This is a genomic window from Hymenobacter guriensis (genome assembly GCF_015773195.1).
GTDB lineage: Bacteria > Bacteroidota > Bacteroidia > Cytophagales > Hymenobacteraceae > Hymenobacter > Hymenobacter guriensis.
This window is the reverse complement of record NZ_JADWYK010000009.1, coordinates 1-114425: the sequence shown is the minus strand read 5'-3', so window position 1 is coordinate 114425 and position 114425 is coordinate 1. Positions and strand designations below refer to the sequence as shown.

General features: G+C 60.0%; 98 protein-coding genes, 1 other RNA gene and 2 riboswitches (1 of these 101 running past the window's edge). Of the genes, 50 read left to right on the top strand and 49 right to left on the bottom strand.

The window, feature by feature from the left end:
• From trpB to I5L79_RS15160, 4 genes are all read left to right on the top strand, one after another.
• Window positions 1-162, top strand: partial view of a tryptophan synthase subunit beta gene (trpB, locus tag I5L79_RS15175; RefSeq protein WP_196955912.1) — the end only. It extends 1035 nt beyond the left edge of the window; the window shows 162 of its 1197 coding nt (coding positions 1036-1197); its start codon lies off the left edge, out of view; the stop codon is at window positions 160-162.
• Window positions 163-243: 81 nt separating this feature from the next.
• A complete protein-coding gene (trpA, locus tag I5L79_RS15170) occupies window positions 244-1023 on the top strand; it encodes a tryptophan synthase subunit alpha (protein ID WP_196955911.1) in 780 nt (259 codons plus the stop codon).
• A 105-nt stretch (window positions 1024-1128) separates the two neighbouring features.
• Entirely contained in the window at window positions 1129-2142 is a 1014-nt protein-coding gene (gene aroF, locus I5L79_RS15165) for a 3-deoxy-7-phosphoheptulonate synthase (protein WP_196955910.1), read from the top strand.
• Between the two features lie 379 nt (window positions 2143-2521).
• Entirely contained in the window at window positions 2522-3253 is a 732-nt protein-coding gene (locus I5L79_RS15160) for a phenylalanine 4-monooxygenase (RefSeq protein ID WP_196955909.1), read from the top strand.
• 68 nt (window positions 3254-3321) lie between these two features.
• On the opposite strand, the gene I5L79_RS15155 is transcribed toward I5L79_RS15160, so the two are convergent.
• The 5 genes from I5L79_RS15155 to I5L79_RS15135 form a co-directional block, all read right to left on the bottom strand.
• Window positions 3322-3798, bottom strand: a complete 477-nt coding sequence (locus I5L79_RS15155; RefSeq protein WP_196955908.1) for an Mpo1 family 2-hydroxy fatty acid dioxygenase — start codon at window positions 3796-3798, stop codon at window positions 3322-3324.
• Between the two features lie 128 nt (window positions 3799-3926).
• Window positions 3927-4784, bottom strand: coding sequence for a dienelactone hydrolase family protein (locus tag I5L79_RS15150; protein WP_231403127.1), 858 nt, complete (start codon window positions 4782-4784; stop codon window positions 3927-3929).
• A 151-nt stretch (window positions 4785-4935) separates the two neighbouring features.
• Window positions 4936-6249, bottom strand: a complete 1314-nt coding sequence (locus I5L79_RS15145; protein ID WP_196955907.1) for an ABC1 kinase family protein — start codon at window positions 6247-6249, stop codon at window positions 4936-4938.
• Between the two features lie 71 nt (window positions 6250-6320).
• Window positions 6321-6995 carry a TetR family transcriptional regulator C-terminal domain-containing protein gene (locus tag I5L79_RS15140; protein WP_196955906.1) on the bottom strand — a complete coding sequence of 225 codons (675 nt, stop codon included), beginning with the start codon at window positions 6993-6995 and terminating at the stop codon, window positions 6321-6323.
• A gap of 63 nt (window positions 6996-7058) precedes the next feature.
• Window positions 7059-7772, bottom strand: coding sequence for an SDR family NAD(P)-dependent oxidoreductase (locus tag I5L79_RS15135; protein ID WP_196955905.1), 714 nt, complete (start codon window positions 7770-7772; stop codon window positions 7059-7061).
• Between the two features lie 202 nt (window positions 7773-7974).
• On the opposite strand from I5L79_RS15135, the gene I5L79_RS15130 reads away from it, so the two are divergent.
• The 4 genes from I5L79_RS15130 (at window position 7975) to I5L79_RS15115 (ending at window position 13283) form a co-directional block, all read left to right on the top strand.
• Complete coding sequence (locus I5L79_RS15130) at window positions 7975-11424, top strand: pyruvate carboxylase (protein ID WP_196955904.1); 3450 nt, start codon at window positions 7975-7977, stop codon at window positions 11422-11424.
• Between the two features lie 42 nt (window positions 11425-11466).
• The gene (locus I5L79_RS15125) at window positions 11467-11652 is read left to right on the top strand and encodes a hypothetical protein (protein WP_196955903.1); all 186 of its coding nucleotides are present in this window, start codon (window positions 11467-11469) and stop codon (window positions 11650-11652) included.
• A gap of 158 nt (window positions 11653-11810) precedes the next feature.
• Window positions 11811-12245, top strand: a complete 435-nt coding sequence (locus I5L79_RS15120) for a hypothetical protein (RefSeq protein WP_196955902.1) — start codon at window positions 11811-11813, stop codon at window positions 12243-12245.
• 255 nt (window positions 12246-12500) lie between these two features.
• Entirely contained in the window at window positions 12501-13283 is a 783-nt protein-coding gene (locus I5L79_RS15115) for a hypothetical protein (protein ID WP_196955901.1), read from the top strand.
• Window positions 13284-13964: 681 nt separating this feature from the next.
• On the opposite strand, the gene I5L79_RS15110 is transcribed toward I5L79_RS15115, so the two are convergent.
• Window positions 13965-14696: a LytR/AlgR family response regulator transcription factor gene (locus tag I5L79_RS15110; RefSeq protein ID WP_196955900.1), complete on the bottom strand. Its 732-nt coding sequence runs from the start codon at window positions 14694-14696 to the stop codon at window positions 13965-13967.
• 51 nt (window positions 14697-14747) lie between these two features.
• Window positions 14748-15761, bottom strand: a complete 1014-nt coding sequence (locus I5L79_RS15105) for a sensor histidine kinase (protein ID WP_196955899.1) — start codon at window positions 15759-15761, stop codon at window positions 14748-14750.
• 249 nt (window positions 15762-16010) lie between these two features.
• On the opposite strand from I5L79_RS15105, the gene I5L79_RS15100 reads away from it, so the two are divergent.
• Window positions 16011-18464 carry a TonB-dependent receptor gene (locus I5L79_RS15100; RefSeq protein WP_196955898.1) on the top strand — a complete coding sequence of 818 codons (2454 nt, stop codon included), beginning with the start codon at window positions 16011-16013 and terminating at the stop codon, window positions 18462-18464.
• Between the two features lie 357 nt (window positions 18465-18821).
• Here I5L79_RS15100 and I5L79_RS15095 read toward each other — a convergent pair whose 3' ends face one another.
• Together I5L79_RS15095 and I5L79_RS15090 are read right to left on the bottom strand one after the other, a co-directional pair.
• On the bottom strand, window positions 18822-20099 hold the full coding sequence (locus I5L79_RS15095; protein WP_196955897.1) for a dihydroorotase: 1278 nt from the start codon (window positions 20097-20099) through the stop codon (window positions 18822-18824).
• 96 nt (window positions 20100-20195) lie between these two features.
• Window positions 20196-21176, bottom strand: a complete 981-nt coding sequence (locus I5L79_RS15090) for an aspartate carbamoyltransferase catalytic subunit (protein WP_196955896.1) — start codon at window positions 21174-21176, stop codon at window positions 20196-20198.
• A 1828-nt stretch (window positions 21177-23004) separates the two neighbouring features.
• Here I5L79_RS15090 and I5L79_RS15085 point away from each other — a divergent pair.
• The 4 genes from I5L79_RS15085 (at window position 23005) to I5L79_RS15070 (ending at window position 26675) form a co-directional block, all read left to right on the top strand.
• Window positions 23005-23271 (top strand): DDE-type integrase/transposase/recombinase, encoded by a 267-nt coding sequence (locus I5L79_RS15085; RefSeq protein WP_196955895.1) that lies wholly within the window; start codon window positions 23005-23007, stop codon window positions 23269-23271.
• A gap of 237 nt (window positions 23272-23508) precedes the next feature.
• Window positions 23509-24381 (top strand): hypothetical protein, encoded by an 873-nt coding sequence (locus I5L79_RS15080; protein WP_196955894.1) that lies wholly within the window; start codon window positions 23509-23511, stop codon window positions 24379-24381.
• Window positions 24360-24908, top strand: a complete 549-nt coding sequence (locus tag I5L79_RS15075) for a hypothetical protein (RefSeq protein ID WP_196955893.1) — start codon at window positions 24360-24362, stop codon at window positions 24906-24908. The genes I5L79_RS15080 and I5L79_RS15075 overlap by 22 nt, the downstream gene beginning before the upstream one ends.
• Before the next feature lie 435 nt (window positions 24909-25343).
• Window positions 25344-26675 (top strand): M20/M25/M40 family metallo-hydrolase, encoded by a 1332-nt coding sequence (locus I5L79_RS15070; RefSeq protein WP_196955892.1) that lies wholly within the window; start codon window positions 25344-25346, stop codon window positions 26673-26675.
• A gap of 75 nt (window positions 26676-26750) precedes the next feature.
• On the opposite strand, the gene I5L79_RS15065 is transcribed toward I5L79_RS15070, so the two are convergent.
• The 3 genes from I5L79_RS15065 to I5L79_RS15055 all read right to left on the bottom strand — a co-directional run bounded on the left by I5L79_RS15065 (window position 26751) and on the right by I5L79_RS15055 (window position 28577).
• Window positions 26751-27005: a hypothetical protein gene (locus I5L79_RS15065; protein ID WP_196955891.1), complete on the bottom strand. Its 255-nt coding sequence runs from the start codon at window positions 27003-27005 to the stop codon at window positions 26751-26753.
• A 170-nt stretch (window positions 27006-27175) separates the two neighbouring features.
• Window positions 27176-27991 (bottom strand): transporter, encoded by an 816-nt coding sequence (locus tag I5L79_RS15060; RefSeq protein ID WP_196955890.1) that lies wholly within the window; start codon window positions 27989-27991, stop codon window positions 27176-27178.
• A 247-nt stretch (window positions 27992-28238) separates the two neighbouring features.
• Window positions 28239-28577: a tetratricopeptide repeat protein gene (locus I5L79_RS15055; RefSeq protein ID WP_196955889.1), complete on the bottom strand. Its 339-nt coding sequence runs from the start codon at window positions 28575-28577 to the stop codon at window positions 28239-28241.
• Between the two features lie 76 nt (window positions 28578-28653).
• Here I5L79_RS15055 and I5L79_RS15050 point away from each other — a divergent pair, with 76 nt between their 5' ends.
• The 4 genes from I5L79_RS15050 to I5L79_RS15035 all read left to right on the top strand — a co-directional run bounded on the left by I5L79_RS15050 (window position 28654) and on the right by I5L79_RS15035 (window position 31903).
• A complete protein-coding gene (locus tag I5L79_RS15050; RefSeq protein ID WP_196955888.1) occupies window positions 28654-29394 on the top strand; it encodes an electron transfer flavoprotein subunit beta/FixA family protein in 741 nt (246 codons plus the stop codon).
• 109 nt (window positions 29395-29503) lie between these two features.
• Window positions 29504-30481, top strand: a complete 978-nt coding sequence (locus I5L79_RS15045; protein ID WP_196955887.1) for an electron transfer flavoprotein subunit alpha/FixB family protein — start codon at window positions 29504-29506, stop codon at window positions 30479-30481.
• A 164-nt stretch (window positions 30482-30645) separates the two neighbouring features.
• Window positions 30646-31272 carry a bifunctional nuclease family protein gene (locus tag I5L79_RS15040; RefSeq protein ID WP_196955886.1) on the top strand — a complete coding sequence of 209 codons (627 nt, stop codon included), beginning with the start codon at window positions 30646-30648 and terminating at the stop codon, window positions 31270-31272.
• An 85-nt stretch (window positions 31273-31357) separates the two neighbouring features.
• Window positions 31358-31903 carry a YfiT family bacillithiol transferase gene (locus I5L79_RS15035; RefSeq protein ID WP_196955885.1) on the top strand — a complete coding sequence of 182 codons (546 nt, stop codon included), beginning with the start codon at window positions 31358-31360 and terminating at the stop codon, window positions 31901-31903.
• 261 nt (window positions 31904-32164) lie between these two features.
• Here I5L79_RS15035 and I5L79_RS15030 read toward each other — a convergent pair whose 3' ends face one another.
• Together I5L79_RS15030 and I5L79_RS15025 are read right to left on the bottom strand one after the other, a co-directional pair.
• Window positions 32165-32974 (bottom strand): ABC transporter ATP-binding protein, encoded by an 810-nt coding sequence (locus I5L79_RS15030; protein WP_196955884.1) that lies wholly within the window; start codon window positions 32972-32974, stop codon window positions 32165-32167.
• Window positions 32975-33067: 93 nt separating this feature from the next.
• Window positions 33068-33799 carry an MlaE family ABC transporter permease gene (locus I5L79_RS15025; protein WP_196955883.1) on the bottom strand — a complete coding sequence of 244 codons (732 nt, stop codon included), beginning with the start codon at window positions 33797-33799 and terminating at the stop codon, window positions 33068-33070.
• 117 nt (window positions 33800-33916) lie between these two features.
• Between I5L79_RS15025 and I5L79_RS15020 the strand changes: the two genes are divergently transcribed.
• Window positions 33917-34630 (top strand): SDR family oxidoreductase, encoded by a 714-nt coding sequence (locus I5L79_RS15020; protein ID WP_196955882.1) that lies wholly within the window; start codon window positions 33917-33919, stop codon window positions 34628-34630.
• 46 nt (window positions 34631-34676) lie between these two features.
• Here the strand turns inward: I5L79_RS15020 and I5L79_RS15015 are convergent, their stop codons facing one another.
• Entirely contained in the window at window positions 34677-35459 is a 783-nt protein-coding gene (locus I5L79_RS15015) for a head GIN domain-containing protein (protein WP_196955881.1), read from the bottom strand.
• A 17-nt stretch (window positions 35460-35476) separates the two neighbouring features.
• Between I5L79_RS15015 and I5L79_RS15010 the strand changes: the two genes are divergently transcribed.
• The 7 genes from I5L79_RS15010 to gldC all read left to right on the top strand — a co-directional run bounded on the left by I5L79_RS15010 (window position 35477) and on the right by gldC (window position 42743).
• The gene (locus tag I5L79_RS15010; protein ID WP_196955880.1) at window positions 35477-36169 is read left to right on the top strand and encodes an SDR family oxidoreductase; all 693 of its coding nucleotides are present in this window, start codon (window positions 35477-35479) and stop codon (window positions 36167-36169) included.
• Between the two features lie 165 nt (window positions 36170-36334).
• Window positions 36335-37243, top strand: a complete 909-nt coding sequence (gene gldA / locus I5L79_RS15005) for a gliding motility-associated ABC transporter ATP-binding subunit GldA (RefSeq protein ID WP_196955977.1) — start codon at window positions 36335-36337, stop codon at window positions 37241-37243.
• A 156-nt stretch (window positions 37244-37399) separates the two neighbouring features.
• The gene (gene gldF, locus I5L79_RS15000) at window positions 37400-38125 is read left to right on the top strand and encodes a gliding motility-associated ABC transporter permease subunit GldF (protein ID WP_196955879.1); all 726 of its coding nucleotides are present in this window, start codon (window positions 37400-37402) and stop codon (window positions 38123-38125) included.
• 44 nt (window positions 38126-38169) lie between these two features.
• Window positions 38170-39873, top strand: coding sequence for a gliding motility-associated ABC transporter substrate-binding protein GldG (gene gldG, locus I5L79_RS14995; RefSeq protein ID WP_196955878.1), 1704 nt, complete (start codon window positions 38170-38172; stop codon window positions 39871-39873).
• Window positions 39874-39895: 22 nt separating this feature from the next.
• Window positions 39896-41101, top strand: a complete 1206-nt coding sequence (locus I5L79_RS14990) for a hypothetical protein (protein ID WP_196955877.1) — start codon at window positions 39896-39898, stop codon at window positions 41099-41101.
• An 80-nt stretch (window positions 41102-41181) separates the two neighbouring features.
• Window positions 41182-42306: a DNA polymerase III subunit beta gene (dnaN, locus tag I5L79_RS14985; RefSeq protein ID WP_196955876.1), complete on the top strand. Its 1125-nt coding sequence runs from the start codon at window positions 41182-41184 to the stop codon at window positions 42304-42306.
• Between the two features lie 98 nt (window positions 42307-42404).
• Window positions 42405-42743: a gliding motility protein GldC gene (gene gldC / locus I5L79_RS14980; RefSeq protein WP_196955875.1), complete on the top strand. Its 339-nt coding sequence runs from the start codon at window positions 42405-42407 to the stop codon at window positions 42741-42743.
• Window positions 42744-42839: 96 nt separating this feature from the next.
• Here gldC and I5L79_RS14975 read toward each other — a convergent pair whose 3' ends face one another.
• On the bottom strand, window positions 42840-43382 hold the full coding sequence (locus I5L79_RS14975) for a hypothetical protein (protein ID WP_196955874.1): 543 nt from the start codon (window positions 43380-43382) through the stop codon (window positions 42840-42842).
• 204 nt (window positions 43383-43586) lie between these two features.
• Between I5L79_RS14975 and I5L79_RS14970 the strand changes: the two genes are divergently transcribed.
• On the top strand, window positions 43587-44411 hold the full coding sequence (locus tag I5L79_RS14970) for a hypothetical protein (RefSeq protein ID WP_196955873.1): 825 nt from the start codon (window positions 43587-43589) through the stop codon (window positions 44409-44411).
• Window positions 44412-44433: 22 nt separating this feature from the next.
• Here the strand turns inward: I5L79_RS14970 and dcd are convergent, their stop codons facing one another.
• The 4 genes from dcd to I5L79_RS14950 all read right to left on the bottom strand — a co-directional run bounded on the left by dcd (window position 44434) and on the right by I5L79_RS14950 (window position 49574).
• The gene (gene dcd / locus I5L79_RS14965; protein ID WP_196955872.1) at window positions 44434-44970 is read right to left on the bottom strand and encodes a dCTP deaminase; all 537 of its coding nucleotides are present in this window, start codon (window positions 44968-44970) and stop codon (window positions 44434-44436) included.
• A 105-nt stretch (window positions 44971-45075) separates the two neighbouring features.
• Window positions 45076-45963: a hypothetical protein gene (locus tag I5L79_RS14960; protein ID WP_196955871.1), complete on the bottom strand. Its 888-nt coding sequence runs from the start codon at window positions 45961-45963 to the stop codon at window positions 45076-45078.
• A gap of 313 nt (window positions 45964-46276) precedes the next feature.
• A complete protein-coding gene (gene hemL / locus I5L79_RS14955) occupies window positions 46277-47581 on the bottom strand; it encodes a glutamate-1-semialdehyde 2,1-aminomutase (protein ID WP_196955870.1) in 1305 nt (434 codons plus the stop codon).
• Window positions 47582-47657: 76 nt separating this feature from the next.
• Complete coding sequence (locus I5L79_RS14950; RefSeq protein WP_196955869.1) at window positions 47658-49574, bottom strand: ABC transporter substrate-binding protein; 1917 nt, start codon at window positions 49572-49574, stop codon at window positions 47658-47660.
• Window positions 49575-49912: 338 nt separating this feature from the next.
• On the opposite strand from I5L79_RS14950, the gene I5L79_RS14945 reads away from it, so the two are divergent.
• Genes I5L79_RS14945 through dgt form a run of 3 tightly spaced genes read left to right on the top strand, consistent with a single transcriptional unit; the run spans window position 49913 to window position 52887 of the window.
• Window positions 49913-50614, top strand: coding sequence for a DUF1361 domain-containing protein (locus I5L79_RS14945; RefSeq protein ID WP_196955868.1), 702 nt, complete (start codon window positions 49913-49915; stop codon window positions 50612-50614).
• A 44-nt stretch (window positions 50615-50658) separates the two neighbouring features.
• Window positions 50659-51423, top strand: a complete 765-nt coding sequence (locus tag I5L79_RS14940; protein ID WP_196955867.1) for a fatty acid desaturase — start codon at window positions 50659-50661, stop codon at window positions 51421-51423.
• Window positions 51424-51462: 39 nt separating this feature from the next.
• Window positions 51463-52887: a dGTP triphosphohydrolase gene (dgt, locus tag I5L79_RS14935; protein WP_196955866.1), complete on the top strand. Its 1425-nt coding sequence runs from the start codon at window positions 51463-51465 to the stop codon at window positions 52885-52887.
• A gap of 75 nt (window positions 52888-52962) precedes the next feature.
• Here the strand turns inward: dgt and I5L79_RS14930 are convergent, their stop codons facing one another.
• Window positions 52963-56193 (bottom strand): AsmA-like C-terminal region-containing protein, encoded by a 3231-nt coding sequence (locus tag I5L79_RS14930; RefSeq protein WP_196955865.1) that lies wholly within the window; start codon window positions 56191-56193, stop codon window positions 52963-52965.
• 244 nt (window positions 56194-56437) lie between these two features.
• Between I5L79_RS14930 and I5L79_RS14925 the strand changes: the two genes are divergently transcribed.
• The gene (locus tag I5L79_RS14925) at window positions 56438-56749 is read left to right on the top strand and encodes a DUF6686 family protein (RefSeq protein WP_196955864.1); all 312 of its coding nucleotides are present in this window, start codon (window positions 56438-56440) and stop codon (window positions 56747-56749) included.
• A 74-nt stretch (window positions 56750-56823) separates the two neighbouring features.
• Window positions 56824-58707, top strand: coding sequence for a DUF4153 domain-containing protein (locus tag I5L79_RS14920; RefSeq protein ID WP_196955863.1), 1884 nt, complete (start codon window positions 56824-56826; stop codon window positions 58705-58707).
• A gap of 202 nt (window positions 58708-58909) precedes the next feature.
• Here the strand turns inward: I5L79_RS14920 and guaA are convergent, their stop codons facing one another.
• A complete protein-coding gene (gene guaA / locus I5L79_RS14915) occupies window positions 58910-60442 on the bottom strand; it encodes a glutamine-hydrolyzing GMP synthase (protein ID WP_196955862.1) in 1533 nt (510 codons plus the stop codon).
• 300 nt (window positions 60443-60742) lie between these two features.
• Between guaA and I5L79_RS14910 the strand changes: the two genes are divergently transcribed.
• The 6 genes from I5L79_RS14910 to I5L79_RS14885 all read left to right on the top strand — a co-directional run bounded on the left by I5L79_RS14910 (window position 60743) and on the right by I5L79_RS14885 (window position 64476).
• Window positions 60743-61207 carry a carboxypeptidase-like regulatory domain-containing protein gene (locus I5L79_RS14910; RefSeq protein WP_196955861.1) on the top strand — a complete coding sequence of 155 codons (465 nt, stop codon included), beginning with the start codon at window positions 60743-60745 and terminating at the stop codon, window positions 61205-61207.
• Window positions 61208-61379: 172 nt separating this feature from the next.
• An RNA gene (gene ffs / locus I5L79_RS14905) (signal recognition particle sRNA small type) lies at window positions 61380-61476 on the top strand.
• Between the two features lie 275 nt (window positions 61477-61751).
• Window positions 61752-62408 (top strand): fructose-6-phosphate aldolase, encoded by a 657-nt coding sequence (gene fsa, locus I5L79_RS14900; protein WP_196955860.1) that lies wholly within the window; start codon window positions 61752-61754, stop codon window positions 62406-62408.
• 96 nt (window positions 62409-62504) lie between these two features.
• A complete protein-coding gene (locus I5L79_RS14895) occupies window positions 62505-62708 on the top strand; it encodes a fructose-6-phosphate aldolase (RefSeq protein WP_196955859.1) in 204 nt (67 codons plus the stop codon).
• An 88-nt stretch (window positions 62709-62796) separates the two neighbouring features.
• Window positions 62797-63489 carry a cell division ATP-binding protein FtsE gene (locus I5L79_RS14890; protein ID WP_196955858.1) on the top strand — a complete coding sequence of 231 codons (693 nt, stop codon included), beginning with the start codon at window positions 62797-62799 and terminating at the stop codon, window positions 63487-63489.
• Window positions 63490-63525: 36 nt separating this feature from the next.
• The gene (locus I5L79_RS14885; RefSeq protein ID WP_196955857.1) at window positions 63526-64476 is read left to right on the top strand and encodes a glycosyltransferase family 2 protein; all 951 of its coding nucleotides are present in this window, start codon (window positions 63526-63528) and stop codon (window positions 64474-64476) included.
• 79 nt (window positions 64477-64555) lie between these two features.
• On the opposite strand, the gene I5L79_RS14880 is transcribed toward I5L79_RS14885, so the two are convergent.
• On the bottom strand, window positions 64556-65452 hold the full coding sequence (locus I5L79_RS14880; protein WP_196955856.1) for a hypothetical protein: 897 nt from the start codon (window positions 65450-65452) through the stop codon (window positions 64556-64558).
• A 152-nt stretch (window positions 65453-65604) separates the two neighbouring features.
• Here I5L79_RS14880 and I5L79_RS14875 point away from each other — a divergent pair, with 152 nt between their 5' ends.
• Window positions 65605-66753, top strand: coding sequence for a DegT/DnrJ/EryC1/StrS family aminotransferase (locus I5L79_RS14875; protein ID WP_231403126.1), 1149 nt, complete (start codon window positions 65605-65607; stop codon window positions 66751-66753).
• Window positions 66754-67304: 551 nt separating this feature from the next.
• Here I5L79_RS14875 and I5L79_RS14870 read toward each other — a convergent pair.
• Entirely contained in the window at window positions 67305-68024 is a 720-nt protein-coding gene (locus tag I5L79_RS14870) for a M48 family metallopeptidase (protein ID WP_196955855.1), read from the bottom strand.
• A 236-nt stretch (window positions 68025-68260) separates the two neighbouring features.
• On the opposite strand from I5L79_RS14870, the gene I5L79_RS23675 reads away from it, so the two are divergent.
• From I5L79_RS23675 to I5L79_RS14855, 3 genes are read left to right on the top strand one after another with little or no spacing between them, the layout of a single operon-like run.
• On the top strand, window positions 68261-69286 hold the full coding sequence (locus I5L79_RS23675) for a Gfo/Idh/MocA family protein (RefSeq protein ID WP_317191387.1): 1026 nt from the start codon (window positions 68261-68263) through the stop codon (window positions 69284-69286).
• Between the two features lie 24 nt (window positions 69287-69310).
• Window positions 69311-69994: a hypothetical protein gene (locus tag I5L79_RS14860; RefSeq protein WP_196955854.1), complete on the top strand. Its 684-nt coding sequence runs from the start codon at window positions 69311-69313 to the stop codon at window positions 69992-69994.
• Window position 69995: 1 nt separating this feature from the next.
• Window positions 69996-70751, top strand: coding sequence for an EcsC family protein (locus tag I5L79_RS14855; protein WP_196955853.1), 756 nt, complete (start codon window positions 69996-69998; stop codon window positions 70749-70751).
• 149 nt (window positions 70752-70900) lie between these two features.
• Here I5L79_RS14855 and I5L79_RS14850 read toward each other — a convergent pair whose 3' ends face one another.
• A complete protein-coding gene (locus I5L79_RS14850; RefSeq protein ID WP_231403125.1) occupies window positions 70901-71362 on the bottom strand; it encodes a DUF4890 domain-containing protein in 462 nt (153 codons plus the stop codon).
• A 314-nt stretch (window positions 71363-71676) separates the two neighbouring features.
• Window positions 71677-71769: riboswitch (SAM riboswitch) on the top strand.
• Window positions 71770-72058: 289 nt separating this feature from the next.
• Between I5L79_RS14850 and I5L79_RS14845 the strand changes: the two genes are divergently transcribed.
• Both I5L79_RS14845 and I5L79_RS14840 read left to right on the top strand, forming a co-directional pair.
• Window positions 72059-73534 (top strand): amino acid permease, encoded by a 1476-nt coding sequence (locus I5L79_RS14845; RefSeq protein WP_196955852.1) that lies wholly within the window; start codon window positions 72059-72061, stop codon window positions 73532-73534.
• Window positions 73535-73641: 107 nt separating this feature from the next.
• Window positions 73642-74517, top strand: coding sequence for a CPBP family intramembrane glutamic endopeptidase (locus I5L79_RS14840; RefSeq protein WP_196955851.1), 876 nt, complete (start codon window positions 73642-73644; stop codon window positions 74515-74517).
• Between the two features lie 94 nt (window positions 74518-74611).
• Here I5L79_RS14840 and I5L79_RS23670 read toward each other — a convergent pair whose 3' ends face one another.
• The 20 genes from I5L79_RS23670 to pseB all read right to left on the bottom strand — a co-directional run bounded on the left by I5L79_RS23670 (window position 74612) and on the right by pseB (window position 100837).
• The gene (locus tag I5L79_RS23670) at window positions 74612-76123 is read right to left on the bottom strand and encodes a TSUP family transporter (RefSeq protein ID WP_196955850.1); all 1512 of its coding nucleotides are present in this window, start codon (window positions 76121-76123) and stop codon (window positions 74612-74614) included.
• A gap of 107 nt (window positions 76124-76230) precedes the next feature.
• Window positions 76231-77946 carry an assimilatory sulfite reductase (NADPH) hemoprotein subunit gene (gene cysI, locus I5L79_RS14830; RefSeq protein ID WP_196955849.1) on the bottom strand — a complete coding sequence of 572 codons (1716 nt, stop codon included), beginning with the start codon at window positions 77944-77946 and terminating at the stop codon, window positions 76231-76233.
• A complete protein-coding gene (locus I5L79_RS14825) occupies window positions 77946-78719 on the bottom strand; it encodes a DUF2490 domain-containing protein (protein ID WP_196955848.1) in 774 nt (257 codons plus the stop codon). Before I5L79_RS14825 ends, cysI begins: the two co-directional genes overlap by 1 nt.
• An 11-nt stretch (window positions 78720-78730) precedes the next feature.
• The gene (locus I5L79_RS14820) at window positions 78731-81619 is read right to left on the bottom strand and encodes a TonB-dependent receptor (protein ID WP_196955847.1); all 2889 of its coding nucleotides are present in this window, start codon (window positions 81617-81619) and stop codon (window positions 78731-78733) included.
• A 228-nt stretch (window positions 81620-81847) separates the two neighbouring features.
• Complete coding sequence (locus I5L79_RS14815; protein ID WP_196955846.1) at window positions 81848-83689, bottom strand: assimilatory sulfite reductase (NADPH) flavoprotein subunit; 1842 nt, start codon at window positions 83687-83689, stop codon at window positions 81848-81850.
• Between the two features lie 70 nt (window positions 83690-83759).
• Window positions 83760-84542 (bottom strand): uroporphyrinogen-III C-methyltransferase, encoded by a 783-nt coding sequence (gene cobA, locus I5L79_RS14810; protein ID WP_196955845.1) that lies wholly within the window; start codon window positions 84540-84542, stop codon window positions 83760-83762.
• A gap of 54 nt (window positions 84543-84596) precedes the next feature.
• Complete coding sequence (locus I5L79_RS14805) at window positions 84597-85883, bottom strand: sulfate adenylyltransferase subunit 1 (RefSeq protein WP_196955844.1); 1287 nt, start codon at window positions 85881-85883, stop codon at window positions 84597-84599.
• Window positions 85884-86015: 132 nt separating this feature from the next.
• Window positions 86016-86927 (bottom strand): sulfate adenylyltransferase subunit CysD, encoded by a 912-nt coding sequence (gene cysD / locus I5L79_RS14800; protein ID WP_196955843.1) that lies wholly within the window; start codon window positions 86925-86927, stop codon window positions 86016-86018.
• 23 nt (window positions 86928-86950) lie between these two features.
• Complete coding sequence (locus tag I5L79_RS14795; RefSeq protein ID WP_196955842.1) at window positions 86951-87724, bottom strand: phosphoadenylyl-sulfate reductase; 774 nt, start codon at window positions 87722-87724, stop codon at window positions 86951-86953.
• Window positions 87725-88036: 312 nt separating this feature from the next.
• Window positions 88037-88128, bottom strand: a riboswitch (SAM riboswitch).
• 403 nt (window positions 88129-88531) lie between these two features.
• Entirely contained in the window at window positions 88532-90022 is a 1491-nt protein-coding gene (locus tag I5L79_RS14790; RefSeq protein WP_196955841.1) for an oligosaccharide flippase family protein, read from the bottom strand.
• A 54-nt stretch (window positions 90023-90076) separates the two neighbouring features.
• A complete protein-coding gene (locus tag I5L79_RS14785) occupies window positions 90077-91426 on the bottom strand; it encodes a DUF7033 domain-containing protein (RefSeq protein ID WP_196955840.1) in 1350 nt (449 codons plus the stop codon).
• Window positions 91427-91528: 102 nt separating this feature from the next.
• A complete protein-coding gene (locus I5L79_RS14780) occupies window positions 91529-92827 on the bottom strand; it encodes a glycosyltransferase family protein (RefSeq protein WP_196955839.1) in 1299 nt (432 codons plus the stop codon).
• Window positions 92828-93868: a pseudaminic acid synthase gene (gene pseI / locus I5L79_RS14775; protein WP_196955838.1), complete on the bottom strand. Its 1041-nt coding sequence runs from the start codon at window positions 93866-93868 to the stop codon at window positions 92828-92830.
• 27 nt (window positions 93869-93895) lie between these two features.
• Window positions 93896-94543: a DUF4328 domain-containing protein gene (locus tag I5L79_RS14770; RefSeq protein WP_317191386.1), complete on the bottom strand. Its 648-nt coding sequence runs from the start codon at window positions 94541-94543 to the stop codon at window positions 93896-93898.
• Between the two features lie 97 nt (window positions 94544-94640).
• Window positions 94641-96146 (bottom strand): UDP-2,4-diacetamido-2,4,6-trideoxy-beta-L-altropyranose hydrolase, encoded by a 1506-nt coding sequence (gene pseG, locus I5L79_RS14765; protein WP_196955836.1) that lies wholly within the window; start codon window positions 96144-96146, stop codon window positions 94641-94643.
• Window positions 96143-96898 (bottom strand): cytidylyltransferase domain-containing protein, encoded by a 756-nt coding sequence (locus I5L79_RS14760; protein ID WP_196955835.1) that lies wholly within the window; start codon window positions 96896-96898, stop codon window positions 96143-96145. The genes pseG and I5L79_RS14760 overlap by 4 nt, the downstream gene beginning before the upstream one ends.
• Entirely contained in the window at window positions 96883-97677 is a 795-nt protein-coding gene (locus I5L79_RS14755; protein WP_196955834.1) for an SDR family oxidoreductase, read from the bottom strand. The genes I5L79_RS14760 and I5L79_RS14755 overlap by 16 nt, the downstream gene beginning before the upstream one ends.
• Window positions 97665-98543: an aldo/keto reductase gene (locus I5L79_RS14750; RefSeq protein WP_196955833.1), complete on the bottom strand. Its 879-nt coding sequence runs from the start codon at window positions 98541-98543 to the stop codon at window positions 97665-97667. The genes I5L79_RS14755 and I5L79_RS14750 overlap by 13 nt, the downstream gene beginning before the upstream one ends.
• Entirely contained in the window at window positions 98543-99718 is a 1176-nt protein-coding gene (pseC, locus tag I5L79_RS14745) for a UDP-4-amino-4,6-dideoxy-N-acetyl-beta-L-altrosamine transaminase (protein WP_196955832.1), read from the bottom strand. The genes I5L79_RS14750 and pseC overlap by 1 nt, the downstream gene beginning before the upstream one ends.
• A gap of 93 nt (window positions 99719-99811) precedes the next feature.
• Complete coding sequence (gene pseB / locus I5L79_RS14740; RefSeq protein WP_196955831.1) at window positions 99812-100837, bottom strand: UDP-N-acetylglucosamine 4,6-dehydratase (inverting); 1026 nt, start codon at window positions 100835-100837, stop codon at window positions 99812-99814.
• 193 nt (window positions 100838-101030) lie between these two features.
• Between pseB and I5L79_RS14735 the strand changes: the two genes are divergently transcribed.
• A complete protein-coding gene (locus I5L79_RS14735) occupies window positions 101031-102884 on the top strand; it encodes a hypothetical protein (protein WP_196955830.1) in 1854 nt (617 codons plus the stop codon).
• Here I5L79_RS14735 and I5L79_RS14730 read toward each other — a convergent pair.
• Entirely contained in the window at window positions 102881-104200 is a 1320-nt protein-coding gene (locus I5L79_RS14730; protein WP_317191385.1) for a glycosyltransferase family 4 protein, read from the bottom strand. The two genes, I5L79_RS14735 and I5L79_RS14730, sit on opposite strands and share 4 nt — an antisense overlap.
• Window positions 104201-104311: 111 nt before the next feature.
• On the opposite strand from I5L79_RS14730, the gene I5L79_RS14725 reads away from it, so the two are divergent.
• The gene (locus tag I5L79_RS14725) at window positions 104312-104674 is read left to right on the top strand and encodes a hypothetical protein (protein ID WP_196955829.1); all 363 of its coding nucleotides are present in this window, start codon (window positions 104312-104314) and stop codon (window positions 104672-104674) included.
• Between the two features lie 46 nt (window positions 104675-104720).
• A complete protein-coding gene (ffh, locus tag I5L79_RS14720) occupies window positions 104721-106070 on the top strand; it encodes a signal recognition particle protein (RefSeq protein ID WP_196955828.1) in 1350 nt (449 codons plus the stop codon).
• A gap of 67 nt (window positions 106071-106137) precedes the next feature.
• Here ffh and I5L79_RS14715 read toward each other — a convergent pair whose 3' ends face one another.
• From I5L79_RS14715 to I5L79_RS14705, 3 genes are all read right to left on the bottom strand, one after another.
• A complete protein-coding gene (locus I5L79_RS14715; RefSeq protein ID WP_196955827.1) occupies window positions 106138-106611 on the bottom strand; it encodes a hypothetical protein in 474 nt (157 codons plus the stop codon).
• Between the two features lie 4 nt (window positions 106612-106615).
• Window positions 106616-107092: a nucleoside deaminase gene (locus tag I5L79_RS14710; protein ID WP_196955826.1), complete on the bottom strand. Its 477-nt coding sequence runs from the start codon at window positions 107090-107092 to the stop codon at window positions 106616-106618.
• Window positions 107093-107329: 237 nt separating this feature from the next.
• A complete protein-coding gene (locus I5L79_RS14705; RefSeq protein ID WP_196955825.1) occupies window positions 107330-107713 on the bottom strand; it encodes a hypothetical protein in 384 nt (127 codons plus the stop codon).
• Between the two features lie 105 nt (window positions 107714-107818).
• On the opposite strand from I5L79_RS14705, the gene I5L79_RS14700 reads away from it, so the two are divergent.
• From I5L79_RS14700 to I5L79_RS14685, 4 genes are all read left to right on the top strand, one after another.
• On the top strand, window positions 107819-108553 hold the full coding sequence (locus I5L79_RS14700; RefSeq protein WP_196955824.1) for a class I SAM-dependent methyltransferase: 735 nt from the start codon (window positions 107819-107821) through the stop codon (window positions 108551-108553).
• A gap of 59 nt (window positions 108554-108612) precedes the next feature.
• The gene (locus I5L79_RS14695) at window positions 108613-109065 is read left to right on the top strand and encodes an acyl-CoA thioesterase (protein WP_196955823.1); all 453 of its coding nucleotides are present in this window, start codon (window positions 108613-108615) and stop codon (window positions 109063-109065) included.
• Window positions 109066-109494: 429 nt separating this feature from the next.
• Window positions 109495-111804: a tail fiber domain-containing protein gene (locus tag I5L79_RS14690; protein ID WP_196955822.1), complete on the top strand. Its 2310-nt coding sequence runs from the start codon at window positions 109495-109497 to the stop codon at window positions 111802-111804.
• Window positions 111805-112491: 687 nt separating this feature from the next.
• Window positions 112492-114354: a 7TM diverse intracellular signaling domain-containing protein gene (locus I5L79_RS14685; protein WP_196955821.1), complete on the top strand. Its 1863-nt coding sequence runs from the start codon at window positions 112492-112494 to the stop codon at window positions 114352-114354.
• Window positions 114355-114425 lie beyond the last annotated feature (71 nt).

Genomic DNA, 114425 nt, shown 5'->3' with positions numbered 1-114425 from the left:
AGCCGGCTGGAAGGCATCATCCCAGCCCTCGAAACGGCCCATGCCCTGGCCGCACTAGGCCAGCTGGGCGCCGGCCCCGACGATGTGGTAGTGGTGAATCTGTCGGGCCGGGGAGATAAGGACCTGGAAACCTACATCAAGTACGCCGACTCCATTATGTAGTGATTCGCGCAGAGTTCCGTGGTGGTTAGTCACTGTGAAACTCTGCGGTTTTTACTGCGAAACCCTGCGCGAAATCAACGCATGAACCGAATCAAAGACGCCTTCGACAAAAAGCAGAAAAACCTGCTCAACGTATACTTCACGGCCGGATACCCGAGCCTGCACGACACCGTCCCCATTCTCCAAGCTCTCAGCGCGGCCGGCGCCGACCTTATCGAAATCGGGATGCCGTTTTCGGATCCGCTGGCCGACGGCCCCGTGATTCAGCAAAGCAGCACCGTGGCCCTGCAGAACGGTATGAACCTGCGCGTGCTGTTCGGGCAACTGGCCGGCATCCGGGAGCAGGTGCCCGATACGCCCATTCTGCTGATGGGTTACCTGAATCCGGTGCTGCAGTTTGGGGTGGAAAACTTCTGCCGCGAAGCCGCCGCCGTGGGTGCCGACGGGGTCATTCTGCCCGACTTGCCGCTGGATGATTACGTGGCCGAGTACCAGCCCGTTTTTCAGCAGTACAACCTGCGGCCGGTTTTTCTCATCACCCCGCAAACTGCCCCGGCCCGCATCCGTCGCATCGACGAGCTGACGGACTCGTTTCTCTACCTCGTGTCGGGCCCCGGCACTACGGGCGGCGCCAGTACACAGGCTGAGGGCGTGCAGGAAGCCTATTTTCAGCGCATCGAGGCCATGCAACTGCGCAACCCGCGCCTCATCGGTTTCGGTATCGGGGATAAAGCCTCATTCCAGAAGGCTTGTCAGTACGCCGAGGGCGCCATCATCGGCTCGGCCTTTATCCGGGCCCTCGAAGGCGTAGACGATGCCCCGGCGGCGGCTTCCCGGTTTGTGGCTTCCATCCTCAGTTAAAGATTTCCCGCCGAGGGCGCAGAGGTTTCCGCAGAGGACGCGGAGGCCGTTCTTCTGCGCCTTCCGCGAAAACCTCCGCGTCCTCTGCGGGAACCCCGAAAAACCATGATCATTCAGCTTGAACCCACTATAAACGCCAGCGCTCAGGCCGATATCGAAGCGCACCTCACCGCTCACAAGTACAAAGTCACTAATGTAAAAACCCAGCGGGCGCACTACCTCGTGGCCATCGGCAAGGCCGATATTGACCTGCGCGCTATCGGTCAGCTGCCGGGCATTCTGGACATTCACCGCGTCTCGGATGAATATAAGCTGGTGAGCCGCAAGTGGCGCGTGCGCCCCACCGTGCTCGACCTCGGCGACGGGGTGCGAATTGGGGAGGGCAGCCTCACGCTGGCGGCTGGGCCATGCAGCATTGAGAGCGAAGCGCAGATGGAGCGCATCATGCAGCACTTGGTGGACAACGATGTGCGCATCATGCGGGGCGGCGTGTTCAAGCCCCGGTCTTCGCCGTACTCGTTTCGGGGGCTGGGCATGGAAGGCCTCAAGCTGTTTCACCAGATGGCCCGGCAGCGCGGCATCAAAATCGTGACGGAGGTGATGCAGGTGTCGCAGGTAGAGGAAATGCACGATTACGTGGACGTGTTCCAGGTGGGCGCCCGCAACACCCAGAACTTCAACCTGCTCGACGCACTGGGCAGCGTGGACAAGCCCGTGCTCATCAAGCGCGGCATTTCGGGCACGCTGGAGGAGTTGCTGTCGTCGGCGGAATACGTGTTTTCGGGCGGCAATGAAAAGCTGATTCTCTGCGAGCGGGGAATCCGCACCTTTGAAACGGCCTCGCGCAATACTCTAGACCTGAACGCGGTGCCCATTCTGAAGGAGAAAACCCACCTGCCCGTCATCGTCGACCCCTCACATGGCATCGGCATCCGCGACTATGTGCCTACTATGGCTCTGGCCGGCGTCATGGCCGGCGCCGATGGCATCATCTACGAAGCCCACGAAAAGCCCGAGGAAGCTGCTTCTGATGGAGCCCAGACCTTGAACTTTACCGAGTCGGAACGGCTGATCCGCAACCTGCGCCGGGTGTACGCCTTACGGGAAGAATTGGAATAGAAAACGAATTGCTTGACAAATTATATTTGAAAACAGGGGGCAGAATTAAGGGCAAAAATCTTTAATATTCTACTTTTTACTCTGATGCCCTATGCGATATGGTGGGGTAGTTATTAAAAACAATGATAATTAGGGGGGGAGCCCTGTGAAAAAATAAGTGCCATGCTTTTTGCAATCTGTTTCTGAAATTTTCTATATTTGGCTCATCATGTTGAAACACCCTGTGCAATGCGTCGCCCTAATTAATCGTCCCGCGGGAAGCGGGGTCGGGCTGCCTTGCCGGTACGTTAGCGAATAGCACAACATGCTTCTTACACGCTGAAAACCTCGAAAGCCCGACCCTTACCCAGGATGTCGGGCTTTTTTTATTTCTCCTTTTATGTTTGAGCAGCGCTACAACCAGTACACCACCCAGGACCAGTTGGTGTGGAAAGTCTTGTTTGACCGCCAGACGGCCTTACTCCACAAGCGGGCCTGCGCCGCGTTTGGGCAGGGGCTGGAAGCCTCGGGCCTGCACCGCCACGCCATTCCCGACTTTGATGACGTAAACCGGCGGCTACGGGCAGCCACAGGTTGGGAATTAGCGCCGGTGCAGGGGATGCTCAATGATGCTGATTTTTTTGGGCTCCTGGCTCAGCGCAAGTTTCCTGGCACTATCTGGATACGGTCCATGCAGCAGTTCGACTTCACGCAGGAGCCTGACCTGTTCCACGGAGTCTTTGGCCATGTGCCGCTGCTGATGGATGCCGCCTTTGCCGACTTCCTGCATTTTCTGGGACACGTAGCTGCGCAGCATCTGCACGATGCACCGGCTCTGGCACGCCTGGAGCGGCTGTATGGCTTCACGGTACAGTTTGGCTTGGTGCAGGAGCGGGGAGAAACCCGGATGTATGGGGCGGGGTTGCTTTCTTCCTCGGGGGAAATTCACCATTGCCTCAGCAATGCCAACCACCAGCGCCCATTCGACCTGGCCAGCGCCCTGCAAACGCCCTACAGCGAAGCACACCTGCAGGATCAGTATTTCGTGCTTAATAATTGGGAGCAGCTCACGGAAAGCGTAGCGGAGCTGGCGGCCTTGCTGTCGAGCAACTGGCAGCTGAACGCGGTGTAGTTATCAGTTGATAGTTGTCCGTTGCCCGTAGCGAGTTTACGAAAAACAAACAACTGACAGCGGGCAACTCAGTACTGCCAACCCAGGCGCCGGTACACGAAGTGCAGCAGCCACAGCGGCCCAATCAGCAGAAACTGCAGGTCCTTCAGGAAGCTGGGCTTCTTGCCTTCCACCTTATGCCCCCAGAACTGGCCCACCCAGGCCAGCACAAAAATAATCAGGCACAGGGCCCAAAAGGGTAAGGGTGCATAGCTACCAACGAAGCTGAGGGCTGCCGCCATAACGACCCATACCAGCAACATCCCCACGGCCAGTGGCACCGAAAGACGAATGTAGTATGCCAGTGCCAACACCATTACCAGGCTACCCCAGTTCAGCCAGGGGCTGATACCCCGCACCGGTAGCGGTACCGGAATGGACCACAGAAGGCCCAGGATGGAGAACATAATCAGTGGGACGCACACCCAGTGCACCAGCTTGTTGGTAGGGTTCTGGTGACTTTCGCCGTATTCGTTGAGCAGGGAAGTTAGAGCAGGAGCAGACATAAGCAGGAAGCAGAGTGGGAGAGAAGAAAGCTACGCGGTTTACTGGCTGCATCCAAATGAAGAGGCTTAAGAAAAAGCCCTTCCCCGGGCGGGAAGGGCTTTTTCTTAGGTACAGAGAGAAGGGTGTTCTAGCCTTTCAGCTTTAAGGCCTTGCGCAGGTAGGCCAGAGAAAGCGCGTGGGCATCCTCCGCGAACTGCCGGTTGTACTTGGGGTTGGAGGGGTTGGCAAACGCGTGGTCAGCGTCGTAGAACTTCACCGTGAGCTTCTTTTTGGCAGCAGCCATATCCTTGGTGAACTGCGCTACCACGGCCGGCGTGATGGACTTATCCTGCTGCGCAAAAATTCCTAACACATCAGTATTCAGGGTTTTCAGGCGCGCCGGGTCTTTCTCAGGCATACCGTAGTACATAATGCAGCCCACTGCTTTGGGGCCGGCCAGCAAAGCCGTCTGCAGGCTCCAACTGCCCCCGAAGCACCAGCCCAGGGTGGCAATCTGGGCGTTGTTGCCTACGTGCAGTAAGGCTCCTTTGATGATGGCCTCCGCGCGTTCCGTTGTCACGCCCTGCATCAGCCGAGCGGCTTCCTCGGCGGTAGTGGCTACCTGCCCGTCGTACAAATCCAGCGCAATGACGTTGACGCCCTTTAGCTCGTTGGCGTACCGGAACGACTCTTTCTTGATGTAGTCGTTCAGGCCCCACCACTCATGTAACACGAAGACATACTTGTCGGAGCGTACGTTACTTTTGATTTCGAACCCCCGGGCCGGCTTGCCATCGGCCGTGCTGAACTCAATCATTTCGCCGGGGCCCTCATATTGATAAGGCATCGGGTCTTCGTGGCCGCGCACAAACTCCTCGTTGGCGCCCAGCATGGCAAATATCTCGGTGGCTTTTTCGGGCTTGGCACAGCAGCTGGCCGGACTCTGGGCCGTAGCCAGGGAAAGAGTGGCCAGTAGCGCCGCGCAGAGGGTAAAGAGTTTTTTCATGTCGGTGGGAGAAAAGTGCGTGAGGTAGTCGTTTGAGGAGGAAGTGCTGATTGCTAGTGGTCAGTCAGTTTACTTCTGAAAGGACGCGCAACCGCAGCAAACAAACGAAAAAGCCGCGAATGAACCTCCTATAGTCAGCTGCTTTCCGTGTTTATCGGAGCCCGGTTTGGATGTGGGCGCGCAGCTCCGTCAGCAGGGCGTACAGGCCTACATAAGTGCGGTTGAGGTAGATAAAGTGCTCGGAGCCGCGCGGTTCCCGCTGCTGGCGCAGCTCGGGCTGCTGCAGCAGGTCGTCGCCGAGGGCATAAAGGGCCTGCATATATGCCGGGTCGCCAAAGTCGAACATAGCCTGGCGGAAGGGGCGGCCCACCAGCTCCAGAGATGTGTGCATGGTGCTCACATAGAAAACGCGCTGGGCCGGGTCGGTTTCGGGGCGTACCACGCCGGCTTCTTCCAGCAGCGCCGCTAGGCGCACTGGGTCGGCCAGGGTTTCAGGAGCCAGCAAGGCCGTGAAAAGGCGGTGTACGTCGGCCGGAATTTCCTTTACACAGCCAAAATCCAGTACGGCTACGGTGCCGCCGTAGTCGGTGCGCAGCAGGAAGTTGCCGGGGTGCGGGTCGGCGTGTACCCGGCGCAGGGTGTTCAGCTGGTGCATGTAGAAGTCCCACAGTGCCTGGCCCAACTGGTTGCGCACGGCGGACGAGGGTTCCGTGGCCAAAAACTCCCGCAGGTGCTGGCCCGGCAGCCAGTCCATCGTCAGGATGCGGGCCGAGGACAGGGCGGGGTAGTAGCGCGGAAACTCCAGGTGTGGCAGCGTGGCACACTGGGCGGCTATTTCCTGTCCGCGCTGCAACTCCAGGGCGTAGTCGGTTTCTTCCAGCAGGCGGGTTTCCACTTCCAGCAGGTAAGGCCGCACGGTGTCTTCGCTTAGGCCCAGCACACGTAAGGCAATGGGCTTCACCAACCGGATATCGGAGCGGATGCTATCGGCTACGCCGGGGTACTGCACTTTCACCGCATACGTGAGCCCACCGCCGCGGGCCCAGTGTACCTGCCCAATGCTGGCCGCCTGCCGGGCGTTGATGTCAAACTCCTCAAACACCTCAAACGGCGAGCGGCCAAACGCGTCCCGGAAAGCTTTGACCACCAACGGCCCCGACAGCGGCGGCGTCTGATACTGGGCTTGGGCAAACTGGTCGGCATAGGCCGCGGGCAGCAGTTTTTTCTCCATAGCCAGCATCTGGGCCACCTTCAACACCGAGCCTTTCATTTCGCTGAGCGTGCCGTACAGCTCGGCGGCGTTGGCCGCGTGCAGGGCATCGGTTGGGGCCTCGGCGCCTACGGCCCGGCGGGCGTAGTGCTTCACGTAATTGGCGCCCACATTGAGGCCCGTTTTAGCAAAGCGTGCCGCCCGCGCCACTTTCGAGGTGGGCAGGGAACTGAGCGGCTTGGGAGATTCTTCCATACCTCAATCAAAAAAATGAGGAGTAAGGCACTGCTCCATCTGACCAGTGCCTTACTCCTCATAGAATTGCTTTATTTCCGCACCAGAAACCGCACCAAGTCCAGGGCCGAGTCGAACGTATTGCGGCCCACGAGGTCGAAGCTGAGCGTTACGGCTTTTTCGATGGCCGCGTCGGTGCGCTCGAAGTTTACGGTATCGTCTTTGGCGAAGAAGCCCAGCACGAAGAGCATCTGCTGCCAGAAGGCGCGCGGATACTGCTCCTGCACCAGCGGGCGGCTGGCCACTTCTTCGGTGCGGCGCCCTTCGCGCAGGATTTCGCCCACGAATACCTCAAACTCCTGCCGGAAGTCGTCGAGCACCCGGGGCGTGAGGCCGGGCATTCCGCGCAGGGAGCGGTGCAGGCTTTGCAGGGCGTAGCTGCGGTTGCGCTTCAGGATTTCGAGCAGAGTATAATAAAAGCCCAGCAGCTTTTCGCGGCTGCCGTACTGCTCCCACACCGGCTCACGGGCGGCGGCCGTGCGGGCTTCGCGCCCAAAATCAGCCCACAGCTCCCGGTCGATGGCCGCGAAGGTGGCATAGAAGCGGTAGAACTCCTGCTCGGGCAGGTTCAGCTTCTGCGTCAGGCGGTAGACCGATGGCGGAGGCGTGCCCTTACGCAGCACATAGTCCAGATACGCCTGCTTGATGCGGGCTTTGGGCGAAGCGGCCGGCTCGGCTGTAGCCAGGGAAGGGAGTTGCTGTTCCATACTTAGGTAACCGCCGGATGCCGCGTAAAGTTGTCGGTTCTCAGCTGATACAACTTCGCTGGCTTACTTTAGCCTACCCAGGCCGCCGTCCACCGGCAGCACCTGGCCTGTTATAAAGGAGCTGTGGTCGGAAAGCAGAAAAGATGCGGTATAGGCCATATCCTCGGGCTGACCGATGCGCTGCAGCGGATGTCGCTTGGCGCCAGCTTCCTGCTTCTCCGGGGAGCTGAGCAGTGCGGCAGCCAGGGGCGTGTTGGTGAGTGAGGGGGCCACGGCATTCACCCGGATGTTGCTGGCAGCATACTCGGCGGCCAGAGCGCGGGTGAGGCCCTCCACGGCGGCTTTGGCGGTGGCAATGCTGGTATGGAAAGCCATGCCCGTCTCGGCCGCCACCGTGCTGAACAGCACGACGGACGCGCCCTCTGCCTTTTTCAGCTTCTTCACGGTGACTTGCAGCACCTGCACGGCGCCTACTACGTTCAGCTCAAAGTCGGCCCGGAAATCTTCCGCACTAATTCGCTCAAAGGGCCGCAGCCGGATACTGCCGGGGCAGTACACCACGCCGTGCAGCACGGCAGGCAGCGCGTCCAGGGCACCGTTGAGGGGCTGCGTGGCGTCCAGCGCTACAAACGTAGTACCCAACTCGGCCAGCTCCGGCGACAAGTGACGGGCCGCCGTGTAAACCGTGGCGTTCAGCTGTCGGAGTAGGCGCGTAATGGCCAGCCCAATGCCGGAGGAGGCTCCCACAACGAGGATATGCTTGTCGGCGAATTCCATGATAGAAATTGTAAGAAGAGAGGATGCGTGTTTGGCTAACCTGCGCGGGTGGCTTTGGTTTCGGATATTTTGCTTATTCAAGATTGAACAGGAAGGTTCGAATTGCGAAATATTGTTTTCTAGCAAAAATTCGCTGGAGCTTCCCTGCTCATTCTGTAGCTTGCAGCCTGCTTTCACCTTACCTCAAACACCGCTTTTCTCGATGAATATCCGCAAACTGCTGGTCGCCAACCGTGGCGAAATTGCCATTCGCGTGCTGCGCGCGGCCACGGAGCTGGGCATCCCTACGGTAGCCATCTACACCTACGAAGACCGGTATTCTCTGCACCGCTACAAGGCCGATGAAGCCTACCAGGTGGGCCGCGACGACGAGCCGTTGAAGCCCTACCTTGACATTGAAGGCCTGATCCGGACGGCCAAGGAAAACGGAGTCAATGCCATTCACCCGGGCTACGGTTTCCTGAGCGAAAACGCCACGCTGGCCCGCCGCTGCCGCGAGGAGGACATCATCTTCATCGGACCCCGCCCCGAGGTAATGGAAGCCCTCGGCGACAAAGTAGCCGCCAAGCGCGTGGCCGTGGAGTGCCAGGTGCCCATCATCGAAAGCAGCCGGCAGGACCTCAACAGCTTTGAAATTGCCCTTGAGGAAGCGCACCGCATCGGCTACCCCGTGATGCTGAAAGCCGCCAGCGGCGGCGGCGGCCGGGGCATGCGCGTCATCCGCGACGACGACCAGCTGGAGAAAGGCTTTTTCGAGGCCCGGAACGAAGCTCTTAAAGCCTTCGGCGACGATACGGTATTCCTCGAAAAGTTTGTGGAGCAGCCCAAGCACATTGAGGTGCAACTGGTGGCCGACAATCACGGTGGGCTGATGCACCTCTACGAGCGGGACTGCTCGGTGCAGCGGCGCTACCAGAAAGTGGTGGAAGTGGCGCCCTCCCTGAACCTGCCCGACCACATGCGCCACCTGCTCTACGAGTATGCGCTGCGCCTGGGCCGGGCCGTGAACTACAACAACGTGGGAACCGTGGAATTCCTGGTGAACCCGGAGCACGACCGGATTTACTTTATTGAGGTAAACCCGCGCATCCAGGTCGAGCACACGGTTACGGAAATGATTACCGGCGTCGACCTGATCAAAACCCAGCTCTACATTGCGGCTGGCTACCGCCTCACCGACCCAGAAATCGGGTTGGGGCCGGATGTGAAGCCCCTCAAAACGGGCTACGCTATTCAGTGCCGCATCACCACCGAAGACCCCGAGCAGGATTTCAAGCCCGACTACGGCACCATCACGGCCTACCGCTCGGCCGGCGGCTTCGGCATCCGCCTCGACCAGGGCTCGGTGTACACCGGCGTGAAGGTGTCGCCGTTCTTTGACTCCCTGCTGGTGAAGGTGTCAGCGCACGCGCCCACCCTGGCCAGCGCTGCCCAGAAAATGGCCCGCACGCTGGACGAGTTCCGGGTGCGCGGGGTGAATACCAACATTCAGTTTTTGCAGAACATCATTGCCCACCCGGTGTTCATGGCCGGCGAGGCCAACGTGGATTTCATCAAGGACCACGCGGAGCTGTTCCGGTTCAAAGCCCGCCAGGACCGTGCCACCAAGGTGCTCAACTTCCTTGGCGACGTGGTAGTGAACGGCAACCCCGACGTGAAAGGCCACATCGACCCCAAGCGGGAGCTGCGCAAGCCGCGCCTGCCCGAGTACAACCGCGACGCGCCCATCACGCCCGGCACCAAGGACAAGCTCACCGAACTCGGCCCCGAAAAATTTGCCCAGTGGCTGCGCCAGGACAAGCAGATTCACTACACCGACACCACCCTGCGCGACGCCCACCAGAGCCTGCTGGCCACGCGCATGCGCACCTACGATATGCTGAAGGTGGCCGAGCGCTACGCCCGCCAGCACCCACAGATCTTTTCGCTCGAATGCTGGGGCGGCGCCACCTTCGACGTGGCCCTGCGCTTTCTGCACGAAGACCCCTGGGAGCGGCTGGCTAAGCTGCGCAAGGCCGTGCCCAATATCCTGCTTCAGATGCTCATCCGTGGGGCCAACGGCGTGGGCTACAAGGCGTACCCCGATAACCTCACGGAGCGCTTCGTGCAGCAGGCCGCCGAAACCGGCATCGACGTGTTCCGCATCTTCGACTCGCTGAACTGGATGCCGGGTATGGAGTCCTGCATCAACTTCGTGCGCAATAAGACCGATCGGCTGGCGGAAGCTAGTATCTGCTACACCGGCGACATCCTCGACCCTCGGCGCAACCAGAAGTACAACCTGGACTACTACCTGCGCCTGGCCCGGCAGATTGAGGAAGCCGGCGCGCATATCCTATGCATTAAGGATATGGCCGGGCTGCTGAAGCCTTACGCCGCCACCGAGCTGATTACCGCTTTGCGCGACACCGTCCAGATGCCCATTCACCTGCACACCCACGATACCTCGTCCCTGCAGCCGGCCACGTACCTGAAAGCGGTGGAAGCGGGCGTCGACGTGATTGATGTAGCGCTGGGCAGCCTTTCGGGTCTCACCTCCCAGCCCAACTTCAACTCCGTGGTGGAAATGCTGCGCGGGCAGGAGCGCCACCGCGAGTTTGATCAACAGTCGCTCAACGAATTCTCCAATTACTGGGAAACCGTGCGCGAATATTACTACCCGTTTGAGTCGGGGCTGAAGGCGGGCACTTCGGAAGTATTTCAGCACGAAATTCCGGGCGGACAGTACTCCAACCTGCGGCCCCAGGCGGCGGCGCTGGGCTTGCTGGACAAGTTTGAAACCGTGAAAACGACTTTCGCCGACGTAAACCAGCTATTTGGTGACATTGTGAAGGTGACGCCTTCCTCGAAGGTAGTGGGGGATATGGCCCTGTTTCTGGTGTCCAACAACCTTACCACCCAAGATGTGCTGGAGAAAGGCGCCACGCTCAACTTCCCTGAATCGGTGCGGGAACTGTTCCGGGGCGACATCGGGCAGCCTGAGGGTGGCTGGCCCCGTGATGTGCAGCAGGTGATTCTAAAAGACGAGCAGCCCTTCACTGACCGGCCCAACGAGCACCTCGCGCCCATCGACTTCGACCAGGAGTGGCAGCGGTTTGAAAAGAAGTTCGGGCAGCGCGGCAAGTTTACCGATGTGCTGTCGTGGCTGCTCTACCCCAAGGTATTCGAGCAGTACTGGGCGCACCTGCAGCAGTACGGGGAGGTTTCGGTGGTACCTACACCGGTATTCTATTACGGCCTGCAGCCCGGCGAAGAAACCATCATCGATATTGCCCGCGGTAAGAGCATTATTGTGGGCTTGCAGAGCATCGGGCCAGTAAATGAGGACGGCTGCCGCACCATGTTCTTCACCCTCAACGGCCAGCAGCGCAACCTCGAAATCCGCGACACGAGCGTGGAAGTGAAGCGCATCCAGAACCCCAAAGCCGACAAAGCCAACGTCAAGCAGGTGGGCGCCCCGCTGCAGGGGCTGCTTTCCCGGGTGCTGGTGGAAAATGGCCAGGAAGTGCGCAAGAACGCACCCCTGTTCATCATCGAAGCCATGAAGATGGAAACCACTATCACGGCCCCGCAGGATACCAAGGTGCAAACCATTAATCTAACCGAAGGCACCCTGGTTAATGCCGACGACCTCGTGCTGACGCTTGGGTAAAGTAGGTTTGCGTAAATTGAGCGGTACATTTAAGATTTACGCATGAAAAATTCTGCTTCCATGCTGTCGAATTGGGCAGGTGCTCTGCTGCTAGGAGTGACAAGCCTGGCTACAGCGCCTGCCCACGCGCAACAAGCCACCGGTAGCTCCCTGGGCGACCAGGAGAATCTGCGGTTGCTATCCGGCGGTAACGCCAGCACCGCTATTGTGACGGTGGATAAGCGCTAGGCCGGAGTGCGGGGTACGCCTTTTTTGCTGCCCATGTGGGCTGTCGGCGACATTCTACTTACCTCGAACAAGCGCGTGACGGCAGTGCCATTGAAATTCGATGTATAAATCAGCAGTTGATGGCGCGGCGCCCACAGGGTGATTCTATCTGGATTGATTTGCGTAACATCCAGGAGTTCACGCTCACTGATCCGCGTGCCGTACCCGGCCAGGCTGGTCTACACCGGTTTGCACGCTTCAGGAATCTGCCGGATCAAGCCGGGCGTGTCGATTTTCTGGAGGTGCTCCACGATGCTGGTCCGTATGCATTGCTGAAGCGCTCCGGTAAATCGTTGTTGAAAGCCAGCTACCAGCAGGCGTATAGTGCCGACCGGCCCTACGATGAGTTGGTAGACGCCACTGACTATTACCTGCGAAGTCCTGACGGGACATTCACGGCGGTGAAGCCGACAACCAAGTCGTTGGTGGCTGCTATACCGCCTGTTTTGCAGGAGTCCTTACGCGCTGAATTGAAAAAGACACCCGTCCGCACCGAAACGGATTTAGTTAATGCTGTTTCGCAGCTAAACAAGCTGGCAGCTGTCAGCAAGTAGACAGTAGAATATTCTAATCTCTCATTCAAGGACTGGTGGCTAGAGAAGCGTCTCTTGCTAACAGCAAGGTAACAAAGGCAAGGAAGCGAAACTGCTGCTGGTTAAGGCCAAGTGACGGAAACGGGCGGCCCAACCGAAACCTTGCTCCACCACCTAGCAGTGCGGCCACAAAGTCCGGGCTTATGTCTCGGTACTGACGCTTGGATAAATCTAATTTTGCGTAAATTGGAAAACACACTCTATTCCAATTTACGCATGAAAAATTCCGCCTATTTTCTATCCACTTGGTTGGGCATAGTCCTACTGTTCGTCGTCTTCGGCGCGGCAATACCGACTTATGCCCAGCAGGCTGCTGGCAGCTCCCTGGTCGACTTGCAAAATCTGCGGCTCGTATCGGACAGCAAAGTGGCCACAACTTACCTGAAGGTGGATAAACGCTACGAGGGCATACGGGGTACACCCTTTCTGCTGCGCGGCTGGTCTACCGGCGACATTCTGCTGACGACTAATCAGCGTGTGAAAGCAGTGCCGTTGAAGTTTGACCTTTACAACCAGCAGCTAATGGTGCGGCGCCCGCAGGGCGATTCTATCTTGCTTGACCTGCGCAATATCCAGGAGTTCACCCTCACCGACATCCGCACCTTATCCGGGCAGGCTAGCCTACACCGGTTTGCACGTTTTACAGATATACCAGGTCACTCAGGCCGAACGGAGTTCCTGGAATTGCTGCATGCTACCGGTCCATATACGCTTTTGAAGCGCTCCGGTAAATCGATGGTGAAAGCCGACTACCAGCAAGCCTACAGTTCCTACCGGCCTTACGATGAGTTGGTGGACGTTATTCAGTATTATCTGCTAAGTCCGCAGGGTACGCTTACCGTCATAAAGCCAGCCGTTAAGTCCTTGGTAGCAGCGGTGCCTGCTACTGTGCAGGAACCGCTCCTGGCTGAGCTGAAAAAGGCAACGTTACGCACCGAAACAGACCTGCTGAATGCCGTTTCGCAACTGAACCTGCTGGCAGCAACCGTCAGCAAGTAAACAGCGGGACCTTCCAAGCGCTCCGCCCAGCTATATGCTGCTGGGCGGAGCGCCCCCCTGGACCAAGGGCCAAGTCGATTGCCTCACCGCACGCTCAAAAAAAGCTACCGTGCAGCGCTACCACTACCAGACCACGGCCTAGCTCAACGAGCACTTACAAGTTTTTTGCTGGCCTACAACCACACCAAACGCCTCAGGCGCCTGCGTAGCCTAGCATCACACGAAGTTGTCTGCGCCCAGGGGCAAAAGAATCGGACTATTTTTACGCGTGTCCCGGCCGAGCTCACCCTGGGGCTATCCAACTGGTTCGTTGTGGAGCATTCAGCATTTTCCAGAGCATTTGCTGTTGCGCTTCATCCAACAAGCCTGCTTCACAACGAGCAAGTGTCAGGAGCGTCGGCTCGAAGAGTAGTGCCTCCTACACTTGCGCACTGAAGGCTTAGTCATGCCGCTCCGGGAATGAAATTGACTGGCTTAGTAGATTCAGCATGGTCTGCAGTGTATCGAAATTGAATGCTAAATAACGTGGTGGAGTATTCTGCTCTTATGCTTTTGGGTAGCTTGCTGAACGCCAGTGCTGACTTGTTGCTTTTTGAGTTTTACAGCTCACAGGTAGAGTGTTGGCGTGCTGCCACTACCCGCCATACTCAACATCGAGGGTATGCCCTTGCCGAGATAATATTAGACTTCACGAATCAGCCGGTATAGTTGCTCGTGGTACGTGTCGCTTACCGGAATTTCTTTGTCCAAGATGTAAATCGTGTTGCCATCGACCATGCGAATCTTATCCAGCGACACGATGAAGGACTTGTGCACCCGCAGAAATGGCGGCTGCGGCAACGTTTCAGTTAGCTCCTTCAGGGTTTGGTAGGTGACGATGCGCTGCGTGGGCAGGTGGATGGACACGTAGTTACTCAGGCCCTCGATGTAGAGAATATCGGCGTAGTTGACGCGCAGAAACTTGTTTTTGCTCTCGCCCTTCACAAACATGTGGCCGGCGGCGGGAGGCCCTGCTACGGAAACGGGCGCAGCCAGCGGAGCCGGAGAAGCAGCCGGTCCCGGCAACAGTGCCAGCGCTTTTTGGGCCGCTTTAAAAAACCGCTCAAAGGAAATGGGCTTGAGCAGGTAGTCGACCACATCGTTTTCGTAGCCGTCGAGGGCGAATTCGGGGTAGGCGGTAGTCAGAACGACTTTGCAGCGGGTGCCGGCCAGCTTAAGGAATTGCAGGCCGGTGAGCTTGGGCATCTGAATGTCGAGAAACACCAGATCCACCTGGCCCTGCTGCACCAACGTCAGCGCCTCAATGGGGTTGGTGGTAGTGCCCACCAGCGTGAGAAAGGGCAACTGGCCGATGTAATCGGCCAGAATGGCCAGGGCCGGGGCTTCGTCATCGACAGCAAGGCAGCGGATCATGAGCGGGGCATAGGTAGAGGTAAATGAACGGCGGGCCGCTCTGCGGCACGCCTACCACACGAGCTGTAGAGCAGTACGAAACCGTCCATCGGCCGCTCCCACATGCAAGGCGTGCCGCTCCGGGTAGAGCAGCTTCAGCCGCCGGCGCAGGTTGGGCAGGCCGATGCCCGTGGAAACATCTTTATGATCAGTGCTGCGCTGGTTCTCGACTTCGAACAGCAGTTGCTTACCCGAAACGTCCAGCCAAATGTGCACAGGATTTTCGGGGTCGTCGAGCACCCCGTGCTTGAGGGCGTTTTCCACGAACGGAATCAGTACCAGCGGGGCCACGCGGCGGCCGGCGGGGTTGCCGGTTACGGTGAAATTGACGTGGAAGCTGCCGGGGAAACGGAGGCGGTAGAGGTCGAGGTAGTTGCTCAGGTAGTCAATTTCCTGGTCCAGGCCCACCTGCTCGCCGGGCGTGTCGTGCAGCATGTAGCGCATCAGCTCCGAGAGTTTCAGGATGGCGTTGGCTACCGGCTTGGCCGCGGGATAAGCCATGCTGTAGAGCATGTTGAGCGTGTTGTAGAGGAAGTGCGGGTTGATCTGGGTTTTGAGGAAGGCCACTTCGGCGATGCGCTTTTCGGCGCGCAGCAACTGGTTTTCACGCTCGTGGCGCAGGGCGGTACGGCCGGCCCATAGCGCGGCACTTAGCACTATCATGGGGCTGGCGAAATAGGCGTTATCGAACAGGTAATAGCCGATGGTGGTCTCGCCCCCGTAGTTGTGAAAGCCCAGCACGGCGGGGAACAGCACCTCTTCCACGCCGTAGCGCATGCCGATAAATAGGGCCACCACGCCCGCCAGAGCCGTGGCTAGGAGCCCGGTGCGGCCTGGGCGCAGAAGGCGCGGATATACCACCAGGTAGCAGAGGTAGAACTCAATCAGCCGGAATAACAGGAACGAGAGCATGAGTATCAGGCTGATGTGGGACCAACTCTTCTGTTGCACGAAAACGCCCAGCAATTCGTAGCCGGCGTAAGCCAGCCAGCCCAGTATGTGCCAGTAGATAAACTTGTCTTTCATGAGAAGGGAGGCAAATGGTGGGAAAGGCCCGTAGCAAATAGCATCAGCTTTGCCCCGACCGCCTCAAAACTACCGTGCTCCGGAAGCTCCCGCACTTTTTTTATGCGAAAGGCCAGTTTTGGGATGCGAAACCGAAAAACCGCTAAAACGCCCGATGACAGCCGGTTTCGGGGCATTGGAATAATGTTTTTTACCCCGGAAATGGGCTGGTTGACCTTTGGCTCGTCATTGAGCTAACCGTTTTTCGCCATGTCCATTTTCCTCTGCTGTCGCCGCTTTCCTCTACTCGTATTGGTTGGCCACCTCTGCTTTTACCTGCTGCTGGGCCTGCTACCGCCGGCCATAGCCCAGCCGGCCGCGCCCGCCGCCCAGGTCAGCGGCACCCTGCTCGATACGGCCGGCCAGCCGCTGGCTTTTGCCACCGCTGTGCTGGTGCAGCTGCCCGATTCGGCCATTGCCAGCTCCCAGACTGCTACCGAGCTGGGCGGCTACTCGTTCAGCCGCATCAAGCCCGGCCGCTACTGCGTGAAAGCCCTGCTGATGAGCTATGCCAGTGCCCGCAGCGCCGCCTTCGTAGTGGGTCAGGAAGCCGTAATGGTGCCGGCCCTGCGCTTGGTTCCTGTCGCCACGGCCCTGCAGGAAGTGACGGTAACCGGCTCCATACCCCTGCTGGAGCAGCACGCCGACCGTACCGTGGTGAACGTGGAGCGCCTGAACACGGCCGGCGAAACGGCCCTCGAAATCCTGAAAAAAGCCCCCGGCGTAACGCTCGACAAAGACGACAACATCGTGTATCGGGGCAGCACGGGCGTGAACGTACTGATTGACGGCAAACTCACCTACATGAGCGGCGCGGCGTTGAGTAGTTACCTGAAGTCGCTGCCCGCCTCGGCCATCAGTCAGATTGAGCTGATGCCGAACGCACCCGCCTCAATGGACGCCGCCGGCACAGCCGGAGTGCTCAACATCAAGTTGCGCCGCATCCAGCTTCAGGGTCTGAGCGGTACCTACACGCTGGGCGTCGGCTATGGCCGCTTCGAGAAAAACTGGGCCGGTACCAGCCTGAGCTACAACGTAGGGAAAGCGCGCCTCTTCGCCCGCCTCGACGGCGGCCGCTATAACTCCTTCAACCAGCTCACTATGATTCGCACCATCCGCGACAGCCTCTTCAGCCAGCAAAACTACTGGCGCCCCCTAACCTACAGCGGCACCTATGCCACGGGAGTGGACCTGACCCTGACTGCCCGGCAGAGCATCGGCCTGCAGCTGCGCGGCGGTGCCGACCAGACCACCGCCCTGAGCACCAGCAGTTCGGTGGCCACCGATGCGGCCGGCCACCCCGGCGGCCGCCGCGAGCTGAGCAACCCCAAGAACAGCTCCGCCACCAACCGGGCGCTGAACCTGCACTACCGCTTCGCCCTCGATAGCACCGGCCGCGAGCTAAGCGCCGACGTGGATTACGTGCGCTACGCCAGCGCCACGGACCAGCGCTTCGACAACCGGGTGTTTGCCGCAGGCAGCGAGCAGGGCCGGCCGGCCGAGCAGCTGCGCAGCGCTACGTCGTCGGAAACCACTATTCGGGCCGCCAAAATCGACTACGTGCATCCCTTCGCCGGCACCAAATGGCGGGCCGAAACCGGCACGAAAACCAGCTGGGTTACTTCGCACAGTACCCTTCGGTTCGATAAGCTGCTGACCAACGGCTGGCAGCCGGATGCCCTGCGCACCAACCAGTTTCAGTACGACGAGTATATCAGCGCTGGCTACATCAGCGTGAATACCAGCTACGGTGCCCTGGAGCTGAAAGCCGGCCTGCGCGGCGAGCTAACCCAGACCGGCGGCCGCTCGGCTACCACCGGCCAGCAGGTCGACCGCCGCTACTTCCAGTTGTTTCCCAGCGCTTTCGCCAGCTACAAAATCATGGAGCACGACCAGGTAAGTGCCTCCGTGAGCCGCCGTATCACCCGCCCCAACTACCAGAACCTGAACCCCTTCCTCAACTATACCGACTTCTACACAGCCCAGCAAGGCAACCCGTTTCTGCGGCCTTCACTCTCGCAGTCATTGGTGCTGAACTACCTGCACAAGGATTTTCAAGTCTTTAGCCTGAGCTACCTGCGCGAAACCAACTCGGTGAACAGCGTGGTAACCCAGAACGACGACACCAACGTATCGACCAGCACCCCGCAGAACCTGGCCCAGACCAATACCCTTACCCTGAGTTCGGGCGGCCACACCGACATCGCCAGGTGGTGGGGCATGGATAACCAGCTCAGCGGCAGCTACACGCAGGTCGAAGCTCAGGTGGAAGGTCAGCCCGTTCGCCTGGCCAGCTACAGCTGGGAGGTCAGTTCGGACCATACCTTCATGCTGCCCCGCAGCTACAAACTGCTGGTGGGAGGCAGCTACTACTCGCCGGCCCTCATGGGGCTGTTTCACACCAAAGCCAGCGGCCAGCTAAACCTGGGGCTGAAAAAGCAAATCCGGGCCGAGCGTGCCAGCCTCAGCCTGCGCGTGAGCGACGTGTTCAACACCAGCCGCTTCCGCAGCACCCTGCGCTACAACAACGTGAACCAGACCTGGAACAACCAGTGGGAAAGCCGCCGTGTGACGCTGGCTTTCACCTGCAAAATCGGCAGCGGCAAAACCCAGGCCCGCCACAACGTCGGCAGTGCCGACGAGGAAGGCCGGGTGGGTAAGTAAGGAACCAGTTGTGGGCAGCTACAACCCCAGGTGTATAGCCCACGGCAGTCATGTTTCTGCATAACGAGCAAGCTGCCCGCTACGGAAGCTACTACGCCGACATCAGGCCTAAGCAGGCAGACTTATTTTTCTGCCTAAGAACCCGGGGCATCTGCTACCTGGCCGATTTCCGCCGCCCCTATACTTGATTTGGTTCGGCTATGCCATCAATACCGTTGCGTTTTTAGGGATGTTTCGGCCCGTTTCCGCCTACGTGTCGACCGTCAATGCACTTACCTAGCAGTTAACTATACAAGCTAAATGCTCCTGAAATCTAGGGCTAATCCTACACAATACCGGTCCCAGCGCAACAAACTATCAGCGCTCCAGCAGGATTTCCGTGCCTAAAATCACCAGATCTACCCGGCCTTTCAACGTCTGGTTGATGAAGGGCGTGTTCTGGGATTTGGATTTCATGAATTCCTTCGTGAAGGTTGTTTCCGCTTCGGTATCGAACAAGACGCACTCGGCTTGCTGGCCAACTTCGATGGTGGGTACCGGCAGGCCCATCAGGCGGCGGGGCTCGGCCGAATAGCGCTTCACCACCAGGTCCCACCCGAATTTCCCGGGCTCGACGAAGAAGTGATGGAGCGACACCAGGGCCGTATCCAGGCCGGTGATGCCATTGGGGGCACTAATGAAATCCTGGGCTTTCTCGAACGGCGTGTGCGGCGCATGGTCCGTGGCAATAAGGTCGAATACGCCCTCTTTGAGCCCTTCGAGCAGCGCATCACAATCGGCCTGCGTCCGCAGCGGCGGGTTCATTTTATAGTTCGTGTCGTAGTCGCCGATATGCTCGTCGGTGAACATCAGGTGGTGCGGGGCCACTTCGGCCGTCACCTTTACGTCGCCGCGGGATTTCCACCAGCGGATGGTTTCCATGCCGAGCTTGCTGGACACGTGCTGGATGTGCACGTGCGCGCCCGCCGCCCGGGCCAGGCGGATGTCGCGGTCGATGATGATTTCCTCCGCGCACGCCGGCGAACCTTTGATGCCGAGCCGGTAGCTCATCACCCCTTCGTTCAGGGCACGCGGACCGGCCAGCTCCGGCACCTCGCAGTGGCTGGCGAAAAACATCCCGAACTCAGTGGCGTACTGCATTGCCCGCAGCAGCACGGCCGGGTCGGCGGTGGTGTCGCCGTCGTCGGTGAGCATGATTACGCCGAGCCGGTGCATGCCCTCAATTTCGGCCAGTTCCTTGCCTTCGCGGTTTTTGGTGACGCAGCCGGAGGTGTACACCGGAATGCGGGCCCGGTGCCTGGCATTGTCCAGCACGGTGGCAATAGCCGTTGCCGAGTCGAGAGCCGGGCGGGTATTGGGCATCATGACCACGCCGGTAATGCCGCCGTTGATGGCCGCTTCGCTTCCCGTGGTGATGGTTTCCTTGTTCTCAAACCCCGGTGCGCGGAAATGGACGTGGGCATCAAACATGCCCGGCATCAGTACCCGGCCCCGCGCGTCGATGACCCGGGCGCCCTCGGGAATGGCCAGGCTAGTGCCGATTTGCTGAATGATTCCTTCGACAATCAGCACGTCACTTTCGACAAGCTCAGGTGAATTTTCGGCGGCGATGCGGGCGTTTTGAAGGAGGAGCATGGAGGGGGGAGTGCGGTAAGCCGGCAAGGGGTGTGGGGATATTCTGGCTGTTGGAGATGAAAATACACGGGCGGAACCAGCCGCCACGTTCGGCGTTTAGGGCATAATTACCGTTGAACTGGCTCGCTGCGGTGCGGCGTACGATTCCTGCCGTGGGAATTCCCCGCCCGGCGTGAGCCAGTCGAGCACAGCCATGCGGATGGAGATGCCGTTTTCGACTTGGTTGGTGATCAGGCTGCGCTCATAGTCCATGACGGCATCGCACAGCTCGACCCCCCGGTTTACGGGGCCGGGGTGCATGATGTAGAGGCCCCGGTCGCGGATTTCTGCCAGCCGGGCAGTGGTGATGCCGTAGACCCGGTGGTATTCGCGGACGTTGGGGAAAAACTGCACGTCCTGGCGCTCCAGCTGCACGCGAAGCAGGTACACCACATCGGGCGCCCAGGCCATGGCCGCCTCATAGTTGGTGAAGCGGGGGATGGTTGCCGGAACATACTTGGGCACCAGGGAGCCCGGCCCGAGGTAAGCGACTTCAACGCCCAGCTTTTGCAGCAGGGTGCTGGTGGAGCGCGCCACGCGGGAGTGGAGAATATCCCCGATGATGAGGACTTTCTTGCCCCGGGGGTCGGGAAATTTTTCCTTGATGGTGAAGGCGTCCAGCAGGGCCTGGGTGGGGTGCTCATGTGCCCCGTCGCCGGCATTGATGACCGACGCCGTGGTTTGGCGGGCTATCATGCCGGGCAGGCCGGAGTGGCTGTGGCGCACCACGATGTAGTCGGTGCGCATGGCCTGGAGCGTCTCGATGGTCTCGCGCACGGACTCGCCCTTGGTGATGGAGGAGTGGGCGACGTCGAAGTTCGTTACCTCCGCCGAAAGGCGCTTGGCCGCGACTTCGAAGGAGGAGTGCGTGCGGGTGCTGGCCTCATAGAACAGCATGAGCACGGACTTGCCCTCGAGGGCGGGAATTTTCTTCACCGAGTGGGTGAAGAGTTTTTTAAAGGACGTGGATTGGTCGAGCAGGAACTCGATTTCCTCGCGGTGAAGGGATGCAATGTCGAGCAGGTCTTTACGTGCCATACCGGAGTTGAGGAAAAGTGAGGTCTTCTAGCTAAAACGCAACGTGTGAAGGCTGAGCTTCCGCTACCCATGGCGGAGCAACCGGATGGTGGCGCGGGCCGAGGCAATAGTGGCCGCAGTCACGGTGGGAGGCGAGGGAATTGGCATCCATGGGTGGTATGGGGTGGGGTTTAGCGGTGGAGTTATGCAATATAAATTGGCTGAGGGGCGGCAGCTGACGAACTCAAGGGCCATAAAAAAACCGTTTCGGAATCCGAAACGGTGGCGGGGCAACACCCAGAATAAATAACGGAAATACCAGCGGCAAAATCGGGAAAACTGATGATTGCGAAGACCTTCCGGTCCGCTCGCGGTTCCCCGCCGAGCAGGTTCCCACGCTTCATCAACAAGTTTTTTGGTTGAAGCATGCTGCAAAACTACGGCATTGTTGCGCCCGATAATACATCGGCGTTGGTAATTTTTTTCGTACTGCTTTTCTCCCATTTCATTTCAGAACCAACGGGCTAAATGGCGCAGATTCTGTCAGCTTTCTGCCATCAAAAAAATCATGGCTTGCATAACCATTTGCTTTGCCAGCACATGCCAGCCTGACTTTCGTTTTTTACTCCGTCCGCCTCAGCCGGCGGGCTGCCATTCTCCGGCGGCAAGCAGCTCGGTAACTACCCGGTAGGGTTGGGGCTGCTTTATTTTCGGCCGGCACAAGTGCTATTGCGGTGGTCTGGCTAAGCTGAGCAGGCAAGGGAGGGGACTTTCCTTGTCACCATCAACCAGTGCTTTCTGGCTTTTTGCAACTTGCTGAGCTGCTTGCCACTAACCTTAGAAGCACCTGCCGCCCAGGTTGGCGACACATGCTTTTTATCTCCGCGGCTATGAGTTGGCCTATTTATTTCACTGTATAGTCCCTGGCCGTGCTGTGCGACCAGCCCCCTGCGCCGGGTCAGGAACTGGCTGGCATAGGATTACACCGGCCGCCACTGGCTGGGGTAGGGGAGGGCAAAGGTATTGACTTTGAGCAGCACCGCCCCCGGCCGGGCACGGTTTGGCAGGGTCGCGGCGCAGCAGTTCGTGGAAATGTCGGGACAGGTGCTGAGCCGGTAGGGACAGGGGGGCCAAAGTGCTAGGTATAATAGTCCCAGCGTGGGGTGGGTCGGGTCCCGGGTAAAGATAGTCGGGTTCTTTTGCCACTGGGCGCAAGCAAATTCGTGTGGGGTTAGCCCGCGCAAGGTCTTCAAATGCTTGGCGTGATTGTAAACCAGCAAAAAGGCTTGCCGGCGCTCGTTTAACTTGGCTGTGGTCTGGTAGTAAAAGCGCTACACGCTGGCTTCTTTAATGGTGCGGTTCAGGCGCTCGACCTGACCATTGGTCCAAGGGATGGGCTGGCTTGGAGAGACGGTGCTCCACGCCATATTCGCGGCACATGCGGGCAAAGCGGTGCCCGCCCGGCAGGAATGGATGCGGCTGGGGGGACTGGACGCGTTGTCGGCCAGCCCCGTATGCACCCGGTAGGGCGGTTTGTCGAGCACGCGCCGCAGAAATTCGGCCGCCCCCATGCGCGTGGCCAGGCTTTGTAGGCTTTGATGGCTGTGTTGGCTAGCGCGCCGTACTGCCACCGATCAAGCAGGCACTGCCGTGGAGTACTTGTCCCATAACATCGTGCGAAATTCCAGCCCGGAAAATACACTATCATGCCCTGGGACTATACACATAACTAAGTTTGGGTGGGCGATATCACGTATCTGCCTCGGCCGGGCAGCGGGTGGTACTACCTGGCCTTGTGGCTGAACCCGCTGCTCGCGCAAAATCGTGGGCTGGCACGTGCGCTCTCGCGATGCCCGAGGACCTGGTCAGTGAGGCCTTGCGCCGGGCCCTTGTGGTGCGCCGCCCACCCGCTGGGCTCATCGGGCACTCGGGCCCAGGTAGCCAGTACACGGCCACCCGCTTCAAGGGGCTACTGGCGCGTCACGGCGCTCACCAGAGTATGAGCCGGTGCGGCAACTGCTACGACAGCGCCCACGCCGAACCGTTTTGGAGCCGCTTCAAGGCTGAACTACTCGATGGTGGAAGCTTTCCAGGGCTAGCCAAAGTCCCAACTTAAAATCAGCCACCAAATCGCCTATCACAATGCCGAACGGCGTCATTCTGCTCTCGGCTACCGCTCGCCCAATCACTTCGAAACCCAGCTCCATACAACGTCCGAATTGTGTCCGGCTTAGCTAGGCCACCTCAAAATACCGTAGCGCCCCGATTTAACTACGAGCTAGTACGGATGGTACTGCGCCCTGCGAGTAGCCACCTTTGTTTCCGGTTTACCCCTTGCTGGCAATCCGGAAACATGATGCGCAAAACGGTACTAGTATTGCTTCTCCTGCTGGCCGCCCCGACCTTACTGTGGGCGCAGGACAGTGAGGAATTCGGCTTCGGCTTCTACGTGCAGGGCGGCACGAACTACACACCCGGCTTCCGGCTGGACTCTTACGACCGGTTCCGGGCCAGCTTCAATCAGGCCGCCCGCTCGCGACTGCAAACTGAGCTGGGCGCCTGGCAGCCGCAGCGCTTCCAGAACTTTGGGGGCGGGCTATATTTCGGGCCGCTTCACTTGAGCTTCAACAAGCAATTTAGCAGTGCCACGGCCGTGGCCAAGTTCAAGAACGGCGACCAGCGGGAGATGACGCTGGATTACAACCCGCTGGACATGCACTTCGAACTGCTGTTCGGCAAACGGCTGCAGGTGGGCGCGGGCTGTGGGCTGCGGGTCGAAAATGCTACCGTGCGCAGCGGCCTGCGCTACGCGGGCGGCCCGCTCAGCTACGGCGAGGATCAGGCGCTCAACGGGATTTTCCGCTCGATCAGCGGCGGAGCTATGACCGGCAGTGCCCGCGTCGACTTCCAGCTCGTGCGGGTGAAAAAACGGCCCTTGCTGACGCTGTCCATGCGCGGCACGTACGCGGGCGTGACGCGCAAATTCCTGGAGGGCAACGCCTACCTGCTGCCGTATTCAGACCAGATGATGAAAAAGATGAGGGGCGGCAGCGGGCACGCCGACGGCACCCTGCGCTTCTACCTGCCCGAAGACGTAAGCCAGCGCAACAACGTGTACACCACGATGGTGGGCGGTGGAGAGGCATTTTCGGGCACGGTACACGGCTGGGCCTTTTCCGCTAACCTCCTATTCACGCCCTTCGAATGGTACGCCGACGCCAACTAACCGCCCGCCTGCGCTACACGGCAGCCCTATGCCTGCTGGGGCTGGCTACTGCCTGCGAAAAGCCCGAAATCCGCGACATTGAGCGGGAAGAAACCCGTTGGGAAGGCACCTGGCAGGTGCCCGAAATTCGCCTGGTGGTGACGGATACGCTGGGTAACATACGCTCCGAAACCGTGCAGACGGACCAGGGCACGGCCACGTTCCGCATTGCCTCCCAGGAAGGCAGCGACGTGTTCAACGACGTGGCGTTCGAAGGCGAGGTGGCTAATTCGCAGTTGGTGAGCTACTTTCGGGGCGTAGCGGCGGGAAACCGGATGCCCGGTGGCTGGTCGCTGTACTGGGATGCCGACCCGGAAGCGCGGCGGCTGATGATCTGGGGCATCGCGCCGAGCGTCAGCTACCACCGCACCGTGAATGTGGACGTGGTGAGCAAGCAGGAGCGGAAGCTGTTTTACATCTTCCCGGCAGGTGCCACCGGCACCGCCCGCAATGAGCGGCTGTTTTACACGCTCACGCTGCGCAAGTAAGGTGCCGGCGCTAGGGCTCAGCCAGGGAAGTTAAGTGACGCGGCGTGAGGCCTTTGCGCTTCACCCCGTTTTCTTCTCTCCGAAAAGGAGAGGAGGAAGCATAACAGTTATCAGGGCAGATAATTCCCCTGACTGGGCGCTAGGATACAGGGTGACGTATTTGGATCAAGTTCCGTAGGTGAAGAGGCACCGTTTTGATCACCATCGTCTGACGGGCGTAGTTGCGGCATAAAGCCCGGGTAATTTGTGAAAGTGGCTATATTGCTGAGTAAGAGGGGTAACTTCGGGTGGAGGAAGCCTGCGGGCAACGCACCCGGCCAAAAAGGCGTCCATAGCTTACACTAGCAGCCCACTGCAGTAGCTATGCGGCACTGTTGTTGCACGGCTGCCGCTGCTTTACTTTCCCCGCACTTGCGCAAAATCCCACCTGTTGCCATGAAATTGGTTTTTCTCATCGTCTTGTTTGTGCACACGGCCTTGCTGGGGCTGGGGCAGAAAAAGACGCCTGCTCTAGCCGAAGGTGTTGCGCCCTCAACTGTGGAACGCGTGGAGCGGGCTTTGGCTTCCGATGCCATGTTGGGGCGCGGGGTGCCGGCCGGAGCAGCCAAAGCAGCCCAGTTTCTGGTAGCCGAGTTTGAGCGAATCGGGCTGCAGCCACTCCCCGGCCTCTCATCATTCGAGCAGAAGTTTACGGTATTCGAAACTCGCACTACGGCGTTGTTCGTGCAGTTGAACAACACCACCGTACCCAAAGACAAGACCCTCCTGATTTCGGGGGAGCCTCACCTGAACTGGGCCGACGACGACCAGAGTGCCCGCGTGATGGTTATTGGCGCGGAAGCAAACCTGATGAAAGTGTTGCGGCCCCTGCTACAGCCCACCGAGAACGTCGTCGTGTTTATTGACCCTGCTCATGCCGCCGCGTTCAAACAGGTGGCTGATTACGTGAAGCACAGCAACCTGCGCGCCGAAAAGCCGGGGCCCTACTCAGTGGTAATGGCCCTGGCAGCGGTGGGCAATGGTGCCGTTAAGTACCGGGTTGCGGCTAACACTGCCGTTCGGCCGGTGGAACTGCGCAACGTAGTGGGCGTACTGCCTGGCCACGAGCCCGACCGAGAGGCCGAGCAGGTAATATTTTCCGCGCACTACGACCACCTTGGACTGATAGCCAAAGTAGCCGGCGACTCTATTGCCAACGGTGCCGACGACGATGCCAGCGGTACCACGGCCGTGGTGGCCCTGGCGGAACACTTCAAGAAACGTGATGACAACGCCCGTCCGCTCATTTTTGTGGCTTTCACGGCCGAAGAAATAGGCGGGCTGGGCTCACGCTACTTTGCCAGCCAGCTCAATCCTCAGCAGGTAGTAGCCATGTTCAACATCGAGATGATTGGCAAGCTGGCCAAGTTCGGCCCCAATACCGCGTTTATCACGGGGTTCGATAAGTCAGACTTAGGGACCATTCTGCAGCGCAATCTGCAGGGCTCCGGCTTCCGGTTCGAGCCCGACCCGTACCCCGAGCAGAACCTGTTTTACCGCTCCGATAACGCCACCCTGGCCCGCCTGGGCGTACCGGCCCACAGCATCAGCACCGACCAGATTCCGACGGACAAGCTCTATCATAGCGTTGACGATGAAGTGGAAACGCTGAACCTCGTCAATATGACCGGGGTTATCAGCGCCATAGCGCGGAGCGCTAAAAGCATCGTCAGCGGCCAGGATACGCCTACGCGCCTCGTTGTAGAACCAGGGCAGGCGGCCCGCTGATTTGCTTGTAGGCCCCATAAAGCAGCAAGCCCCCGGCACTACTACCGGGGGCTTGCTGCTTTAGTATCTGTTGCTCTATTGCTTTTTCTGTTCTGGCTTCACCGGCAACATCACTGTGTCGGGCGTTGCCGGAGGGGAGGCCGGTTCAGCAGGGGGCGAGGAGCTTTCGTGGAGCTTGGCCAGCGCCCAGGCCGGAGGCGAAGCGGGCTCAGGGTCCCCAAAACCAGTGATGGTAACTTTGGATGCTGGCGCTAAGCCCTGCGCCCGGGAAGAGAAGTGGCTGATGAGCAACAGCGCCAGCAGCAGTAAAAAGCGGTAGAGTGTATGCATAGGGGGTTGATGTAAGGGGAGAATGCAACAAAATTACAAAATATCTATACAGTGTTCAATCACACAATGATGTGAGAAACTGATACGACGCAAAACAGCCGCTTTTGCCGGGCTACTCCCTGTACGGAAATGCCCCGGCAAAAGCGGCCGCTGATAGTTATTTGTCATCCTTATTTAGGCAGGCGCAAGCTCAGGCCAGTGCCCAGTAGCAGGCCATGGTTGTTGAGCTGATGGCCAGCGGTTACATCTACGCGGAAACCGGGTACGGGGCGCCAGGATACGCCAGTGTTTATGCCCTTTTGCCAGGAAAACCGGCCGATGGCGTACGCTTCGGTGAAGAAGCCGAAGTTGCCGCCAAGGGGGCCATTCAAGGCCAAAGACGCCGTGTACTGCCCAACCTTGGTATCGGCCGCCCGGAAACCGCGTTGCCGAAAGCCAAAGTTGCCTTCCAGCCCGTAGCGCTGCCCCAGTAGCTGCGACACCAGCAGGCGCGCACTGGGCTCATAAGCTTTGTTAAGGAAGGAGGCATCCCCGTTTGGCAGCGTCAGTTCCGTCAGGACTACTACCTGGGAACGAGCATTCTGCACCGTAGAGGTCAGAAACTTGGCGCCTACCGTGAGGGGGGCCAGGCCAGCCGGCGAAGTTGGGCGGCCACTGGCCTCGCCCGTAGTCAGGCGGGCCAGTGGGTGCAGGTAACCCTGGGTAGCACGCAACTCGATGTGGTTGAAAAAGCCAACGCGCAAGGTAGCAGTCGACATAGCCCGGTGGCGGCCAAATGCTTCCGAAGCGGGAAGCTGCTGAATACCGGCATCTACCTGTACCTGACCGGGGTACAGCATGTTAGTGGTGATGGTCACCCCGGGCCGGTCGGGGCGGATATTCCGTACAAATGGGGAGTCGGTCAGCTCGTTGCCCGATGTTTGGGCCAAGGAGTGGGTGGCGGCGCCTAACAGCGCGGCTGCACCCAGCAGAATGGTCTTACGCATGCAGACCGGACAGCCCACGCTACGTGAAAGTTCAGAAAGAGGTTGCGCAAACTTGCTGGATACGGCATTTTGTTTAAATAGTTACACAGATAGGTTATATGTTTATATACATTCAGCTATCTGTATTCAATGTTCTGACTTAATCCGGGGCAAGCATGCCAGGCACAAGGAAAGCCGTACACCGCGCTGACTGTTGCTTTACAATCAGTGGCGGTGTGCTCAGGGCTGACGAAGCACCGGCGGATGGTTAGTCGTCCTCGTAGTCAAGGCCCAGCAGGCTGTTTAGCACGCCCTGAATTTCGCTGGCGGCGTGCAGCTGGCCGGCCTTGCGCGCTACACTAAGGCCGGTGCGGTACACTTTCTCCGCCTCATCGGGCTGCTCCAGCTGTTCCAGAAGCTTGCCGGCATGATAGTAAGTGCCTACGTAATCAGGGTGTTCCGTGAGGAGCTTATGGTAAAATCCCCAGGCTTTCTGCGGATCAGTAGAGCGGTATTCGGTGGCTAAAGCGTAAATCGTAAACGGGTCGTTCGGGTCGTCCTGGTAAAAGGCCAGAAGTTGCTGCAGGCGGCTGGGAGGAGTTTCCATAGGGGAGGAGTTTTCAGTATCTTTGCCCCAAATTTGGGGCTTTCCCGTAGTATATCGTTCACTCAAGTCGTCATAGATGAAGTTTCTCGTTTGCATCAGCAACGTGCCTGACACGACCACCAAGATTACCTTCACGCCCGATAACAAGGAATTCAACAAGGCGGGGGTGCAATTCGTTATCAACCCCTGGGATGAGTACGCCCTCACCCGCGCCATTGAGCTAAAGGAAGCACAGGGTAGTGGCACGGTGACGGTACTGAACGTAGGGGAAGCCGATACCGAACCAAATATTCGTAAAGCCCTGGCCATTGGCGCCGACGATGCCATCCGGGTAAATGCGTATCCCAAGGACGCCTTCTTTGTGGCGCAGCAGATTGCCAGCATTGCCAAAGACGGCGGCTACGACGTGATTCTGATGGGCAAGGAAAGCATTGACTACAACGGCTTCCAGGTACATGGCATGGTAGGTGAGCTGCTCGGTATCCCCACCGTAGCCCCGGCTATGAAGCTGGATATGAGCGGCAACACGGCCACGCTGGAGCGCGAAATCGAAGGCGGCAAGGAAATCGTGGAGGTAAATACGCCTTTTGTGGCCAGCTGCCAGCAGCCCATGTGCGAGCCCCGCATCCCGAATATGCGCGGCATCATGACGGCCCGTACTAAGCCGCTGAAAGTAGTAGAGCCTACCGGCGACGCTTCCCGCACCCAGGTAACGGAATACCAGCTGCCGCCCAAAAAGCAGGGCGTGAAGCTCATTCCCGCCGAAAGCGCCGGCGACCTGATCAAGCTGCTCCGTAACGAAGCCAAAGTCATCTAAAAACTAATTAAGAATTGATAATTAAGAATTAATAATTGCTTCAATGGCCGCAACAGCCGCAAAGCATCAAGTCTTAATTACTAATTCTTAATTACTAATTGAAAAACGTATGTCTGTTCTAGTAGTAGTAGAGTGTGATAAGGGCGAAGTGAAAAAGTCTTCGCTGGAAGTGGCTTCGTACGGCAGCCAGGTGGCCCAGCTGCTGGGTACCACCGCTACGGCCGTGGCCGTGGGGGAGGCCTCGGAGGCCAGCCTGGCCCAGTTGGGTGAGCAGGGCATCAGCAAAGTCCTGTACGACGCCGAGCCCCGCCTGAAAGACTTCGTAAACGGTGCCTACACCAAGCTCATTGCTGCTGCCGCGCAGCAGGAAGATGCCAAGGTGCTGGTGCTGGCCAACTCCAACATTGGCGCCTCCGTAGGCTCCCGCCTGGCGGTGCGCCTGCAGGCCTCGCTGGCTACCAACGTGGTAGAGCTGCCCAAAAACGACGGTGGCCAGTTTACGGTAAAGCGCGGAGCCTTCTCGGGCAAAGCCTTTGCCGAAGTGGTACTCACCGGCGACCGGAAAATCATTGCCGTCAAGAAAAACTCCATTGAGGCCCAGCACGAAGCCGGTAAAACCGCTACGGTGGAAAGCTTCTCGGCCCAGCTCTCGGATGCTGACTTTGCCGATGCGCCCAAGCAGGTAGTGCTGCAGGATCAGGCCGGGGGCATTCTGCTGCCCGAAGCCGACAAGGTAGTATCGGGTGGCCGTGGCATGAAAGGTCCCGAAAACTGGCATCTCATCGAAGACCTGGCCAAGGCCCTGGGCGCGGCTACGGCCTGCTCCAAGCCGGTGTCCGACGTGGACTGGCGCCCTCACCACGAGCATGTGGGTCAGACGGGCATTACCGTGTCGCCGAACCTGTACATTGCCTGCGGTATTTCGGGAGCTATCCAGCACCTAGCCGGCGTCAACTCCAGCAAGGTGATTGTGGTTATCAACAAGGACCCCGAGGCGCCATTCTTTAAAGCCGCCGACTACGGCATCGTGGGTGACGTGTTCGACGTGCTGCCGAAGCTCACGCAGGCGGTGAAAGAACTGAACTAAGCGGAAAGAATAGCGTAGGGTCTTGGAGACGGGGTTTGCTGCAAACCGTGTTTCCGGGGCCCTACGCTATTCTTTTCGCGCCAGCTCCGGTGTGCAAAGTCTTTGTTTCTTTGCGGCGGCAAGTTTTTCATCCCTAAGCCTTCAGACTCCAAGTTCCTATTCCCTTGAAAAAAATCCAGCTTGAAATCCTGGGCCTTTCTTCCAGCCAGTCTCAATCTGGCTCGTTTGCCCTGATTCTGGGGGAGAAAACCGGCAACCGGCGCCTGCCCATCATCATTGGCATGTTTGAGGCCCAGAGCATTGCCATCCAGATCGAGAAAATCAGCCCCAACCGCCCGCTCACCCACGACTTGTTCAAGTCGTTTGCCGAGCAGGTGCACGTGGCCATTCTGGAGGTCATGATTTCGGACCTGAAGGAGGGTGTGTTCTACTCGAAAATCGTGTGCTCCGACGGAGCCACGACCTTTGAACTGGATGCCCGGCCCTCCGATGCCATTGCCATTGGTCTGCGCTTCGGCGTGCCGATATACACTGTGGAAAGCGTGCTGAGCGAAGCCGGCATCATTCTTTCGGACCTCGACGAAAACACGGAGGACACCGATGATGAAGATGATGATGAGGACGATGACGACACCGGTACGGCCGACCGGCCGGCCCCTACCACGCCGAAAGAGCCCAGTGGGCAGGTTTCGCTGGACGAACTGACGAAGATGCTGGCCCAGGCTCTGGAACGTGAGGACTATGAGAAGGCCGCCAAAATCCGCGACGAGCTCAACAAGCGCAACCCATAAGCACCATCGGAAACGGCTTTTCTACTTCTGGAGAAGCCGTTTTTTATTTCCTCTGACTGTTTCACACAATTCTCTTTTCTACGCTATGCTCACTATTCCCGAAGCCGATCTGCGCTACCCCATCGGGCAAGCCGAAGTCCCACAGGAACCCCTGACGGATGGGCGCCGCCTAGCGCTGCTGGCCCAGCTGGCCGTGCTGCCAGACCAGGTGCGCGTGGCCGTAGCTGGTTTGCACCCCGAGCAGCTTGATACGCCTTACCGGCCCGGCGGCTGGTCGGTACGCCAGGTGCTCCACCATTTGCCCGACTCGCACATGAATGCCTATGTGCGGATGCGCCTGGCTCTGACGGAGGAGCTACCCACGATTAAGCCCTACGAAGAAGCCGCCTGGGCCGAGCTGCCCGATGTGGCCGCCACGCCGGTAGCCGTGTCCCTGGCCTTGCTGGAGGCGCTGCACATTCGGTGGGTGACGCTCATGCGCCAGCTGACAGAGCAGCAGTGGGGGCGGCGCTTCTACCACCCCGGCTCCCAGAAGGAGTTTTCGCTGGACCAGGCCCTGGCGCTATATGCCTGGCACGGGCGTCATCATCTGGCCCACATTACCAGCCTGCGCCAGCGCGAAAACTGGTAGGTTGTTTAATGTGCTAATGTGGTTGAATGTGGGAAATGTGCTGATGAGGGAAAACGTGTCATGGTGAGCGGCGCGAAGCCATCTGTCCTGAGCAAGGTACACGGCCCTGAAAGGTGAAAAGCCCCTGGCGTATGCATACGTCAGGGGCTTTCTGGTAAAAGAACGGGAAGCACGTTTCAGAGGACGGATTCCTTCGCTACGCTCGCAATGACAGCCAAATCATTAGCACATCAGCACCTTCAAAAATTAGCATATTAACCGCTAAACTTCCGAGAGTGGCTCACTAGCCAGGGCTTCGAGGCCGCCTTCCGTGGCGTCGTCAACTTTTTTGGCGGCTCGCACGAGGCTGCTGCTGAAGATAAACTCGCGCAGCTCGGGCACCTTGGCGCCCAGAATTTCATCCTTCGTCCCGTCCCAGAGCTTCAGGCCCTTGTGCATGAAGATGATATGGTCGCCGATTTCGACTACCGAGTTCATGTCGTGCGTGATGACGACAGTGGTGATGTTGTACTCGTGGGTGATTTCGTAAATCAGCTCGTCGATTTTGATGCTGGTGGCGGGGTCGAGGCCGGAGTTGGGCTCGTCGCAGAACAGGTACGTACAGTTGGGCGCAATAGCCCGCGCAATGCCTACCCGCTTTTTCATGCCGCCCGAAATTTCGGAAGGCATCTTGTTGCCCGCGTTTTCGAGGCCCACGCGCTTCAGGCAGAACTCCACCCGGTCGCGACGCTCTTCCCGGCTCATGTCGGGCGTGAGCATCTTCAGCGGAAACTCCGTGTTTTCAAACACCGTCATGGAGTCGAACAGAGCCGAGCCTTGAAACAGCATCCCGATCTTGCGGCGGATTTCCTGCCGGATCTGCACCTTATTGTTCGTGAAGGTGGTGCCATCGAAGGTGATACTGCCGATGTCGGGCTTCATCAACCCTACAATGCACTGTAGCAGTACGCTTTTGCCCGTGCCCGAGCCGCCCAGCACCAGGTTACACTGTCCGCTCGCAAACGTGCAGGTAATGCCCTTCAGCACCTGATTGCCATCAAAGGCCTTCTGAATGTTATGGACTTCAATCATTTTAAGTTGCTAGTTTCTAGTTGCTGGTTTCTAGTTGCGGTTGATGAATGCCGTTGAAAAACAACTATAAACCAGCAACCAGAAACCAGAAACTCACAGAAGTACTGCCGCCAGCACGTAATCGGCCAGCAGAATGGCAATGATGGAGTTAGTAACGGCCCCCGTGCTGGCTGCTCCAACTTCCAAAGCGCCGCCTTTGGTGAAATAACCCTTATAGGCTGAAATAGCCGATACCAGAAAGGCGAATATCACCGATTTGATGAGGGCGAAGGCAATGTTATAAGGAATAAAATCGGTGCGGATGCCCTCCACGTACTCCGAGGCCGACATGGCGCCCGAGAGTGTGCCGGCCAGGTAGCCGCCCAGAATAGACAGGCCCATAGCCAGAATCACCAGCAAAGGAAACATAAGCAATGCCGCCAGAATTTTGGGCAGCACCAGATAAGAGGCTGAGTTGATGCCCATTACTTCCAGCGCGTCTACCTGCTCGGTGATACGCATGGTACCCAGGCCGCCCGCAATGCTGGAGCCTACTTTACCCGCCAGCACAATGCTGGTGATGGTAGGTGCCAGCTCCAGAATCGTCATTTCGCGCACCATATACCCGATGGTGCTTTTAGGAATGAGAGGATTGGTGAGGTTATAGGCAATCTGCACGCAGGTAACGGCCCCAATAAAGGCCGACACAATCATGACGATAAAGATGGAGTCGATGCCGATGAGAATGGCTTCATCGAGGGTCCGTTGCCAAAGAATTTTAACCCGCTCAGTGCGCGTGAGCATGCTTTGCAGGAAGAGAATGAATTCGCCAAAGGTTTTGACCATACAAAGCGCGAAGTGTAGCAGAAATACGAAAACTTGCGAACCCGCCCAAGCTCAACCAAAACGGTGGCGCGGCGGTTTGGGCAGGCATACGTAAAACCAGGTTCAACAAGCAAAGGAATGCAAAAATTAATCGTAGTAACGGGCGGCACCAAAGGAATAGGGCGCGCCGTAGTAGAGCGTTTTCTGGCCGCTGGGCTGCCCGTCGTTACCTGCGCCCGCTCCGCTGCCGACCTGCTGGTGCTGAGCAGTGAGCTGGCCCAACAGTACCCCGACACGCCCGTGTATACCCTCGCCGCCGACCTCAGCCAGCCCGAGGACACGCAGCGTTTCGTGACGTTTGTGCGGGAGCTTGAAGGCAGGGTGGAGGTACTGGTAAACAATACCGGCGGCTTCGAGCCCGGCCGCCTGCAGGACGAGCCCGCCGACGGCTCCCAGCTCCGCCGCATGATTGACGTGAACCTGTACAGCGCCTACGACTTGACCCAGGGCCTGCTGCCCGACATGATTGCGCGGCGCCACGGCCATATATTCATGCTATGCTCCACGGCCAGCATCACGGCTTATACCAATGGTGGCTCCTACTGCATCGCCAAGTTTGCCCTCTATGGCATGACGAAAGTGCTGCGCGCTGAGCTGCAGGAACATGATATCCGCGTGACGGCCATTTTGCCGGGTGCTACGCTCACCAACAGCTGGGCCGGCGCCGACTTGCCCACCGAGCGGTTTATGCGCCCTCAGGACGTAGCTGAGTCCATTTTTGCGGCCTACTCGCTCTCGCCCCAGGCCGTAGTGGAAGAGCTGCTCATGCGCCCGCAACTGGGGGATATTTAGTTATAAATCAAAGAGAAAGATTAGGCAAAGACGGCGCCTTTATCGCTCAGTCTTCTTTAATGATCTGGCCTTCCGCGGTGCTAGTTATGTCAATGGCGGTGGGGGAGCCGGTGTAGTGTACCGTGCCTTTACCGGCGTGGGCGCCGCCCAGCTTGCCGGTAGCCCACACGTAGGCGTCGCCGGCGCTGTCGTAATTAGTTAGCACGTAGCAATTGTTGGTTTGCAGGTTTTGCCCGTAAAAAGTACCCAGGCCGCCTACCGTGAGATGGAGAGCATCTGCTGTGCCCTGCACGCGCACATCACCTAGCTGGTAGAGGTCCACCCACAGGTAGCGGCAACTTACATCCAGGTCAAAATCTCCGGCACCTACGAGGTGAAAGAATAATCTGTTTCCTCGAAAGTTTCCTTCGGTGCGCACTATGTTCTCACCCCGCTGAAAAACATTTACAATGGAAGGCAGGTGTACGGTTACTTCGCGGGGAACATCGTAGCGGCGCACCCAGTTGCAGCGGCTGGTATTGCGAATGACGAGGGCGCTGTCCTGCACGGTCAGTTCCAGGTCCTGCTGCAGGTTGCGGCCGGTGCGCACTTCCGCAAAAAAGGCGGTATCCTGCACTAGTGTCACATCCACGTTGTCGTACACGGTGAGGGTATGGAAGGCGGGCAGTTCGCGGTGCGTGGTGCGGATGGGCCCGGTGCTTTTGAGGCAGTCCAGCTCGTGGTCGGCGCGGCAGGTGGTGAGTAGCCCCGCCAGGACCAGCAACCCGGACCACCGCCAAAGCGGGCGTAAGCGGTTATCTTGCGCCTGAAATCGTAGGCCAAACGTCATTCCAACCAGGTTTTCTTATGGAGCTAAGCGGCAAGGTAGCCATTATCACAGGCGTCAGCAAAGGCATTGGCCGGGCCACGGCGGAACTGTTGTTGGCCAAAGGTATGCACGTAGCTGGCTGGGGCCGCACTGCTCCCGCCGACTTCAAACACCCGCGCTTTCACTTCGTGAAATGCGACATTCGGAAGGAAGCGGAGGTGCAGAAGGCCTACGAGGCTACCGTTAAGGCCGCGGGCGCAGAAGTACACGTGCTGGTGAACAACGCTGGGCTGGGAAATTTTGGGCCGGTGGATGGGTTTTCGTCGGAGCAATGGCACCAGATGTTCGATACCAACGTGCATGGGCTGTTCTACTGCACCCGCGCCGTGCTGCCGCAGATGAAAAAGCAGCAGTTGGGCCATATTATCAACGTGGCCTCTCTGGCCGGTACGGCGGGCACGGCCAACCTGGCCGGCTACTGCGCCACCAAGTATGCCGTGCGCGGCTTCTCCGATGCCCTGTTCAAGGAAGTGCGGCCCCAGGGCGTCCGCGTGACCTGCGTGATGCCTGGCTCGGTGGAAACCAACTTCAACGGCAACGAGCCCGGCCAGGAGCCCGACCCGCGCAAAATGCAGCCCGAAGACATTGCTGCCGCCATTGTGCACGCGCTGGAAGCCCCGCAAACCGTTATGCTCTCCGAAATCCAGATGCGGCCCACGCAAGTGAAATAACCTTTTCGTGATTGTGAGGCGTGAGCCGAAGCAATCCATCCTGTTGAACACCAGAAACAGCTTTCTGCCACACGGCTCCCGACTGCGGCAAAGGCCTTGTGGATTAAACGGAAGCTGGCACCTTGCTCAGGACAGATTGCTTTGCTTGCAATGACACGTTTTTCTATGGTTGAAATAACAAACCTAACCAAGCTTTTTGGCTCTCAAGCCGCTGTCAACGACATCAGCTTTGCGGCGGGGAAAGGCGAAATCCTGGGCTTTCTGGGGCCGAACGGCGCGGGTAAGTCCACCACTATGAAAATAGCTACCGGCTACCTGCCGCCTAGCGCCGGCTCGGTGCGCGTGGCCGGGTTCGATGTGGTAGAAAGTCCGCTGGAAGTGCGTCGCCGGGTGGGCTACCTGCCCGAGCACAACCCGCTCTACCTGGATATGTACGTGCATGAGTACCTCGAATTTATTGGGCGGGTGCACAACCTGTCGGGCAGCGGGCTGCGCCAGCGGGTGAAAGAGCTTGTGGGCCGGGTGGGCCTCACCCGCGAGCAGAACAAACAGATTGGCGCCTTATCGAAGGGCTACCGCCAGCGCGTGGGCCTAGCGCAGGCCTTGGTGCACGACCCGCCCGTACTCATCCTCGACGAGCCCACCACCGGCCTTGACCCCAACCAGATCGGCGAAATCCGCCAGCTTATCCGCGAACTGGGCCAGGATAAAACCGTCATCTTCAGCACCCACATTCTGCCGGAGGTGCAGGCCCTCTGCGACCGGGTGGTTATTATCAGCCGCGGCCAGCTGGTAGCCGACTCGCCGGTGCGGGAGCTGGGCGTGCTGGCTCAGGGCGAAACCATCATCCGCGCCGAGTTTGAAGGCACCATTGACCCCGCCCCACTACGGCAGCTGCCGGGCGTGAAGCTGGTAGAGCCGGGACCGGGCAACACCTGGCGCATCCGCGTGGCTGGCACTGCCGACCAGCGCGGGGCCATTTCCCGCCTGGCTGCTGAGCAAGGCTGGGTTTTGCTGGGTTTGCGACAGGAAGAGCAGTCGTTGGAGCAGGTGTTCGGTGAGCTTACAAAATGAAAAATGAGACTGTCATTCCGAGCGCAGCCGAGGAATCTCGCGTGCTGATGTTGGAGTGGTAATTACTACTACACTAGCAAGATTCCTCGGCTGCGCTCGGAATGACAGTTGGTTTTTAGCAGAATTTTCCATTTCCCCACCAGTACATCAGTCTAGATGTTCGCCATCCTTCGCAAAGAATTCAACGCTTTCCTTAACTCCCCGGTGGCCTACGTGGTCATTGGGGTGTTTCTGGTGGCTACCGGTCTGTTCGTGTGGGTGTTTCCCGACAGCAGCGTGCTGGACTACGGCTTTGCCGACCTGCAGACGCTGTTCAACCTGGCGCCCTGGATTTTTCTGTTCCTGATTCCAGCCATCAGCATGCGCACCTTCGCCGAGGAAAAGAAAGCCGGCACCATTGAGCTGCTGCTCACGCGCCCCCTCACCGATGGGCAGCTGGTAGGAGGGAAGTATCTGGCCTGCCTGCTGCTGGCGTTGCTGGCGCTGGTACCCACGCTGCTTTACTACTACTCGGTGTATCAGCTCGGCAACCCCGTAGGCAATATCGATTCGGCCGCGTTTGCGGGCTCCCTGCTGGGGCTGGCTTTGCTGGCGGCCGTGTTTTCAGCCATTGGCGTGCTGGCCTCGGCCCTCACCCGCGACCAGATCATTGCCTTTCTGCTGGCCGTGGTGGGGTGCTTTCTGGTGTACTCCGGCTTCGATTCGGTGGCTTCGCTGTTTGAGGGCGCGCCGGCCTACTACATCGGGCAGTTTGGCATTGCCGCCCATTACCGAGACATGAGCAAGGGCCTCGTTGATTCCCGTGACCTGGTGTACTTCCTCAGCACGGTAGCCCTTATGCTGGGCGCCACCCGCCTGGCCCTGCGCAGCCGCAACTGGTAACCTTACTCTTCTGTCAACTGACCATCGTCAACTGACAACCCTACATGGAACAACCCGCTCCGTCTTCTACCTCTTCCCGCAAACAGCGCGACCTGCTGCGGTTTGGCTTGTTTGCGCTGGGGCTGCTGGTCCTCAACTTTCTGGCCCAGCAGTTCTTTTTCCGCCTCGACCTCACGGCCGATAAGCGCTACAGCATGTCGGCGGCCACCAAACAGCTACTCAGCCAGATGCCCGAGCCGGTAACGGTGACGGTGTACCTGGCCGGCGACTTTCCGCCCGCTTTCCGCCGCCTCTCCCAATCAACCCGCGAAACCTTGGACGAAATGCAGCTGCAGGCTGGCTCCCGGCTGCGCTATGTGTTCGTCGATCCGTCGGCGGCTTCGTCGGAGGAGGCGCGCAACAAGGAGTACCAGCGGCTTATGCAGAAGGGCCTGGCGCCTACCAACCTCGGGGCTAACGAGAACGGAAAGCGGGTAGAGAAAATCATCTTCCCCTGGGCTACCATCACCGTGGGCAACCGCGAGCAGAACGTGCTGCTGCTGCGCGGCAACCAGGCTGCCGCGCCCGACGTGCGCCTCAACCAGAGCATCGAAGGACTGGAATACGAGCTGGCCAGTGCCATCCGCCGCCTGCAGCCGGGCCAGCGCCGCGTGATTGGCATTGTGGAAGGCCACGGCGAGCTGGACAACCTGCAGATGGCCGACATGATCAGCACCCTGCAGCGCGACTACAACGTGTACCGCGTGGATCTGAGCAAGGTGCCCAGCCTCAAGCCGCTGGCGGCTGTCATCGTGGCCAAGCCCCAGCGGCCCTACACCGAGGAAGAGAAGTTCAAGCTTGATGAGTACATCACCCAGGGCGGCCGGGCCATGTTTTTCGTGGATCAGATGCGCGTGAACCTGGACAGCGCCAACCGCGGCGGCATGCTGTCCTTCCCGCAGGAGCTGAATCTGACGGACCTGCTCTTCCGGTATGGCGTACGCCTCAACGGCGACCTGCTGCTGGACCTCAACTCGGGCCTGATTCCGCTGGTGACGGGCATGACGGGCAACAAGCCGCAGGTGGAGCCCATGCCCTGGCAGTTTTACCCCATCGTCAACGCGTTCAGCCCGCACCCTATCACCCGCAACCTCGACGCGGTGTACCTCAAGTTTGCGGGCACCATTGATACGGTGAAGGCTCAGGGCATCCGCAAAACCCCGCTGCTCTTTACTTCCCGCTACACCCGCGTGCTGCCCGCGCCGGTGCCCGTCAACCTCAACGACGCCCGCCTGCCGCCCGACCCCAAGCTGTACACGGCCGGGCCCAAGCCCGTGGGCTACCTGCTCGAAGGCCAGTTCCGGTCCCTGTATGCCAACCGCGCCCGGCCCGGCACCACCCAGTTTCAGCCCGCGCAAAGCTCGCAGGCTCGCCCCGGCAAGGTGCTGGTGATGTCAGATGGGGACTTTGTGCGCAACGACGTGGATACCAAAACCAACCGCCCCCTGCGCCTGGGCTACGACCGGCTGGCTTCCACCGAGTTTGCCAACCGCGAACTGGTGCAGAACGCGGCCGATTTTCTACTGGATGAGTCCGGCCTCATTGCCGTGCGTAGCAAGGAAATCACCCTCCGCCCGCTCGATAAGGTGAAGGTAAACGAGCAGCGCCGGGTCTGGCAACTCCTGAACCTGGGGGCACCGCTGGTGCTGCTGGCAGTATTCGGGCTAGTACGGGCTTGGCTCAGGAAGCGCCGGTATGCGTCGTTTTAATTCGCTTTAATTAGAAATAAATATGTCTGAAATTCTACGAACAGCCGAAAGTAATGGAAGTGTTTATCCAAGAGCATTTAGTGTGCTAAGTAATTTGCCTGTAGAGTCATTGCTTCATAAAGAATATGATTTAAGGCATCCTTTAAGTATTTATGCTAGATCTATAGCTAATATTTTTAAATATATGAATAAAGTTTTGACTTTGTTGAAACCTATCTATTATGGTAATGGTGAAGGGGAGATATTAGAAATTGAAAATAAGTATAAAGATTTATTGTTTTCATTGATGTCGCATATCGATGATTGTTTTTTGATTTTAAAGGCTTTGCATCCAAGTTATAATGAGAAAAAATATACATTCGCTCATACATGGTTAGAAAAAAATAATCATCCTACCTATGATGATTTCTATAAAGGCATTCAAAAATATAGAAATGAAATTTCCTATTTTGTGAATAAGATAAAGCATAATAATGAAAGATTAAAAGTTGTAGTCGCTAAGAATGATGATATAACCGTTGTTGGATATACTTTTTTTGAATTGCATTATAATGAAAGGGCAACTGTTGATAAGCTTAATATAAATAAAGTAAAATCAATCAATAACGATTTAAAATATAATCTATATAATGTGTATTTAATTAGTGAGCTACTTTCGACTGCAATTATTGATGCAATAAAAATTACGCTTAACCAGACTGTAGAAGAAGTAAAGCATAGTGTGAATGATGATTTTATAAAAAGTATTGTACATGAAATAAAAAATCTTGATTATAATGTATTTAATAATTATGAGTTTTTCAGCCCTAAAACCTTAATTGATATAGATGGGTTCGGTGTGAAATTGGTGTCCAATATAGGTGGATTTACTATGGATGGTGTATCAGTAAATGATAAAATGAAATTAATTGCTACAAATAATGATCATCAAATATTTATATCAGTCGAGGAGTCGGATTTGCCAAGTCATATGTATGATATTGGTTCAAAACTTATCTATACAAGGATGGGGCTCGAATATTGTATTTCTATTTCCTATAAAATAGGCATTTTGATAAAATGTTACAGTGAAATGACCGTTAGTTCTGTTATTGAATATGGTGATGTTAGTGAATCGTTTGATACTGAATGGGGTATGCCACATAATTCATGGCTTTCATCAGTTATGTATGATATTTTAAAACAATTATTGGAAGATGATAGCCTTCCATTATTTAGAAAAGCATAAGCTATGCGTTGCCGCTAGAAAACCCCGCCGCCGTTGCCTATCTTTGTCCTCTTCCAAAAAACGCCGAAACCGCCCGCCATATGAAGTTCATCGTCTCGTCTTCCGCCTTGCTCAAGCAGCTGCAGAGCATCAATGGCGTGGTCACGAACAACCCCGTAGTGCCCATTCTGGAGAACTTCCTCTTTGAAATCGAGGACGGCCGGCTGACGATTACGGCCTCCGACCTGGAGACCAGCATGATAACCGAGCTGCCCGTGGAAGCCCGCGAAAGTGGCCGCATTGCCGCCCCCGCCCGCATACTGCTCGACACGCTCAAGAACCTGCCCGACCAGCCCGTAACCTTCACCCTGGACGAGGAAACCTACACCATTGAAATTGCCTCGGCTAACGGGCGCTACAAACTGGCCGGCGAAAACGCCACCGACTTTCCCCGCGTGCCCGTCGTGAAGGGTTCGGCCCCGATTGAAATGCCCTCGTCGTCCCTGGCCCGGGCCATCAACAAAACCATCTTCGCGGTGAGCACCGACGAGCTGCGCCCCGCCATGACGGGCGTGCTCATTCAGCTGGCCGACGCGCAGGTAACTTTCGTGGCCACCGATGGGCACCGCCTGCTGCGCTACCGCCGTCAGGATGTGGGTGCCGGCCAAACGGCCAACCTCATTGTGCCGCGCAAAGCCTTCAACCTGCTCAAAAACGCCTTGCCCTCCGAGGCTACCACGGTGCGCGTGGAGTTCAACCACTCCAATGCCTTCTTCTCCTTCAACCAAATGCGCCTGGTGTGCCGCCTGATTGACGAGCGGTACCCCGACTACGAAAACGTCATTCCGGTGAGCAACCCCAACAAGCTCATCATCGACCGGGCCGCGCTTCTGAACTCGGTGAAGCGCATTGCCATCTACTCCAACAAAACCACCCACCAGGTGCGCTTCCGCTTGGCTGGCTCTGAGCTGACGGTTTCGGCCGAAGACCTGGATTTCTCCAACGAAGCCAACGAAAAGCTGGCCTGCCAGTACGACGGCGAGGACATGGAAATCGGCTTCAACGCCAAGTTCCTCATCGAAATGCTGTCCAACATCGACTCCGAGGAAATAACCCTGGAGCTAAGCACACCCAACCGCGCCGGCCTGCTCATGCCCACCATTGCCGACGACAATGAAAGCATCCTGATGCTGGTAATGCCGGTGATGCTGAACAACTACGTTTAAACCTGAATGGGGCAAGTGTGAAAAATGTGCTGAATGTGGTTCAAAGCCATGTTTAGCACATTTTTCACATTTGCCACATTCCTCACATTTGCCACCTTATGAAAAAGTCTGAAATCCGCTTCAGCATAGCTCTTGACGACCAGAAAGTGCCCGAGGCCATCAGCTGGCAGGCCACCGACGCGGGCCCCGATATTCACTTTGCCAAGGCCATCAACATCAGCCTCTGGGACCGGGACGAGCGGGGTACGATGAAAATCGACCTCTGGACCAAGGAAATGCCCGTGGATGAAATGAAGCATTTCTACGTGGACACCATTGGAGCCATGGCCGAAAGCATCATCACCGCCACCAACGACTCCGTAATGGCCACCAAGATGCGCACCCTCTGCCGCGAGCTGATGGCTCACCTCGAAGAGGAACAGAAGAAACAGAAGTAAGTGCTACGATACGCACGTAAAAAGCCCCACCTGATACGTCAGGTGGGGCTTTTTCTATGAATGCAGTTGTCGGCTAGGCAGCGCGGAACAGGAAGTCTAGCGGCCGCGGGCCCGGGTGCTGGCGGGCGTAGTGCGGGGCGTTTCGGCGGAAGGAGCCAGTACGGCGCCTTTGCTGCTGGCAGGAGCAGGGCTCTGCACCGAGTTCACGAAGCGGGCATTAGTAGCCGTGGCGGCGTAGTCCCGGTCGTACTTGTAGAACGAGGCGCGAGAGCCATAGTAATTGCTGTACTGGTCGGTGCTGAGTACGGCCTGCAGTTCCCGGTCACGCTCCTTGCATACACCCTGGCACTGCTCATCAATGAGCTTGCTGTTGCCGGCGTGCTTTTGCTCAATGGCGGCCATCTTGGCTACCTTGTCTTCGTTGATGGACCGCAGGCGGCTGGCCTGGTAGCCATTGAGGCGCAGCTGGCGCACCATCTGGTCGGAAAGGCGGTCGGCGCGCTCGGCTACTACGGGGTTAAGCCGCGGCGTAGCCTGGGTTTTATCCTGGCGGGTGGCGAGTTGGTTGTTCTGTTGAGCCTGCGCTCCGGTAGCCACCGAAGCCAGCAACAGGGCCGTAAAAGCAAGGGTATGTCGCATGGTTTGGTTCGTTATCGGGGTAAGAGAACAGCGCTTGCGAGCTTGACGAAACAAGTTTTGCCCCCGCGCCTCTACCTGACTAACGAAAAACTGTGCCAAGGAGTTTAGTGGGAACGGAAGAGTACTACTGGAGAGATATTAAAGTAACCATGGCGGGGCAGCCTGGATTGTTGTCAGAGCGGCTTCCTTTGCTATATTCAAGATATGTTCATTCGCTTGTCTTTATGTGCCGGCTATTATTTGCCAGCTAGTCTGCTGAGTTGGAAAGCCTATCAGCACCAATTGACACTGGTGCTTTGCACAATAGGCTGTCTGCTAACCAACCCGGCTAAGGGCCAGATGCGCGCCTACGTACGGACAGCCCCCGATACGGTTCTGATTCGGCAGGCTTTGGAGCTCTGTCAAGATTTCAACGAACCTGCCTGGGAAACTTTGGCGGCGGCTCTTCGCACTAAGCCTGGGCCGGTATCCTCTTACCTAAACATGCGAGCCGTTTACAACAAGCTGTATGGCGGCTATAGCGTACCTATACCCGTGACGCGCGGTGGTGGATATACACGTCCCCGGCGCCGTCATGTACGGCAACTCACTCGGCATCTTAATGAGCTAAACCTAGAGCGCCGTCAAGGCGATTATGCTCGTCTTAGCAATATCTTACTTGAGAAGGCTTCCAAAGTACGACAGATACGTAAAGCTATACCAGTATTAGAGTTTGAAGTGGACGGTGATGGCCGCGTACAGGACGTATGGGTAGATGAGCAGCAAAGTAAAATGGGACTGACAAAGCGAAGCCGTAAAATCATCTTAAATGCGCTACACGACGAGGATTTTCAGGTTAGAGAGAGCCATAGCCGCTTCAGTAAGCCACGGCCATTTAGGGAGTGGCGCCAGCGTACCGGTAGACATGCAGGCCACACCATCTACAAGCTTTTTGGGTGGATAGCTTATAAAAAAGTAAAACGCCGGGGTCGTTGTGGTGAAATATTTTACACTGAAGAGCCCCGCATCCGAGTCAGAAGCCACCACTAGCCCTGCCCCCCCTTCCAAGCATCTAAAACTGATTTTTCCACATCATCGATTCCACGGGCTTCACCGTTCGCTCGTTGTATTTGGCGTTGGGCTTGCGGTTGTAGAAATTCTCCACGCTGCCCTGCACAGTGAAGTAAATGAGCTGCCCTACGGGCATGAGGTGGTACACCCGCACGGGCATCGACACGCTGATTTCCAGCGTCCAGGTGTTGCAGAAGCCAATGTCGCCCTTGCCGGCGGTGGCGTGGATGTCGATACCCAGGCGGCCTACGCTGCTTTTGCCTTCGAGAAAGGGTACGTGCGCGTGGCTTTCGGTGTACTCTTCCGTCACGCCCAGGTAGAGCATGCCGGGCTGCAGTACAAAGCCTTCCTCGGGTATTTCAAACACGTCGATTTCGTTGTGCTTGCGCGCGTCCAGCACCGCGTCGCGGTACGTAGCCAGGTAGCGTCCCAGGTGCACGTCGTAGGAGTTGGTGCCCAGGCAGCTCCGGTCGTAGGGCTCAATGACGATGTTGCCTTGCTCAATTTCAGCTAGAATCTGCTGGTCGGTCAGGATCATGGTTAGGGGAATTATGAATTATGAATGCTGAATTATGAATTGGTAGCTTCAATGGGAGCTACCGATGCTGCCGCCAATTCAGCATTCATAATCTAGAATTCAGAATTATTCGCCGTCTTCGTAACGGTCTTCGGGAAGCTCGCGGCGGCGCTTGGGAGCGGCGTAAGCAGGTTCGGTTTCTTCGTCTTCCGGCTCTTCGTCCGTGGGCAGGTCGTAGGCACCATCGAGGCGGCGGCGCAGCTCGGGCACCGTCACGAGGGTGAGGCGCAGGGTGAGGCCGAGCGAGGCAAGGGCCATCAGAAACGTGATATAATCCAGCAGGCCATAGCGTGAGGGCGGCGTGTCGGAAGGGCCAGTGCTGGTGAGGGCGCCGGTTTTGCGGGCCGACTGCGCTACTGTTTCGCCGTCGGGCTCGGGGGTGGGGTCTTCTATGGGAGAGGCCAGCGGGGCTTCAGCGTCTACATCAGCCGGGGGCACGGCGGCACCATCAGCGGCCAGCGTGGTTGGCTCCGGGTCTTCGGAGGCGTTGAACTGGGCCGTGCCCTGTTTGATGACGCGTTGCAAAGCCCGGATCAGCATCACCCGCTCGTCGCGCGGCAGCACCCGGATAAAGAACTCGAAGTTGCGGTCAATCAGGATGGAATTGAGCTGCTTCTCGAACTCCACCAAATCGGTGCGGCCCTGGCCAAAGCGGTTCTTGAACCGCTCCGATACGCCGTTGTAGTTCTGAAACAGCGTTTTCAGGTCGTCGCGGCCCATAAAGTCGTCGAACTCGCGGCGGGCTTTAGCCGTGCGTAGCGTGATGGGAAACTTACGCCGCGTGAACGACTTGTCGTACACGGTTTCCATGGTGCGGAAGTTCAGCTCGTCCACGGTGCGGTCGAACAGGCGCTTGTTGGCAGCGGCCGGGGCTTCCGTCTGGGCCAGCAACGTGGCCGGCCCGACAAGCCACAGCAGCAGAACAAGCGGGAGCAGCTGGCGAAATCGGAGCATAGCGGGCAAAGGAGGTTTGCCGCAAAGGTCGTTTATAATGTGCTAATGATAATGTGCTGATGTGGTAGAATGTGAGTAATGTGCTAATGAAGCGTGTCATTGCGAGCAGCGCGAAGCAATCCGTCTTGAGCAGCATACCTGACACTCTTCTACCAGAAAGCCCCTGACGTATGCATACGTCAGGGGCTTTTCTCATTTCAGAGCTTAGTACGTTGTCCGGGACGGATTGCTTTGGACACTGGCTTGATGCGCCACATGCCTCGCAATGACACGCTTCATTAGCACATTACACACATTCTACCACATCAGCACATTAAAGCCCGTGGGCTTCGCGCATGGATTCGCGGCAGGCGGTGAGGTAGAGGTCCACGTGCTCGTCGGTAATGGCGGTGCTTACGAACAGGGCTTCGTACTGGGCCGGGGCGAGGTAGATGCCCCGGTGCAGCATGGCGCGGAAGTAGCGCCCGAATGCTTCGGTATCGGAAGTTTTCGCCGATTCCAGGTCCGTAACGGGCTGCGCGGTGAAGAACACGCTGAACATGGAGCCTACCTGGTTTACGGTGTAATTCAAACCCAGTTCGGCACAGATCTGGCGGGTGCCGTCGGCAATGCGCGTGGTGATGCGGTTGAGCTCGGCGTACAGCTCGGGGTGTTCGTTGAGGTAAGTGAGCTGGGCAATGCCGGCCGCCGTGGCAATGGGGTTGCCGGAGAGCGTGCCCGCCTGATACACCTTACCGGCCGGCGCCACGTTGTCCATAATCTCCCGGCGGCCGCCGTAGGCACCGACCGGCATCCCGCCCCCGATGATTTTGCCCAGCGTGGTCATGTCCGGGGTGATGCTGTAGAGCTCTTGGGCCCCGCCCCGGGCCAGCCGGAAGCCGGTCATTACCTCATCAAAAATGAGTACGATGCCGTGCCGGGTGCACAGCTCGCGCAGGGTTTGCAGGTAGCCTTCCTGCGGCGCCACCAGGCCCATATTGCCCACCACCGGCTCCAGAATAAGCGCCGCCACCTGGCCTTCGTTGGCCTCGATGATCTGCGTTAGGGCGGCCACATCGTTGAAGGGCACGGTGAGCGTATCCTGGGCCACGCCCTGCGTGACGCCGGGGGAGTCGGGGGCGCCGAGGGTGAGGGCGCCGGAGCCGGCCGCAATCAGGAACGAGTCGCCGTGGCCGTGGTAGCAGCCTTCAAACTTGATAATCTTGTCGCGCCCGGTGTAGCCCCGCGCCACCCGGATGGCTGACATCGTGGCCTCGGTGCCGGAGTTTACCAGCCGCACCTTCTCGATGCTGGGTACCATCTGCTTGATAAGCTCAGCCATTTCGACCTCGCGGCGCGTGGGGGCTCCAAACGACAGGGAGTTCTGAATGGCGCCCTGCACCGCCTCCAGCACTAACGCGGGCGCGTGGCCCAGTATCATCGGCCCCCAGGAATTGATGAAGTCGAGGTACTTGTTGCCATCTACGTCCGTCAGCCAGGCACCCTGAGCCGACTGCATAAACACCGGGTGCCCGCCCACGGCCCGAAACGCCCGCACCGGCGAGTTCACGCCCCCCGGAATGTGGTCTTTGGCGCGGGTAAAAAGAGCATCAGAAGTAGAAAGGTTGAGCGTAGGCATAAGGGGAGTGGTTTTCTGGTTGGGCTAGACGAATTGCAATGGTTAAGTAGTCTCCTAGCCGTGGACGGAGCAATTTCTAGCGTGTTCCTACGGGGTTCAGGACTTCGGTTTCCAGCCGTTCGAGCTTGGTGAGGGGCACGTACTGGTTGTCGTGGGCGCCACCGGGGTAGCCGATGCCTTGGAACACAGCTCCCGATACCGGGCCGCCATTAGCCAGCGGCTGCTGAAAGGCCGGGCCATGCTGGTGCAGCTGGGAGCCAAAGTAGTATAGCAGTTCGAAGCCCGAAAAGGCAAACACGGAAGGGGGCAGGTTCTGGCGCTGGGTGTAGAGCTGGCGGAAGCGCCGCACGCCGGGGTTGGTTTTGTCGAGGTACTTGGGCTGGATGAAGTACACGTCGCGGGCATCGAGCTGGCTGAGGGCCACGCGGTTGTTTTCTATCCAGGAGGCGTAGGTGATGAGCGGGATGCGGGCGTCCTGGGCCTTGAGGGCGTTGAAGGTAGCCGGGCCGGCCTGCTTACCATCGGAGGCCACTACCAGGTGCCCCAGCGTCTTCAGATCAACCCCCGCAAACCCTGCCGTCACCGATTCCTCCACGTCGGAGTTGAGGCGGCGCAGCTGGAGCACTTTGCCACCCAGCGCCTCGTAAGCCTGCTTGTAGGCCAAACCGAAGGCGGTTTCGTCCTTGGTATCCTCGTAGAGCACCACGGCCGTGCGGGGGCCTCCGAGGCGGTTGTAGGCAAACTCGGCGGCCTGCCGGGCCTGAGTGGCCGTGCTGGGCTCGAAGAGGTAATGCCAGGCGTTGTCAAGCACCAACTCTCCGTCCTGCGACAGGGGGTTTACTACCACAATCTGCTTTTGCTGGGCGTAGCGGGCCAGAATCTTGCTGCCCGACTTATATACGGGCCCGATAATCATATCCATGCCGGCCAGCTCGGGCAAAGCCAGCACCTGTTTGAGCTGCAGGGTGTCGGCGCCGGTATCGTAGGCAAAGAGCTGCACCGGGCGGCCTTCGCGCTGCAAAGAATCCTGGGCCAGGCGCAGGCCCGCGTATAAGTCCGTCACGAACTGGTTGCGGCGGCGCGTTTCCCAGCTGGTGTCGTTGAACTCGAAGGGCAGCAGCACGCCAATATTATAGGAACTCTTCTTGGCCGGGCGGCGGGGTGTGTAGCGGGTGCGGTCCAGCTGAAACTGCGTGATGAGCTGGTCGAGCTGCGGTCGGTCGGCGTCGGTGTACCAGCCCCCGTTGGCCAGCTTATCGGCGTAGGCGCGGGCCAGGGCCGCTTCCTGCGGAAACGCCTGCAACAGCTGCTGGAAGGTAGCTTTGTCTTTGATGCGCGGCAGGTACTGGGCCTTCATGTTTTCGCGCTCAGTAGCCAGGCGTTCGGCCGGCACCTGGGCCAGCACGCGCAGCGCATTGTCGAAATCACCCTGCTCAAAGGAAAGCTGCCCCTGCAGAAACAGGGCTTCGGCCAGGGCGGGCCACTGCGGAAACCGGCTGCGCAGCAGGTTCAGCATCTGCTCAGCCTCGGCCCACTTTTTGGCGCGGCTGGCGGCCACGGCGTAGAGGTAGGCCGCTTCGGGCGCGCGCTCAAATTGCGTGGTAGGCGCCGTGAGCGGCTGCAGCTCCTGCATGGCCAGCTCATAGCGCGTCTGGTCGATGAGCGTCTTGCCGTTGCGGTAGCGGGTGTTGAAATCCACGGAGCCCATGTTGGCCGGCAGGGGCGGACCCGTAGGCTTAGGAGGTGCTGAAGACGCCGGCTTGGGCGCTGCTGTTGCGGCTGGCTTGGCGACTGGAGTGGCCGCTGGTTTAGGGGCTGGTTTGGCTGCCCCGGCCGGCGTAGCCGCCGGTTTTTGGGGCGTAGTAGCTGGCCGCGCCGGCGTGGCAGCAGGCGTAATAGGCTTTTTGACGGGTGTTTGCTGGGCCAGGGCAGGGGCTACCACATAGCAGGTAGCAAACAGCATGGCCGTAACCAAAGAAGAGAAAGACCTCATAAACCGAGGAGCCGGGGAATAGGCAGCAGGAACCACGGCGCCGCAACCAACGCGGTGCCCGGGGCAAAGGTACGTAGTTGCGGCGGGCAAGGGTTATACTACGCTGAAGCGGGCTGTCCAGTAGTACTTTTTCGGGAGGCACCCCGGAGGTGGGTAGGCAGTGCCTTCGCTGTGCCTTCTCGGAAAGTGTACGCTGCCTTCAAGCTGACTTTTGTATTTAAGCAGGAAGATGCCAGGGGTAGCGGGGCTGCTTAGAAAGGCAGCAGCCCACAGGCAACGCGCCGCAAAGCCCGACGACGGCTATAGCATTCACCCCGAAGATTTCCGACCTTGGCCGCATGTCGATGTCCGTTGCTGCTTTTTCGGCGCCCCAGCTGCGCCAACGCCTGAACCTGGTGCTGGTGCTGGGCGCTTCCCTGGCTCTAAGCGTGGTGCTGATTGCCTTCCGAGTGTTTCTTACCCATAAGATTACCCTCGTTTTTCTGCTCTGGAACCTGTTTCTGGCCCTCATACCGTTTGGGCTGAGCACGCTGCTGGGGCTGGCGCACGGCCGGCTGAAGGCGCGGGTGCTGCTGCCGGTGGGGGCGGTATGGCTGCTGTTCTTTCCCAATGCTCCCTATATCCTTACCGACCTTTTTCACCTGGAGCCCCGCGCCGGCGTGCCCTTCTGGTACGACCTGGCTCTGATTCTGAGCTGCGCCTGGAACGGGCTGATGCTGGCCTACGCTTCTCTCACCGATATGCAGACGCTGGTAATGCGCCGGCTGGGCTGGTGGGCCGGGTGGGGGTTTGCGGCGGTGGCGCTGCTGCTCAACTCCTTTGGTACCTACCTGGGCCGCTACCTGCGCTTCAATAGCTGGGACATTGTTACCAACCCGCTCACGCTGTTCTACGATATTCTCAACCGGCTCGTCCATCCAACTGCCCACCTCAGTACCTGGGGCGTCACGCTGCTATTCGGGGCATTTCTGCTGCTGGGCTATGCTACCGTGCGCCTGATGGGCCGCGTAGGGGAGGCAGAGCCTGCGCCGGTCGGTTGAAGACCAGCCTGGAATTGCGCGAATAACTTCTCTGCTACTATTTTATGCTCCGTCCGAATGCCGCCGCAGCGCACCTGCGCCTTTCACCTACCCAGCAGTGGCTGGAACTGATGCGCCCCTGGGTGTTGCTGGCGGGCTACGTTACTACGGCCAGCCTGGGCTGGTGGTGGGTGGCTGTCCCCCTGGCGGTAGCTGTGTGCCTGTCGGGTTTTGTGCAGACGCACGATGCCATGCACCAGGCGCTGGGGCTGTCCAAGCAGCAAAACGACCGGTTGCTCACGCTCAGCGGACTGCTGCTTTTGAAGAGCGGCCACGGCCTGCAAGTGACGCACCTGCGCCACCACGCGCACTGCCTGCGCGCCGATGACCCGGAGGGTGCCCCCGCCACCTGGGCATTCTGGCGGGTGGTGTGGCAGGGGCCCTACCATATTTTGATGCTGCGCCGCGAATCCTTGCGCATGGCTCCGCACACGCGCTCCATTCAGCTCGTTGAAACCGCGCTGACGCTGCTGCTGCTGGGGGTGTTCGTGGGGCTGTATTACTGGTGGGGAAGCCCGGTGGGGCTGGTGTATTGGGGCGTAGCCTTTGTAATGAGTGCTACGCTTCCCATTTGGGCGGCCTACCTGCCGCACCAACTGGCCGAGCGCAACCCGGCCGTGCGGGCCGCCGCCGCCACGGCGCTTTTCTGGACGCCGGTGCTATCGTCCTTTGCCTTCCATCACCTGCATCACCACTACCCCCGGGTGCCCACGGCCCTGCTGCCCCGGGCGGCGGCCGAGTTGCCCCCACCCCCGTCGCATCACCACTAGCGGCCCGGAAAGCCCTGTATCTACTACCTTGCCTTTCCGATGATGCACCTCCAGCCCGATTCCGCCGCCGCGCCCGCCATGACGTGGGGGCAACTCCTGAGCCGCCGCCGCTACCCCGAGCAGCCCCAGCTGCACGTTGTTACGGATGCGCCGCCCGTGCGTGGGGCCTTCGTGCAGGACTACGACCGGGTGGTGTTCAGCTCGGCTTTCCGGCGCCTGCAGCGCAGAACCCAGGTGATGCCTTTGCCCGAAACCGACTTCGTGCACACCCGCCTCACGCACTCCCTCGAAACGGCCTGCGTGGGCCGCTCCCTCGGCCGCCTCGGGGGCCGGCTGCTGCTCGAAGAAACCGAAGGGCTGGCCCAGACGCTGCCTTACCTCGACAGTGACTTCGGCGACATAGTAGCTGCTGCCTGCCTGGCCCACGACATCGGCAACCCGCCCTTTGGGCACAGTGGCGAAGACGCTATTTCGGCTTACTTCCGGAGTGCTGCCGCCGAGCCTTTCGTGCGCGTGCTCAACCCCGCCCAACGCGCCGATTTGCAACAGTTTGAAGGCAACGCCGCTGGGTTCCGGGTGCTCACGCATACCTATGCCGCCCACAGCAGCGGCACAGCGGGTCTGGGGCTCACCTATGCCACGCTTGGTGCTTTCAGCAAGTATCCGCGACCGGCGCTGGTTCCAAACACTCGCCTGACGCAGGGCACCAGCGAAAAGCGCTACGGATACTTTCAGACCGAAGCAGCCCGCTTTCAGGAAGTGGCGCGAGAGTTGGGTTTGCGACCGAAGTCGGTAGAGGAAGGCGCGGCCGATGGCTGCTTTTACCGGCACCCGCTGGCGTTTCTGGTAGAAGCGGCCGACGACCTGTGCTACCGTATTATTGACTTTGAGGATGGCCTGAAGTTGGGCCTGATTCCCCGGAAAGCCGGCCTGAAGCTGCTGCGCGAGATGCTGGGAGACGCCCCGGACCGGCGTGGCTCCGTGGAGTGGCGCGACTGGCGCGAGGAGCTGGGCTATCTGCGTGCCCGCCTTATCAATCATTTGGTGCTGCAAACGGCCCGTTTGTTTGCCACCCGCGCCCCCGCGCTGCTGCTCGGCCGCGCCGATGAGCCCCTCGTCTGCCAGCTCGACTGCTGGGAGCAGCTCCAGCACATGCACGAGCTTACCGTGGAGCACCTCTACCGCAGCCGCCCGGTGCTGGAAATCGAGGCTGCCGGCTTCGAGGTGCTGGCCGGCCTGCTCGACGTGTTTCTCGCTGCCACCTTCGACCCGCAGGGCAGTGCCCGTTCCCGCAAGCTCCTGCAACTGCTGCCCGAGCAGTTCCGGGCCGTCGGGCAGCAGCAGCACGCCACCGCCTACGAGCAGATCATCCTGCTCACCGACTACATTGGCGGCCTCACCGATCAGAATGCGCTCAGCCTGTTCCGGACCATTCGCGGCATCGACCTGCCCAAGGTATTCTGAGTTGCTGGTTGTCCGTTGTCAGTAAAAGGAGTTTATCTGGAGGCTGACAACGGGCAACTATCAACTGACAACAGGCTACTCGAAGGTTTGCAGCATCTGCAGGGTCGTGTCCAGGGCCTGGCTTCGCAGCAGGTCCTGGTATTGCTGGAGTATATCGGTCTGGTAGCGGCGCTGGGCTAGTTTCTGGAAAGGCTTTACCTGGTAGCGGCTGCCGGGCGTGCGGCTCAGGTTCAGGTAAATGAGGCCCCGGCTGCGGCGCTGGGCTGCTTCACCGGTCTGCACGCGGCTCACGCGCTGGCGGTTGTCGCCGAGCAGGGTTTGCAGCGGGCTGAGGCCTACGTACAGATTGGCGCGCCCGTCGAGGTAGTATTCGCCAGTAACGGCCATATCGGTGAGGTTGCTGCTCAGGCTCAGGCCGGGAATGAGCAGTCGGTTGCCGTCGAGGATAAACCGGGACCGGACCGGCTCGAAGTACACGTGACTGGTGCGGCGCTTGCGCAGCATTTTCAGCGTCTGCATCACGGCTTCCACTTCCAGCAGCTCCAGATTGCGCAGGTCGGTACGCAGGAAGGCCTTCGTCTGAGCCAACCGGGGAAGAAAGGTGGCATCCAGCATGGTACGCACATCGGCTTCGGTATTCATCGTGCCCCGGATGTTGTCGGGCCTCAGTACATCCAGCCCCAGCACCGACGCCAGCCCAAACAGTTCAGACAGCTGAATATCTTCCAGCCGCACCTGCGTGTGCAGCGGATGCTGTCCGGCTTCGCTCTCCGTTTGGAACTGCCCGCGCAGGTGAATACTGCCTCCCAGCGCCTGCAACGAGCACTCTTCGAGCAGCACCTGGCCGGTTTCGAGGCTGCTGCGCGCCCGGAACTGCCGGCCCCGCAGCACCCCATACTGAATGGACTCGGCCTGCACGCGCACCCGGCCCGTGATGGTACCATCCAGCAGGGGCGAATGCCGGTTCGCCTGACGAGCGGCCCGGCGGCGGGGCGTGTCGGGCGGTTCGGGCAGGGAGCTGAGGGCCGCCATCAGCTGCAGGAGGTGTTGCACATCGAGGGTAGCGTAGCGCAAATCCAGCTCGGTATGGGCCCGCAGCAGGTGGTGGCCCCGCAGGCTGGCCGCCGCCGAAAGCTCGCCCGTACCACCCGTGCTCGTGCGGAACGTGAGGCTAGGTACCCGAAAGTCGGGCCCGTTTTTCTCCATGCGCAGCCGGAGCGCCGACAGCTGGTCGCCACCCGGCAGCAGCAGCTGGTCGATGTCGGCCGTCACCTGCCCGTTAGCTGCCAGCAGCAGTTCCCGCAGCGAGGGGTCGGTGGGGGCTTTGGCGGCGCGGCGCGGGGCCTGCGTGGCGCGGTTGAGCAGGCGCTGGTAGTTGAGCTGGTTGAAGTGCACCGCCAGCCGCGCCGCTACGGGCTGCTCCCGGGTTGTATCCGTCAGCCAGCTCACGGCTCCGCGTACGTCGCCGCCCCAGGCCTGGCCGCGCAAATCGGAAATCTGCACCCGCTGCCCGTTGTGCCGCACGGTAGCGGCCAGCTGCAGCAGTGTGTCGGTAGCCAGCACCAGGCGCCCGCACGTGAGGCGGATATTGAGCTGCAAACCAGCGGGCAGAAGGTTCAGGGCCCGATACGCCACATCCTGAGGGCGGCCGGGGCGTGCCTGCCTTCGGGGCGGGCGGCGCACCGGTGGGGCCAGCAGGCGGCGCAGCTCGGTTAGCCGGAGTTCATCCACCGCAAAGGTGCCGGTGATGGTAGTGGTGCGGTGCTGCCCGCTGAAGTATGCCAGCAGGTAGGTAGTGGTAGCGTTGGCCTGCACCTGCATCCCGTTCAACTCGCCCTTCAGGTTTTCCAGCGTCCACAGACTGTCGCGCAGGCGTACGCGCACATTGAGGTGGCTAAAATCGGCTCGGCGCCCCGGAACCAGAAAGAAGGCGTTTTCCAGCTGAACCGTACCGCGCACCGCAATGGGTGGGCGTTGAGAAGTCGGGCGCCGCGGGCGCAGGCCCCGCCTTCGCGGAATAACTGGCAGGGTGCCGTTCAGGTGAATATCCAGGGCAACCTGTCCCTGGCGGGCGCGCCAGAGCCGCGGTACCAGCACGGTGGCCAGGGTCTGGAGCTCGGTGCGGCCCCGAATGCGCCCGTAGAGGTGGGGGCGGGTGAAGTCGGTTACTTTCAGCTGGGCATCCAGCTCCCCGGCCCGGGAGTAGAGCCGGCATTGTTCAAAGGTGAGGGAAGTGGTGCGGGCTGAGTGGCTGGGGCCGTTGTCGAACACGCCCCGGGCATCCCAGCGCCGGATGCGCCGTGCCGAGTCGGACCACTGCACCTGCGCATTCTGGAGGGCAAACCGCAGGATGGTGCGCGGCCGGGTAGTGGGGCCACTCACCCCTTGAATGGAATACCAGATCTGGGCGTGACTGGCACTGCGGGCTCCGGTCAGAAACCGGTCGAGGCCCGGCGGGAAAGCCACCCGCAGCACCTCCAGCAGCGGCTGCCGGCCCGCAAAGCGCAAATTGAGGTGGGTGCCCCGGGGCTGACCGGGCGCCGCGCCCTGATGCGTGCCGCTCAGCAGCACTGTGTCGCCGTTGAGGGTGGAACTGGTGCGCAGAAACGTGCCCTGGCGCCGGCGGAAGTTGTACTGATAATGTACCTGCGCCACCATCGGCTCCAGCTCAAACAGCGTACCGCGGCCGCTACGCAAATACTCCAGCTGCCCCTGTAGCTGCCCCTGCACGTGCGCTATGCCCTTGCGCACGTGGGCCCGCAGACTGCCGCGCTGCACGTTGGCCGCAAAGCTGCTTCGGTGCAGCTCGTTCCGCTCCGATACCCGGAAGTTGACCAAGATCAGGGAATCCAGCTCGAAGGGGGGCGGGGCCGAGGGCGTCGTCTTGTGGGGGCCTTTGCCACGCAGACCCCAGTCGTGGCCCAGGGAATCGGTGTACTGCCGGAACTCGGCATCGCGCACCGTCAGGCGGCTTACCCGGAACTCGCCCCGCCAGATCTTGCTGACTTCCAGGCGGGCATCGGCGCGGGGCACGCGCAGCACGGTTACGCTCTGGCCGTAGGACGTATCCGTCAGACTCAGGTGGTGCAGGGAGGCGGTAAGGTGGGGAAAGTCGCGCAGCAGGGAAAAACGCACCTCAAACGGCGCCAGCACCAGCGCCGACTGCCTTGCTACCCGCTCGCGCACCAGGGTTTCTACCCGCCGCTGTCCCCAGCGTGTGCCCAGCAGCCAAGCCGCGCCCACTACCACCAACAGCACCAACAGCACAAGCAAAGCCAGCAGCCGTGGAATGGTAGAGCGTTTCATGCAAACAGGAAGAGAAGGGCAGCAACAGGTTGGAACAGTCTTACGCAGGGGAGCCTCCGCACGGCTAGTGCAAGGCAGCCCGCAGTTTAATAACTTTCAAGCTGCCAGTCGGCGCAGTGGGCAAGCAAGGTCAGTCCGAAGCCTTATATCAGCCAGCAAAACTTCGTCAAATAAACGAAATTAATATTTAGACAAATTCTAAATAGTTATACTTGCCGTCTCATCACCTCAACCGAAGTGGCATATGGCGCAGTTCTTTCATCACAATGAGTATGGCTACTGCGCGCGCTGCCCGCATACGCGCCACTTGCACGTGTGCTTTGGAAATGTGGCTCTAGCCACTACTACTGTGGAGTTTGCCGAGTTTCGGAGCTACGTGGCGCGTACTTGGCAGCATTACTGCCTGCACTCCCACGACCCTGAAGCCCGCTGCATTGCTCTGCGGACGCCGGTTTGCCGGCTGGCTTTGGTGTTTTCGCTGGTTGAACTCACGCAACTCCGGGAAATTCTCGAAAATACGGCTTTGCTGCTGGAAGTAGAGGAGTTGCTGCAGTAGCGCGAAGGCGGCATCGGCTTGACCGGAAACTCCGCAAAAGCACCGTTCTTGTCGGGCCTATCTACCGGCTGGCTATGGAATTACCTTCTCTGCAACGCCTCACCTCCGAAGCAGCCCGCGTGGTGCAGCGGTTTCCGCTAACTCTCTTGTGCGCCTTTGCGCTGTGCACAACGGGCCTATACATAGTCCAGCTAGATACCCCGGTAGAGGAGGTACAATGGATTTTCCCGGCACTTTCGGCCGCCGGACTGGGCCTCTCGCTCACGCTGGCCCTGGCCCTCACCGCCGAGCGGCATCAGTGGCGGCCGTGGGTGCGCCGGGGCACTATGGCCGGGGCGCTGGCTTTGCTGGGCGTGTGGTATGTCCTGGTGCCGGCCCAGCCGGACTTTATCTGGGTAATGCGGCTGGCGCTGCTGCTGCTGGGGTTGCACCTGTTGGTAGCGGCGGGGCCTTACCTTTCGGAGCTACGCGGACCGGCCGATACTCCCGGCTTCTGGCGCTACAACGAAACCCTGTTTTTGCGCATTCTCACGGCCGGCTTGTACTCCGGAGTGCTGTTTGCGGGGTGCGCCCTGGCGCTGGTAGCCGTTGATAATCTGTTTGATGTGAAGGTGAATACGCACCTCTACGGCTACCTGTTCGTGCTGCTGGCCACGGTATTCAACACGTGGTTTTTCCTGGCCGGCGTGCCCCGGGATTTTGCGGCGCTGGAACAGGAAACGGCTTATCCTAAAGGACTGAAGCTGTTCACGCAGTTTGTGCTGCTGCCGTTGGTGGTGCTGTATCTGGTGATTTTGTACGCCTATATGGCCCGCATCCTGGTGCTCTGGACGCTGCCCAAAGGCTGGGTTTCTACGCTGGTACTAGCGCTGGCCGTGGCGGGTATTTTCGCGCTGCTGCTTATTCATCCCATCCGGCAAGCCGCCGAAAACACCTGGATTCGCACATTTGTTCGCTGGTTTTACCTGGCGCTTTTCCCGTTGCTGGGGCTGCTGGCGGTGGCCATTGGCACCCGCGTCCTGGCCTACGGCATCACCGAGGAGCGGTACTTCGTGCTGATATTGGCCGCGTGGTTGTTCTGCATGGCCGTGTATTTTCTGGTGCGGCGCAGCCAAGGCATCATCTGGATTCCGGCCTCCCTGGCGCTGGTAGCCTTTCTAGCCGCTGTAGGCCCTTTGAGTGCATTTGCCGTGGCCCGGCGCAGCCAGCTCGGGCAGCTGCAGGAAATTAGTGCTCGATACAAGCTTTTACAAAATGGCAAGCTGGACGGGGCCGGGGAGCGGGTGCCCTATCTACCTTTCACGGTGCGGCAGCGCCTTTCTTCCCTATTTGAGTTCTTTGCTCAGCGCAATGCCACTGCGCACTTACAGCCTCTGTTTGCCGCTTCGCTGCAACTGCCCGATTCCTTGCTGGCAAGCACGATGTGGGAGCGGAAGCAGTGGCAATCCAACAGGTTGTTTGCCGTGAGCCTAATGAACCGGGTAGGCCCATATGCCACTGACCATGCCCAGGAGCTTTCAGTCACTTTTGAAGCAGCCCAAGTGGAATTTCAGAACCTCGGAAACGGCCGCTATTGGTGGAACAGCGTGAATCTGATGCACTATGTAGACGATTCGACCAGCAAGGTAGTAGCCACGGCCGCCGTGCGGGAAGGAACGTTCCGGCTACGCGCCGAGAAGCGCGGCCGTACACTGCTACTGGAGCAGCTGCGGGCCGACCAACGCTGGCAGACCTGCCTTTCCGTGTTTCCCGGCCGCGCAGCTGACTCACTGGCCCTCAAGCACGGCCGCAACCAGCGCGCAAACGTGCAGTTGCCGGCCACTGGCCTCACGCTGCGGGCCACGGCCGGCAACATTAGCCTCCAGCTGTTTTTACGGGAGCTAACCCGCCGTCAACAACAAGATACTGTTCGGTATAATCTTGACGCCCAAGCATTACTGGAAATAACCCAGCCCTAAACCATCAACCGCCCGACCAATAGCCGGGCGGTTGGGAGTGTAGTGTCAACTTCGCTTCAGATTTGCCTTTGCTGTAACGCAAACTGCGCAACACATGCCAGCCAAACGGCGCGGGGGCGTGAACTACAAAGTTGGCGCTACGGCCCGGCGAATCATCCACGAAATCAGTGGAATCCGAAAAATCCGTGCGAATCCGTGGTTCCTACTCCCACTCAATCGTAGCCGGGGGCTTGGAGCTGATGTCGTACACCACGCGGTTGATGCCGCGCACCTGGTTGATGATTTTGTTGCTGACCTCGGCCAGGAACTCGTAGGGGAGGTGGGCCCAGTCGGCCGTCATGCCGTCTATGCTCGTCACGGCGCGCAGGGCTACTACCCGCTCGTAAGTTCGCTCGTCGCCCATCACGCCCACGCTTTGCACTGGCAGCAGCATCACGCCGGCCTGCCACACTTTCTCGTAGAGGCCGTGCTCTTTTAGGCCGTTGATGAAAATGGCGTCGGCGCGCTGCAGTAAGTCCACTTTCTCGGGCGTGATGTCGCCCAGGATGCGGATGCCCAGGCCGGGACCGGGGAAGGGGTGGCGGTGCAGAATGTTCACTGGCAGCTCCAGGGTGTGGCCCACTTCGCGCACTTCGTCCTTAAACAAGGCCCGCAGCGGCTCCACAATGCGCAGGTTCATCTTCTCAGGCAGGCCGCCCACGTTGTGGTGGCTCTTGATGGTCACGGCCGGGCCTTTCACCGATACCGACTCAATTACGTCGGGGTAAATGGTGCCCTGGGCCAGCCAGCGGGCGCCGTCTACTTTCTGGGCTTCGCGGTCGAATACCTCAATAAAGGTGCGGCCAATGGCTTTGCGCTTCAGTTCGGGGTCGGTGAGGCCGGTGAGGGCCGCGTAAAACTCCTGGGAGGCATCCACGCCGCGCACGTTCAGGCCGAGGTCTTTGTAGGAGTGCAGCACATCTTCGTACTCGTCCTTGCGCAGCAGGCCATTGTTTACGAAAATGCCATGCAGGCGCTTGCCAATGGCCTTGTGCAGCAGCAGCGCGGCCACGCTGGAATCCACGCCGCCGGAAAGGCCCAGAATCACCTGGTCTTCCTCCCCGATGGTGCGCTGCAGGGTAGCTACCATCGAGTCCACGAAATGCTCCGGGGTCCAGCTCTGGTCCAGCCCACAGATGTTCACCACGAAGTTCTGGAGCAGGGTTTTGCCGTCGGTGGAGTGCGTTACCTCGGGGTGAAACTGGATGCCGTAGGTTTCCTGCCCCTCGATTTTAAAGGCTGCCACGGCCACTTCCGGGGTGCTGGCAATGCTGTCGAACCCGGCGGGCAGGCTTTTAATCGTGTCGCCGTGCGACATCCATACCTGCGACTCGGTAGGCACGCCGTGCAGCAGCGGCGACTCGTGGTTCACGCGGGCCAGGCGGGCCCGGCCATACTCGCGAATGGTAGCCGGCAGCACTTCGCCGCCCTGCTGGTGGGCCAGCAGCTGGGCCCCGTAGCACACGCCCAGCACGGGCACCTGGCCCAGGTAGCGGCTCAGGTTGGGGTTGGGCGAGTCGGCGTCGCGCACGGAACAGGGGGAGCCCGAAAGCACCACGCCCCGAATATCCTCAGTGAGGTTCGGGGCGTGATTATACGGATGGATTTCGCAGTAAACATTCAGCTCCCGGATGCGTCGGGCAATGAGCTGGGTGTACTGCGACCCAAAATCGAGAATGAGAATCTGTTGAGGCATGGGCAAAGGTAAAGCGCAGATTTCAGACCGGCCGCAGGTTTTCGAGGTGCCAGCGGAAGAATTCTTGCGGGCGGCTACCAGCAGGTTTCAGGCGTGGCGCTGTCACAACTACTCGCCCATTACCCGAAAACTGCAGTGAAGCTGCCGCGCTTGCTCTTATGCAGGAATATTGTCATTAGAATTATGCAAGTATTTGTGCGGACGGTTCACGTCACGTCCACGTCACAATCTACCTTGAAACCAGCCGGGGATACCGCCACCTTTGAACTGCTCCCTGTTCACTCTTACTCCCTTGTCCGCATGCGTTACGCTACTCTCGTTTTCGGTTTACTTGGGTTTGCGCTGCCAATCGGGGCCGCCCAGGCACAATCAGCTCCCGCGCCCGCCCCGCCCACCACGTTGGATATGGCTGCGCTGCTCAAGCCCACTACGCCGCCCGATGAAATCCGGGACCCGGTACTCAGCAGTGAGGAAGAACTAACGGCCGACTCGATTCTGTCCGCCGCGCCCCTGGCCGAGAAGGTGACGCTGAAGGGCCGCGTGATGAACGAAGAAAACGAGCCGCTGATTGGGGCTACCGTGTACGTGCGGGGCGCCGGGGTGGCCGCCAGCACCGATGCCAAGGGCTTTTACTCTCTGCAGGTGCCAGCCGGCGTCAATAAGCTGCTCTTCAGCTATGGGGGCTACGCCGACAAGGAAATTGACGCCAGCAACTACCTGCCCGTCAACGTAAGCCTTGCTCCGCAAACCACCAGAAAGAAATAACGCCGGCTCACTTGAGGAACGCTGGCTGAACCTGATTCGATGCTATGAAAACAGTCCGGAAGGAGCACCGAGGTGCTCCTTTTTGGGCTTCTGATTCAGATAGATGGCGCCTTTCAACGGGTGAAGGGGCAGGAAACCTTGCATCGGGCAGAAAAACCTGCGTATATTTGCAGTGGCGAATCAGTACGACCAGCTCCTGCTGAACTCCCCCAGGACCGGAAGGTAGCAAGGGTAGGTGGTTGAGCGGTGCGATATTGGTTCGCTTTTTTTTGTCCGTGAATGAGCTCGGATTGCGGCTGGTGCTGCGGATTTTTGTAGCTGGACTATGCGTAAGAAAGCGGCCCAAGCGGGCCGCTTTCTTGCTTTTCAGGCCTGTTCAAATACTGATTTATGCTGGATGTAGTCATAAAATACCCGCAATCGGCTACCACAGGAGTTAATCCGTGAGTAGCTTTGGGGTACCGTCTTTTGCGGCACCACACGCTACCATTTGCTGGCGTAAGGTGCCGCTGCTTCTCTTATCGTCCTAACCCACCTGTTGCGTATGAAATTCTTCGTTGATACCGCCAACCTGCGCGAAATCCAGGAAGCCGTAGAGTTGGGCGTCCTCGATGGCGTCACTACCAATCCTTCCCTGATGGCCAAGGAAGGCATCAAGGGCACCGACGCGGTGATGCGCCACTACCGGCAAATCTGCGAGATGGTGGAAGGCGACGTATCGGCCGAGGTTATTGCTACCGATTTCGACGGTATCATCCGGGAAGGCGAGGCCCTGGCCGAGCTGCACCCCAACATTGTAGTGAAGGTACCCATGATCCGGGACGGCGTGAAAGCCATCCGCTACTTCGCCGACAAAGGCATTAAAACCAACTGTACCCTGATTTTCACGGCCGGGCAGGCCCTGCTGGCGGCCAAGGCCGGGGCTACCTACGTGTCGCCTTTCGTGGGCCGACTCGACGATATCGGGCACGACGGCCTGCAGCTGGTGCAGCAGATTGTCGATATTTTCAGCAACTACGGCTACCCCACGCAGGTGCTGGCGGCCTCAGTGCGCCACGTGCCCCACCTGATCCAGTGCGCCGAGCTGGGCGCCGACGTAGTTACCTGCCCGTTGAGCGTCATCACCGGCCTGCTCCACCACCCGCTCACCGATAAAGGACTCGCCACCTTTCTGGCCGACCACAAGCGCGTTAACGCATAATTGATAATGTGTGAAATGTGAAAAATGTGTTGAATGTGAGTCATACTGCTTCATTTTCACATTTTTCACACGTTCACGTTTCCCACATTAGCCGCCATGTACATCATCAAGGTAAAAGGCAAGGCCAAGATTCCGGATTATATTCAGCTGCGCGACGAAAACTTCGTGCTCATTGCCTATTTCCGCGCCGACCGCCCGTTGAAGGACCTGCACCGCTACGGCCTGGAAGGCAAGGAAACTCCGCTGGCCGCCGTCATCGAGCAGCTGGCGTTTGGCAAACTGCAAAAGCTCGAAGTCTAACTGTAACCTTTGCTATTGGTGCAGACCATCGGTTCACAAGTGAACCTGAGCCCCCGGCACTAAGCACTAAGCACTAAGCACTACACGCATGTCCGTAATTGAGCTGCACGACGCGTACATTATGCAGGAGGTGAATACCGTGCTGCAAAAGGTGTCGTTTCGGCTGGAAAAAGGCGAATTCGCCTACCTCGTGGGCCGGACGGGCTCGGGCAAAAGCTCCCTGCTCAAAACCCTCTATGCCGATTTGCCCCTGGGCGGCGGCACTGCCACGGTAGCCGGGGTGCCGCTGCAGCGCCTCAGCCGCGGGCAGGTGCCGCAGCTGCGCCGTAAGCTGGGCATCATCTTCCAGGATTTTCAACTGCTCTTCGACCGCTGCGTGGCCGATAACCTGCTGTTTGTGCTGAATGCCACCGGCTGGACGGGCAAGGCCCGCAAAAAACAGCGCATTTCGGAAGTATTGATGCGAGTAGGGCTGGCCAACGTGGCTGGCAAAATGCCTCACCAGCTTTCCGGTGGCGAGCAGCAGCGCGTGGTTATTGCCCGTGCCCTGCTCAACGAGCCCCTGCTGCTGCTGGCCGACGAACCCACGGGCAACCTCGACCCCGACGTGGCCGATAGTATTATGCGGCTGTTTGTGGAAATCAACCACGCGGGTACGGCCGTGCTCATGGCTACCCACAACTACCAGCTGCTGCGCCAGTACCCCCAGCGGGTGCTGCAGTGCAAGGACGGCCACTTGCTCGACTCGGCCAAGGTACCGCTGGAGCTGAGCGGCAGCTAACGGCTGTACTTTCTTTATTCCCTACGCTTTTTGCCTATGCCCGGCCTGTCGGTTTTGCTGCCTATCTATAACCGGGACGTAACCCGGCTGGTGGCCGCGCTTGTCCGGCAGGCACCCGACTGGCCCGGCCCGGTCGAAATTCTGTGCTACGATGATGGCTCTGGGGAAGCTACGCGCCAGACAAACCGCGTGGTGCAGACGTGGCCCGGAGTGTTGTACCACGAACTGCCCCATAACGTTGGGCGCTCAGCCATTCGAAACCGGTTAGCGGCTGCTGCCCGCCACGCCTGGCTGCTGCTGCTCGACAATGATAGTCTGCTGCCCGACGCGCAATTTCTGGCTCGCTACGTGGCTGCGCGTGCCACCGCGCCCGTGCTGGTGGGCGGCACTACCTACGAGCCGGCAGAGCCATCCGACCCGGCACTGCGCCTGCGCTGGCTGTATGGCCTCCAGCGCGAGGCGCGTTCGGCATCCGTGCGCCAGCGCAACGCCTACAGTCAGCTAACCATCAATAATATATTGATACGCGCTGACCTGTTTCGCAGCATCGGGCTCGATGAACACCTGACGCGCTACGGGCACGAGGATACCAAGCTGGGCTGGGCCCTGCGTGCCCGGCAGGTGCCGGTGCTTCACCTCAACAACCCGGTGCTGCACGATGGGCTGGAGCCGGCCCCGGAGTTTCTGCGCAAGTCGCGGCAGGCGGTGCTCAACCTCGCGCAGCTGTTCCGATCCGAAGGGCTGGGCACCGATACCAAACTCCTGCGCTCGGCCTTGCGCCTGCGCCGCCTGGGGCTGGACCAGGCCTACTGCCAGGGCTTCGCGCTGGTGCAGCGTCGGGTGCGGCGGCAGGTGCTCCTGGCGCGGCCCGGCAGTTTACGCCAATTTGATGCGCTCAAGCTGTACTGGCTGCTGCTGGCGCTGGGCCGCCCCGAAACTCACCGGCCCCAAACAAAAACCGCCAACCCGGTGGAGGCTGGCGGCTGAGGTAGCGTTGGGCTATTCCTTGTCTATTGGTTGATTCTGGTCGTTTGTTCTCGAATGACCAGAATCAACCAACAAGTTCTTAGTCGTTATCGGTGTTTTTAACTTCCGACTTTACTTCCTTGTAGCCTTCCTTGGTTTTCTCGCCCACTTTTTTGGCGGCGTTACCAATCTTCTGGCCCACGGTTTTGCCGGCATCCTTCACATCAGAAGCCGTGTTGCTGGCGGCCTGGCCTACTTTGCTGCGCTCATCGGCCGTTTCGGCGCTAAGCTCCTTGGCTTCGCCGCTTACAGCGTCGGCGCCCTGGGCCGTGCGGGCTTCGGCTTTGTCGTATGACTTAAAGGCGGCGTACTTCAACTTTTCCTTCTGGATTTCGGCCAGATCTTTGGCCGGGATGTCGCCTTTTACTTTGTCGTAGGCCTCATCCAGGGCGCGCCACTCGGCGTTGATGTTGCGCCAGTCGTCGATGTCGTACTGGTTTTCGTTGGCCTTGATGTTGTTCACGAAGGCCTCGTAGGTAGCACGGGCATTGGCGGCCGTAATCTGCGCGGCGGGGGAGGAGGGCTTATAGTATTTGCCCAGCTTGGTGGGCGTGCCGGAAGTAGCCGTAGCCCCGGCACGGCTGCTCCAGGCGGCAGCGCGCTTGTCGTAGGCCGTGGTGTAGCGGGTTTTCAGCTGGTCGTATTCGGTGCGGCGCGCTTCATCCCAGCCCGACATGCCGGCTTCGGCGGCGGCCACGCGGGCATCGTAATCGGTTTTCAGCTGGGCGGTTTCCTGGTTCCACTGCTCTTCGGTTTTGTCGCCCACCATTTCGGCGTTGGTTTCGGCGTTGGTCACGAAGGTGCGGAAATCAGAGTAGGCTTGCTCACTGTCCTGGGCTACCTCGGCGTTTTCGGTGCGCGAGCAGCTGGATTGGGTAGCAGCGCCGGCCAGCAACAAAGCGGCCAGGGCGGGCAGGGTGATGAATTTTTTGAACATGGCAGAAGGGAGGAGAAAGGTAAACGGGAAACAGCCAGCTCATTCAGGAGCTGGACTGCTGCCATAACGACGCTGTGCCGCCCGGGGTTGCGGTGGGCCCGCTTGCCCGCTCTCGTCTATCTTTAAGGCCACTATTCATTTCCTGCCTCACATTGCCTACTGTACCTCGCCCTGCCGCCCCCATTCAGCTGCTCGATTTAGCTGCCCAGCATGCGCCTATTCAGGCCGAGCTGGAAGCCGCGGTGCGCCAGACGTTAGCCGAAGCCGCCTTCATTCAGGGGCCCGCCGTGGGACAGTTTGCCCGGGAGCTTAGCCAGTACCTCGGCGGCGCCCACGTGGTGCCCTGCGCCAACGGCACCGACGCCCTGCAGCTGGCCCTCATGAGCCTGAACCTGCCCGCCGGCGCCGAAGTCATTGTGCCCGCTTTCACCTACGTGGCCACCCTCGAAGCGGCCGCCGTGCTGGGTTTGCGCCCCGTACCTGCCGACGTACTCCCCGATACCTTCAACCTCGACCCCGCCGCCGTGCAGGCCGCCCTCACGCCCCGCACCGGCGCCATCGTAGCCGTGCACCTGTTCGGGCAGTGCGCCGATTTACAGGCTTTGCGCGAGGTGGCCGACGCGCACGGCGTAGCGCTGATCGAAGACAATGCCCAGGCCATTGGGGCCACGTTTCAACCAAACCCGCAGGAAGCCTGGCTGGCCGGCACCGTGGGCGAAGTAGGCACCACCTCTTTCTTCCCCAGCAAAAACCTTGGAGGCTTCGGCGACGGCGGCGCCCTCTTCACGCGCGACGAAAGCCGTGCCGCCTACCTGCGCCAGCTCGCCAACCACGGCCAGACGCGCAAGTACCACCACCAGCACGTGGGCCTTAACTCCCGCCTCGATACCCTCCAGGCGGCCTTGCTTCGCGTGAAGCTGCCCCACCTGCCGGCCTGGACGGCCGCCCGCCAGCGCGTGGCCGCCCGCTATGATGCCCTGCTGGAAGGCATCCCCGGCCTCACCATTCCGGCCCGCGACGCGCGCAGCACCCACGTCTTCCACCAATACACCATCACCGTGGCCGATGAGCCCGGCCGCCGCGACGCCCTGCAGCAGCACCTGCACCAGCACGGCGTGCCCAGCGCCGTGTACTACCCGCTGCCCGTGCACCAGCAACCGGCCTATCAGTACCTGGGCCACCGCGCCGGGCAGTTTCCGTTGGCCGAGCGTCTTTGCCGCACGGTGCTGTCGTTGCCCGTCCATCCCACGCTCACCGAAGCAGAGCAGGCGTATATCGGAGAGGTGCTACAGGCTTTCTGAGGCGGCGCAGCCCGGTATTGTTGTCGCCGAAGTGAAGAAAACGCCGTAGGTGCGGGGCTTGCCACCGCTCACCTTTGCCCGACTCCAAGGCCGAGTGCGTGCATTGATGGCCGGAGATAAGACCCGCACCCTCTGCGCGTAACAGGTTGTATACCAGTAGGCGGCGGTTAATATGCGCTGTTTTTCGCGAAAAGTCCCTCCCCCTGTTACCAAAAGTCCCGGCTGATGTATCAGTCGTTCCGGGTCATGTATCAATCGTTCCGGGGCATGTACAGGTCGTTCCGGGTCATGTACTGATCATTCCGGGTGCTGCACCAGTCGTTCCGGGTGCTGCACCGGTCGTTCCGGGTGATGTACCGGTCATTCCGGGCCCCGCCGCAGTCGTTGCGGGTATAGTCACTGGTTTCGTGCGGAAGAAAGCCGCTTTTCGCGTCCTCAATACAGGAAGTAGGAAAGGGGCCTGTTTCCACCTTTCAATGCCCAAAATCCGCCCTGGGCCGGGCAACGACGGGCGGTGGCAAGCCCCGCCCATTCGGCGTTTTCACCCTGGCCTAATCGGCATCCGGCGGGGCGCCCGGCGTGAGATGGACGTGGTTCAGCTCGGCTTTATAAACGCGCCAATCGGGCATAAACCCATCCATCAGTCCCCAGAAGCGGGCGTTGTGGAGTCGCTCGTGCAAGTGGTTCAGCTCGTGCACCACCACGTACTCCAGGCAGGGGAGGGGCCGCTTAATCAGCTCCAGATTCAGCCAGATGCGCCGGGCCCCAATGTTGCAGGTACCCCAGCGGGTGCGCATCTGCCGGATGCCCCAGGCCGCTGCCTGCCGACCCACCACCGTCTCCCACTTAGCCAGCAGCTGGGGCACCAGCGCCCGCAACTGCTGCCGGTACCAGGCCGTGAGCAAGGCCGCGCGCTGTTCCGCTGTGGCTTCGGCCGGCAAATAAAGGTGCAGCTCCCGGGCTTCGGGGTGCAGCTCCACGCGGGGCCGGTCGGCGGCGTGCAGGGCCAGCGTGTAGACCTTACCCTGGTAGAAGTGCGTTTCGCCGGCTTCATAAAGCAGCTGTGGCGCCGGGGTGCGGGCTGCAAACTGCTGCTGGTGCTTCTCAATCCAGCTCCGGCGCGCCCGCACAAACTCCTCCACGGCCGCCAGCGGCGTGTGCAGCGGTGCCGACACGCGCACGCGCCCGGCGGCGTACACCGTCAGCCGCAGACTGCGCATCCGCTTGCGCACTAAGTCCACTTCCATACCAGCCAGCTGCGTCAAGGCCATACCACGAGTTGTTTTTGCAAAGGTAGGGGCGGGGCTTGTCCCCGCCCGCTGTCCGCGCCGTTAGCCGTCATGCTGAGCGGCGCCGTCATTCCGGGTATAACGTCATTCCGAGCTTGCCGAGGAATGACGTTATACCCGGAACGCCGTTCTTTATGACGTTCCCCAATCCCTCTGCCCCACAACCGCCGGTTTTTTCGCAGCTTGCGCGTTCATCCTGTACCCTGCCAACCTAGTCCGTGGCCGATTGTTTACCTGACGTTCGATTCGCTATCTGCGGCGTGGGCCACATTGGCCGCCGTCATGCCTCCCTGGTGGCCCGCCAGCCCGGTGCCCAGCTCGTCGCCCTCATTGATATCCGCATGGAGCTGCAGCCTGCCCTGGCCGCCGAGTTTCCCGGCGTACCCTTCTTCCCATCGCTGGAGGAGTACCTGCAGGCTGGTCCCCCCGCCGACGTGCTCACCGTAGCCACGCCCAACTACCTGCACGCGCCCCAGGCCATTCAGGGCTTGCGGGCCGGCCTGCACGTGGTAGTCGAGAAGCCGATGGCTCTGCGCACCCAGGATGCTCAGGCTATTGTTGACACCGCCCAGGCCACCGGTCGCCGCGTGTTTGGCGTCATGCAAAACCGCTACTCGCCGCCCGCCGCCTGGCTTAAGCGCATCTACGACGAAGGTCGCCTTGGCCAGATTTACCTCGTGCAGCTCACCTGCTTCTGGAACCGTGACGAGCGGTACTACACGCCCGGCTCCTGGCACGGCACCCGCCAGCAGGATGGGGGCACACTCTTCACCCAGTTCAGCCACTTCGTAGACTTGCTTTACTGGGTGTTCGGCGACATCACCAACATATCGGCCCGCTTTCGTGACTTCAACCACCAGCACCTCACCGAGTTCGAAGATTCCGGCCTCGTCACCTTCGACCTCGTGAGCGGGGGCAGCGGCACGCTTCAGTACAGCACCGCCGTGTGGGACCAGAACCTCGAAAGCTCCCTCACGGTGGTAGCCGAGCACGGCAGCCTGCGCCTCGGCGGCCAGTACATGGACAAAGTAGAGCATTGCCACCTCCGCGACTACCAGCTGCCCGCTCTGCCGCCCACTAACCCCGCCAACCACTACGGCGCCTACCAGGGCTCCGCCGCCAACCACGTCCACGTCATCGAAAACGTGCTGGAGACGTTGCAGAACGGCGGTTTGGCTACCACGAATGCCTTGGAAGGCTTGAAGGTGGTGGAAATGATAGAGCGGGTGTATAGCTTGAAATAACTCTTATCCAGAAACACTTATTCAATGAAGATAATTTTGAGTTTATGGCTGGGCTTCTTAACAGGCATTAATCCCAGTATTGCAGTTCTGGAGCCATCCGTGTTGCAGGCGAAGCCAGGATACACGTTACAAATCAGTACAAAAGCTGCATTTGATAAGGCGCATTATTTGGCAAAACCCAGCATTGTAATGAATTGGCACAACGTAACAGTTTCTAAGAAATCAGTAAGAATAAAATTAAGTAATGGTAAAGCCGTAAGCTTTGTAGGAAAGCCGGCGGAGAAATATGAGGTTGATCAGGAAGAGTTCAGTTATGCAGGTAGCATAGCCGCTATTCATAAGTGCTTGGTCCGCTGTAAATACTGGGAATCTTCCAGAACATACATTGTCGATCAGCAGAGTGGTCGGGTAGATACCTTATGGGCCACTCCCTCACTTTCGCCTGATCTTACCAGAATGGCCTCCCTATACGCTGGCTGGGGTATGGAGGAAATCAACGGCGTGCAGATATATAAGATGGTAAACGGAAGGGTAAAGCCATTAATAACCATTGATCAGCAGGATTGGGTACCAATAGATTTATGTTGGAGCGGTAGCCAAGTAGTGCTTTTAAAAGTAGTCCCGGCAGCAGTTGCCGAAAAGGAAGCGGGGCAGTTAGCAAGGTTGCCGGCAAGCAAATACAAGTACCTGCAACTTACGATACGATAGAATGCCTAGCCCCTACGACCATCAAGCCCTACCTGACTTCGAAGCCTGGCAGCAACGGATGCAGCGGAAGCCCACGCTGCTGGGCCGCCTCACCCGCCGGGTGCAAGCGCGTCTCAACGCCCTGCTGCCCGAAAAGCTGCACAAGGCCCTCACCGTCGCCATCCAGAAAATGGTGCAGGGCGTCCTGTTCGGCTCCATGCACACCACTCGCAAGCCCCTCACCGATACGGCCCTGGCCGAGCGCGAAGCTCTGGTGCGCACCCGCATCCGCTACTACCGCAACACGGCCGCGGCCGAAGGAGCCGCCACCGGCGCCGGTGGCTTCCTGCTCGGCCTCGCCGATTTTCCCCTCTTGCTCGGCCTCAAGCTCAAGCTTCTTTTCGACGTAGCGGCCCTCTACGGCCACGATGTGCGCGACTTTTCCGAGCGGCTGTTCCTGCTGCACATCTTCCAGCTCGCGTTCAGCTCCCAGCACACCCGCAACGAAATCTACCAGCGCGTCGCCACCTGGGAAACCTACCGCCACACCCTGCCCACCGACGTCAACGAGTTCGACTGGCGCACCTTCCAGCAGGAGTACCGCGACTACATCGACCTGGCCAAGCTGGCCCAGCTCATTCCCGTCATCGGGGCGGCCGTGGGAGCGGTGGCCAACTACAAGCTGGTGGAGCAGCTCGGCGAAACTGCCATCAATTGCTACCGCCTGCGCTGGCTTGCGGATGAAGCGCGGCTTGCAAATACAGTGGGGCCAACTTGACCCTGTCATTCCGAGCTCAGCGAGGAATCTGGGTAAGCCTCTCTGTTGGTTTTCTCAGATTCCTCGCTGAGCTCGGAATGACACACGCATAGAATACAAAAAAGGCCCCAACGTTTCCGTCGGGGCCTTTTTATGCGTGAATCGGCAGCTTAGCTTTTGCCTTGCTGTGGGGATGCCATGTTCTGGCGGTGGGCTTTGCGCTTTTGCATCCGCTCAGCCTGCATTTGGGTGTATTTGGCGTACTGCTCGGCGCTCAGGATCTGCTTGAGCTGTGCCTCGTAGCGCTGCTTGCCGGCTTTCATAGCAGCGTGGTGCTGCTTTTTTTCGGCGGGAGCCGAGGTGGTGCCGGCCTGGCCTTTGTGGGCCTGCATTTCCTGGATACGGGCCAGGTGCAGCTGACGTACCTGAGTTGTCTGGGCAGCCGAGAGGCTCAGCTTTTTCGCCATTTTCTTAGCGGCTTTGTCAGCGCGCTGCTCGGGCGTGAGGTTGGCTTTTTGCCCTTTGTGGCCGCGGTGCATTTTGGCGGGGCCGGCCGGAGCCGTGGTGGTCTGGGCCGAAGCTACGCCGGCGGAAAACGAGAAGGCGAGGAGGATTACAAGAAGCTTTTTCATAACGCGGAAAGAAGTGAATTGTGCAACTGAGGAAGAGAAGCCTGCGTCCGGCTGGAACAGCAAAACCGGCTTCCCGCAGCTGGTTTGCAACTCCGGTGCCAGTTTCGGCCAAATCAGCCTAAAACGCCTTCTGAAAAAATTTAAATTTTCGGGTTAAACCTTCGGTTTAGATTAGTATCGGGTAATACAGGGCCGTGTTTAACAGGGTATTACCGCAATTGATGGTCTGAATACTGAACCAAGACCGGCGGTTTGCGGGCCCCGGAATCCGGGGCTACCTTTGCAGCATCAATTCTTTCTAGCCCGAAGGATTGTTTTTATACAGAGGCGCCGAGAGACAGGCTCGACGACGCGCCGGCAACCACCCGCACCCCGCGGAACGGTGCCAACTCCTGACCATATAAAAACAAGTTGCCGTGGACTTTCCGCCCTGCTTTACTGCCCTACCTGTTTTTGCTGCTGCCTCCGTGTGTCCATATGGGGCTGCTGAGGCCTGTTGTAGCACGTGGTGTTGTTGCTGAGCTGCCTGCGGGCCTGAGCTAATCATTTTCGGCTCCCTTTCTCTGTTGCTCACTTTGCGCAGTTGCTCCGGTCGAATCCAACTGGCCGGGCCAGCCTGTCTTTCTGCCGTCAGGAATCAGGGTGCACTGTTTTCTTCACTTACCTGGGAAGCTCAGGCTTCTCGCCACCCCTGTTATGCTTAAAAAGTCCCTGGAACTCTTGCGGCTAGAAGCCGCCGAAACCGGCGCGGGCACGCTCAAACGTACCCTGAACGGTTTCAACCTTATTGCTATCGGCATCGGTGTCATCATCGGTGCGGGTTTGTTTTCGCTAACAGGTATTGCGGCGGCCAACAACGCTGGTCCGGCCGTGACGCTTTCCTTCGTGGTGGCGGCCGTGGGCTGCGCTTTTTCCGCCCTGTGCTACGCCGAGTTTGCCGCCATGGTGCCGGTAGCCGGCTCGGCTTATACCTACGCCTACGCCACCATGGGCGAGTTGTTCGCCTGGATTATCGGCTGGGATTTGGTGCTGGAATACTCGGTTGGCGCCGCTACGGTGGCCATCAGTTGGTCCCAGTACCTACTCAAATTCCTGAGCAAATACGGCGTTCATCTGCCGCCTCAGCTGGTGATGTCGCCGTTTGAAACGGCCGCGCTGGCCGATGGCAGCACCGTGCACGGCTTCGTGAACGTGCCCGCCATGCTCATTGTGCTGGCCATTACGCTTATCATTATTCGGGGCACCTCGGGCTCGGCCTGGTTTAACGCGCTGGTGGTTACGCTGAAGGTGGCCGTGGTGCTGGTGTTCATTGCCCTGGGCTGGCAGTACATCGATCCGGCCAATTACCAACCTTACATCCCGCAGAACACCGGCGTGTTCGGGGAGTTTGGCTGGAGCGGCATTCTGCGCGGGGCCGGCGTGGTGTTCTTCGTGTTCATCGGCTTCGATATTGTGGCCACCATGGCCCAGGAAACCAAGAACCCGCAGCGCAACATGCCCATCGGTATTATCGGCTCCCTGCTGATCTGCACCGTGCTGTTCGTGCTGTTCGGCCACGTGATGACGGGCCTAGCCAACTACACCGAGTTCAAGAACAGCGCCGCACCGGTGGCTATTGCCATCGAAAAAACGCCCTACGCCTGGCTTTCCTCGGCGGTTATTCTGGCCATCATCATTGGCTACACCTCTGTGATTTTGGTGGATTTGCTGGGTCAGAGCCGGGTGTTTTTCTCTATGGCCAAGGACGGACTGTTGCCCCCGGTTTTCGCCCGCATCCACGAGCGGTTCCGCACGCCCCTGCAGTCGAACCTATTGCTGGGCTTGTTTATCGCCTTGTTCGCGGGCTTTGTGCCGATTTCGGTAGTGGGTGAGATGACGAGCATCGGTACGCTGCTGGCCTTCGTGATGGTGTGCGTGGGCGTGCTCATCATGCGCAAAAAAGAGCCCGACGCGCTCCGCGGCTTCCGCACGCCGCTGGTGCCGCTGGTGCCCATTCTGGGTATCGTCACCTGCTTGGTCATGATGTTGTCCTTACCTTGGGAAACGTGGTTACGTCTGGCTGTGTGGCTGGCCATCGGGCTGGCTATCTACTTCGGATACGGCCGCAAGCACAGCAAGCTGGGGCTGCAAGCAAGCGGCGCAACGAGCGGGCTAAGCAAGCAGCTGAAGTGAATTGACAGCTACGGGCCGGGGTGAAAACCTCGGCCCATTCTGTTTTATGCCGGGGCGCTACTTAGCTTTACTCCCGACCTGTCTTTCCTTATCAGCCTTCCTCACGCATGGAAACAAGTGTACCCGAGCCGCCAGCGCCAATCCACAAGCCATCAGCTTATCCGACAATCAAGGAAAGCTGGGCCTTTCTGGGGTGGTATCTGCTGGTGATGCTGGTGGTAGGTGTACCGGTGTTCCTGCTGTGCGAAAAAGCGCTCAATTTTTCCCGCCCGGCCACGCTGGTCATCGTCACGATCAGTAGCAACCTGGCCTTGCTGGGTGTGCTGCGTCGGCGGGCCGGCAGCCGCTGGGTACCCGTCCGCCCCCTGGGTAAGGAGCAGGTCTGGCTGTATGCGGCGCTGCCCCTACTGGTGCTGGCAATGGTGATGGTGCTTTCCCTGCTGGATTTGTTGCATCTGCCCAACTGGGCCGACGCCTCCTTTAAAGAGCTGGCCAAAGCGCCCGTGCTGGCTTTTGTGGTGCTGTGTGTGGCGGCGCCCGTGCTGGAAGAGCTACTGTTTCGGGGCGTACTGCTGGCGGGGCTGTTGCGCAATTACCCGCAGCGGCCCTGGATGGCCATTGGTCAATCGGCGCTGCTGTTTGGCCTGATCCACGGCAACCCGGCGCAGATGGTAGGGACCGGGCTGATTGGCCTGCTGCTGGGGTGGCTCTACTACCGAACCCAATCCTTGTGGCTGTGCATGGCTACGCACGCCCTCAATAACCTGCTGGCTTTTCTGGGTCTGGTAGTTGGTGGTCAGGAGCTGGCCGAAAAATCGGTGGTAGACGTGTTTGGCTCCTGGTGGGCGTATGCCGGTGCAGTGGCCGCTGGGGCTTTGGTGCTGTGCTGGCTGCTGCGGCGCGTGCAGCAAACCACAGTACCAGCGCACTCGGCTTCCATCCGGGAGGAGTCCGTTGAAGTTACGTTACCGCAAGTGGGTTGATACAGTAGCCGGCTGTAGGTAAAAAAGCCTCGCCTCATGCATGAGGTGAGGCTTTTTACGAGGTTTCTAAGGTGATTTGAGTAGTGCGAAACTGCTACATAAACAGCTTGCGCAACGACCACATACTCCATACGATAACCATCAGGCCCACGCCCACGAACATCCAGCGGGTGGGAATGCGGCCGGCCAGGCGGGCGGCAAACGGCGCGGCGGCAATACCGCCCACAATCAGCCCCAGAATAATCTGCCAGTGTGAAATGCCGATGGTGGCGAAAAATGTGAGGGCGCTGGCAAACGTGACGAAGAACTCCGTGACGCTTACCGAGCCGATAACATACTGCGGCGTGCGGCCCCCGGCAATGAGTGTGCTGGTAACCAATGGCCCCCAGCCGCCCCCGCCAAACGAATCCAGAAAGCCGCCAGCCGCCGCCAGGAAGCCCAGCTTCTTGTGCTTTTTGCGCGGCCCGGGCTTGGCAAAGGCCTTCGAAATAATGCGGATACCCAGCAGCAGCAGGTAAACTGAAAGAAAGGGCCGCACGTAGCCCCCATACTGCTCGCCAAACTTCGATAGCAGAAATGCCCCCAGAATAGCGCCCAGCACCCCCGGAATCAGTAGCACTTTGAATAGCTTCTTGTTCACGTTGCCGAAGCGGTAGTGGTGGTAGCCCGAGGCCCCGCTGGCAAACATTTCGGCGGTGTGAATGCTGGAGCTGACGGCCGCCGGCGAAATGTTCAGTGTCATCAGGCTGATGGCCGTAACCACCCCATAGCCCATGCCCAGCAGCCCGTCAATCAGCTGGGCCCCGAAGCCGATGGCCACGAAGATGTAGAACGTCTGGGAAGAGCTGGCCACGTCCCACACCTGCTGCCAGGTGAAGTAGTAAGAGAGAATGTTGAACACCAGCATGGACGCAAACGCCAGCAGCGAGGCCGTGGCAATCTTGCGCCAGCGGGTAGCAGCCGGCGACTCATACGCCGGCCCGCCCGTCAGCTCGGCCGTCACGGCGTTCAGGGATTTTACCTTGTGGGCAAAGTCGCCGCCCACTTTCTCCCGAATCACGGCCATGCGCTGGAGCACGTCGTGCAGCTCGTCGGGGAGGGCATGGGTGAGCATTTCGCGCAGGCGCTTGGCAATGGTGGGCGACTTGCCGTTGGTGCTGATGGCAATTTTCAGGTCACCTTTCTGCACGATGGAGCCCAGGTAAAAGTCACAGGCCGCGGGCGTGTCGGCTACGTTGCAGAGCAGGCGCTGGCGCGTGGCGTCGGCCTTGATGCTCAGGTTCAGTTTCTTGTCGTTGGTAGCCACAATCACCAGGTCGTGGCCCACAAGGTCGGTGGGGTGGTAGGGCTGCTCGCGCAGTTGCACGGCGGGGTGCCGCTCGGCCAGCAGCCGCAGCTCCGGCGAAAACCAGGTAGCCACCACCGTTATGGCCGCGCCGGGGCTGTTGGCCAGCATAGCCGACAGCTTCTCGAAGCCCACGGCCCCACCGCCCACCAGCAGTACGTGCAGCTGCTCCAGCTTCAGAAACACCGGAAACAACCGGTTGACATCCGGCTGGGGCGGCGGCTCCGATTGAGGTAGAACGTTGTTGGAAGTTAGAGGCATTTGGTTGTGGTCGGAGGAGAGAAAAGAGGACAACCCTAAGCGAGGTTGTAAGCGTCATGCTTCGACTCCGCGGACGCCAGATGAAGCATGACAAAGCACACTGTCGGTTACTCGTGAAAGGTGAGGCCGCTGAGGGTAGGCTTTACATAGCCCTGGCGGACTACAAAATCCCCGAACCGCTCCTGGGGCTGGCGGTTCTGGGCGTAGTCGGCGAGCAGGGGCGTGAGCTCCCGCACAATGCCGTCTTCGTCCACCATTTCCCGGTACAGCTTGTTCATCCGCTCCCCGTTGAAAGCGGCGCCGAGGTACAGATTGTAGCGCCCCACGGCGCGGCCCACCAACCCGATTTCGCCCAGGTAGGGGCGGGCGCAGCCATTGGGACAGCCCGTCATCCGCAGCAGAATATCATCCTGGGCCAGACCCTGCGCGCGAATTACTTCCTCTAATCTAGCTAAAAGCTGGGGAAGATAACGCTCGGCCTCGGCAAAAGCCAACGAGCAGGTGTTCAAGGCTACGCAAGCTAAAGCCCCGCGGCGCAGGCCCGTGTGCACGTCGTTGGCTTCCGCCAGCACGCCGTGCTCGGCCAGAATGGCCTGCACCACTAACTCGTGCTGGGGTGCCACGTTGGCCAGCATCAGGTTTTGGTTGCCGGTGAGGCGGAAGTCGCCGGTATGGAAGCGGGCAATTTCGCGCAGGGCCGTTTTCAGGCGGCTGACTTCGGTGTCCTGCACGCGGCCGCCTTCTACAAACAGCGTGAGGTGGCGGGCGCCATTGGGGCCGGTACTCCACCCAAAGGCGTCGCCGGAGGAGCGGAAGGTGTAGGGGCGCGCGGGTTCCAGGTCGAAGCCCAGGCGGCGGTTCAGCTCGTCCCGGAACACGTCGAGGCCCACGCGGTCCAGGGTATACTTTAGGCGGGAGAACTTGCGGTTTTCGCGGTTGCCCCAGTCACGCTGAATGGTTACCACCTGCTCGCAGACCTCCACCACTTTGTTGGCGGGCACAAAGCCGATGATATCGGCCAGGCGCGGGTAGGTGTCGGGCATGCCAAACGTCATGCCCATGCCGCCACCTACCGCTACGTTGAAGCCGAGCAGCTTGCCATTTTTCTCAATGGCAATCAGCCCCAGGTCGTTGGCGAAGATGTCGGTGTCGTTGTAAGGCGGCACGGCCAGCGCAATCTTGAACTTGCGGGGCAGGTAGGTTTTGCCGTAAATCGGCTCAAAGTCACCCTCGCCATCATTTAATACACTGCTGTACTTCGATTCTCCATCGAGCCACAGCTCCCAGTAAGCCGAGGTGCGCGGCGTGAGGTGGGTACTAATAGCTTTCGTGACTTCGTACACCTGCTCGTGCACCCGCGAGAGGTGCGGATTGGGGTTGAACATCACGTTGCGGTTTACGTCGCCGCAGCCGGCAATGCTGTCCAGTAGCACGTCGTTGAAGCCCTGAATGGTCGACTTCAGGTCGCGCTTGAGGACCCCGTGCAGCTGGAAAGCCTGCCGCGTGGTGAGCTTGAGCGTGTGGTTGCCGTAGGCGTCGGCCAGCTCGTCCATGCGCAGCCACTGGTCGGCCGTAGCCACCCCGCCCGGCACCCGCACTCGAATCATGAAGGAGTAGAGCGGCTCCAGCTTCTGGCGTTTCCGCTCCGAGTCCAGGTCGCGGTCCGTTTGCTGGTAGGAGCCGTGGAACTTGATAAGGTGGGTATCGTCGGGATACAGGGCGCCGGTAATTGGGTTCTGCACGCTCCCGACCAGGGTGCCACGCAAAAAGTTGCTGGCATCCTTCACGTGTTCAACTTCGGAGAGCTTGAGGGTATCAGCCATTACGGTTGTGAGGGACTAGGAGTGGGGACGGGCGGGGGCGTAGGCCGCAAGTCGAAATTGTGGAAGTAGAACAGCCGGATGGTGTGTTGATTGCGGTAGGTGCTGCCCGCCGGCAGCTGCTGAAACAGGTGCATGTAGCCGCCCTGCAGCTGCCCGTGCTTGCTTACCTGGTAGGCCAGCCCAGCGAAGAAGCGGTTCTGGTCGAAGTAGTTGTAGCGGATTTCCTTGCCGAAGTTCATCATCACCTCGTTGTTAAGCAGGAACTGTACCCCGCCCGGCTCGAAGCCGCGTTTGGTGAGCGGCAGGAACAAGGCCACGTTGTAGCGGGTGCGGTAGTTGAAATCGAAGTCGTCGGTGCGCTCATTGTTTTGAATAGTGCGCCGAAACCGCTCTTCCAGCCGCACCCACTGCATCAAGCGGGCTTTGGGAAACTTGGTAAACCACTGCACCTGCTGCCAGGGTCGGTGCTCGGGCTGGCCCACGGTGCGGGCCCCATCGGGGTAATGGTACACGTAGGCGTAGCCGCCGGTCAGGCGCACGTCATCCGTGAGGTAATAGGTGAGGCCGACGCGGGCCAGGGCCTGAAATTTCTCCCGCACGAAGTGGTCGTGTAGGCGCAGGTGCAGGTCGGTCCAGGAGCCCCAGCGCTGCGAAAACCGCGTTTGGTTGAACACTCCCAGCCAGGTCTGCTGCTCCCGCACATACTGCTTCTGTGCCCGCAGCGGCGCGGCCGCGAGCAATAGAATTAGTAGAACAAAAAAGGCGCGTGGCATCGAGCGAAGCGTTAGCGGATGATGTTGTTATCGAAGGTGAGGGCCACGTAGTACAGGCCGCCGATGGTCGGGCCGGCCGCGTACTGGATGTAGCGGTTGTTGAGCAGGTTGGTGCCACCTAGCTTGATGGTCGATTTCAGAGCCGGAATGCGTACGTTCACCTGGGCATCCACGGTGGAGTAGGCCGGAATCTGGCCGTTGGCCAGCTGGCTTTCCCAGTAGAAAGCATCCTGGCGCCGCCACACCACATTGAAGCCCACGTTGCGCACAACTTCGCGGTTACCGAAGCTTAGGTTCGTGGTCCACTTGGGCGTGTTGAAGCCGGTGATGAACACATCCTTCTCTTCGTTGGCGGCAATGTTGTTGTAGTTCACGTTGCCGGCCACCGTGTACTTCTGGTAGAAGTTATAGGTGATGCCCAGGGCCGAGCCATAGCTGCGGTAAGTGTTGCGGGCGTTGGTGTACACGCGGTAGCGGTCCTGCTTAGAGCGGGAAAGCATGTCCAGTACGGATGCGTCCGTCAGCACCGGCCCGGTTTTCGGCACGGCCACTTCCACCTGCCCCAGGAAGCCGGAGTACTCGTTGTAGTAGGCGTCTATGTCCAGGGCCAAGCTGTTGTCGAGCAGCACGCTCTTGTAGCCTACCTCGAAGGCATTGATGTGCTCGGGCTCCTCGGTGGGCAGGTTGGCTACCTGCAGCACGTCCCGGTTTTTGAGGGCGGCGTCGTTGCGGGCCAGGCCGGCGGCCACATCCTTGTTCACGGCGGCCGTGAAGTTGTCGAGCGAAGTCAGCGTGTAGGAGTTTTCGAGGAAGCCGAGGCCTTCGTTCACGCGGGCCAGACCGCCTACGCGGCGCACGTTGCCATTATTCACAAAAGACAGGGCTTCAAACAACGCCGGGAAGCGCCAGCCGTTCTGGAAGGAGGCGCGCAGGTTATGGCGCTGGGCAATGGTGTACACGGCGGCCACCCGCGGGTTCAGCTTGGGATTGAACTCGGGGTTGTAGTCCACGCGCAGGGAGGCGTTCAGCTTGAGGCGGTCCTGGAACAGCAGCTTGGTGGCCTGAGCAAAGGCGCCGTACTTTTTGTAGTACAGGTTCTGGCCGCCGGGGGTGTTGCGGTCGGCCAGGGACTTGGAGAAGTCCACAAAGTTGTTGCCGTCGGGAATCACCTCGTAGATGCGGGCGTCGGCGCCCATTACCACATCGGCAAACTTGATGCGCTGGCCCAGGTTCCACTGCGCCTCGTTGTGGTAGGTGCGGCTGCGCTGCCAGAGGGCGGCCCCGCCGGTGGCAGGGGCGCCGGGCACGTTCACCCCGCTGTCCCAGTTGTTGATGCCCGTGATGGTGTTTTTCAGCTGCTCGAAGGCGGCGGTGCCGGGCTGGGCCCGCCCGGCATCGGCTGCGGCGCGGGCTGCCTGCATGGCGGTGGCGAGGTCAATGCCGGCATTCACCTGGCTTTGCAGCTCGGCCTGGAATTTATCGGCCCAGCTGGTTTTGGGGCCGGAGCCGGTGGTGAGGGCCGTGGCGCCGTTCTGCAAATCCAGGTTCAGGGCCAGCGGGTTCAGGTTGTAGGAGTTGCCGGTGTTTTCCACCAGCACGTAGCTGCGCACGTAGTAGTCGGCGCCGCGCAGCTCCAGCTTGTGGTTCTGCACGGTCACGTCCTTGAGCTGAATCTTGTTGCCGCGCTGGAAAATGCCGTCCATCAGCCCGTAGCGGTAGCCGTAGCTCAGCTCCAGCTTCTCGGTGAATTTGTAGAACAGGCCGCCGTCGAACTTGAGGTTGCGCACGGTGGGCGAAATCAGATCCTTCTCGTAGTAGCCCGTGCGACGCACGTTGAAGGTTTCCGTCTTGCCCTGGTAGGTGATGGGAATGGCCACATTGCCGCTGCGGTCGTCGCCGTAGCGGTTCCAGAGGTCGGCGGCGGGGTTGTTAGCCCCGCTCAACTCCGGGAAGCGGGGGTTGGCCGAGTTCAGGCTTTGCGGGTTCTGGTCAATCTGGGTGTCGGCCAGCCAGTCGGTGCCGCGCAAGTAGGAGCCGTTGAGCTTGAAGGCAAAGCGGCTGCCAATGGCCTGGGCGTAGCGCACGGCCGTTTCGGTGAGGGCGCTGGGGTCCCGGTCCTTGCCATCTACGTGGTTGACGCCCACTTTCTGGTACACGCTCAGGCCCTGGTAGGTGAAAGGGCTTTTGGTGGTGAGGTTGGCCATGCCGTTGATGGCGTTCATGCCGTAGAGGGCCGAGGCGGCACCGGGCGTGATTTCGACGGAGGCAATGTCCAGCTCCGTGGGCCCGATGGCGTTGCCCAAGGGCACGCCCAGCGTAGCCGCCTGCATGTCTACCCCATCCACCAGCTGCATAAAGCGGAAGTTGTTGGGGATGTTGAAGCCGCGGGTATTAGGCACTTTGAAGGTGAGCGAGCTGGTGGTCATCTGCACGCCCTTCACGTTTTCCAGGGCATCGTAGAAGCTGGGTGCGGGCGTTTCCTTGATGGCGCGGATGTCGAGCTTTTCAATGGCTACTGGCGACTTCAGGCGGCTTTCCTCTACCCGGGAGGCCGACACGACCACCTCGTTCACCAGCACCGGCTTCGATTCCAGCTGCACGGCAATGGGCTGGCTGCCGCTGGCAATTTCCAGCTCTCGGGGCTCGTAGCCAATGATGTTGAAGACGATGGTAAACGGAAATCTCAGGCGGGCCTGGAGCACAAACTTGCCGCTGGCGTCGCTCTGGGCGCTCATCAAGCCACCTTTCACGTTCACGCTCACGCCGGGCAGGGGCTGTTGCGTGTCTTTTTCGCGGACGGTACCGCTGATGGAAATTAATTGGTCCTGGGCCTGAGCGGCCATCAGACTGGCGAATAATAAGATCAGGAGAATCCAGAAAGAAGCGTAGTACTTCTTCATCACAGAAAAGGCGTTTGGAGGAGAAAGAGAAGGGAGTAGGCTGGGCTGGTGGGAGCCAGCAGGAAAGGAGGGAAGCCGGGGCTTCCAGGGTGCCTTGGGGGCGTAGCGGCAAGCGGCTCGGGTCAGGCACACGGCGGCTTTTACCGGCTACTACAACATCGTCTTTGCGAAACGCGCATCTGTTTAAAGGATTAAATAGTGTTGGTTATCAATTGGTTTATGTGCTGACTAGTACACGTCTTCCAGGTAGCGGCGTTGCTTGCGCAGCTGCTTGATGTAGTCGGCAGCGTAGTCAGCATCTTTCCCGCTTTGCTGCTGAATGACGGCAAGCAAAGCCTGGCGCACGTCGGCAGCCATGCGGTTTTTGTCGCCGCACACGTAGAAGTAGGCTCCGTTTTCGAGCTGGTCGTAGAGGCGGGCACTTTGCTCAAGCAGGCGGTGCTGGATATACACTTTCTGCTGCTGGTCGCGGGAGAAGGCCACGTCGAGACGGTCCAGCGTGCCTTTTTTCAAGTGCTGCTGCCACTCGGTCTGGTACAGGAAATCGGTGGTGAAGTGGGGGTTGCCGAACACCAGCCAGTTGCGGCCGGCCGCGCCGGTTTCGGCCCGCTCTTCTACAAAGGCCCGGAACGGGGCTACACCCGTACCCGCCCCTACCATGATGATATCAGTAGCCGCATCCTGGGGCAGCTTGAAGTACTCGTTGCGGTCAATCCACACCCGGGCCGTGTCGCCCACAGTCAGCCCATCGGCCTGGTAGGCTGAGCAGGCGCCGTGCTTGCGGCGGCCGTTGGTTTCGTAGCGCACAGCGCCCACCGTGAGGTGCACTTCCTCAGGGTGAGCCAGCAGGGAGCTGGCAATGGAATAGGCCCGGGCGGGCAAAGGCCGCAGCACTGCCGCCAGTTGCTGGCCCGATAGTTCTACCGGAAACTCCGTGAGCAGGTCGGCTACGTCGCGGCCGTAGAGGTAGTCGGGCAGCTGGGCTTTATTGGTGATGATGTCGCGCAGCTTGGGGTGCTGCGGGGCCACGGCGGCGTAGCGCTCCAGCACGTCGCGCGTAAGCACCGACAGCTCCAGCTTCTCGGCCAGGGCCGTGTGCAAGTCAAATTCCGTGTCGTTGAGCTTTACCGGGGCCGTGGCATTCAGGCGCGCTGCCTGAATTACCTCTTGCACCAAGGCCTCCTGGTTCACGGGCTGCACCATCAGCGCGTCGCCGGCTTCGTAGGAAATGCCGGAGCCCGCTAGGGAGAATTCCAGGTGGTAAGTTTCCTTGGTAGAGCCGCGGCCGTTCAGCTGAATCTTCTCCAGCAGCTCCGCGGCGAAAGGGTTGTGGCTTGTGTATTCCACCTTTTCTTCCACCTCGGCCTCACCCGCCGCCACCAGCTGGTTTACCTGCACGAAAGGTTGCGCAGTGGCAACTGGGGTGGCAGCCGGAGCCGGCTGAGCGACCAGTGCCAGCACCTGCTCGGCCCAGCGGCGGGCTTCGGCCTCAAACTCCACGTCGCAGTCCACGCGCTCCAGCAGGCGCTTGCCACCCAGCTCGGCTAGGCGCTGGTCGAACTCGAAGCCCGTCTGGCAGAACTGCAGGTAGCTTTTGTCGCCGAGGGCCAGCACGGCGTAGCGCAGGTTGGGCAGCTTGGGCGCGCGGTTGCTGAGCAGGAACTGGTGCAGCTCCTCGGCAGCAATGGGCGGGTCGCCCTCACCCTGAGTGCTCACTACCACCAACAGCTGCTGCTCATTTTTTAGCTCTTTGGTTGGGTAGTCGTTCATGTCGCGCACAGCCACGGCCAGGCCGCGCTGCCGGGCCGCTTCGGCCACCAGGCCCGCAGCCTTCTTGCTGTTGCCGGTCTGGGAACCGAAGAGAATGGTCAAGTGGGGTGAACCCGCGGCTGGCGCTGCGGCCACCGAGGTAGCAGACTGAGCGGCCGGGGCCACTGCTGCGCCTGCCGACCGACCGTAGAAATACCCGCTCAGCCACAGCAGCTGCTGTTCGGTGAGGCCGCCCGTGAACTGCTGCAGGCTGGCGTCATCCAGACCCAGGGGCAGCGTGAAAGTTGAGGTGATGGACATGGCAAAACAGGATGACGGCGTAGAGGTAAGTCAGAAGAAAACCGGCCGGAAATCCGCCCGAAAAAGCAAATCAGGCCACCTCGGCGTAAGAGGCGTCGGCAAAAACGGTCGGTAAAGCCTGCGTCAGCACTGCGGGCGTAGCCAGCCGCGTCACCTCTCCGATGATGATAATGGCCGGGGCCCCGATGCCGGCTTCCAGCGCCCGGGCCGGCAGCTCGGCCACGGTGCCTGTTACCAGCCGGGCGGTGGGCAGGGTGCCATTCTGAATGATGGCCGCTGGCGTCTCGGCTTGGCCCTGCGCGCAGAATAGTCGCACAATGCTCGGCAGCTCACCCAGACCCATCAGTATCACGGTGGTAGCGCGGGAGCGGGCGGCTTCGGCCACGCTGGCAGCCAGCTCGCCGGTGGCCGTGGTGGCCGTAATCACCCGGAATCCTTCACTGGCGCCCCGGTGCGTGACGGGAATGCCCACGCTGCCCGCCGCCGCCACCGCACTGCTGATGCCGGGCACGTAGTCAGTGCGCAGGCCGTGGGCTTCGGCGTAAAGCATTTCCTCTCGCCCCCGCCCGAATACGAATGGGTCGCCGCCCTTTAGCCGAACCACGTGGCCATAGCTGAGTGCATACTCTACAATCAGGGCGTTGATTTCGTCCTGCGAGTGACTGCGCATGCCGCGCCGCTTGCCCACCGATACCAGCACAGCTTCGGGCCGGGCATGTTGCAGCAGCTCCCGGTTGGCCAGGGCATCGTAAAGAATTACGTCGGCTTCACCCAGCACCCGCGCCCCTTTGAGCGTGAGCAGCTCCGGGTCGCCGGGGCCGGCACCAAGGACGGTCAGACGGGGCGTTTTCATGGGGTGAACTAATGAAGTGGAGAGTAAGTCAGTGACAGCCTATCGCCTTGCTGCTTAAATCGAAAAGGCAACCGGGGGCTGAACCGGGGCGGTGAAGTACTCGGAGTTGGACGCTTCTACCAGGCCAGCAGCCAGGGTGTCGCCACTCACTTCATCCACCAGAATGAAAGAGCCGGTGGCGCGGTTTTCCTGGTAGAGGTCCACGGCCAGGGGCTGGGCGGTTTTCAGCCGCACCCGCACGATGTCGTTGAGCTGGGCCTGCTCGGCCGATACCCGGGCAAACGTGTGCACGTTCACCTTGTAGAGAATAGCCGACACGGAAGCTTTCGTGAGGGTGGTGTGGTGCTGCACGAGCAGCTTGCGGCCGGGCCACAACGGCTGCTCGCTCATCCAGCAAAGTGTAGCTTCCAACTCCCGCGTCACTGTAGCTTCGGCCGCGACGGGAACCAGGGCGTCACCGCGACTTACGTCTAGGTCGTCGCGCAGGCGGATAACTACGGCTTGGGGCGCGGCGGCCGATTCCACTTCCTCCTGATTTACTTCAATGGCTTCGATTTCAGATTCCAGACCGGAGGGCAGCACCCGCACCCGCTCGCCGCGGCGGTACTGCCCACTCAGAATCTGGCCGGCGTAGCCGCGGTAGTCGGGCAACTCAGGCGTCTGGGGCCGAATGACGTACTGCACCTGAAAGCGCGGGGCAGCAGTAGTTTCCACGGCGCTGGGCACGCTTTCCAGGTGTTCGAGCAGGCTGGGACCAGTGTACCAGGGCAGGTGTTTGGAGCGCGTCACCACGTTGTCGCCGTTGAGGGCGCTGAGCGGAATGGCCGTGGCGGCCGGCAGGTGGAAGTGGTTGGTGAGGGCGGCGTAGTCGATGGCAATTTGGTCGAACACGGCCTGGTCGTAGTCTACCAGGTCCATCTTGTTCACGGCCAGCACAAAATGACGGATGCCCAGCAACGCGGCAATAAGGGTGTGGCGACGCGTTTGCTCAATCACGCCCTGGCGCGCATCTACCAGCACAATAGCCAGGTCGGCGTTGGAGGCGCCAGTCACCATGTTGCGGGTGTACTGCACGTGGCCCGGCGCATCGGTAATGATGAACTTGCGGCGGGGCGTAGTAAAGTATTTATACGCTACGTCGATGGTGATACCCTGTTCCCGCTCGGCGCGCAGGCCGTCGGTCAGGAGGGCGAGGTCTACCACGCCGCCAGAGGCCTGCCGCTTTTCCAGCGCCGCCAGCACATCCAGCGACACGGATTCGGAATCGTACAGCAGCCGCCCGATAAGGGTGCTTTTGCCGTCGTCTACGCTGCCGCAAGTGATAAATCGAAGAAGGTCCACTTGGAGAAGGTGGTTAATGTGAGAAATGTGAGAAATGTGGAAAATGATTTGGGGCGAAGTGGAGGGTGTGGCAGAGTGGCCTTTGGGGCTCATTTATCACATTCCCGCATTCGCCACATTTCGCACATTAGCTTAGAAATACCCGTTGCGCTTGCGGTCTTCCATGCCGGCTTCGGAGATGTTGTCGTCGAGGCGGGTGGCGCCCCGCTCGCTTACTTTGGCCAGCAGCAGATCCTGGATGATGTCTTCCACCGTGGCCGCGTCACTTTCCACGGCAGCGGTGCAGGTGGAGTCGCCCACGGTTCGGAAGCGCACCTGCCGGGTTACGATTTCGTCGTCCTTGTCGAGGCGGATGTGCTCGGTAAGGCCCAGCAACTGGCCCGAGGGCAGCACCACGCAGGTACGCTCATGGCCGAAATAGATGTCGGGCAAGGCAATGTTCTCGCGCTGGATGTAGCGCCACACGTCCAGCTCCGTCCAGTTGGAAATAGGGAACACGCGCACGTTTTCCCCCTTCTGAATGCGGCCGTTGTAGATGTTCCACAGCTCGGGACGCTGGCGCTTGGGGTCCCACTGGCCAAACTCGTCGCGCACCGAGAAGATGCGCTCCTTGGCGCGGGCCTTTTCCTCGTCGCGCCGGGCTCCGCCGATGCAGGCATCAAACTCAAACTCCTCGATGGTTTCCAGCAGCGTGTACGTCTGCAGCGGGTTGCGGCTGGGGTACTTACCCATCGGCTCACGCAGGCGCTGGCGCCGGATGGTGTCCTCCACACTACGTACAATCAGCTTTTCGCCCAGTTGCTCGGCCAGCGCGTCGCGGTAAGCCAGCACCTCGGGGAAGTTGTGGCCGGTATCCACGTGCACCAGCGGAAACGGGAAGCGGCCGGGGCGGAAGGCCTTTTCGGCCAGGCGCGTGAGCACAATGGAGTCTTTGCCACCCGAAAACAGCAGCGCGGGGCGCTCAAACTGGCCGGCTACTTCCCGCAGGATGTGAATGGCTTCGGCTTCCAGCCGGTCGAGGTAATCGAAGGAAGGGGTACTCATGAGGAACTGGTCTTGCTTGATACTTAGTTGGCGGGCACCGGCTCCACCACCGGATCGGGGCCGTTGTGGTGAGCAGTGGCGTGTAGGCCGCATTCCTTGGCCGAAAGATCTTCCCACCACCAGCGGCCGGCCCGGAAGTCTTCGCCCGGCTTGATGGCGCGGGTGCAGGGCGCGCACCCGATGCTCACGAAGCCTTGCTTATGCAGCGTGTTTACCGGGATGCCGTGCTCCTGGGTGAAGGCCACGGCCTCTTCCCAGGTCCAGTCGAACAGCGGGTGAACTTTAATGAGGTTGTGCGGCGCGTCCCACTCCACCGGCTCCATCGTTTGGCGGTTCTGCGACTGTTCGGCCCGGATGCCCGTCACCCAGGCCTGCTGCCCGGCCAATGCCCGATTCAGGGGCTCTACTTTGCGGATGTGGCAGCACTCCTTGCGGTTGTCCACACTCTCGTAGAAGGAATTGGGGCCTTTTTCGAGGAGCAAGGACTGCAGGCTTTCCTGCCGGGGCGCATACACCTCAATGGGCTTTTGGTACCGCAGCAGGGTCTTGTTCCAGGTGGCGTAGGTTTCCTGGAAGTTGCGGCCGGTATCGAGCGTGAACACCTTAATTGGCAAGTCGAACTCGAAAATCAAGTGGCTGATAATCTGGTCTTCCAGGCCAAAGGAGGTCGAGAAAACCGCTGAGTTGGGGTACAGAGAAGCCACGAGGCGCAACCGCTCCAGGGCGGTGGCTGGCGTAAGCTGAATGCGCAGGTCGTCCAGCTGCGGGACGGCCGGCGCGGCCAGGGCTGCGGGCATACAAACGGGAAGTTGAGGGAGAACCGGCCAGCGGAAGGCAGCAGTTCGGCGGAGAATCGTTCTGCGCAAAAGCCAGCCGGGCGTGAGCAGGCCGGGGCGCTACGGCAGAACCGAAAACGGCCTGTGCTAAGCCGGTCGGCCGCTAAGCATAGCGGGGCTGACGGGGGCTGAAATCAGCGCACAAACCAGAAAAAGGAGGGGTGTGAACTAGCAACAACACGCCATGCCCATCATAGCACAACACCCATGCTGTACAGCAATGGAAGTGGCGGAGGCAGTGGCGAAGTTGGACAAGTGGTTCACGGCTTGTTGTTTTTATATGTTCAGGACTTGGCACCGTTTCGGATGGTCCGCTGGTTGCCGGCGCTTCGTAGAGCCTGTCTCTCCACGCCTCTGTATAAAAACAATCCTTTGGGGGGTAAAGAATTGGTAGGACAAATGTACGAGCCGAAATTTTATAGTTCCAAATTTTCTTTCCTCGTGGGTAACGGCCAGCTAATGGGAACAGCCGCTGATTTAGTGGAAATATCTAACTCGGGTGGTTGCTGTATGGCTACTGGTAGAATACCGGATCTAGCTACTGGTTGACAGCCGGGCAATGCAGTGAGAATACAATTTCTATGACTGTCGATTTGACTGGTACAGCCGCCCCGCAGAGCCCCGCTACCAGCCTAAAAAACCTTTCTTTGCCCGTTTTGAAGTTCTGCCCCAATGATTTCCAATGGGCGTTATCAACTCGGCTTGGCTACCCTGTGCCCGGCGTATCGGACGCTTACTTCGACCTTACGCCAACCAGTGAGAGTACAATCAGGTCAGCGGATTCCGGCTCCGAAATTTTTGCAGCAAAGCCGTGGCTTCCGGGGCCGATTTGGTGAGCAGAATCAGCGTGGCATACACTACCGTCAGTACCGCCGAGCGTACGAGCATGGCTAACAGCGCCGAGGTGAACGGAGGAACCAGCCAGGCGGCCGTCCCTGCCACGGCCGCACTGAGCAGAATAAGGGGGATACGGCCGGTGAAGGGCTGCATCCGGTAGCTGTGCCACACAAACCAGGTGCGGGCCAGGTTGATGCTCACAATGGCCAGCAGAAACGCTACTGCGGCGCCCGTGAGACCCAGGCGCGGAATCAGCAGCGCATTCAGGCCAACGGTAATCAGCGCCAAGGACACGTTGAACAGCAGGTCGTAGCGGTAGCGTGGGGAAGTGACGACGATGAGCCCATTCAGTCCGGTGATGCCATCGAACAGGCGCGCGGCCAGCAGCACCAGCACGGCCGTGGTGCCCGCCTGCAGGGCCGGGTTGTGCATCAGGCCATAGATGAAATCCAGATTCAAGCCAATGCCCAGGGCCAGGTAGCAGCCCAGCACGGCGTTCAGGCGAGTGGTGTCGCGGTAGAAAGTGGCCATGCGCGACAGGGCGTTGTCCTTCCAGTAGTCGGCCAGCAGTGGGAAGGCAATCTTGTTGAGCGAGCGGGCCGTCAGGGTGAGGGCCGTGCTGATGAAAAACGCAATGCTGTACACGCCCGCCGCCGCCAGGTTGAGTTGGGAGCTCACCATCAGCGTGTCAATGTTCATGATGATGGTGCCCGAGATATTGGCCAGCAACGCAAACGCCCCGAAGCTCAGGATACCGCGTAGCGGCTGCACCCGCAGCGCCGCCGCCTGGGGCCGCACGTGCAGCTCGTCAATGTAGGCCAGGTAGCCCGTGAGCAGCAGCGCAATGCCGCTCATGCAGCCAATGTACGCCAGCACGTAGCCGTGAAACGACAGGTAGCCCACCCCGTAGAGCACCGCCGCCCCGGCCTGCAGCACCCGTAGCAGAATCTCCTGCACAAACGACGAAAACGCCGTGTGGTACAGCCCTTTCAGGTAAGCATCCTGCAGGGAGTACAGCATGATGAATAGCGCCAGCCCCGCGGCCCAGCCATAGTAGGAGCCAATAAGGGCGCGGTCCGGTGCATGCTCGTAGAAGCTCAGTACCAGCGGCTTACCGCTCAGGTACAGCACCGTGGTCAGGGCAAAGCCCAGCAGCGGCACGCCCAGCAGCAGCGGCAGAAACCCCTGGTGCCCGGCTTCCCGGTTGCGGAAATACGGGAAAAACCGGATGCCCACGCTGGCAAATCCCAGGGCGGAAAGCTGCGCGTAAATGGTAGCAATGGAGAGCAGCGTGCTGGTCAGGCCCAACTGGTCGGCGGCCAGAAAGCGCGGCACGATAAAGGCCGTGTTGAGAAACCCCAGCGCCAGCCCCAGGTAGGAAATAACAGTGTTGCGCAGACCCTGCCGCTGAACGATGCCCAAAAGGTGAGGTAGTGAGGTAGTGAGGTAGTGAGTGAGGAAGCAGGCAATGAGGCGCTACCACATCCACTCACAAATATCCTGGCCATTCACGAATGCCACAGACCGGCTGCGAAGGTACTCCATGATGGCGCGGAACTCGCGGGGGCCGTTGCGGGTGTTGGCCGGGTCGAAGTTCTCGTTGTGCCAGAGCACCGTACATACACCCCCAAACCGCTCGATTTCCTGGAACATGGGCATGAGGGCCGGCAGGATTTCCGCCGGTTCCAGCTGCAGGTAGCGCGGGTGATGCAGCGTGGCATCCATCACGTTCAGCGGAATTTCGAGGAAGTTATGGGCTTCGCCGGTTTGAAAGTTGAATGGGTAAAAAGGCAGGCAGTAAGAGTTTCGGAAGCCGAAATGCTCAGCAAAGCCTAACGTGGAGTCGTAGTGGTAAAGCAGGGGAGTTAGAAGGACGGGAGTGATACGCGGCTCCCACTGCAAGTAATGAAATCGAATACCGTCTGCCTTAACGCCGTTGCGCAAGCGTTGTAGCCGGTGCTCTTCCTGTTTCAACTGGCCGCCGTGCGTGGCGGTGCCCAAGCTGGGGTGAAGGCCAACTTCCGAATTGCCAATGGCGGTTGCCATTCTTGCCCATTCTTTCCGAATGTCATAATCTGCATTGGGCGTGCCATTAGCCGCTTTGCGGTGCTCAGGCAGGAAGAAGAATGTGCTTTTGGCGCCGTACTCGGCCACAGTTTGCTGTACCTCCGCCAGGTTGTCCCAGGCATCTTTCTGTGTAAAGTGCTGCCAGAGTTGCCATCCGAAGCTCAGCAGCTTGCCCTGGCGCAGGGCGGCGTTGGCCGGAGCTTTCCAGGCGCTGTACAGGTTGTCGATGTCGTGGGTGATGAAGGCGGCCCAACTCGCGCCGTTTGCCCAGCGGCGCGGGCGTAGCGGCTGGCCTGTTACGTGCTCCACGGCCGTTTTCAGAATGTCGAAGTAGTAATTGACCACGGGCACCGCCACAAAGTCGTGGCGCCGCTGCACGCTGGCGGAGTAGGGAAAGCGCCCGTGCTGGTCCCGCTCGTCAGCGTAAAACTCCTGCCACCCACTCAGCAGGTAAAACGCTGCCGAAATGATATCAGCGGTAATACGTGCGCGGCCCTCCGGCAGCAGGTCCAGCAGCGGCCTGGCGGGCTGGTTGTCAAAGAAAAAAGGCAGCTTTCGGCCCTGCCATTCGCGCCAAACCGGCTCGGGAGGGTATGGAGCAGCGGCCTGAAAAAACACGTGGTTTTCGGCCGCTACCTCCACCTGCGGCTGCACATCCGCATCCGCATAGCCAACGCTGACAGTTGGGGCCGCATCATAGGCCTGCCAGAAGTGCAGCAGCACGTAGTGCAGACGGATTTCGGCAGTAGTAGCGGGCACGGACGGCAGTGGCGGTAACATGCCGCAAGGTACTATCAGAACAACTCTGCGCCCTCCGCGCCAACCTCCCGTCCTCTGCGGGCTAAAAATTCCTGAACAGTACTATCTGCTCGACTCCAGCCACTCCCTCAAAATCCGCAACGCCCGCTGCTGGCTGCGGCCTTCGTCGGGAGTGCCCAGGGTAGCATTGTAATAAGCCGCCCTCCGGTACAAATCCAGCGGCTTGTGCTGCTGATAGCGGCGTAGTATTTCGACCAGAGCGGCGGGGCTATCGGCGCGGTCTACCAGGTTGTGGGCCACGTAGCCGTAGTAATCGTCGAAGGAGGCGGGGCTGCCCAGGCGGTAGTAGATGCTGGCGAGGTTGAGTAGGGTGGCCTCGAGGTGGGTGCTGGTGTCGGCGGCAATTAGGGCATCCTGCCCGGCCAGAAACTCAAATACCGACTGCTGCCGCGCATCCGAAAACTGCAATTCAGGGTGCTGCTGCCGCAGAAAGCTGAAGTCGCGGGCGTCGCCGGGGTGGGGGCGGAAGGTGAGCGTGAGGCCGGGCAGTTCCCGCAGCACGTGCGCCACGGCATCAGCTACCTGCCGGGTGTCATCGAGCAGGTTGGCCGCAAAGCCCACGCGCCGGATGCCGGGTGCCGTGTTACGGCGGGCCAGAAACGCATCGGCTTTGGGCATGCCTACCAGTTCCACACGGCCCCGGATAAGGCCACACTGCCGGTACTTGTCTAGGGCATCCTGGCCTTCCAGCAGATTCAGGTCAAAGCCCAGGGGCGGGAAGTTGGTGCTTACGCTGGCGTGCTGCACATAAGCAGTGGGCACCCCCTCGGCCCGGCAGGCCAGCAGCAGGGCGCGGGCATCGTCGTTGTGGTCGTTGGCAAATACCACGGCACGGGGCCGGTAGTGCCGCAGGGCCCGCCGGTACACCTCGTAGTAGCCAATGGCGTTGAAAATCAAGTCGCAAAACCGCCAGGCCCGCTGGCCTTCCAGCCGCAGCAGCCCGGCCAGTACGAAGGGAAATTGCCAGTAGTACAAACCCTTTCGACGCAGGGAAAGACGGTTCACCTGCTGGTTGTAGCGCCCGATCTGCTTGCTCTGTCCGGCTACCAGCACACTATCAGGGCGGGCATCCCGGATAAAGCGCAGGGAATCGTAGTTGTTCTGACTGACCACGTAGAGCCATACCGCCCCGCGCAGCTGCTCCGGGTTACGGATGGGCCGAAACACGTTGCCCACCAGCCGCAGCGCCGCGTAGCCGGCCATGCGGGCCAGCCGGCGCAGTGGGTTGGCGGGCGAAATGCCGTTGAGCGTGCGCGCCGGCAGGGCCGCAAACAAGTCTGTAAATCGGAGCTGCAGAATGTCGCGCAGGCGGGCCGTAGGAGCGGCCAATACGGCAGCCATTTACAGGGCCTCCCAGGTAAGCGGCGTGCCGGCGCGCAGGTTCTGGCGGGCAGGCTTGCCCAGCAGCTGGTCGAGGTAGCGCGGGGCCAGTCCGTCGCCGGGGCGCACTACCCGCAGGTTTTCTTTGGTGAATACTTCGCCGGCTTTCACTTCCTGGGCCACGTAAAGGCTGCGCTTGTACAGGCGGCTTTTTTCCTCGGCCCGCTGCACCCCGTACTGCACCTGCCCCAGGGCCTGCCAAGCCCGCTCTGTTTCCGTCACCAGCTGCGCTACTTCCTCGGGTTCCAGGGAGAAGGCCGAATCTACCCCGCCGTCGGCGCGGCGCAGGGTCACGTGCTTTTCTATCACGCAGGCGCCCAGGGCCACAGCGGCCACAGCCGCGCCCACGCCCATCGTATGGTCGGAGAGGCCTACCAGCGTATCGGGAAACAGCTGCTGAAAGTGGGGCAGGGTGCGCAGGTTGGTGTTTTGGGGCGTGGCCGGGTAGGTGCTGGTACATTTCAGCAGCACCAGCTCGCGGCAGCCGGCTTCGCGCAGCACCTGCACAGCCTCGGCCACTTCGGCCAGCTGGCTGGCGCCGGTGCTCATAATCACGGGCTTGCCAGTAGCAGCTACGCGGCGCAGCAGGGGCCAGTCGGTATTTTCGAAGGAGGCAATTTTGTAGGCCGGCACCTCCAGGCTTTCCAGGAAGTCGACGGCAGTTTCATCGAATGGCGAGCTGAAGGCTACCATACCGTGCGCTTTGGCGCGGTCGAACAAAGGCTTGTGCCACTCCCAGGGCGTTTGCGCCTCCTGGTAGAGCTCGTGCAACTCCCGGCCATACCAGAGGGAAGCAGGGTCGTCGATGCGGTAGGCGCCGGGCAGCGTCATGGTATCGGCGGTGTAGGTCTGGAGCTTGATGGCGTGGGCCCCGGCAGCGGCCACGGCATCCACAATGGCCAGGCCGCGCTGTAAATCCTGGTTGTGGTTGCCGCTAAGCTCGGCAATGATAAAGGGCGGCTGATCGGGGCCTACGAGGCGGGAGCCAAAGGAAATCGTCATGCCGCAAAAATACGAAGCCGGGCGGGGCTACGCGTAGCTTTCCTGTTCGCCCAGCAGTAAATCGTCGGGTTCCGGGGCGGGGCCGCCCAGGGTAGCCACCTGCGCCTGCAACTGCAGCTGCTGTTCAAACCCCATAATGCGCTGGATTACCAAGGCCGTTATGCCCGCCGCTATGGCATCGAACACCAATGTGGCCGCCGTTACCTGCAGCGTAATTTGCACAGCTTGCAGATTGTTGCTGCCGGAAACGGCATTAGCCACAACACCGATGAAGCCCCGTAGCAGAAACAGCACCCACCACACTCTCAGCAGCGTATGCGGGGTAACCACGCCGGTGCCCAGCTGCTGGGTGCTCTGCCAGATTTCCCGAACAACGTAATAAGGTCGGGTGAGGCTGATGAACGGAATAAACCACGCAGCTACCGTCTGACCATCGGTGAAGTTGGTTTCAACCCCGGAAGCAGCGAGGTTGTAATAGGCCCGCCGGTACCACCGGATAAAGGTGATAATGCTGGCCAGAATCAAGGCTAAATGGGCTATTGCGCCCAGCGGATTGCCTAAGTCAAAAAACTGAAAAGTGCCCGACGTGATGGTATCGGCTTCCAGGTTGTCCAGAAAGTATGCGAAGCTGACGTTGAATACGGCAAAAGCCAGGGAGAATATGGTCAGAATCACAAAGACCAGGTAGGCCAGCCGGCCCCGTTGTTCATTAGCCCGAAGCATAACAATACTGTGTAAGCTATTCAAAGAAATAAGACTGCTGGCAAGATACTTAACCGGCAGCGGTTATCCATATAAAAGTAACCGGCCCAGTAACATTATCGGGCGGCGCGTTCAGCAGCGAAAAACCCACCCGCTCAAAGGCTTTGACGGAAGCAACATTGGCGGGCTGCACGTGGCCCAGCACCCGCTGCACGGCCGGGAAGTGCTCCGTCAGGCGGCGCACTCCGGCCAGCAGCAGCAGCGGTGCCAGCCCGCGGCCCCGGAAGTCGGCGTCCAGCAGGTAGCTTAAGGTCGCCTCTTCGCCATCAACTGCAAACCGGATAAGGCCGGCAGGAAGGCCACTGGCCGCATCCTGAGCCAGCAGCAGCAGGGAATTTGGGTCGTGCAGACGGGCGGCCAGCCACTGCTCATGGTCGGGGCGGGAAACGGGAGTGGGGTTAAAAGAAAACTGCCGTACCGAAGGCTCGTTCGTCCAGGTCAGAAGCTGGTCGGAGTCGGTGGGCGCGACGGGCCGCAGGTGAAACGGGGGTGGCGGAAGCAGCAGGGCCCGCACCTCCTGCCGCAGCCGCCGGGGGGCCTGCCCGTCGAACACTCGCCGCTGGGCCGCCTGCATGGTGGCGGCCAGGCGTGCGGCCTCGGGCGAAGTAAGGATATTGGCCGCCGAGGTAAACGGCCGAGCCAGCCCCGCCCCGCGCAGGTACTGATCGATGTCGTACTGATTGTCGGCGGTGGGAAGCAGAAAAAGCAAGCCGCCCGCCGCCGCGCAGTACTCGTAGCTGACGGTGCTGGCTGAACAAACCGCCGCGCCGCACTGGCGCATAACCTCGGCCAGCTCCGGCGCCGGCAGGTTGCGGTGCAGCGTCAGGCGCGGGTGTTCCGGCGCCCAGGCCTGCAGGCTTTCCCAGCCCAGGTAAGCGCTGCCCACCACCACGTGTACGCGCTGCACGGCCGGCAATGCCAGCAGCTCGGCGGCCACGCGCTGGGTTTGGTAGGTAGGGTCGGCCCCACCCAGGCATACCAGCACGGTTGCCGGATCAGGAGGAACCGGCACAGCGGGCGGGGTGCGGAAAGCGGCGCGCAGGGGCGCGTAGGCCGGCCCGCTCAGCAGGCTGGCTCCGGGCTGGCGCAGCTGGTACTGGCTGACAGTAAGGCCCCCGGCGGGGTTCAGCACCAGGTCGGCGGCCAGCGGAAAGGCGTGCAGGTCGTCCAGGTACACCAGCCGGGCCACGGCCCCGCGCACGGTGTTCTGGTATTCATAGCGGAAGTCGTAGCCGTCGAGCACCAGCACATCCGTGGGGTGCAATACGTGGCGCACGAGGTAGGCTGCTTCTTCGGTCAGGGGCTGATGAGGCAGGTTATGCACCACCAGGCCAGCCTCCCAAAGCTGCTGCTTTAGCGCCGCGTCTGGCTCCCGAATCAGGAAAAGCTGCTCCGGGAAATCCGGCTGCAGTATCTCGGCCAGGGCCAGCAGCCGCATTACGTGGCCCAGCCCGATGCGGGAGTTGCCATCGGCCCGGAATACGAGGCGGGGAGAACCGGTTTTGGCAGAGGTCATGCTACGCGTACCTGTTGGTTGTCGGCATTGATAAGCGGCAACCACGGGTACTGCTCGTGCAGCACGGCTACTTCGGCCAGTCCAAAGTCCGTAGGCAGCGTCGTGTAGAGCGTGTGCAGCAAGGCGTAGTCGCTCGGGTAGTCGACGGTGAGGCGGAAGCCGGCCCAACCGGGATGCTGCGTGGCCAAGTTCAGTTCCTGCAGCTGAAACTGTGCCGGGTGGCGCCGCAGGTAGGGCGTCACGTGTTCCCGCTCGTCGGGCAGTTGCGCCTGAGCGTGGGCCAGGGCCAGCGCCCGCCCGCTGATGATTTCGAGGTTGGTGCCCAGTGGCAGGCCGGTGGTGTGGGTGTAGTCGGCCCGGTTGAGGTGATGCTGCTGTAGGGCTTGCCGCACGTAGTGCGGGTCGATGGCGGGGTTGTCGGCGGTTAGCCGCACAATAGTATCGAGCTGATGGGCGGCGGCGGCTTCCTGAAATCGGGCCAGCACGTCGGTTTCGCTGCCCCGGTACACCTGCGCGCCCGCCCGGCGGACGGCAGCGGCTACGGCGTCATTGGCGGGCAGCGTGGACGTAGCTACCACTATCACGGCTACTCCACTGCGCCGGGCGCGGCGTATCACGTGGTCGAGAATAGTCAGCGTTCCGCCCAACGGCAGGGTCAGCAGAGCTTTGCCGGGTAGCCGGGAGGAGCCCATCCGGGCCTGAATGATGGCGCCGACGCGCGGTGTAGCTGAAGAGTCTATCGAATGGTCCATCCGCCGTCTACTACCAGGTTATGACCCGTCACGAAATCGGCGGCCCGGGAACTCAGAAACACGAACGCGCCGGCCAGATCTTCAGGCTGGCCGATGCGCCCCAAGGGAATGCGCTGCTCCAGCTCCCGGATGAACCCGGGGTGGGCCTGGGCCGCGCTGCCCGGGAAGGCACCGGGCGTCACGCAATTCACCTGAATGTTTTCGGGCCCCAGATAAGACGCAAAATACTTGGTGAGCTGAATGACGCCCGCTTTAGCCGCGCCGTAGTGTGGGGGATTGGTGAACTGCGGCGTAGCGTGATAAGCCGCAAAATCCGGCGCTACCACCCCATACATGGACGCCACGTTGATGATTTTACCGCGGCCCTGGGCCCGCAGGTGCGGCAGCACTTCGCGCAGGCAGCGGTAGGCCGAGCCCACAGAACCATCCAGTCCGAAGGCAAACTCCTCATCGGTGAGTTGGTCGGGCTGGCTGCCGCGGGTGTAAAAGGCGTTGTTGATGAGCACGTCAATGGCCCCGAACTGCGCGTGGCAGGCCACAAATGCCGCCCGCACGGAAACCGAATCGGCTACGTCGCACGCCTGAAAATGCAGCTTATCGGGGTCTTCTCCCTGAAAAGCAGCCTCAAACAACTCTTCCTGGCGGCCCAGCACCACCACCGTGGCTTCGTGCGCCAGCAGCCCCAGCACCACCGCTTTGCCAAGGTGACCGTACCCCCCGGTTATAAGCACCACCTGGTGCCGCAACGAAAAAAGAGAAGCCGGATCTAGCGGGGCCATGCGTAGGGAAGAATGAACGTGTCGTCGTGTTCCGCGAAAGTAGCCAGCGCCGTCCGAACCTGGTTGAACTGCGTTAGATATTGCCCTGCTTGCACGTTTTCGCGCAGATTTTCCACCGAATCCACCCCAACAACCAAGCGGCTTATCTGTGGAAAAGACGCGGCAAAAAGCAGCAACAAGGCTTCCAATGGCAACTGATAGTCAGCGGCCAATTGATGCAGCCGCTGCAGCTTGCCGCGCAACGGCGCGAAGAAAGCCGACAGCTGCTCTGGGTTACGCAATAGCAGCCCCTGCAGAAAAGCCGACCGCACATGCACTTCGATGCCAGCGGCCTCCAGCACTGGCAGCAGCGGCACGAAGCGCTGATCCAGGACATTTAAGGGCAGTTGAACCAGGCTCACCGGTAGCCGTTTTTCCAGCAGCCACTCGGCCTGCCAGGGGTGGTAGAGCGAAACGCCGATGCGCTCCGTCTGGCCCGCCTGTTGCGCAGCCTGCAACGCCCCCCAAGCCTCAGGCCATTGCTGCTGCCCCGCAAAATCATGAAACAACACCCCGTATACGCGCTGCTGCCCCAGCCGCTGCAGGGAAGCGCGCAACTGGCTGGTGACTTCTGAGCGGGAGCCGGCGGCTACTTTGGTTACCAGCCGGAACCAAGGCTTCGCCAGGGCCGGCAGCAGCTGGCCCAGCCGGGTTTCACTGTCGCCGTAGGCTGCGGCCGTATCCAGCAATGTAATACCGATTTCCTGAGCTGCCTTCAGCAAGGCCGCAGCCTGAGCCAGACTGGGCTGGCCCGTGGTGTTGTTGATGCCGTAAGCCAGCCCCAGCTGGGCTGTTCCCAGCGCCAGTCGTTGCGCGAAGTCCTGCATCACCGCTCCACAAACGCCCGAATGCAGTCAATCACGTACTGCTGCTCCTCGTCGGTGAGGGTAGGGAACAGCGGGATGCTCAGGCAGTGGGCGTAGTAGTTTTCGGCCAGCGGAAAGTCGCCGGGGAGCCAGCCCAGGCCCTGGTAGTAGGGCATGGTATGCACCGGAATGTAGTGCACCTGGGCGAAGATCTGCTGTTCCCGCAGCGCGTCGTAGAGCCCCTTGCGGTCGGGCACCTGAATCACGTAGAGGTGGTAGGCGTGGCCGGGCGCCCCGGCCAGGGGCCGCACCTGAGGCAGGGTGGCAAAGGCGGCGTCGTAGCGGGCAGCCAGCTGGCGGCGCCGGGCCAGCCCTTCGTCGGCGCGCCGGAGCTGACTGATGCCTAGGGCACAGAGCATGTCGGGCATGCGGTAGTTGTAGCCGAGCTCCTGCATTTCCATGTACCAGCCGCCGTCGTTGCGCGTGAGCTGGGCGGGGTCTTTGGTGATGCCGTGAGTGCGCAGGCGCAGCAGGTGCTCGTACAGGTCGCGGCGGTTGGTGGTAATCATGCCACCCTCGCCGGTGGCAATGTGCTTCACCGGGTGGAAGCTGAAAATGGCCAGCTCGGCAAACTGCCCGTTGCCGCACCGCTGCTCCCGGCCCTGCGGGTCGGTAAAAAAGCCGCCCGGCGCGTGGCAGGCATCCTCAATCAGCCAGAGCCCGAATTCGTCGCAGAGCTGCCGCGCCGCTTCCAGGTTCACGGGCAGGCCGGCAAAATCCACCGGAATCAGCCCGTGGAAGTAGCCTTTGGGGTGGCTTTCCAGCAGGCGACGCACGGCGCCCAGGTCCAGCAGCGCGGTTTCGGGGTCGATATCAGCAAAATGCACTTCGCCTCCGCAGTAGCGCACGCAGTTGGCCGAGGCCGAAAAGGTGATGGGCGTGGTGATGACGCGCTGTCCGGGACCAACACTCAGCGCCAGCGCGCACAGGTGCAGGGCCGCTGTGCCGTTGGCTACGGCCACCGCATACTTGGCACCAATGTAGGCGGCAAACTTTTCTTCAAACTCGGCTACCTTGGGCCCCTGCGTGAGGTAGTCCGAGTACAGGGTTTCCGTCACGGCCTGCACGTCGTCGGGGGTGATGTGCTGGCGGCCGTAGGCAATGGGGCGGGTGGGCTGAAAAGCGAGGTCAGGCATACGGCTTCAAATGTACAGTACGGCGGGCATCCCGGGCGGAAAAACCAACAGCTGCCCCAAGGAGCAGCTGCCAGCCGTGGAGCAAGAAAAAAGTTAGCAGTCGTGGGTGAACTCGGCGTCTACGTGCAGGCGGATTTCCTCCCGAATCTGCTCCACCGACAGCCAATCGGCATTGTTCGAAGAATCGTAGTGGAAACCGGCCTCCACGCGGCGGCCGTTGAAGTGCCGGATAAACTCTTCCACATCCCAGCGCGGGGTGAAGGGCAGGATTACGTAGTATTTATCCAGCTCCACCGTGCTCAGCGCGTCGGTTTCGGTTATCATTTCCTCGTGCAGCTTCTCGCCGGGCCGGATGCCCACGATTTCCTGGCGGCAGCTGGGGGCAATAGCCTTGGCTACTTCCGTGATTTTGTAACTCGGAATCTTGGGCACGAAGATTTCCCCGCCCCAACTGTGCTCCAGGGCATACAGCACCAGGTCCACGCCTTCCTCCAGGGAAATGTTGAAGCGCGTCATATCAGGGTGGGTGATGGGCAGCACCCCTTTGTGCCGCTCCTGCAGGAAAAACGGCACCACTGAGCCCCGGGAACCAATTACGTTGCCGTAGCGCACCACCGAAAAGCGCAGGTTGCGGGAGCCTTTCATGTTGTTGGCGGCCACAAACAGCTTGTCGGAGCACAGCTTGGTAGCCCCGTAAAGGTTGATGGGCGCGGCGGCTTTGTCGGTGCTTAGCGCCACTACTTCCTGCACCCCGCAGTCGAGGGCGGCATTTATCACGTTTTCGGCCCCGAAGATGTTGGTTTTGATGCACTCCATCGGGTTGTACTCGGCGGCGGGCACCTGCTTGAGGGCAGCGGCGTGCACGATGATGTCGATACCCTCGCAGGCCCGCTTCATGCGCTCCGCGTCGCGCACGTCGCCAATGAAATAGCGGATGGCCGGGTACTTGCTGCTGGGAAACGCCTGCGACATTTCGTACTGCTTCAGCTCATCGCGCGAGTACACCACCAGGCGCTTCACCTGCGGGTACTTTTCAAACACAGCCTGCACGAACTGCTTGCCGAACGAACCGGTGCCGCCGGTTACCAGAATAGATTTATGATTAAGGTCGAGGGCCATAAGAAGAAAACAGGGCCAGCCACCAGGCCGGCCGGGGTAAGGAAAACAAAAGTAGGCATTCCGGCGTCAGTTGCGGGCACGGAAATCAGGAACCGACAGCAGCTTGCCGGTTCATTGTACCTTTGAAGAATCAATTTTAGCTGAATAGGCCGCTAGGGCAGGCAGTAGTGCCCGCTCCTCGGCTCCAACCCGCATGGCACTGGCAACTGGCAACCAACAACTGGCAACTGAAGCCCCCGTCAAAGTCATCATCTGGGATTTGGATGATACGTTCTGGCGCGGCACGCTCTCGGAGGGGGCCGTGGAGGCGCTGGACGAAAACCTGCGGCTCGTCCGGGACACGGCAGCCCGGGGCATCGTGCATACCATCGTTTCCAAGAATGACTTTGCCCCGGCCGAGGCCAAGCTGGTGGAGCTGGGCATCCGCGACCTGTTCGTGTTTCCGCAGATCAGCTGGCAGCCCAAAGGCCCCATTATCCGGCAGCTGCTGGAGCAAATGCAGTTGCGGGCGCCCAATGCGCTGTTTCTGGATGATAACCCCATCAACCGGGCGGAAGCGCAGTACTACAACCCCGGCCTGCAGGTAGCCGACCCGGCTGACCTGCCCGCCCTGGCTCCTTTGCTGCGGGCCAGCGGCAAGCCCGACCCCGCGCTTTCCCGCCTGGAGCAATACAAGCTGCTGGAGCGCCAGCAGCAGGCCCGCACCCAGTACAACGACAACTTGGCCTTTCTGCGCGATGCTCAGGTGCGGATCCGGTTCTCGGAAGGCGCGCCCATTCTATCCGATTTGGGCCGCATCGAGGAACTCATCAACCGTTCCAACCAGCTCAACTTCACCAAGCGTCGTGTCACGCTCGCCGAACTGGAAGCCAGCCTGCGGGACCCGGCCCGGCGCTGGGGCACCGTGCGCGTGCAGGACCGCTTTGGCGACTATGGCCTGGTGGGCGTGTACTGCCTGAACCTAGAGGAAAACCGGGTGGAGCAGCTCGTGTTTTCCTGCCGCATTTTGCACCTGGGCGTCGAGCAGTTCACCTATGCCCACCTGGGCTTTCCGGCGCTGGAAGTCCAGGGTGAAGTAGCTACGGAGCTGAATCGGCAGGAAAAACCCGACTGGATTACGCTGGAGCAAGGCAACGATTCAGCCCGCGCAGAAGCTCCCGGGGCGGGTGGCCGTCTGCGCGTGCTGCTCAAAGGCGGCTGCGACCTGGGCCAGCTCACGCCCTTCCTGCAGGCCTTTGAGCTGGAGGTAGTGGAGGAATTCAACTACAACAACGAGCATCAGATACCGGTGCACCTGGAGCACACCACATTGCTGCGGGCGGGGCAGGAATTGCCCGCCACGGAGCAGCAGCGTCTGGCCGCAGCGCTGCCCTTCCTGGGCCAGGAGGCGTTCAGCACCCAGCTCTGGACTGCCAACTACGACGTGCTGGTGTATAGCCCGTTGATGGACTACACCCAGGAGCTTTACCGCGAAAAAGCCACCGGCCGGCAAATACCCTTCGGAGGCTACCAGAACCTGCTGACGGTGGACCCCGCCGCCCAGGCTACCCGATATGCGCAGCGCCGGTTTCAGGGGATGGATGAAGCGTTTCTGAAGCGGTTCCAGCAGGAATATGCCTTTGAGGGCCAGATTTCCCCGGAGCAGTTCGCCGAAAACCTCCGCTGGCTGCGCAGCCAGGTCCCTGGGCAAATCCCTATTTTCTTTCTGAATGGGGCCGAGGTAGAAATGCCGGGCTCAGAAGAGGCCGGGGCCGCCCAGCGTCATGCCGTGATGAACCAGGCACTAGCTGCGTTTGTGGCTTCTGCACCGAACTGCTTTATCATCGACGTGCGGGAGTTTGTGCATAGCTCCGACCACGTAACCAACAACCTGCGGCATTATCAGCGCCAGCAGTACCGCACTCTGGCCCAGCATCTGGCTGCTGCTATTGGTCAGTGGCAAGGTCAGCAGCTGGCGCATTCTTCCTGGACGGATTTGAAGGCGCGGGCGGGTAGCCTGGTGCCAGCTAAGCTGCGGGGCGTTTGGCAAAAACTACATAAGGGCTAGGCCGTGAGCAGGCCAGCCAGCTGCGCGGTGAGGGCGCGGCGCGAGTAGTTGGCGTGCTGCTGGGTGGGTAGGTCGAGGTTGGGATGCTGCAGCCACTGGGTGGCCAGCCGTTCTAGCCGGGCGAGCATGCCCGCATAATCATCGTAGGGCAGGGCTCGGCCGGCTCCACATTCCGTCAGCAGCGTATCCGCATCGGAGCCCAGCGGCCCTACGCACAGGATGGGCTTTTTTGCTGCTAGGTACTCAAACACTTTTCCCGGCAGAATTGCCAGGTTGTTGGTCACATCCGGAATGGCCATCAGCAGCACCGTGCTGCGCAACAGGTAGCCAACTGACTCGTCGTGCGGCACGAAGGGCACAAACTCGGTCTGCGCCTGTAAACCTGCTTCGGCTACTTGCTGCTGCAGTCCCGGTGACACTTTTCCCACGAAGCGCAGCCGCAGCGGCACCTGTGGGTACTTTTGGCTGCACGCCGCGCAGGCCGCCAGCAGCTGCCCGATGTGGTAGGTTTCGGAGATGGTACCCGTATGCGTAATCAGCAGCGCATCTTGGGGCGGCGCACTGGGATGCCGGAAGTCGTCTTCATCATAGCCGTTGGGCAGCACGTGAAACTTCTCTGGCCGCAGCGCCGCCGACTTGCTCAGATAAAGGCGCTTGGTGCTGAGGCTGGTTACGAGCACCGCGTCAGCCTGCTCCAGCACCTGCCGCTCGTAGCGGGCATCCAGCCAGCGGGCCGGGGACAGGTGGTTGAGCTCCTTATAGTAATAGATGTCGGTCCACGGGTCCCGCATGTCGGCCAGCCAGCGCAGGCCGTAGCGGCGCTTCAGCTCCAGCCCGATCAGCTGGGTGGAGTGGGGGGGCGAGGACGTGAGCACGGCATCAAACTGCTCCCCGGCGGCCAGCAGCTCGGCCACGGCTTGCAACACGTAGCGGTTCCAGCCCCGACGGGCATCGGGAATAAACACGTTACCGCGCACGAACTTGAACAGGCGCTGGGTGAAGCTCGTTTTGCTTTCGCCCACGAAGCCGCCGTAAGGCACCTGCTTGCGCCCTGTCAGTTTCTTGTAGCTGTCGAAAGGCTCAAACGTACTGGTCCGGATGACGCGTACCGCGGCGGGAATGTCGGCCGCCAGCGAATCATCCAAGACGGGATACGCGGCCTGGTCAGGGTCTACGGTAATGACGGTGGGCTCTACGCCAAACTGGGGCAGATGCTTCACAAACTTGAGGCTGCGCTGCACGCCGGCCCCGCCGGAAGGGGGCCAGTAGTAGGTAATAACAAGCAGGCGAAGCGGACGGGCAACGGACACGGGCACAAAACAGCGGCAAGGGTGAAGCCGTGAAGGTACGCACCAGCGGCCTTTCGGGGTTTTCTGGTTACTTTTGAAGGCCGATCCGCGCTTAGGTTTCGTAAACTGCTTTATTCTATGGCTCCCGATAACTCCGAAATTCTGGCTTTGCTGGCTGACCTGCTGCGGGCCACTGACCGGCAAACTGAGGAAAACTCGCGTAAAATCGACGAGCTGCGCACCGAAATGCGGCAAACCGCGGCCGAGACTAATGCCCGCTTCGAAGCCATCTTCGACCGTTTCGCCACGGCCGTGGCGGATGGCTTTATCCGGGTGGAAAAAAAGATTGATGCCGTCAAGCAGGAGGTGGGCGAGTTGCGCACCGACGTACAGCGCATCGACCAGCGCCTGGCCCGCGTGGAGCAAAATCAGGCGGCGCAGGCCGATATGCTTCACCGCCTGGAAGTGCTGGAAAGCATTGTGCTGCGCAAGGCATCGTAGCGGAAGCGAGTAGCATAGAACTAATCAATAAGTAGCACATCAGCCGATGTTTGATAATCTCAGTACCAAGCTCGACAAAGCCTTTAAAACCCTCAAAGGCCAGGGCAGCATCACCGAAATCAACGTAGCCACCACGGTAAAAGAAATTCGCCGCGCGCTGGTAGATGCCGACGTGAACTACAAGGTGGCCAAGGAAGTCACCGACAAAATCAAGGAAGAGGCCATGGGCCGCGACGTGCTCATCAGCGTGTCGCCGGGCCAGCTGCTCACCAAAATCGTCTACGACGAGCTCACTCAGCTCATGGGTGGCGAAAAGCAGGACATCGTCATCAAGGGCGAGCCGGCCGTGGTGCTGCTCTCGGGTTTGCAGGGCTCGGGCAAAACCACGTTTGCGGGCAAACTGGCGTCCTTTATCAAAAAGCAGAACCGCACGGTGCTGCTCGTGGCCTGCGACGTGTACCGCCCGGCCGCTATCGACCAGCTGAAAGTGCTGGGCGAACAGATTGGGGTGGAAGTTTTCTCGGAGCCGGAAAACAAAAATCCGGTGGAAATTTCGCAGCATGCCATTGAGTATGCCCGCAAAAACAACAAGAAGGTAGTCATCATCGACACCGCCGGCCGCCTGGCCGTGGACGAGCAGATGATGCGCGAGATTGAGGCCGTTAAAAAGGCCATCAACCCGAGCGAAACCCTGTTTGTGGTGGACTCCATGACCGGCCAGGACGCCGTGAACACCGCCAAGACCTTCAACGACCGGCTGAACTTCGACGGCGTGGTACTCACCAAGCTCGACGGCGACTCGCGCGGCGGGGCGGCCCTCAGCATCCGGGCCGTGGTGGAGAAACCCATCAAGTTCATCTCCACCGGCGAGAAGATGGAGGCCCTGGACATGTTCTACCCCGACCGCATGGCCCAGCGCATCCTGGGCATGGGCGACGTGATTTCGCTGGTAGAGCGGGCCCAGCAGCAGTTCGACGAGGAAGAGGCCAAGCGCATCAACCAGAAGATCCGCAAAAACCAGTTCAACTTCGACGACTTTCTCTCCCAGCTGGAGCAGATCAAGAAGATGGGCAACCTGAAGGACCTGGTGGGCATGATTCCTGGCATGAGCAAAGCCATCAAGGACGTGGACATCGACGACGACGCCTTCAAGCCCATTGAGGCCATCATCAAGAGCATGACCAAGCAGGAGCGCGCCCAGCCCGAGCTGCTGAACAGCTCCCGTCGCCGCCGCCTGGCTAAAGGCTCCGGTACTGATATTCAGCAGGTAAACAACCTGATGAAGCAGTTCGAGGACATGCGCAAGGTGATGCGCACCATGAACAAGATGAGCACCACCAAAGGCGGTATGCAGCAAATGGCCCGCATGATGGGCATGAAAGGCCCGCTGCGGTAGACCAGCCTGCTTAAACAAAAAGCCCCGCCTTTGCAGGCGGGGCTTTTTGTTTGCATGTAAGTCAAAGTCACTGAACAGGTGTTTCAACAACTACATCAGGCAGCGGACCATTGAAAATATAGCAGTTCTGGTCAATGGGATAGTCCTGATTCCAAACGGCGAAGGTGAGGCCTCCCTCAAAGTAGAGCTTTACGCCAAAGCTGAAAGCAGCCCATTTATGGTCGATAAGCTCCGTTACGGCTAATAATCTACGTCCAATGAAAGGCTCAAAAGCAGGAAACACATCGGAAATAGAGCTAATCTGAGATACCAGTCCTCCTTTGTCTATAGCTCCGATGACAACTTCAGCTTCTTCGGCCAGATGCGTCATTGTCTGCTCATCGGTTGAGATGATGGCTAGCCACTGGTTGCCGTTGGCATGGTGAAATTGCAAATAAGTGATGAGAGGACCTGATTCTCCTTCCTCCATTATTCTATCCACACGACCATCAAGCAAGGTGGCGCCAACTTGCTCCAGAAGAATAGGGGCGTTATGAATCATTAAATTAATAATCTGTGCGTCCTTCCTTTTGCTCCCAAGCCTGGAAACCCGCCTGAGCTTCGTCCCGCAGAAGCTGCTGCAGGGGCAAGCGGCGCTGGTCGAGGGGCTTGTCCAGCTCTTCGTAGATGAACTGGTCGTCGAAGCCGATGGCGGCGGCATCGGCTTTGGTGTTGCCATAGAACACGCGGCGCGGGCGGGCCCAGTAGATAGCGCCCAGGCACATGGGGCACGGCTCACAGCTGGTATATAGGTCGCAGCCGTCGAGTTGAAAGGTGCCCAGTACGGCGCAGGCTTTGCGGATGGCATCTACCTCGGCGTGGCAGGTGGGGTCGTTGGTGCTCGTAACCTGGTTGAAGCCGCGCGCAATAATTTGCCCGTCTTTTACGATTACTGCTCCGAAGGGCCCACCGTGGCCGGCCTGCATCTTTTCAATGGAAAGCCGGATGGCTTCCCGCATAAACTCGGGGTTGGGGGCCTGCATACACATCAAGTAAAAAGGGCGCGCAAGTTACGCGCCCCGCTGCAATGGCGCAGCACTGACAAAACTTATTTCCTAAAGCAAGAAAGTTATGCGAATAATGAAATAGGTTTTGCCGGCTATGGCATGATGATTGATTTACATAGTCCCGAAAGAATAGTTTTTAGGTGTTTTGGTTGTGGAAAAGGGGGCGGCTACTGGTCGCCCTTTTTTTATGCTCTTTTCCGCCGGCTATTCTGTTTACTGCACCACGCGGAGCAGATATTCTTCCTCCTCGGGCGTAGTGCCGAAATTTTCGTTGCGGAACGCGCCCACGCGGCTGGGACCGTAGCCCAGATTCACTTTCACCCATTCGTCGCGTACGGGCAGCATGGTCAGAATTTCGCGGCGCAGCGTGGCCAGGTCGTCTTCCACGGCACTGATGCGCTGCTGCTCTTCGTCGGTTTGCTGGTCGTAGCTGCCGGTAGCGGGGCGCTGGTCGAACTCTGGAGTTGGGGTGGGATGCTCGTGCATGGTGCGGGTTATGCGGGCCTGCTGCAGCTCCTTTTCCGCTTTTAGGTAAGCTTGCACTTTATCTTCGAGCGGGAGCAGATCGGGGTTCAGGTAGTCGAGGTTGCTGGACATGGGGCGTGAGGTTGAACGAGCTTTTCTCAACGCAGCCCCGCCCGAAAAGATACGTGCCATGCCCGCCGCCCGCGTTTCCGGGCTCGTGGCCGTATCTTTGCGGCCATGCCTCACTCTGTACCTTCGCCCGATGCCCTGGGCCACGCGCTGCTGGCCTACCACCGTGGCCTCGACCCCGCCGCCACGCTCACCGTGCACTCCAACGTAGCCGAGGACGAGGCACTGCCGGCCAGCTACTTCTTCCGCTCGCTCTGGGAAATGCCCGAGCTGGAGCGCCTGGCCCTGGATGAGTGCCAGGGCCGCGTGCTCGACCTGGGGGCCGGGGCCGGCTGCCACGCCCTGGAACTGCAAAGCCGGGGCTTCCTGGTGAAAGCCGTGGATGTATCGGTGGGGGCAGTGCAAACCATGCAGGCGCGCGGGGTGCGGGAAGTGGCCTGCCACGAGCTGTTTGCCGTGCCAGCTGAGGCGGGAGGCTACGACACGCTGCTGATGCTCATGAACGGCCTCGGGCTGGTAGGCACCCTGGAGGGGTTGGAGCGTTTTCTGGTTTTCGCCCGTACGCTGCTGGCCCCCGGGGGCCAGATCCTGGCTACCTCCTCGGACATTTCTTACCTGTATGAAGACGAGGAAGGTGCCCTGGTTTTCGACCTGAATGGCCCCTACTACGGGGAAGTGGAGTACACCATGAGCTACCAATCCGAAACCGGCGCGGCCTTTTCCTGGTTGTTCGCCGATGCCAGCATTTTGCAGGATTACGCCGAAGCCGCCGGCTACGAAGTCGAGTTTCTGGCCGAAGACGAGCAGCAGCAATATCTGGTACGCCTCACGCTGAGAAGCTAGAATATTCATCTTAGCCTGCAACACCGGCTTCTGGCTGCCTCTGCCTGATTTCTCTTCTTATGGAATACGCCAAAACCTATACCGTCCGCTGGGCCGACCTCGACCCCAACATCCACATGCGCCACTCGGCCTACACCGACTACGCGGCTCATACCCGGGTACAGTTTCTGGCCGAGCAGGGTTTTACCATGGCGCGCTTTGCCCAGCTGGGCATCGGCCCCATCCTGTTTCGCGAAGACACCCGCTTTCTGAAAGAAGTGGGACTCGGCGAAACCATTCGCGTGACGGCCGAGCTGTCGGGGCTGAATGAGGACGGCTCCCGCTGGAACATTGTGCACGGCATCTATAAGGAAGATGGCCGCCTGGCCGCCACCGTGACGGTGGAAGGTGCCTGGCTGGACCTGCGCGCCCGCAAGCTGGCGGTGCCGCCCGCCGAAATTTCCGCCGTTATGAACGGCATCAGCCGGCACGCTTCCTACCAGGACATTGTGCGGGCGCCCCGGGAGGCGTAGGTGCACCTGGACGGGGGCGGGCTAAAACCTAGCACTACCAGAAGTTCCTGATGGCGCATAGGTCCTGTTTGCCCCCTGCCCAGACGTTTAAGACGCTGCTGTAAGCCGTACAACCTATGCAGCGGGGCTGTGCCGCGCACCCACCGCCCAAGGGGCAATACAGTATCCTTCGTGAGTTGCGCGTGTAAAATAGTCTTTTGACTGTTAGATAGTTGCGTAGACTGTCTACACTTTGTCTACGCGCCTTTTTAGGAATGTGAGTCTATCTGGTTGGACTATTGTGGAACTTAGAGCGGTTCGGCTTCGCTGCCTTCCGCTGGCTGAGCGCCTGTATGCACTCGGCAGCACCTCCCCATCTAAAACATGGCCGACGGGGGTGGTGCCTTCACCAAGGTGCGGTTGCTCTTTCTCTTCCTTTTAGCTTTACCTATGCCTTACTGCTACTATTTTCCTGCTTTGCGCTATCGTGGCCTGCTCGCGCCGTTGACGGCCCTTCTGCTGGCTGCGGCTCCCCTTGCTGCCCAGGCTCAGTCTGGCTCAGTTGGTATCGGCACCACCGCGCCCAATGCCTCGGCGGCCCTCGAAATCAGGAGCACCTCGCAGGGCCTGCTGCTGCCCCGCCTCACCCTGGCCCAGCGCGACGCCCTCACGGCCAGCACCACGGCGCCGCCCGTAGCCGGTCTGGTGATTTATCAGTCCGACAACACCCCCGGCCTCTACGCTTACGATGGCACCGCCTGGGTGCGCCTGGGCGGTGACAACCTGGGTAACCACATGGCTACGCAGAACCTGGACCTGGCCGATAAGACCCTGGTGGGCAACGGCGGTACGGACGGCCTCACCATTGCCGCCAACGGCAACGTGGGGCTGGGTACCACCACGGCCCAGCCCGCCACGCAACGGCTGGACGTACGTGGCAACGTGCGCCTGGGCGACAACGGCGGCCAGGCGGCCGGCACGGGCCAGGCCATTGAGTGGGTAGGGCCGGGCGTAAGCTCCGACCCGGTGGGCATCTATCGCCACAACCCGGCCGTGGACCAGAGCGAGCTGCGCGTGGTGGTGGGCGACGTGGGCGACCCGAGCGACAAGTTCGTGGTAGGCCGCATGCCCAGCACGAGCAGCGAGGGTGGCCTCCCCACCGGCACCTTCACGCCGGCCTTCTCGGTGGGCGCCGACGGCACGGTAAACGTGAACGGGCTGGCCGGCACCGGCACCCGCCTGCTGGCTGCCGACCCTGACGGTAACCTGACGGCCACGGCCACCACCGGCACGGAAGGCGACAACCTGGGCGACCATGTGGCCACCCAGAACATCAACCTGAACGGCAACAAGCTCGTGGGCGGCACCACCGACCGCGCCATCCGTGGCGGCTTAGCGCTCAATGGCAACGGTCTACTCACGGTCGGCGCTGCCCGTGTTCATACCGACTCGACTACCCGCTACGGCGTACGCCTGCTCAACATGGACCAGGACGTGGTCATCACCTCCGACCAGGGCAAGGGCAACACGACACCCGCCGTCACCGGGGCTGGCGACCGGCTGATGTGGCTCTCGTACTACAGCGCCTTCCGGGCCGGCGGCGTCACGGATGACCGGTGGAACCAGACAGCCAACAGCGTCTCGGCCATTGGTCAGTACTCAGCCGCCTTTGGCCTCGACAACCAAGCCAGCAGCCTCTACTCTTCGGCCTTCGGCTGGAACAACCTGCTGCGCAACAGTGAGGGTACGATGGTTATGGGCAACAACAACAACATCGTGCAGTCCTTTTACGGGATGGTCATGGGGGGGCGCAACTCCCCCAAAGGTTGGTACAACTTCGTCGGCGGCTACCAGAACAAGATACGGGGGTCAACGCTCGCCAATTATTCCCCCACCGTTGGTGGCTTCGTCCCGGACTGGCCCCCGTCCTTTTCCTTTGGCCAGGGCTGCTACTCCCGCTCCAGCCGGGGCAACACCTACACGATGGGCTACTACGCCCGTACCGGCGGCTTCTACGGCAGCTTCGTTTTCGCCGACATGTCGCCGATCAACGACGGCTCCCCCATCGACCGCATGCAGGACTCAGTGTACAGCACCAGAACCAACCAGATGACCATGCGCTTTGCCGGGGGCTACCGCTTCTTCACCACCGTAGCCACCCGCACCGACCCCAGTGGTTTGTCGGCGCTGGGTACGCCCATCGGGGCAGAGCTGACGCCTGGCAGCAACTCCTGGACGTTTATGTCCGACTCGACCAAGAAGGAGCGCCGCGTACTGGCCGATGGCAACCTGTTCCTGGCCCGCATCAACCGCATGCGCTTGGGCTCCTGGAACTACATAGGCCAGAGCGCAGATACTATGCGCCACTACGGCCCGATGGCCCAGGACTTTTTCGCCGCCTTCGGCCACGACGGTGTCGGGCGTAGCGGCAACAAGATCAGCATCAACCAGGCCGACTTCGACGGGGTAAACCTGATTGCCATTCAGGCCCTGTACCGCCGCGTGCTGCTGCTCGAAGCCGAAAACGCCCAGCAGCAGCTGCTGCTGCTGCAGCTGCAAGCGGCGGCCGGCCCGGCGGCCGGTGCTTCACTCACGCCGGCCGCCGAGGTGGCCGAGCTGCGCCGCCAGCAGGCTGCCCTTCAGGCCCGCGCGGCACAGGCCGATGCCGACCATGCCAGCCTGCTCACGCTGCAAGCCCAGGTGGCCCGCCTGTTGGGCGCCGACGCCCAGGCCCGCCAAGAACCGGCTCCAGCCCGGTAAAGCACCCCTGCGCGCTACCGTGCCTACAGCAGAAAGCCAGACTCTACGCGGGGTCTGGCTTTTGCTGTAGGTACGGTAGGGTATTGTCACAGATGCATAATTGATAGACCGTGCCTACTGCAACGGTAGGGTGCCGCGTAAGCCAGCAGGAGCCTGGGGTAGCCAGGGAGGGGGAGCCGGGCAAGGGGCCATGAGCGGTTTCAATTTTGGTAAGCTAAGAGCGGTTTGCTCCGAGCCGAGGCCAAAAATCGGCCTGTCGCAGTTCAATGCTAGTCATGGATGGCCGGTTGCATAGCAGCGCCAGTTGAGAGGAGCAGGGGGTAATATACCTGCCAAAACACTACCGGCAAAGGCAACCTCACATATTTTGGCGCGGGGCCTTTGTAGAGCTGACGAGGATAGCAAACGGGTGAGCAAACCGCCATATGGTACTATTCTGTTATCCGTATACAACGGGGCGTGCGGTCAGTTATCTTTACGGGGACGGCCGCGCTTTCCAGCGGCTTGTGTACCTAAACTGTGCTGTCGTGTTTTCAGTGTAGGCACTATTGTCTGTTACCTGGCAGTAGCGCGTGCTCATGTTCTGCTGCTTTCCGGTCTGTTTCTGCCCGCTACCACACCGTTATTGTGCTTCCGTTACCTCTTGGTCTGTTTGTGCTAAAAAGGCGGCACCTACTGCTGCTGTGTTTGTGCCTGGCAGGTGGACTGCACGCAGGAGCGCAGCCGGCGGCCGGTAAGGGTAAGGCTGCTGACCTTACCGTACGGCTGGAAGGCATGCTGCCCGATAAGAGCTATAGCTGGGAAAGAATTCGTACAGATTCCACGCTGGTCTTTGTTCCGGCCGACTCACTGCGGCCCACGCAGGCCCGCCAGTTCTGGCTTAAATCCACGGTTACCAACCGCAGCCGCTACGACCAGGCTGGCCGACTGCGGGTGCTGCCTGCCCTCGACAATACCCTGTTTTATTTCGATGCGGATGCCCAGACGTGGCGTACCCACCGGGCTGGTCTGGCCATAGCCACGGATAGTGCCCGTCTGAAAGGGCAAATGCCCCTGCTACTGCAAGGGCGCACCACCACTACCGTGTACGTGCACGTGCACCTGAGCCAGCACGCCACGCTGCCGCCATCCATACACCTGGGAGTAAGCATAGAGCAAGAAGCAACGGCCCGGCATACCGAGTTGTTCTTCGGCGTGGCCTGGGCCGTGTCCATAGCGGTGCTGCTGCTGCTGCTGCTCACCAACCTGCATGGCTACGCCCGCTTTCCGGACCGCACTACCCTGTATTATATCTGCACGCAGGTAGGGGCGGCCCTGTACATTACGGCGTTCCGGAATTTTTTCAGAGTCTGGTTTCCGGCGCCGGTTTTCAGTTTGATGGTGCTGCCCAGCGGCATCAGCTACGGCTACTCCATCAACAATATACTTATGCACCTGAGCGTGGTGCTGCTGCTCATCGGGTTTGGGCAGATGACCCGCTCATACCTGGAAACGCCCACCCACCTCCCCCGGCTCGACAAGGTGCTGCGCTACGCCCTGCGGGGCTACATAGGCTTCACCGTGGTGGTAGGGATGGTGAACCTGAGCGGATTTTATCTGAACTACTACTCGCTGCTGCTCGACAACCTGCTGGTGCTGGGGGTGATAACGCTGCTGCTGTACATCACCTTTGTGGCTTACCGGCAGCGGCTGCCCCTGGCCCGCACCTACCTGCTGGCCAATGTGCTGCCCCTGCTGTGCATCATGGCCGTGGCCGTGTACCATGTGATACTGGGCTTCGACAATGAAGGCAAGCTGCTGCTGCCCGACCTGGCCGTGGTGTCGCACGCGCTGTGCTTTTCGGCCGCTATCAGCATCCGCCTCCAGAACCTGCAGCGCAGCCTGCTGGCCAAGGAGCGCGAAGCCAGTAACCTGGCCCTGGACATCCGGCAGCAGGAGCTGCGCAGCCGGGAAATAGCCCTGCAGAACACCCAGATCCAGGCGGCTTTCCAGCGGATGGAGCGGCAGCATCAGCAGGACCGGGAGCAGGCCTCCCAGCAGCTGAGCGAGGACCGGCGCCAGCAGCAATCCACCAACCAGGATTTACAACAGCAGCTGGAAGCCAACCAGCGCGAGCTGGCCTCTACATCTCTCTATGTGCAGCAGAAAAATGCCCTGCTGGCCGAACTCAAGCAGCAGATAGGAGAACTGGGTGCCCAAAGCCCGCATGGCAACCAGAAAGAGCTGTCGGGTATCAAGTCCATCCTGCAAACCAGCCTGTACCTGGACGAGGACTGGCAGCGGTTCAAGCTCCATTTCGAGCAGGTGCACCCGCGCTTTTTCGAGGAACTGCAAAGCAAGTACCCGGCCCTCACCAAGCACGAGCAGCGGCTGTATTGCTACTTCCACATCAACCTTTCCACCAAGGAAATTGCGGTGCTGCTCAACATCGACCCGGCCAGTGTGCGGCGGGCCAAAACCCGGCTCTACAAAAAGATAGGTGCGGCCGACAAAGGGGAGGAGCAACCCCTGGCCGGGCCGGAAATGGACGAGGCACAGGCCACAGACTAGGAAGTGTTAACAGTCGCGCAACCAGAGTATAGTTGCGGCAATATGAACGAAGGCCAGAAAATGCGCATCCA

Coding starts and splice junctions, on each gene's coding strand:
- trpA (WP_196955911.1), top strand. CDS start 244: ATGAACCGAATCAAAGACGCCTTCGACAAAAAGCAGAAAAACCTGCTC.
- aroF (WP_196955910.1), top strand. CDS start 1,129: ATGATCATTCAGCTTGAACCCACTATAAACGCCAGCGCTCAGGCCGAT.
- I5L79_RS15160 (WP_196955909.1), top strand. CDS start 2,522: ATGTTTGAGCAGCGCTACAACCAGTACACCACCCAGGACCAGTTGGTG.
- I5L79_RS15155 (WP_196955908.1), bottom strand. CDS start 3,798: ATGTCTGCTCCTGCTCTAACTTCCCTGCTCAACGAATACGGCGAAAGT.
- I5L79_RS15150 (WP_231403127.1), bottom strand. CDS start 4,784: ATGAAAAAACTCTTTACCCTCTGCGCGGCGCTACTGGCCACTCTTTCC.
- I5L79_RS15145 (WP_196955907.1), bottom strand. CDS start 6,249: ATGGAAGAATCTCCCAAGCCGCTCAGTTCCCTGCCCACCTCGAAAGTG.
- I5L79_RS15140 (WP_196955906.1), bottom strand. CDS start 6,995: ATGGAACAGCAACTCCCTTCCCTGGCTACAGCCGAGCCGGCCGCTTCG.
- I5L79_RS15135 (WP_196955905.1), bottom strand. CDS start 7,772: ATGGAATTCGCCGACAAGCATATCCTCGTTGTGGGAGCCTCCTCCGGC.
- I5L79_RS15130 (WP_196955904.1), top strand. CDS start 7,975: ATGAATATCCGCAAACTGCTGGTCGCCAACCGTGGCGAAATTGCCATT.
- I5L79_RS15125 (WP_196955903.1), top strand. CDS start 11,467: ATGAAAAATTCTGCTTCCATGCTGTCGAATTGGGCAGGTGCTCTGCTG.
- I5L79_RS15115 (WP_196955901.1), top strand. CDS start 12,501: ATGAAAAATTCCGCCTATTTTCTATCCACTTGGTTGGGCATAGTCCTA.
- I5L79_RS15110 (WP_196955900.1), bottom strand. CDS start 14,696: ATGATCCGCTGCCTTGCTGTCGATGACGAAGCCCCGGCCCTGGCCATT.
- I5L79_RS15105 (WP_196955899.1), bottom strand. CDS start 15,761: ATGAAAGACAAGTTTATCTACTGGCACATACTGGGCTGGCTGGCTTAC.
- I5L79_RS15100 (WP_196955898.1), top strand. CDS start 16,011: ATGTCCATTTTCCTCTGCTGTCGCCGCTTTCCTCTACTCGTATTGGTT.
- I5L79_RS15095 (WP_196955897.1), bottom strand. CDS start 20,099: ATGCTCCTCCTTCAAAACGCCCGCATCGCCGCCGAAAATTCACCTGAG.
- I5L79_RS15090 (WP_196955896.1), bottom strand. CDS start 21,176: ATGGCACGTAAAGACCTGCTCGACATTGCATCCCTTCACCGCGAGGAA.
- I5L79_RS15085 (WP_196955895.1), top strand. CDS start 23,005: ATGCCCGAGGACCTGGTCAGTGAGGCCTTGCGCCGGGCCCTTGTGGTG.
- I5L79_RS15080 (WP_196955894.1), top strand. CDS start 23,509: ATGATGCGCAAAACGGTACTAGTATTGCTTCTCCTGCTGGCCGCCCCG.
- I5L79_RS15075 (WP_196955893.1), top strand. CDS start 24,360: ATGGTACGCCGACGCCAACTAACCGCCCGCCTGCGCTACACGGCAGCC.
- I5L79_RS15070 (WP_196955892.1), top strand. CDS start 25,344: ATGAAATTGGTTTTTCTCATCGTCTTGTTTGTGCACACGGCCTTGCTG.
- I5L79_RS15065 (WP_196955891.1), bottom strand. CDS start 27,005: ATGCATACACTCTACCGCTTTTTACTGCTGCTGGCGCTGTTGCTCATC.
- I5L79_RS15060 (WP_196955890.1), bottom strand. CDS start 27,991: ATGCGTAAGACCATTCTGCTGGGTGCAGCCGCGCTGTTAGGCGCCGCC.
- I5L79_RS15055 (WP_196955889.1), bottom strand. CDS start 28,577: ATGGAAACTCCTCCCAGCCGCCTGCAGCAACTTCTGGCCTTTTACCAG.
- I5L79_RS15050 (WP_196955888.1), top strand. CDS start 28,654: ATGAAGTTTCTCGTTTGCATCAGCAACGTGCCTGACACGACCACCAAG.
- I5L79_RS15045 (WP_196955887.1), top strand. CDS start 29,504: ATGTCTGTTCTAGTAGTAGTAGAGTGTGATAAGGGCGAAGTGAAAAAG.
- I5L79_RS15035 (WP_196955885.1), top strand. CDS start 31,358: ATGCTCACTATTCCCGAAGCCGATCTGCGCTACCCCATCGGGCAAGCC.
- I5L79_RS15030 (WP_196955884.1), bottom strand. CDS start 32,974: ATGATTGAAGTCCATAACATTCAGAAGGCCTTTGATGGCAATCAGGTG.
- I5L79_RS15025 (WP_196955883.1), bottom strand. CDS start 33,799: ATGGTCAAAACCTTTGGCGAATTCATTCTCTTCCTGCAAAGCATGCTC.
- I5L79_RS15020 (WP_196955882.1), top strand. CDS start 33,917: ATGCAAAAATTAATCGTAGTAACGGGCGGCACCAAAGGAATAGGGCGC.
- I5L79_RS15015 (WP_196955881.1), bottom strand. CDS start 35,459: ATGACGTTTGGCCTACGATTTCAGGCGCAAGATAACCGCTTACGCCCG.
- I5L79_RS15010 (WP_196955880.1), top strand. CDS start 35,477: ATGGAGCTAAGCGGCAAGGTAGCCATTATCACAGGCGTCAGCAAAGGC.
- gldA (WP_196955977.1), top strand. CDS start 36,335: ATGGTTGAAATAACAAACCTAACCAAGCTTTTTGGCTCTCAAGCCGCT.
- gldF (WP_196955879.1), top strand. CDS start 37,400: ATGTTCGCCATCCTTCGCAAAGAATTCAACGCTTTCCTTAACTCCCCG.
- gldG (WP_196955878.1), top strand. CDS start 38,170: ATGGAACAACCCGCTCCGTCTTCTACCTCTTCCCGCAAACAGCGCGAC.
- I5L79_RS14990 (WP_196955877.1), top strand. CDS start 39,896: ATGTCTGAAATTCTACGAACAGCCGAAAGTAATGGAAGTGTTTATCCA.
- dnaN (WP_196955876.1), top strand. CDS start 41,182: ATGAAGTTCATCGTCTCGTCTTCCGCCTTGCTCAAGCAGCTGCAGAGC.
- gldC (WP_196955875.1), top strand. CDS start 42,405: ATGAAAAAGTCTGAAATCCGCTTCAGCATAGCTCTTGACGACCAGAAA.
- I5L79_RS14975 (WP_196955874.1), bottom strand. CDS start 43,382: ATGCGACATACCCTTGCTTTTACGGCCCTGTTGCTGGCTTCGGTGGCT.
- I5L79_RS14970 (WP_196955873.1), top strand. CDS start 43,587: ATGTTCATTCGCTTGTCTTTATGTGCCGGCTATTATTTGCCAGCTAGT.
- dcd (WP_196955872.1), bottom strand. CDS start 44,970: ATGATCCTGACCGACCAGCAGATTCTAGCTGAAATTGAGCAAGGCAAC.
- I5L79_RS14960 (WP_196955871.1), bottom strand. CDS start 45,963: ATGCTCCGATTTCGCCAGCTGCTCCCGCTTGTTCTGCTGCTGTGGCTT.
- hemL (WP_196955870.1), bottom strand. CDS start 47,581: ATGCCTACGCTCAACCTTTCTACTTCTGATGCTCTTTTTACCCGCGCC.
- I5L79_RS14950 (WP_196955869.1), bottom strand. CDS start 49,574: ATGAGGTCTTTCTCTTCTTTGGTTACGGCCATGCTGTTTGCTACCTGC.
- I5L79_RS14945 (WP_196955868.1), top strand. CDS start 49,913: ATGTCGATGTCCGTTGCTGCTTTTTCGGCGCCCCAGCTGCGCCAACGC.
- I5L79_RS14940 (WP_196955867.1), top strand. CDS start 50,659: ATGCTCCGTCCGAATGCCGCCGCAGCGCACCTGCGCCTTTCACCTACC.
- dgt (WP_196955866.1), top strand. CDS start 51,463: ATGATGCACCTCCAGCCCGATTCCGCCGCCGCGCCCGCCATGACGTGG.
- I5L79_RS14930 (WP_196955865.1), bottom strand. CDS start 56,193: ATGAAACGCTCTACCATTCCACGGCTGCTGGCTTTGCTTGTGCTGTTG.
- I5L79_RS14925 (WP_196955864.1), top strand. CDS start 56,438: ATGGCGCAGTTCTTTCATCACAATGAGTATGGCTACTGCGCGCGCTGC.
- I5L79_RS14920 (WP_196955863.1), top strand. CDS start 56,824: ATGGAATTACCTTCTCTGCAACGCCTCACCTCCGAAGCAGCCCGCGTG.
- guaA (WP_196955862.1), bottom strand. CDS start 60,442: ATGCCTCAACAGATTCTCATTCTCGATTTTGGGTCGCAGTACACCCAG.
- I5L79_RS14910 (WP_196955861.1), top strand. CDS start 60,743: ATGCGTTACGCTACTCTCGTTTTCGGTTTACTTGGGTTTGCGCTGCCA.
- fsa (WP_196955860.1), top strand. CDS start 61,752: ATGAAATTCTTCGTTGATACCGCCAACCTGCGCGAAATCCAGGAAGCC.
- I5L79_RS14895 (WP_196955859.1), top strand. CDS start 62,505: ATGTACATCATCAAGGTAAAAGGCAAGGCCAAGATTCCGGATTATATT.
- I5L79_RS14890 (WP_196955858.1), top strand. CDS start 62,797: ATGTCCGTAATTGAGCTGCACGACGCGTACATTATGCAGGAGGTGAAT.
- I5L79_RS14885 (WP_196955857.1), top strand. CDS start 63,526: ATGCCCGGCCTGTCGGTTTTGCTGCCTATCTATAACCGGGACGTAACC.
- I5L79_RS14880 (WP_196955856.1), bottom strand. CDS start 65,452: ATGTTCAAAAAATTCATCACCCTGCCCGCCCTGGCCGCTTTGTTGCTG.
- I5L79_RS14870 (WP_196955855.1), bottom strand. CDS start 68,024: ATGGCCTTGACGCAGCTGGCTGGTATGGAAGTGGACTTAGTGCGCAAG.
- I5L79_RS14860 (WP_196955854.1), top strand. CDS start 69,311: ATGAAGATAATTTTGAGTTTATGGCTGGGCTTCTTAACAGGCATTAAT.
- I5L79_RS14855 (WP_196955853.1), top strand. CDS start 69,996: ATGCCTAGCCCCTACGACCATCAAGCCCTACCTGACTTCGAAGCCTGG.
- I5L79_RS14850 (WP_231403125.1), bottom strand. CDS start 71,362: ATGAAAAAGCTTCTTGTAATCCTCCTCGCCTTCTCGTTTTCCGCCGGC.
- I5L79_RS14845 (WP_196955852.1), top strand. CDS start 72,059: ATGCTTAAAAAGTCCCTGGAACTCTTGCGGCTAGAAGCCGCCGAAACC.
- I5L79_RS14840 (WP_196955851.1), top strand. CDS start 73,642: ATGGAAACAAGTGTACCCGAGCCGCCAGCGCCAATCCACAAGCCATCA.
- I5L79_RS23670 (WP_196955850.1), bottom strand. CDS start 76,123: ATGCCTCTAACTTCCAACAACGTTCTACCTCAATCGGAGCCGCCGCCC.
- cysI (WP_196955849.1), bottom strand. CDS start 77,946: ATGGCTGATACCCTCAAGCTCTCCGAAGTTGAACACGTGAAGGATGCC.
- I5L79_RS14825 (WP_196955848.1), bottom strand. CDS start 78,719: ATGCCACGCGCCTTTTTTGTTCTACTAATTCTATTGCTCGCGGCCGCG.
- I5L79_RS14820 (WP_196955847.1), bottom strand. CDS start 81,619: ATGAAGAAGTACTACGCTTCTTTCTGGATTCTCCTGATCTTATTATTC.
- I5L79_RS14815 (WP_196955846.1), bottom strand. CDS start 83,689: ATGTCCATCACCTCAACTTTCACGCTGCCCCTGGGTCTGGATGACGCC.
- cobA (WP_196955845.1), bottom strand. CDS start 84,542: ATGAAAACGCCCCGTCTGACCGTCCTTGGTGCCGGCCCCGGCGACCCG.
- cysD (WP_196955843.1), bottom strand. CDS start 86,927: ATGAGTACCCCTTCCTTCGATTACCTCGACCGGCTGGAAGCCGAAGCC.
- I5L79_RS14795 (WP_196955842.1), bottom strand. CDS start 87,724: ATGCCCGCAGCCCTGGCCGCGCCGGCCGTCCCGCAGCTGGACGACCTG.
- I5L79_RS14780 (WP_196955839.1), bottom strand. CDS start 92,827: ATGGCTGCCGTATTGGCCGCTCCTACGGCCCGCCTGCGCGACATTCTG.
- pseI (WP_196955838.1), bottom strand. CDS start 93,868: ATGACGATTTCCTTTGGCTCCCGCCTCGTAGGCCCCGATCAGCCGCCC.
- pseG (WP_196955836.1), bottom strand. CDS start 96,146: ATGACCTCTGCCAAAACCGGTTCTCCCCGCCTCGTATTCCGGGCCGAT.
- I5L79_RS14760 (WP_196955835.1), bottom strand. CDS start 96,898: ATGGACCATTCGATAGACTCTTCAGCTACACCGCGCGTCGGCGCCATC.
- I5L79_RS14755 (WP_196955834.1), bottom strand. CDS start 97,677: ATGGCCCCGCTAGATCCGGCTTCTCTTTTTTCGTTGCGGCACCAGGTG.
- I5L79_RS14750 (WP_196955833.1), bottom strand. CDS start 98,543: ATGCAGGACTTCGCGCAACGACTGGCGCTGGGAACAGCCCAGCTGGGG.
- pseC (WP_196955832.1), bottom strand. CDS start 99,718: ATGCCTGACCTCGCTTTTCAGCCCACCCGCCCCATTGCCTACGGCCGC.
- pseB (WP_196955831.1), bottom strand. CDS start 100,837: ATGGCCCTCGACCTTAATCATAAATCTATTCTGGTAACCGGCGGCACC.
- I5L79_RS14735 (WP_196955830.1), top strand. CDS start 101,031: ATGGCACTGGCAACTGGCAACCAACAACTGGCAACTGAAGCCCCCGTC.
- I5L79_RS14725 (WP_196955829.1), top strand. CDS start 104,312: ATGGCTCCCGATAACTCCGAAATTCTGGCTTTGCTGGCTGACCTGCTG.
- ffh (WP_196955828.1), top strand. CDS start 104,721: ATGTTTGATAATCTCAGTACCAAGCTCGACAAAGCCTTTAAAACCCTC.
- I5L79_RS14715 (WP_196955827.1), bottom strand. CDS start 106,611: ATGATTCATAACGCCCCTATTCTTCTGGAGCAAGTTGGCGCCACCTTG.
- I5L79_RS14710 (WP_196955826.1), bottom strand. CDS start 107,092: ATGCAGGCCCCCAACCCCGAGTTTATGCGGGAAGCCATCCGGCTTTCC.
- I5L79_RS14705 (WP_196955825.1), bottom strand. CDS start 107,713: ATGTCCAGCAACCTCGACTACCTGAACCCCGATCTGCTCCCGCTCGAA.
- I5L79_RS14700 (WP_196955824.1), top strand. CDS start 107,819: ATGCCTCACTCTGTACCTTCGCCCGATGCCCTGGGCCACGCGCTGCTG.
- I5L79_RS14695 (WP_196955823.1), top strand. CDS start 108,613: ATGGAATACGCCAAAACCTATACCGTCCGCTGGGCCGACCTCGACCCC.
- I5L79_RS14690 (WP_196955822.1), top strand. CDS start 109,495: ATGCCTTACTGCTACTATTTTCCTGCTTTGCGCTATCGTGGCCTGCTC.